Raw genomic sequence first — 115,343 nt, 5'->3', positions numbered from 1 at the left:
ATATTCCTTATTTCCTCCCCAGGGCAGCGAAGATATTTTATCAGACTCTCGATGTCCCGTACGCACGCCAAAAGAGGACAGTTAACCAGTATGCCTATAAGGCTATCATTCAGTTCACCTCGGGTCAGAATTTTATTATTTTTCAGGATGCAGGATAAATCTTGACTGGAAGTAATTTTTTCAGAAAAGATAATGTTGAGTATCTTACCCAGGATAGTGTCAACTTTATCCAGAAGCCCGTAAACAGACTCAGGATAAATGCCTTCCAGCTCAAGGTCATTCCAGTCACTTATTCTCCTGACCATGTTATTATACATCCTTACCGAACGGATGATGGTCAGATTGTTGGCATCTGATAAAATGGATTCAGAAAGGAGAGTACTTTTTATAACAGAGTCGTCACTGTGGGTTTCTGTATAAGTCTGACTGACGGGGATATAGTCAGTGTAAATCCCCTGATTTTCCAGGATGGATGTTACAGATAATGAGAAAACACCATTTTTAACGTTTTTCCTCTCAAATTTTATACGTAATGCAATATGGATAACTAAAAAAGCGGATGCCAGATATCCTGCAGGTAAATCGTCCAGAGAAATAGTTTTGACTTTCTCAAATGCTTCCTCTGTTTCGCCTTTACTGATTAAATCTATAACCTTCCAGAGTTCAATATACGGTTGAATAAACTGTTTATGGGGTTCTTTTTTTAATTTTACAGCGATGTCAGTTAACTGTGCTTCGGAGATAATGGTTTTATCATTGAAGTTGAAAATGATGTTTTTTAATGCGCTGATACTCTGTAAACATTCCTCGTTTATATTCAGGGAGAACGGTTTTATTACTCTCTCATGATAATAATCCGCAATTGAGTTAATCATGGTATCATGATGGATAAAATCATGGGGTTCTGGCTCATACAGTAGTCTGCATAACATTGCTGATATATTCCCGGGTTTTATTCCATTGTCTACATAGTTTCTGTAGTACCGTGATATGATGTTAATGACAGGGAGTTTTCGTTCGACATTAAGGAGTACGGTCAGGGAGTAATGGGCTTTTTTTATATTATCAAGACTGACTCTGACGCTGTTAAGCGTATCATCGTCAACAATACCAGAATACGCCTTAATGCAGTCTATAATTGATGCTTCCAGCGTGCTTTTTTTCTGTGTATTACCTGGGCGGATATTTTCAATTACTTTGAAAAGAGGCGCCAGGTTTTCTGAATCTGTATGAGAGAACTTTTGTTTTCTTGCTAAACTTTTCAGATACTTCTGGACAGCAGATAAACCCCCTTTCTTTTTATCCTGCCAGCATGGGCAATAATCTTTCAGCAAGAACTGGTGTATATGGTGATAAAAACAGTTTTTGTTTTCGTCTTTGTACGTTTTATATATGTCAAGTGCGATTAATCTGGGGATTATATGCAGAGCATATCGCTTTTTTATTTGTTCCCGGCTCAGTTCAGTAAAGACGGGGCGAGCCATCAGGGCATTATAAAGTTGCTCGTATTTGTAAAAAATCTCCCTTCGTTGAGTTGTGCTGAACACCTGTTCTGCATCAAGAACCCCGATGATTTCATCATAGTGTTTCTGTTCCTGATGTCTTTCATCCTCACGATTACCGAAAAAGCGCTGATGGCTGGAAAAGGTCGCAGCCCCCCGTATAGCAGCCCGCCTGTTCCCTTTACTGAATAAGCCAAAAGACCGATAAACATCGTACATCAGACTGGCAAAAGTGTGCATTGTCACTCCCTGCGGTTGGTTTTGTTTTTTTTACGGGGACAGTATTTCAGCTCCTGTGGAAAATTGCGACCACAGCCAGAGACATCCAACAGGAGAATCGAAAATGTCATCTGTTTACACCAGACAATCAGAGCCACAACAGCGCATTCTGCGCATGAGAGAACTGACGAAGATAGTCGGTCTGTCCCGGTCAACTATCTATGAAAAGCTAAATCCCGAATCCAGGTATTACGACGAAACGTTTCCAAAAACCGTGAGACTTGGTGCTGCTTCCGTTGGATGGCGTTCCACTTCCGTTGATGAGTGGATCGCCTCCAGAAGCGTTTAATTTTTTCTCAAAAGAGACTATGCAATGAAGCTTACCCATAAAAAAACTCAAAATCATCATGTTAATCTGAACACCAGAGCAATTTTGACGTTTTTTCAACAAATCATATCTTTCATATATGGCAAAACCAGCGCGGCGGTTGAGCTTATCTTTGCAACCCTCCAGGGGAGCATGGCTCTGGCCTGCCAGGATATGTATGATGTTGAAATTGATGATGATATTATCGTTCCTGTATCGCATTTTCACATAATACTGGCAAGGTCCGGAAGCAAAAAAACGACAGTATACAGGCTCATTATGGCGCAAATTCATCAGACTGAACGTGAGCTGGCAGAGGTGTTTTCAGTCAGACTGAAGGAGTATGAACGGCAACACGTGCTATGGGATGAAGAATGTAAGAGCCTTAAGAAATCGTTTCAGAAAGCTGTACGCCAGAAAGAGGGAGTGGAGACAGCCAGAAATGAACTGGATGAATGTCTCAGAAATGAACCGGTTAAGCCTGTAAGGGTGCATCTGACGGTAACGGATCCCACGCCGGAAGCCCTTCTGAAAGAGCTGGGGCAATACTCCAGTCTGGGTATCACCTCTGACGAGGGAAGTGCTCTGTATGAAAGCATCATGCGCCGTAAGATCGCAATTCATAATACGCTATGGTGTGGTGATGATTATCGGATCAGTCGTGCGTCAACGGGTATCACAGATATTAAAGATCCCCGGCTTGGTATGCTGTTGATGGCACAGCCGGAGCCACATGACTGCACACTGAAATCACTGGGTAACGCAATACGAGCTACGGGAATTTATGCGCGTACGTTAACCATGGATCTTACGTTACTCACCAGACAGATTGATATTGATGAGCTGGTTTCTGGCGATGAGTCCGATCTGGAAAAGTTTTATGCCATTCAGAAAAAACATTTACTTGCCGGGATTGAACGCAGAAAAAAAAATCAACCCCGAATCTGTATGACTTTTGCTCCTGACGCAAAGAAGCGGTTGCGTTATGTTGGCAGGGACGTAAAGCGTCTGATGCAGCAGGGGGGAAAGCTGTACCATTATAACGACTGGGCTGCGCGGTACTGCGAACATACCGCTAGGAGTGCTGCTGTGATGCAGTTGTTTATCACCCCTGACTCAACCGTTATTACGCTGGAAACACTGGAAGCTGCGTTGTTAATATCGGAATGGCACCTTAATCATTTTATTGTAAAAATGGATGTGGTCAGGGGATCTTCCCATTCTGAAAGAGTACTCAGTTGGCTTGAAAACCATCTTGTTAAAAATGGGTCTTATGATTTTTTAAGGCGTGAAATGATGCAAGAGATACATCGTTCACTCAGAAAAAAAGCTGATCTTGAGCCTGTTCTGGAACAGCTTGCTGAGGAGGGTAAAATCCAGTTGTGGGAGGACGAAAGTGGGACGCATTACATCAAATACCTGGCTTCCGAAATGGCACCTTCAGAACTGGATACAGAACACAAGGCTTTGAAAGGTATACCAGAATATCATGGGGGAGGTAGTGCTATCAGTAGCGTCCCGCTGAAAGGATAACTTCAGAGTGATTTTCATTCAATATCAGATGGTTATATTCCACGCATTCCCTGGCGTGTAGCGGGTTTCGCTGTTGTGAGTGGAATTATTATCCGTATTGATTAGTCGGTATATGTACTATATTTATCGTGGGTAGGTACTCTTACACTAATACGATAAGTATCGGTATGTATGCGCTAACGTAATAATAAAATCTGTATGTCTGCAGAGGTAACACATTCCTGCAGGGGAACCTGTATGCCTAATTGCATGGGTAGCTGCTTGCTACCCATTATCTAATGAATTTCGATAAAAGAGATTATTATGAAGTCACCTTATGATTTAGCTGAGAGAGAGTTTAAATTTCTGCTGCAGGAAGCTGAAGATAAATATGATTCGAGAATATCACGCCATATGCTTCGTCGATCGCTTGCTGTAATATCTAATTATCTGGAAAACTATAACCGGATATTCGCTCTGCGCGCTGACCTGAGGTTTGCTCAGTCCCATGTGCCAGGAGAGCCGGACTTGCCGATATGCTTTCAGAAGGATGATGAGAAAGCCATTACTCGGGCTATGGAATCCCTTAAAAGCCAGTTAAGGGAAGAACACAAGCGTTCTGGCAGGCCTGGTGAGCCTGTGCCACTCGGCTATATCTGGGCCAGGGAACGGGTTACCGGGGAACATCCTCACTACCATCTGGTTCTGCTGTTTGACAGAGAGGCCTATGCCTATCTGGGAGATTATACAAAGCCTGACGCTGATAATATGGGGACCCGGATACAGAAAGCCTGGTGCAGCGCCATTGGTCTTGATTATCCTGAATATGCTTATCTCCCGCATTTTCCGAAGAATCACAGCGCGTGGTTCACTCGGGATGATGCGTTAACGTTAAGTGCTGATTATTATGACTTTCTGCTACGGGTATCGGGCATTGATTCCATCGCCAGCCAGTGCATTTCACCTTCACCGGTCGTGTCCAGCGTATCCAGAATGGCATCAATACCGGGCGCGCCTGCCACCATATCCTGTAACGTGTCGGTGTCGCCCTTTTTATCGTATAACGACGTCAAATCCTGGGTGACAGCGTCTTCATTTCGGGGAAACGGTTTAGCACGGAGGGGCTTTTCCTGCCCGGAGGGCCGCAATGCCTGCTGATATTCCTGGTAAAGCTGGTGTAGCGTGCTATCCGCTTCATGGCCAGTGTAAGAGGATGCGGTTTCCCGGACGGGAATAATATCGAACGGGTTCTGCGGATTGAGCTGTTGTTGTTTAAACCAGTCCAGATCCAGGTACTCAGCAACAGATTCAGATGACTGAACCAACTGAGGAAACGAAACATCGGGACGGGACTCATCATTGGTGCGGGCAAGGCACCAGGATGACAGACCCCATTCAATCGTATCTCCATCATTCAGCCGCATACGGTGATGAGGTTCCATCACCTGCTCATTGACGGCACAACACAGTTCATCAGAGTGATTAACAATCCACCACGCCTCTTCGTGGCGAACAAGACTGAGCGCGATATCGTCTTTCCCATGTTGCTCAAAAAGCGGAATGTAGGGGGCGGCGGCAGTAAATACGATGTATGTCCCTGCGGGATACTGTGCGTTATCCGTTATACCCTGCGACTGTATTTTCCGTAATTCCCACATGTCTTGTTTCATTATGTCCCTTAAATGTATTTATTTTTCTGGAGGAAACGTTTAGGGAGTTTTAATTCATAAATAATTTTAACTAAATTCATAGGGGGTCATTATTGATGACACCCTTTTTATTATTTTCGTCGTGAATGCATTGTTGTATGCATAGATGTCTTTTTTGAAACATTATTTCTTTTAATTCTTCAATTGCGATTTTTATCTTGCTGTTCATTGATTATTTAATATTAACGGCTTAGTTGCTAATTAGTCCCTGATCTGTATCATTGTTTTGTTTCGATATTTTTTCGAGGCTATCAATAAAGAATTGTTTATATATTTATGTGCATTGATGCATTATTTTTATGAATTTTTATGTCACAAGGCATAACACATGGAAACTCCTGTTTCACGCAGTGCGTTGTATGGAAAACTGGCCGGCCCACTATTCCGGTCGCTGGAATCGGCAACGGCATTTTGCAAACTACGCTCTAATCCCTGGGTTGAGCTGACTCACTGGCTGCACCAGTTAACACAGCAGCCCGATAACGATATTCTCCACGTTCTTCGGCATTACCAAATCCCTCTTTCTGATGTGGAGAAAGTGTTACTCCGGCAACTGGATATGCTGCCCGCCGGGGCCAGCGCCATCAGTGATTTTTCTCACCATATCGATCTCTGCGTTGAAAAGGCTTGGATGCTGGCGAGCGTCCGTTACGGCGATAACAAAATTCGCAGCGGCTGGTTGCTGCTGGCCTTGTTGACCACGCCAGAACTGCGTCGGGTACTGAGCAGTATCTGCGCGCCGCTGGCCACGCTTCCGGTTGATGAACTGACGGAAATTCTGCCCTCGTTGATCGAAACATCGCCGGAAGCGCAGGAGCGCCCTTACGACGGCTCCTGCCTGGCATCAGCCATTCCCGGCGAAAGCAGCCAGGCGATTCCCGGCGGCGGGCAGGACGGTAAATCCGCGCTGGCGAAATACTGTCAGGACATGACGGCACAGGCGCGCGACGGCAAAATCGCCCGGTGACGGGGCGTGAGCATGAAATCCGCACCATGACGGATATTCTGCTGCGCCGTCGCCAGAATAATCCCCTACTGACTGGTGAGGCGGGCGTCGGAAAGACGGCGGTCGTCGAAGGTTTTGCCCTCGCGATTGCGCAGGGGGAAGTGCCGCCCGCGCTGCGGGAAGTACGGCTGCTGGCGCTGGACGTTGGCGCTCTGTTGGCCGGAGCCAGCATGAAAGGCGAGTTTGAATCGCGTCTGAAAGGGTTACTGGAAGAGGCCGGGCGCTCGCCGCAGCCGGTTATTCTGTTTGTCGATGAAGTTCACACTCTGGTGGGCGCGGGCGGCGCATCCGGCACGGGCGATGCCGCTAACCTGCTGAAACCGGCGCTGGCGCGCGGCACCCTGCGGACTATCGGCGCCACCACCTGGAGCGAATACAAGCGCCATATTGAGAAAGATCCGGCGCTGACCCGTCGTTTTCAGGTGTTGCAGATTGCCGAACCGGAAGAGATCCCCGCAATGGAAATGGTGCGTGGTCTGGTGGATACGCTGGAAAAACACCATAACGTACTGATTCTGGATGAGGCGGTACGTGCGGCGGTACAGCTTTCTCACCGCTACATTCCCGCCCGGCAATTGCCGGATAAGGCCATCAGCCTGCTGGATACCGCCGCGGCCCGCGTGGCGCTGACGCTGCACACGCCGCCTGCCAGCGTACAGTTCCTGCGCCAGCAGCTAAAAGCGGCGGAAATGGAACGGTCGCTGTTGCAGAGGCAGGAAAAAATGGGGATTCAGTCAGATGAGCGGCGCGATGCGCTGACGGCACGAATTTTCTCGCTCAACAATGAACTGACTGCATCCGAATCCCGCTGGCAGCGGGAGCTGGAACTGGTACATACGTTGCAGGAACTGCGTCTCGCAGAGTCTGATGCTGATGACAAAACCACGCTGCAACAGGCCGAAACGGCGCTAAGGGAGTGGCAGGGTGACGCGCCGGTGGTGTTCCCGGAAGTCAGCGCGGCGGTTGTCGCGGCGATTGTCGCCGACTGGACCGGTATTCCTGCCGGGCGCATGGTGAAAGATGAGGCCAGCCAGGTGCTGGAACTGCCTGCCCGACTGGCGCAACGCGTTACCGGGCAAGACGGCGCGCTGGCGCAGATTGGTGAACGTATTCAGACCGCCAGGGCGGGACTGGGCGATCCACGCAAACCGGTGCCGGGCTGTGGTCGTGACCGTTACGGTTATAACGAGTGGGGCGAGCTGACCACGCGGCGCGACCAGCAACTGGAGTGGAACGCGCAGGGGCAGCTGACGCGGGTCATCAGCGGCAACACGGAGACGCACCACGGCTACGATACGCTGGGGAGGCGAACCCGCAAGGCGACGTACGGGCGGCACACGGGGCATACGGCGCGGAGCCGGACGGACTTTGTGTGGGAGGGGTTCAGGCTGTTGCAGGAGAACGTGCAGCAGCAGGGCTGGCGGACATATCTGTACGATGCGGAACAGCCGTACACGCCGGTGGCGAGCGTGACGGGAAAGGGAGAAAGCAGGCAGGTGTGGTATTACCACACGGATGTGACGGGCACGCCGCAGGAGGTGACGGCGGCGGACGGAACGCTGGTATGGGCGGGGTATATCAGGGGGTTTGGAGAAAATGCGGCGGACATCAGCAACAGCGGAGCGTACTTTCACCAGCCGCTGCGGCTGCCGGGGCAGTATTTTGACGACGAGACAGGGCTGCATTACAATCTGTTCAGATATTATGCACCGGAGTGTGGCAGGTTCGTCAGTCAGGATCCGATTGGGCTGAGGGGCGGGTTAAACCTTTATCAGTATGCGCCTAATTCACTGACCTGGATCGATCCACTTGGCCTTGACGTTATTCGTTTACGGCATTACACAAGTAATCAAGGTTTTGCGGCAATAAAAGAAAGTATGAAGATACTTGCAGGTGACCAAAATGCTGTATTTGCTGTTAGAGCAAAAGGGAAACCATTAAGTATGGCTGATGCGGCAGATAAATTTAAAATAAAACAAAATCACGCCAGAAATTATATTGACTTTGATATGGATACCAATCGAGTGGAGTTTAGGAAAAATGACTTAGGTGTTGAGGAATATAAGATAAAAGGTGACATTGAACTAGATGAGAAAACAACTGAATTTAATAAGAGATGCTAAAGCTATGAGAGAATATAACTCAGAAAATACAGACAATCTAAAAGATGTTTTGATATCTTTAGAAGAGATTGTTACTGTAATAGATAAGATTGGCTCTGGGTTTGATAAAAGTGGCAAAATGGCATTAGCGTTGTTGCTATTCTTTAATCAATGCAGTGTATTAGATAAACTATCCAGAACAAGAAAATACTTATATCAAGAGTTAGAAGCCAGATTAACTCCTGAAGAATATGATGAGTGGATAGAGAAAAATTTTCCTTTATGGAAACCGCCATATGATAAAACAGAAGAGGAAATGTTGGAAATGCTAAATTCTGCGATGCGAAAATAAATATTTTTGATATAGTATCAAATAGCTGATTAAAACCCGAAAGATCTCCCCCGGTTAAGCTGCACTGAGTCAGTCAGTCTCTTGACCGATATAGCTTACTGTGTCCCGTACCCAGTTCGCGCCGATATGAGGGATGTACCTGTATATCAATTGGACTATATTTAAATTACCCTTTGATTTATAGTACTTTTGTGCAGATGAAAATTATCACGTTATGGTGGTAGTGCATGAATTACGATGTAAAACCTTTGACTCATTACGACCTAAATTAGGCAGTACGATCCATAAACTGGACGCTTTGTGTAACTTGAGCCGATAGGGCTGGCGGGGGGCTAAATCTCTACAGTTATGCACCGAATCCATTAGGCTGGATCGATCCTCTTGGTTTAACCTGCAAGTTAACAAACCAGTAGTTTAAGAATAAGCTTAAATGAATTAGAAATCAGACCGCCGCAGGTGGTAATCGGGGAATTACTGGCGTTGTATCACAGAATGATGCTTTCAGATTAGGGGAAGCATTTGTAGGTCCTAATTATAGGTTATGTCCAGTGGTAAGGGACTTGTGCCAGAAGATGGTTTGAGAACATTCAGATTCCCTGCTGATAAAAGGGGATTTGATCGTGTTAACGGTCGTCCATGGTCGAAGACTGGAAAGCAAGTGAATTTTGAAACCAAAAATGGGGATGGTGATGTTATTGCCAATGTTCATTTAGACGTGGAGAATTTTCGGCCATGAAAAAAATAAACCACAACTTATTTTATACGATATGTCTTCAACAATGTTCGATCCACTTAGTGAGTGGGAGCCTGCTTCTCTTGAAGATACATATGTGGCTGTTGATTTATGCCTTGGGATGAATGATGGTGAAAAAGGAAGCAACTATTTCTATGTGAAAGTTGCCACTCCAGAAGCCTTGAGAAAGCGATCAAAGAATTTTCTCATATCTGATAACAGAGTTATTGTAATTGATTATTATATACTTAGGAAAGTAATCGAAAATATTCTAAAAAAATGTACAAGAGAAAATTGGGAAGAATCTTGTCTTGTATTACAACGCTATTTTTCATGGGAATATGAAGATTATCATTACGAAAAATAGATAGTTAATTTTGTGAGAGATTAGTAGTAATATAAAGCCGGGAAAGAAATTAACTCTTCCCGGTTTTTTTATTAACCCCCGTTCAGTCCACTAAACCAGCACATCCTTCACCCCCCTTAACCACCCGTTTAGCCTGATAAAGCTGTTCGCGCAGCTCCTGCACCTCGTTACCGTCCGCCATTAGCACAATACACCCGTCCGAAATCTTCACCGTCACGCCGCTCCCCGGTCTCAAATCCCGCTTCTTCCTGGCAGTCGCCGCTGGGGATTTGTGAGTAACAGGTGGTCATGCAGGTTTCGCTGTTGATGTGGCGGACGCTGGCGCCGGAGGTATTCATATTTGCTGACTAAATAAATTCTTAATTCTCCGCCGGATGCTGGCTGATTGTGGAGCTCAGGGTGAGTGAGTATGGGCGCGACATCCTGGCACCGCGCCCCCCCTCTCCCCGGCCAGTGATGAGCAACCGGCTACCGGGGCCGTATTTTGACGATGAAACGGGCCTGCATTAAAATCTGTTCAGATATTATGCACCGGAGTGTGGCAGGTTCGTCAGTCAGGCCCGACAGGGCTGAAAGGGGGATTAAATCCTTACCACTATCCGTTGAATCCCGTCATAGATATAGATTCGCTGGGATTGTTTACATGTGAAATATGTAGTCGCATGATAGATGAGACTAATAATAGTCTGGATAGTCTTCCATTTAATCCGGCAAAAATGTTAACGGCTAGTTTAAATATAGCTAATTCTGCAAGATTGCACACAAGTGGGGTAGCCAAACTCGGGATAGGTATTGCTGCTGATGGATTTATTACATTGTCTCCAGTGGGCAATGTTTCTCTGGCAGGGGGGAATATCACATTAGCAACTGCTTCATATAACAGGGCAAATTTATGATTATCAGAATCACTTAATGAAACCGACAAGGATAGGTGCTGCAAAAATTTATTAGGTGTATTGCCTTATAGTGAACAGTTTGACGATCCAGATGAGCCATCAATTAGCGATGTGTATAAAGAGAAATTCCATAACATGATGGATTCTCCAATGAATTTAATCAAAGAGATAGGGACATTGATGTTTGATGAATATGATTAATAAAATATCCATGTTGATCTTTATTATTGGAAGTATAATCGCGATAATTTGGATATTATATGCCACTTTATCGAAAAGAGGGATGTTTAGAGATAATCTTAAAAAAATAATCAAGATAATATGTGATTTATTTTGGGGGATAGGCTGATAACTCTGAGTAAAGAATATCAGAGACTGTACATGAAATTATTAATCATTCGTTGAATAAAAGCTGGGAAATCATTATAGGCGGATAACCGCATCACGAAAGATATGTAGTAACTGTACCGGTATGACTGTTACGGGAGGCTGACGCCGGAGCAGATGGCGGGACAACTGGAGCCGGAGTACACACCCCAAAGGAAAGAGAGGTTTGTGCGTATTATTCATTGTGTGATCATAGCGGTACAGGTACTTCTGCTGGTTTGTTATTCACACTATCAACCCTGATGCTGATTTATCACCAGGAATATCAGAGTCTGGAGGGGATTCTTATGGGGCACTTCTTGCGGGAGTGGCTTATACAGATGCTCGTAATAAAAATGATAGTTATAAATATACAAAAGGTGTGAGTATGGGACCCGGATTTGGAGACTGGGGGGAACTCACATGCTCCCGGCATTCGAGGTGTCTATCGGAGATTTTCGATCTGATGGATAAGGAATATGATTGGTTATCAGGTGAATTCAAGTGAAAAGAAATAGATTTTTTCTATCGTTACTATTTATGGTGTTGATTGTGTTGTTCGTTATTCTATTTTTTACATGGTTAGGTAGAGAGAATATTAAAAATGATAGCGCTATTCGAGAAGTTGCGAAAGAAGAAGTTGATAAGCTTTTTTCTCTTTATAATAAAGGGGAGTATGCTGAGATATATGATTTGTCATGTGACTCTTTCAAAAATGCCACTGCGAGAAAAGATTTTTTAACAGTTATGGGAACTAAAATGAAAATACTCGGTGAATTTAAAGGGCGAAAACTTCAATATAGTAATGTCATTAATTCAAAATCCGTGGAGTTATATTATAGAGTGGACTATATTAACTATTCTTTAATTGAAGAGTTTAACTATATTAAAAATGATGGATAAAAAATATGCTTGCAAGCAATGTTTACGGATGATGCGGGGAAACATGGGGAGGTAATAAAATTACATTAACGTGTGATAACTCCAGTTAGAACCTATCCCAATGCGATGAAGAATTGGGGCTGTATTATAACTAGCACCGTTCTATAATCCGGGACTGGGAAGGTATATTACGCAGATCCAATAGGGCTGAAAGGGGGATGGAACCGATATCATTCTCCGCTGAATCCTATTACAGATAGTGATCCTCTTGGCCTTATTACTTGTGGTGCTGATAGAGGTGATTCTGGCAAGTTATTAAGATGAAAAATGGTTGAAAATAATTGCATTAGTGAATGCTTATTTACGTCTTTACCTACAAAAAGTAACGGATTTGCCTTCTGGAATTGTGTTAACGAATGCAAATAAAATCAAGGCTGTTGATGTTTTTACTACAGGAATAAGTATGGTTAACGATAAGGATACAGCTATATTAATTAGTGATTTAATGTTGAGATTCGGTAAGGAGCTTGATGAATCTGTTGCTGTTGTTCAGTCCCGTTGTGATGAGGATGAATTTAAGGTATATCGAGAAGCGGTTGGTTTGATCATGGGTGAAATGCTTATTAAAATAATGAATCCATTATATGAAAAACATCCCGAAATAAAACCAAAAGGATTGAAATAAAACATCTGGAACCGGAGGAATAATGTGTAAAAGCCGGAGGGGTTATCTTTTTCCGGCTTTTTATTATCAATTACTCATTAACTCCTGTTCCATTCTTTTACGTTTAATCACCGGAATATCTCCGGTATTGTTCAGCGCCCCGGAAATGTTTTTAACCATTGTTCTGCATTCCGTTTATTAATGCGGGTTACGCCCATCCCTTCAATACAGCCAAAGAGTCCGCGGGTATGCTGCGGCGTGATCACGATGCAATCCCTCATTACCCGCACCTTGACGGGCATCCCGTTAATAAACCCCGCCTGCGGCATCCATTCACCGTACAAACGAACTGAAAGTCTCTCAATGCGTGAGTATGTAAGTATCCCGCATAATCGAGCCATTCACATTTAGAGATCATCCGACATAATCAATCTGCCAACGCAGGAGATCGCTGTGCGTAAAGCCCGTTTTACTGCGCACCAGATCATCGCTGTGATTAGATCAGTCGAATCCGGACGGACTGTTAAAGATGTCTACCGGGAGGCCGGTATTTCTGAAGCCACCAGGGACAACTGGAAGTCTGGATACGGCGGCAGGGATACGCGTGGAATCACAAAAGGCTCCACCGTATATACTGTCTACTCAAGCTGAATTTTCGCCGTAAGGGTAAACAACGGCTGCCGGTACGCAATCCCTCGCCACTGGTCACGCCGGAAGCGCTGAACCAGAGCTGGTCTGTGGGCGTCGTTTTCGCACGTTCAATGTTGTTGATGACTGTAATCGTGAAGCGTTGTCGGTTGAAATCGATCTGAATCTGCCAGCTCTGCGAGTGGTTCGTGTACTCGACAGGATTACAGCAACCGCGGTTATCCGGCCATGCTGCGTATGGATAAGGGACCGGAATTTATCTCGCTGGCACTGGCTGAATGGGCAAAGAAACATGCAGTAAAGCTGGCGTTTATCCAGCCGGGTAAGCCGAAGAAAAACGTTTTCATCGCGCGCTTTAACCGGACATACCGTACAGAAATACTCAATTCTTATCTGTTCAGAACGCTGAATGAGGTGCGGGAAATTACGGATAAAGGGTTATCAGAATATAACTGCGAACGTTCACATGAATCGCGGAACAATATGATGCCGGAGGAATACCGCCAATAACGTTATCTGGCCGGAATCTTAAAAATGCATGGAACTAAAACGGGTCTATTTACGGGGGCACCTGCGATGAATTTCGCTGCACTGAAAAGCGATACCGGATGAGAGCTGCTTCAAATTAATGTGCCATGTTCACGGGGAGGTGGTGCGACGTTTGCATAATCCAGCAAGAACTGAAAGGAAGGGGAGAGCTTTTTCATGCCTGTATAATCAGTCTGGCCTGTGTCAGTCAGCTCTTAGTGTTGAGACTCTCGTTGGAGCGTTATAATTGCTTTTCCGTTTCGGAAAACAAGATTTTCCATTAAAGATCTTCCCTGCGAGGAAAAGTTAACTAATAATCTTACCTTCGAGTTAGGAGATGTATGTTTAAATATAAACAATGTTGCAACGATGCCTGATAATTATCCTCTCTTCGAAGATAAGTTTCCCACACCCAGTGTGGTGGGTGTCATTGTAATGTTATCACTTGAATGTAAATGAAGGTGGAGTTCCGATGAAAAACGTAAAAGATTTAATTATCGCAAGCACATTGAGCATTATGGCTGCTAGTTGTTATGCTGGCTCGCTCGTGCCGAATACAAGCACTGGCGTGTCGGCGGATGTAAACTTCAGCAATCCTGGACAACTACAAGCACAGCTTACTCCAGTGTCTGGCTTGGTGGCAGGGCCTCATAAGGGTGATGAGGTTATTGCTGCGCTTTCGGTAAGCGGTTCGAGCAAACAATACGTGGTAACGGGAGATTATTCTAAACCTGAAACAGTGGGCAACAACAGCGATGTGTGGACGGTAACTGGTAAAAGTGGTAATACCATTAAAGTTACCTTTGGGGGGGTAGCCTGTGCCAATAAAGGTTCATTAGTGGATGGTGCTTCGCATAAGTGGTGGGTATATAACATGACAGATAAAATCGCTGTGAAATTGTCTGGATCACAAACGGTAAAGGCTGATACTTATCCAGTGACGCTACACATAGCGGAGTATCAAGCTTAATAGTAAACAACTTTTATTGCGCCTTATTAAGGCGCAATAAATATCAAGTCATACATTTTTTTATAAATTGTAATATGAAAATTATTAGTTTTGGTGTAATGGCGGCTGTTTTATTCGTCTCTAATTCTATAACTCCTCCAGTGTATGCCTCTGAGCAGAAATTAAATTTAAACACTAAATCATTCAGCGTGAAGCTGGGGGCTACACGGGTGATTTATCACGCTGGTACAGCTGGAGCCACGCTCTCGGTGAGCAACCCGCAGAATTACCCTATTTTGGTTCAGTCTTCAGTCAAAGCAGCAGACAAAAGTTCGCCTGCTCCCTTTTTGGTGATGCCGCCTCTATTTCGTTTAGAAGCGAACCAGCAGAGTCAACTGCGTATTGTCCGTACTGGTGGTGACATGCCAACGGATCGTGAGACTTTACAGTGGGTCTGTGTAAAGGCGGTACCACCCGAAAATGAACCGTCGGATACACAGGCTAAGGGCGCGACCCTTGACCTCAATTTGTCCATTAACGTCTGTGATAAGCTGATTTTCCGCCCGGATGCCGTGAAGGGGACGCCGGAAGATGTTGCAGGAAATTTAAGATGGGTGGAGACGGGCAACAAACTTAAGGTGGAGAACCCCACCCCGTTTTACATGAATTTAGCCTCCGTCACAGTAGGGGGAAAGCCCATTACAGGGCTTGAGTATATCCCCCCTTTTGCTGACAAAACACTAAATATGCCAGGTAGTGCCCATGGTGATATCGAGTGGAGAGTTATTACAGACTTTGGTGGTGAAAGTCATCCGTTCCACTACGTCCTTAAATAAATCCAGGGGCTTAGCGGCAGAATATGAAGTTCAAACAACCTGCCTTGCTACTGTTTATCGCGGGAGTGGTTCACTGCGCAAATGCGCACACTTACACATTCGATGCATCAATGTTGGGCGATGCAGCGAAAGGGGTTGATATGTCGCTCTTTAACCAGGGGGTACAACAGCCAGGGACTTATCGAGTGGACGTAATGGTGAATGGTAAACGTGTCGACACCCGTGATGTGGTGTTCAAATTAGAAAAGGATGGGCAAGGAACGCCTTTTCTGGCTTCTTGTTTGACGGTCAGTCAGCTTTCACGCTACGGCGTAAAAACGGAAGATTACCCTCAGTTGTGGAAAGCAGCAAAGACCCCAGATGAGTGTGCGGATCTGACCGTCATTCCACAGGCTAAAGCGGTACTGGATATCAATAATCAGCAACTGCAACTGAGTATTCCGCAGTTGGCGTTGCGTCCGGAATTTAAGGGGATCGCTCCTGAAGATCTCTGGGATGATGGTATTCCGGCGTTTCTGATGAACTACAGTGCGAGGACAACGCAGACGGATTACAAAATGGATATGGAGAGGCGTGACAACTCTTCCTGGGTACAACTGCAACCGGGAATCAATATAGGTGCGTGGCGTGTCCGCAATGCGACCAGCTGGCAGCGGAGTAGTCAACTGTCGGGGAAGTGGCAGGCAGCATATACCTATGCTGAGCGTGGACTGTACTCACTAAAAAGTCGTCTGACTCTGGGGCAAAAGACTTCGCAGGGGGAGATATTTGATAGTGTGCCATTTACCGGTGTGATGTTGGCATCGGATGACAACATGGTGCCCTACTGTGAGCGGCAGTTTGCTCCGGTAGTGCGTGGGATTGCCCGCACGCAGGCTCGGGTGGAGGTCAAACAAAATGGTTACACCATTTACAACACCACCGTGGCGCCCGGACCGTTTGCACTGCGGGATCTGTCGGTAACAGACAGTAGTGGTGATCTGCATGTCACCGTGTGGGAGGCCGATGGCAGTACACAAATGTTTGTGGTGCCGTATCAGACCCCGGCGATAGCACTGCACCAGGGATATTTGAAGTACAGCCTGTTGGCGGGCCGATACCGATCGTCAGACTCTGCAACGGATAAGGCGCAGATCGCGCAGGCTACGTTGATGTATGGTCTGCCGTGGAATCTCACTGCATATGGCGGTATACAGAGTGCAACGCACTATCAAGCTGCATCGCTTGGTTTGGGGGTATCTCTCGGGCGGTGGGGGAGTTTATCTGTCGATGGAAGCGACACACACAGTCAGCGTCAGGGGGAAGCGGTACAGCAAGGAGCCTCCTGGCGACTGCGTTACAGCAACCAGCTGACTGCGACGGGAACAAATTTTTCTCTGACGAGATGGCAGTATGCCTCGCAGGGCTATAACACCCTATCCGATGTGCTCGACAGTTATCGACATGATGGCAACCGTCTATGGTCGTGGCGGGAAAATTTGCAGCCGAGCTCGCGTACCACCCTGATGTTGAGTCAGTCATGGGGGAGGCATTTGGGCAATCTGAGTTTAACCGGTTCCCGTACCGACTGGCGTAATCGCCCCGGTCATGATGACAGCTACGGACTGAGTTGGGGAACCTCTATTGGAGGGGGCTCGCTGTCATTGAACTGGAATCAAAACAGAACGCTGTGGCGCAATGGCGCGCACCGTAAAGAGAACATAACCAGCCTGTGGTTCAGTATGTCATTAAGCCGCTGGACGGGGAATAATGTAAGTGCCAGTTGGCAGATGACTTCACCATCACACGGTGGTCAGACGCAACAAGTGGGGGTCAACGGAGAGGCATTCAGTCAGCAACTGGATTGGGAGGTGCGTCAGAGTTACCGTGCCGATGCCCCGCCAGGTGGTGGTAATAACAGCGCATTGCACTTGGCATGGAATGGGGGTTACGGCCTGTTAGGTGGTGACTATAGCTACAGCCGGGCGATGCGCCAGATGGGAGTCAATATCGCGGGAGGTATAGTTATCCACCATCATGGTGTGACGCTGGGGCAACCTTTGCAAGGCTCAGTGGCGCTGGTTGAAGCGCCAGGGGCCTCGGGGGTGCCAGTTGGCGGCTGGCCTGGCGTTAAGACGGATTTTCGTGGCGACACCACAGTGGGCAACCTGAGCGTCTATCAGGAGAATACAGTCAGCCTCGATCCATCGCGACTACCGGATGACGCAGAGGTCACACAAACCGATGTGCGCGTGGTGCCAACCGAAGGGGCGGTGGTGGAAGCGAAGTTTCACACTCGCATCGGGGCCAGGGCACTGATGACGCTGAAACGGGAAGATGGTAGCGCCATTCCTTTCGGGGCGCAGGTTACAGTCAATGGACAGGATGGCAGTGCTGCTCTGGTGGATACTGATAGCCAGGTTTATCTCACTGGTCTGGCGGATAAGGGCGAACTGACGGTGAAATGGGGAGCACAGCAATGTCGGGTTAACTACCAGCTACCTGCCCACAAGGGAATCGCGGGCTTGTATCAAATGAGCGGTCTCTGCAGATAGCCGATTCTGAAGGAGAGAACAATGTGGATGAAAATACAGCGAATGAAAACGGTTATCTATAGCGTAACCTTACTGGTCGCTGCCAGTAGCTTGATGCCGATAGCGAACGCCGCAGAAAAACTTCAGACAACGCTACGTGTAGGGGCTTACTTTCGGGCTGGGCACGTGCCAGATGGGATGGTGCTTGCGCAAGGCTGGGTGACTTATCACGGCAGTCACAGCGGGTTTCGGGTATGGAGCGATGAGCAAAAGGCGGGTAACACGCCTACCGTATTGCTGCTGAGCGGGCAACAGGATCCTCGCCATCACATTCAGGTTCGCCTGGAGGGCGAGGGGTGGCAACCAGATACGGTGAGTGGTCGTGGCGCCATTTTAAGAACCGCTGCAGATAACGCCAGTTTTAGTGTGGTCGTTGATGGCAATCAGGAAGTGCCTGCGGACACTTGGACGCTAGATTTTAAGGCCTGTGCATTGGCGCAGGAGGATACGTAGCCGTCTGTTCCACTCATACTTCCTGTATCAGTGAATAAGGCGAATACTGTATATCAGGTTCGAGGATGTATTGAAAATTTACTCAAGGCAAATATGGTTAGCAATCTTCATTGCAGAAAAATCAATTGCTGATTGATTTTAAAATCTGAAATTCATCTTTTTTTGTAGGGAGAGGAATATTATGTTTCGTAAAATAATTTAACGGACACTGATGCCTTTATTATTTTCTGTTTTGTGGATTTGTTTGATTCACTCTTTTGTGAGCGGGGCTTTATAAGCCCTTAGTATAAGGTTTGTTTATCTGTCAGGTATTCATATGTGATATTTAAGATTTTATGTTTAGGGGGCTTTTTCTTGTCCCCTCAGGCGTAAAAATAATTTATTTTTTACATAAAGGAATAAAGCATATGTCTTATGCACGACATTTACCGGTATTAATGTATCACCATGTCAGTGATAAACCCGGACAGATAACCTTATCTCCCTGTACGTTCCGGGCGCAGATGAAATGGCTGGCTGAATCTGGCTGGAAAACCGTTACCGCTGCAGAGGTGGAAGCTTTTTATCATGGTGCAAGATTGCCTCGTAAAAGCGTCATGCTGACCTTTGATGGCGGCTGGCTGGATAACTGGTTGCAGGTTTTTCCGGTGCTGCAGGAGTTTAATCTGCATGCGCATCTCTTTCTTGTGACCAGTTTGATCAGTGACGGACCGGTCCGTATTCCTGCAGGCGAACCGGTGTACTCTCATGATGAGTGTCAGAAGCTGGTTAAACAAGGCCGGGCTGATGAGGTCATGCTGCGCTGGTCAGAGGTCCGGGAGATGCACCTCAGTGGCCTTGTTGAGTTTCACTCGCACACGCACACCCACCGACGCTGGGACCAGAAACCTGTGTCCCGTAATCCGTCGGATTTGCTTCGTGTCGATATTCTTCTTAGTCGTAAGCGGATGAGGGAGATGCTGGGTTACTGCAGTCAGCATCTGTGCTGGCCTGAGGGCTGGTATTGTTCTGACTATATTCATGTGGCTGAAGAGCTGGGGTTCACATACCTGTATACCACAGAAAGGCGTATGAACAATCCAGTCATCGGTTCACAGCGTATTGGTCGTATCAACACAAAGGAGCGAAAGAATGTGGGCTGGCTGAAACGTCGTCTGTTTTATCACACCACGCCCGGATTTTCTTCGCTGCTGGCCCGGCATAAGGAGGCACGTCGGATAGCTGACTGAGCCGGAGACCAGGATGAAAGTGCTGCATACCGAATCCTCCCCCATCATCGGCGGGCAGGGGTTGTAGGCTATATCCCAAATGATGGTGCTGATTTTGAGCAGAAATAAGATAACACCGGAGGCCGTGATAGACCCGGTTGCGCAGAATCTGGAGGCAGCAGGTCACTGGCGCAGGGCTTCTACCCGCTGGCTTTTGGTCATGGGAGATTTTGAATGTACAGAGGCCCAGCGGGAGTGGTTGTTGTTGCGCCGGAATTATTGCCTTGCGCAGATATCTTCCCCTGGCGCCAGTAAAGCTGGATATCAGCGACGTGACGAAATGAGAGGAGCCTGCACATAGGTTTATGTTTTGAGTAAGCGTCTTATTTAAACCGTCTGTTCTGTTTCCTCCACTTTCACAAATAATGTCGAACCGGGTGGGGGGGACTTAAGTAAGAATAATCTGGCGATGTTTTGCTTGTTTCCACGGGATACTTTGTTAGGTGAACGATGCAATTAATGCGCTCCAGACTGCGTCACAGAAAAGGAGAATGCCTTTGCAGAACGGGCGCATGACAATGAACCACTTTATTATTGGTATCTGGTTCGGCGACAACCTTGACGATCACTTCTGAGATAGGGTATTTACACTGAGTGGTAAACAGGTTCAATTAGTAACCGGAGATGGATGCAAAATCATGATCGATTCAGATGCTATTTTGCAGCCAATAGATTTTTTATTATGATGATATCAAGGACATTGAGGCACACAATGACGCATCAGTAAGTCGTTGATAGCTCCTTTAATATAAGAATTTCTTTTATCAACGGAAGATAATGATGGAACTGATCAATAATCGTGGTATGCGAGACTGGATGATATTTATTAAAGTGGCGGAAGTAGGGAATCTTTCCCGGGCTGCGCGGGAATTAGATATTAGCATTTCTGCTGTCAGTAAATCGCTTAGCCGCCTTGAGAATTCTATTGAGGTTACTTTACTTCGGCGCGATTCACATCACTTAGAACTGACTGGAGCTGGTCAGACAGCCTATGCAAGCATGAAAAGGATAACATCTTCCTTTCAGTCCTTGCTGGATGAATTGCGAAATCCGGATAAAATTATCAGAGGGAGTATAAAATTTTCGGCTCCGGCTATTGTCTGTGAGTTTCTTGCCAATAAGTGGATATGGGAATTTACAGCTAGCTATCCGGATACAAAAATCTACCTGGATTCACGAGAGCGTAGCGATTTTTTTAGTAAATCCCTGGAGTTTGATGAGCTGGTTTTTAAAAGTGGCATAATCGAAAGTGAGGATCTCGTGTATCGAAAGATAAGCCCTTTAAAGTTGGTTCTTTGTGCGAGTCCGAAATATATCAGAAAATATGGCAGGATCTCACATCCTGGCGATTTGGAAAATCACATTATTGTGGGTCTTCACAACCATGGTCTTTCCGGACCTCTTACTCTTTTCCGTCAGGATGAATCATACACTATTAGTGGCGCTGTTAATGTTCATTTATCTTCCAATAATCTTTTGAGTGTTCTTAATTTGGTTTTAGAAGGAAAGGGTATCAACCTCATGACTCCGGCCTGGCTTGCCACCAAATACTTAAAAAATAATGAACTTGAAATTATACTTCCTGAATGGAGGGTTCCAGATCTCCCCATTTATCTTGTATGGCGTCATCGTCAGTATTATTCTCCTTTATTTCAACGCTTTCTGTCTTTTATTGAAGATAAATGGAATAATCGCCCACAAATTGATTTTCTGAATGATGATTAACCCGTTTGGAATGGTTTTGATACGTTCCTGACTTAAACCCACATGATGACTGAATTGAGGCATCGAGATATGCGACTGGTCACCCAGTCGTCTTTTGACGATGCCCAATACAAAACATGATGCCGACTGACGGAAATGATAATACCCGGAAACAGGACGGGGCTGTTTTTGGGCAGCCGGAAGTTAAGCCCATACCAGAAACGTTGCAGTGTACTGAAAAATGGCGCCAGGTTGCACCTGTTCAACGATTTTCTGAAGGCGCAGGAGTATTCATTACTGATATCCTCCATTGCGCCTTCGGGAACCCACAGGACCAGCTATTTTACCGATAGTGTTTAAAAGGCGTAAGTAATGCCGAGCATGAAGTCATTGGAGGCAGCCTTTGTGTCTGCATCATAAGCGGTATGTTCATCACCAGCATAGTGATTTTTTGAAATGCTTACTTTGCCAGCATTAATGTATTTATAACTGGCGTCAATCATAATATTATCTGTTACAGCATATTTTGCACCGATACCTGCGCCCCAGGCAAAGTTATTTTTTGAAGCAGACAGAGTTTCATTAATACCAAAACCAACAGGAATGGTGTTATTACTTAGCTTCACATGAGCGAGGCCAACGCCTGCGCTGATATAGGGAGTAAATGCCGTACTATTGTGAAAATCATAATAGCCATTAACCATGTAAGTGGTCATTCGGACCTGATTTTTTACATTTATGTGTACTGGATCACCAAATGCAATAATATCCTGCCCGCCTTTAGCATCCGTCTCACCTCTGAAAGTGGTATCCAGTTCTAAACGTACTGGAAGCTGGAATGGATCATAAAAGTCATAACCGATAGCAACCCCGCCGCCAAAAACGCCTTTGGTACGGTCAGGTAACGTTGCATGACCATTAACTATCTCATCCTGGCTGAAGGTTGAGTTGATTCCATAGACATTGACTACGGATGTCCCCGCTTTCCCGGTGATATAGATCCCTTCTTTTGCTGATGCAGTAGCGGACCAGGCTACCACAAGGGGAATGATGCAGACTGCGAAAAAGTTTTTCATTTCAGAACCTGCCTTAATATTGGGCTAAAAGACAAGTTTCACGGTATAGGGTGTGATATAACGATTACATAAACGAAGCCCAAAAAACGGTCTATTGTAACGCTGGGTTTTCTGTAAGCGGGTAAAAAATGAGATGAAGATTTTAAATAACAATACGATAATCGTCGGTATGGAAATCCATCTCCTCGCCAAATTGCCCCACGTACGGTTTCACTTCTACGTTATGTAACGGGTAGTGTGAGATGGAGCGATGCTGTAAGAAAAAGATGAAGATGAATTTGTACCCGACCTGGATAAAGCCCGTTATCCCGGAATAACGGGCAAAAATATTTACTCAAGTGCCTGGGCGAGATCTTGTTGTACCTGTTGACGCTGTTCTGGTGTTAAGACTTTGCTTAAATCAAAATAATATTTAACCCGATAATAGCGAGCCTGTTGTTCTATGTTACTGAAGGCTGCAAGCTGCTGTTTTACGGCGGCGTCATCCCATTTACCGGATTTAATCACCTCTATCAGCGCACCGTCTTTAATTCCCTTCATAGAAATCTGACTGACGTCGGTTTCCAGTTGTTGGTGAAGTTTTTTGATCCGGGTAATCTGATCGTTTGTTAGCTTCAGATGCTGGACAATAGGATCTTGGGCGGGCAGGGGAGGATTGGGGACAGCGGTGGCGAAAGCGCCAAAAGAAACGCCCGCCAGAGTCGCTGCCAGTAAAGTTGTGCGTACAAAGTTTTTCATGAAGATATCCTGATAAGGGAGTGATTAACCGTTTTTATTACCCACGAATGGCGAGCAATTATCTTAGAGCCTATCCCATTAGGGCTATTTTACTTGCCATTTTGGACCTGGGCAGTGCTCGCCAAAACGCGTTAGCGTTTTGAACGCCGCTAGCGGCGGCCCGAAGGGCGAGCGTAGCGAGTCAAACCTCACGTACTACGTGTACGCTCCGGTTTTTGCGCGCTGTCCGTGTCCAAACTGGCTGCGCCAATAACGCCTGGTGGGATAGGCTCTTAGTCAGAATACGTTGCCTGCCACATTACGCCACGCGAATTTGTTTTACGGAGAGTTACGGAGTGAAACAATCCCGCCGCGGTTAGCGGCAGGTTGCTTACAAGGTGAATGGATCGGCATCGCGCCAGGCTGGAAATTTTTCGCGATAGTCCTGCAAGGCGACGAGAGAAAGATCGGCATCAATACGTGTCGCCTGGTGTGGTTCGGCGGTGGCGATAATATCACCCTGGGGATTAATGATCCGGCTATCGCCGCGATAATGTAACCCGTTGCCATCGGTGCCAACCCGGTTGCAGCCTGCGACATAAGCCTGATTTTCAATAGCGCGCGCCGTCAGTAATGTTTGCCAGTGTAGCGAGCGCGGCGCGGGCCAGTTCGCTACATACAGCGCCAGATCGTAATCATTGCGGTTGCGCGACCATATCGGAAAGCGCAGATCGTAACAGATCAGCGGCAGAATGCGCCAACCGCGCCACTGCACGATGATGCGTTTATCGCCTGCGGCATAATGTTGATGTTCATCCGCCATACGAAACAGATGGCGCTTATCATAGAGATGAACCTTGCCTTCCGGTTCAACCAGTAAGAAGCGATTTACGGCGCCGCGCTCAGTTTGTAGCGCCGCGCTGCCGGCAATCAGAGCGTCAGTTTGTCGGGCTTTGGCCTGCATCCACGTAATCACGCTATCTTGCGAAAGTGAGTTATTAGCGGCCTCCATCGCAAAGCCGGTGGTAAACATTTCAGGCAGAACAATCACATCCCGGCCAGATACGAGCTCTAGCTGTCTGTCAAAATGACGCAGGTTTGCCGGGCCGTCCATCCAGACTAAAGGTTGTTGCAACAGAGTAATTTTCAAACCAGACACGATCGGAGCTCCTCATTGAACAGCGTCTTTACACTGTAGCATGAGCAATAATAAAAAAGCGGCAAGAAAAAGCCCCGCGAAAGCGGGGCAGGAAAGACACGAGACTGATTATGCGGCTTCGACTTTACGCACTTTCTCCGGCAGCTTTACCGGTTTGGTCGCCAGCGCTTCAGGTTCAAAATCATCAACGTTGATACTGCGCAGGCGGCTCTCTTCCGCTTTCGCCAGGATGGCGGCTTCATCTTTATCTATAAGCCCTTTCGCCAGCGCATTGCGCGCCAGTTCATCCAGACGAGTAAACGGCAGATTTTTACCCAGTTCTTTGCAGATGCGCTGGTGGATAGGGTCGGCAGCGATGACATCACGCAGCGCTTCTTCCAGTAAACCGACCGGATTATGTTCGGCGGGCGTCAGATACTGACCGCGCCCAATGCGTGAACGTGTGGCGTTCGGCACCTGTAGGATCTTCGCCACGGCGTGATCCAGCTTATCAGACGGCGCCAGATAATGACGGCCAGTCGGGAAGATCATCGCGGTGAGCAATCCGGCCACGACGCGGTTCGGGAAGTTCTGCAGCAGATCGTCCATCGCTTGTTCAGCACGATACAGCGCATCCTGTACGCCCCAGTGCACCAGCGGCAGGTCGGCTTCGTGGCGACCTTCGTCGTCGTAACGCTTCAGTACGGCTGAGGCCAGATAAAGCTGACTCAACACATCGCCCAGACGCGCGGAGATACGCTCGCGGCGTTTCAGGCTGCCGCCCAGTACCGCCATTGACACGTCAGACAGCAGCGCCAGGTTTGCGCTCAGTCGGTTCAGATGCTGGTAATAACGCTTCGTGGCGTCGCCGGTTGGCGTATGGCTCGTTAATCCGCGGGTCAGGCCAAGCCAGAAACTGCGGACGGTATTGCTGCCGACATGGCCGATATGTTTAAACAACAGCTTATCAAAGGCATTCACATCATTATTCTGCGCTGCGGCCATCTCTTCCAGTACATAAGGATGGCAGCGAATGGCGCCCTGACCAAAGATCATCATGCTACGGGTCAGGATATTCGCGCCTTCCACGGTGATCGCGATAGGCGCGCCCTGGTAAGCACGCGCCAGGAAGTTGCTCTCGCCCAGCATAATGCCTTTACCCCCAGTGATATCCATCGCGTCGATAATGGACTGCTGGCCGCGGTGGGTGCAGTGGTACTTCACGATAGCCGACAGTACCGCCGGTTTTTCACCCAGCATAATGCCATAGGTGATTAACGATGCGGCGGCATCCATCACATAAGCGTTACCTGCAATACGCGCCAGCGGTTCCTCAATACCTTCCATCTTGCCGATAGATATTTTGAACTGACGACGAATGTGAGCATAGGCGCCGGTTGCCAGCGCGACGGATTTCACCCCGCCAGTGGAGTTGGACGGCAGGGTAATACCGCGTCCTACCGACAAACATTCCACCAGCATACGCCAGCCTTGTCCGGCCATTTTGGGGCCGCCGATAATATAATCAATAGGCACGAAAATATCGTTACCGCGGGTTGGACCATTCTGGAACGGAACGTTAAGCGGGAAGTGACGACGACCAATTTCCACACCCGGCGTTGAGGTGGGGATCAGGGCACAGGTAATACCCAGCTCTTCTTCTCCGCCTAACAATCTATCCGGATCGGAAAGCTTAAACGCCAGGCCCAACACGGTAGCTATCGGTGCCAGCGTAATGTAACGCTTGTTCCAGGTCAGGCGCATACCCAGCACCTGCTGGCCCTGCCATTCGCCCATGCAAACCACGCCGGTATCCGGAATGGCGCCTGCATCAGAACCTGCTTCCGGGCTGGTCAGCGCAAAGCAGGGGATCTCCTGGCCGCGCGCCAGTCGCGGCAGATAGTGATTCTTCTGCTCTTCCGTACCATAGTGCTGCAACAACTCGCCAGGGCCGAGTGAGTTTGGAACGCCGACGGTGATAGCCAGAATCCCGGAGACGCCGGACAGTTTTTGCAGTACACGGGACTGCGCATAAGCGGAGAACTCCAGTCCGCCGTACTCTTTTTTAATGATCATCGCAAAAAAACGATGCTCTTTCAGATAAGCCCACAGTTCCGGCGGCAGATCCGCCAGTTCATGGGTAATCTGGAAATCGTTCGCCATCCGGCACGCTTCTTCTACCGGGCCGTCGAGAAACGCTTGCTCTTCGGCAGTGAGTTGCGGTTGCGGATAGTTGTGCAGTTTTTTCCAGTCAGGCTTGCCCTGGAACAGATCGCCTTCCCACCAGGTTGTACCGGCATCAATCGCTTCTTTCTCAGTGCGCGACATCGGCGGCATGACCTTACGGAAGCCGCGGAACACCGGTGCGGAAATCATTGATTTTCGCATCGGTGTGAGGTTAAACGGCACGAGGATAATGGCCAGAGGAACCAACAGCCAGATGGACCACAGGCCAGCGACGCCAAGTGCGGCGGTCCAGGCGAGCAGAATCAGGCTGCTGAGAAATAAACTCACGCGGTGATAGAACAATGCGCCGAGCAGAACAACCGTAGCGATAATACTCAAAATCATCATAACGAAAAGCTCCCTTGCTTGTAGGAGGTCTGACCACTTGTGATGATTAGGTTGTAGTGGATGTAAAATCTTTTAGCAATGTGTTTACAAAATAATTACAACAAAGCTCACATTGTTGCCGTTTTTGGGGGCACGAAAAATCAAAAGCGTGAGGCGTTAATTCGGCTTATGCTTCTCGCCTGTACTGCTATCCGGTACACTGCATACTGTCATTTACATTCATGCTGAAGGATATCCTCATGTACCAGGATCTTATTCGTAACGAACTGAACGAAGCGGCGGAAACGCTGGCTAATTTTTTAAAAGATGACGCCAATATTCACGCCATTCAGCGCGCGGCGGTCCTGTTGGCTGACAGTTTTAAAGCGGGTGGTAAGGTACTTTCCTGCGGTAACGGCGGCTCCCATTGCGATGCGATGCACTTTGCTGAAGAGCTGACAGGTCGTTATCGTGAAAATCGTCCGGGCTACCCGGCAATTGCGATTTCTGATGTTAGCCATATATCCTGCGTCAGTAATGATTTTGGCTATGACTATATTTTCTCTCGTTACGTTGAGGCGGTAGGGCGCGAAGGCGATGTCCTGTTAGGGATCTCGACGTCGGGTAACTCTGGTAACGTGATTAAAGCGATTGCCGCGGCCCGTGAAAAAGGCATGAAAGTGATTACGTTGACCGGCAAAGACGGCGGCAAAATGGCGGGAACGGCGGATATTGAAATTCGCGTACCGCACTTCGGTTATGCCGATCGTATTCAGGAGATTCATATCAAAGTAATTCATATCCTGATTCAGTTGATCGAAAAAGAGATGGTTAAATAACTATACCCGTCATACTTCAAGCTGCAGGTGCGTTGGTTGCGCTCAGAAACCCCAGTCACATAGTTATCTATGTGACTGGGGTTTTCCTCCCTTACCGCCTTCCTGCAACTCGAATTATTTAGGGTATAGCATATTGTTTTCTTTGATATTTTGAGATTTGATTGGCTGTAAAAATTACGCCTTCCCGCTTAAGGCGTTTGTGGAGGTGATGTATGTGCGAACTGCTTGGGATGAGCGCCAATGTGCCGACGGATATCTGCTTTAGCTTCACCGGACTGGTGCAGCGTGGCGGCGGAACCGGGCCGCATAAAGACGGCTGGGGAATTACCTTTTACGAAGGAAAGGGCTGTCGCACGTTTAAAGATCCGCAACCGAGCTACCATTCGCCGATTGCGAAACTGGTACAGAATTACCCGATCAAGTCCTGCTCGGTTATCGCCCATATCCGTCAGGCTAATCGCGGTGAAGTGGCGCTGGAAAATACACACCCTTTTACCCGGGAATTATGGGGACGCAACTGGACTTATGCTCATAACGGTCAGCTCAACGGTTATAAGTCGCTGGAAACCGGTAATTTTCGTCCGGTGGGGGAAACCGACAGCGAAAAAGCGTTTTGCTGGCTATTGCATAAATTAACGCAGCGTTATCCCCGCACGCCGGGCAACATGACGGCGGTATTTAAATATATTGCGACACTGGCGACGGTATTACGTGAAAAAGGCGTTTTTAACATGCTGCTGTCAGATGGGCGATATGTGATGGCGTTTTGCTCAACCCATTTGCACTGGATCACTCGCCGGGCGCCGTTTGGCGTAGCCACGCTGGTGGATCAGGATATGGAAATTGATTTCAGTTCACAGACCACGCCAAATGACGTGGTTACCGTGATTGCTACCCAGCCGCTAACGGGGAATGAAACCTGGCAAAAGATTATGCCAGGCGAATGGGCGTTATTTTGCCTCGGAGAGCGTATAATTTGAGGCCAGCTGTGGCTGAACGACTTCGTGACTCAACGGTTTGCTCACGACGTAACGCCCATCAACGATAGAAACAGTTGGCGGCTTATGCGTTTGTTCAAAATAATCGTAGCCGGGTTTTAGCTGCGCCCAGAAATCTTTGTAATATGAATATTTATGACGCTGCATATTGGCGTCGGTCATCCGGAACGGATAAATACTCACCTGCACGCTCGGCTGACCAAAGACCAGCGCGGCGGTGACAAACTGGAAAATCTCATCAATGCCGCTGTCGGTCATGGCATAGCAGCCGACGGAAACACAGGCGCCGTGAATCATCAGATATTTACCATCATAGCCATGCGCGCGATCGTAGGCATTTGGAAAACCAATGTTGATGGCCTTATAAAAACGGCTGTCTGGCTTGAGTTGATTGCGCTGAACGCTGTAAAACCCTTCCGGACTTTTAAAATCGCCCTGACGGCGTTTCGGGCCTAACCCGCCGGAATAGTTGCAAATTTTGTAGCTATCAAGCAACTGGTATTGCTCACCCATTTTGACGTAGAGATCAAGGGTGCGCTCTTCTTTAAAAATCTGAATATAGACCGGTGAGCCCATTAACTGCTGCTTATACTCTTTACTGACCGGCGTGACGGGGCTGCTGCTGCTCAGCAAACCGGCAAATGAGACGCACGGCATCAGAAGCATCGCAAGAAAAAATGCGATTTTACGCATACTGCTTGTTCCTTGATAAAACGGTTACACACGCCAGAACGGCAAAAGAGTCCCCAAATCGGAGTAATCTGGATTTGGAGCGCTCACATTAGCACCACGGCAGTTTTTCGCAAGTCCCCGTGTGTACGTTTACAATTTTCCCGCCGCTTTCGTCGTCATACCTTCGAATATGTCGCATTTTTAACGCGAATGTCTCTTTGCGCGCAATAAAACATACTGTACACTTAAACAGTATTGTGGGGGCGAGCGATGCGCAAAATCATACATGTTGATATGGACTGTTTTTTTGCCGCGGTAGAGATGCGTGATAATCCGGCGTTACGCGATATTCCCATTGCCATTGGCGGGAGTCGTGAGCGAAGAGGCGTTATCAGTACCGCCAACTATCCTGCGCGCCAGTTTGGCGTACGTAGCGCGATGCCGACCGCCATGGCGCTAAAGCTGTGCCCCCATCTCACCCTATTGCCTGGCCGCTTTGACGCCTATAAAGAGGCTTCGCGGCATGTACGTGACATCTTTTCCCGCTACACTTCACTGATTGAACCGCTCTCGCTGGATGAAGCCTGGCTGGATGTGACTGACAGCCCGCACTGTTATGGATCGGCAACTCTGATCGCCAGGGAGATTCGTCAGACTATTTTCAATGAACTGCAACTCACCGCCTCCGCTGGCGTTGCGCCAGTGAAATTTCTGGCGAAGATCGCCTCCGATCTCAATAAACCGAACGGACAATATGTTATTACGCCAGCCGATGTACCCGACTTTCTTAAAACGTTGCCGTTAGCCAAAATTCCAGGCGTGGGGAAAGTTTCCGCCGCCAAACTGGAAAATATGGGGTTAAGAACCTGCGGGGATATTCAACAGTGCGATCTGGCGATGCTTCTCAAACGCTTTGGTAAATTTGGCCGGGTATTATGGGAGCGTAGTCAGGGTATTGACGAGCGTGATGTTAACAGCGAAAGGCTGCGTAAATCGGTAGGCGTTGAGCGTACTCTGGCGGAGGATATTCATGAGTGGTCGGACTGCGAGGCCATTATTGAATATTTATATCCGGAACTGGAGCGTCGTCTGGCTATAGTAAAGCCCGATTTACTGATTGCCCGACAGGGCGTTAAATTAAAATTTAATGATTTTCAGCAAACCACTCAGGAACATGTCTGGCCGCAATTAAATAAAGAAGACTTAATTACCACCGCCCGTAAAACCTGGAACGAGCGTCGCGGCGAGCGCGGCGTACGGCTGGTGGGGTTACACGTAACGCTGCTCGACCCTCAACTGGAACGACAGTTGGTGTTAGGGTTATAAGTCAGGCTATTAAGATTTTATCACTATTACGATTGCGCCATCTAAATTTCAGTATTACTATACCCACGTTTTCTCATTCTCAATAACTGCAAAGGAGGTTCATCATGACACTTTATTCTCTGAACGCACTTTGCAGACATTTCCAGGATTAATTTTCTCTTATTGCCCTGGATTAGTCTGCCATTTCCTGATTTTTTAATTCATATATGGAATGGTATATGGGCAATTATATTCGTCCTTTATCAGATGTGGTATTTTCTATCGCATCAGATAACCTGTGGATCGAAGATTCCGCGATCCAACAATTATATACGACGGCTAAGTTAACCGGTATGAAACGCGTTATCGGGATGCCAGATCTGCATCCGGGGCGTGGCTATCCTATTGGCGCAGCCTTTTTCTCGCGTGGACGCTTTTATCCGGCGCTGGTCGGCAACGATATCGGCTGCGGCATGGCGTTATGGCAAACGGATATTTTAGGGCGTAAATATAACGCCGATAAACTGGAGAAGCGGCTGGCGTCGCTGACTGACGTGGCGGACGCGCAGTGGCTGGAGGAGAATGTCCCCGCCGCAATGCAGCATCATTCGTGGCGCTCTGCGCTGGGTTCCATTGGCGGCGGCAATCATTTTGCCGAGCTGCAGCAGGTCGATCGCATCGTCGATGCTGATTCGTTCGCTTTGTCGGGGTTACAAAAAACGCAGTTATTACTGCTGGTACACAGTGGTTCACGCGGTCTGGGGCAAGCTATCCTGCGTCGTCATGTGGAGGCGTTTTCGCATAACGGTTTGCCGGAAGATAGCGACGATGCGCGCCGCTACCTTGCAGAACATGACGATGCGCTGGCATTTGCCCGCAGTAATCGCGCGCTGATTGCCCGCCGGATACTGCAACAGCTCAGGGCTGAGGGCGAACCGCGGCTGGATGTGGCGCATAACTTCGTTGAACCCTGTACTGTCGCGGGTGAGGCGGGGTGGCTGCACCGTAAAGGCGCTACGCCAGATGGGCAGGGACTGGTGATTATCCCCGGCTCGCGCGGCGATTATAGCTGGCTGGTGAAACCCGTCGTCAGCGAGGAGAGCCTCTTCTCCCTGGCGCACGGCGCGGGGCGCAAATGGATGCGTACCGAGTGTAAAGACCGGTTATCGGCAAAATTTACCCCGCGACAGCTCTGCCGTACCGGGATGGGTAGCCGGGTGATTTGCCGCGATCGCCAGCTCATTTATGAAGAAGCGCCGCAGGCGTATAAATCCATCGATAGCGTTGTGGATTGTCTGGCAGACGCCGGACTGATTACGCCAGTTGCCTGCCTGCGTCCGGTGCTGACGCTGAAAACCTCAGGGGAGAAAAGCGCATGATCTTACTGCAACTTTCTTCTGCGCAGGGACCGGACGAGTGTTGTCTGGCGGTAAAAAAAGCGCTGGATTGTCTGACGAAAGAAGCCGCCAGAGAAAAGGTATCGCTGACACGGCTTGAAACAGAGCCGGGACGATTACCAGACACGCTGCGTTCTGCGCTGGTCTCGCTGGACGGCGAAAAAGCTATGGCTTTCAGTGAACGTTGGTGCGGCACGTTACTGTGGATTTGTACCAGCCCGTATCGCCCGCACCATGGGCGATACGGGCTGGTACGTCGGCATTGGGCGCTTTTCCGCCGACGAGCACATACAGTCTGATGAGATTCGTTTCGAGACTCTGCGCTCTTCCGGCCCGGGTGGGCAGCACGTTAATAAAACCGACTCGGCAGTGCGGGCCACGCACCTGGCGAGCGGGATTAGCGTGAAGGTTCAGTCGGAGCGCAGTCAACATGCGAATAAGCGTCTGGCCCGGCTGCTGATTGCCTGGCGGCTGGAACAGCAACGGCAAAATGAGTGTGCGGCGTTGAAGTCTGAAAGGCGTCTGTTCCATCATCAGATTGAGCGCGGCAATCCGCTACGGATATTTAAAGGAATGGCGTTTACGCCACAATAATTCGGTGTTACTGGCGCTGTTATAGGGCTGTCTGGCTATTCGCGTGTAGCCGCAGCGCTATTTCAGCGCATTCAGGAGAGCTTATCTGGCAATGGATACCCGATATTCCATATTGATAGCCCGTCCAGAAATGGGACGGGCATTTTAGCGCTTTCTTACTTCGCAGGAATCGCTTTCAGCAATTCGGTCAGCAGAGTCCAGTAGTGGCCGACGCTTTCGATATGTACCTGCTCATCCGGAGAGTGAGGTCCGGTAATGGTAGGCCCAATAGAAACCATGTCCATATCCGGATAGGGTTTCTTAAACAGACCGCATTCCAGGCCGGCGTGGATAATCTGGATGTTCGGTGTCTTGTTGAACAGACGCTGATAGGTTTCCCGCACCAGGTGCATGACCGGCGAGTTCGCATCGGGCTGCCAGCCAGGATAGCTGCCTTTTGCTTCGGTTTTCGCGCCAGCCAGCTTGCCCAGCGAATCCAGCATACTCACCACATAATCTTTACCGCTGTCGATAAGAGAGCGAATCAGGCAGTGAATTTCGACATTCGCATCAGACATTGTGACCACGCCAACGTTCAGCGATGTTTCCACTACGCCTTTCGCCACGTCTGAATTGCGGATCACGCCGTTCGGCGTTGCGTTCAGCAGGCGCACAAAGGTATCGCGTGACGGCGCGGTCAATGCGGCTTTATCACTGGCAACCTCATTGAGTTGCAGCGTCAGGTTTTTCTCTTTTTCCGCCAGTTCGTTTTTCAGAATATCCTGGTAAGCGTTCACTAATGTTTTCAGCGCGCCTACGTTGTCTGCGGCAACGGCGAGGGTAGCGAACGCTTCGCGCGGAATCGCGTTACGCAGCGTGCCGCCGTTGAAATCGATCAGACGCAGATCCAGTTCTTCTGCGTGCCCGGCCAGAAAACGCGCCAGCAATTTGTTGGCATTGCCAAGACCGAGGTGAATTTCACCACCGGAGTGGCCGCCTTTCAGACCTTTCAGGGTTAGCTTAAAGCACGCAAATCCTGCGGGTACAGCTTCACGGGTCAACGGCAGATTAGAGGTAAAATCAATACCGCCTGCGCAGCCCATATAGATCTCACCTTCTTCTTCAGAGTCGGTGTTGATCAGGATGTCGGCCTGCAACCAGCCGGACTGGAGGCCGAACGCGCCATCCATGCCCGCTTCTTCGGTCATGGTCAGCAGCACTTCCAGCGGGCCGTGGACGACATTATCGTCAGCCAGTACCGCTAACGCAGAAGCCATTCCAATACCATTGTCGGCGCCGAGCGTAGTACCGCGCGCTTTAACCCATTCGCCATCAATATAAGGCTGGATGGGATCTGTAGTGAAGTCGTGAACGGTGTCGCTATTTTTTTGCGGCACCATATCCAGATGCGCCTGTAAAACGACCGGCTTGCGATTTTCCATACCTGCAGTGGCGGGCTTACGGATCAGAATATTACCGACCTGGTCGCGATCCACGTAAAGGCCTTTCTCTTTGGCCCAACTCACAATATGTTCCGCGAGTTGCTCTTCGTGATAGGACGGGTGAGGAATAGAACAGATTTTGGCAAAAATATCCCACAAAGGTTGTGGTGATAACTGAGACAGTTCAGACACGATAAGTCTCCTTGGCGGTGGTCTGAAAAACGTTCTTACAGGCCACAGGGTTAGCGGAATTGATAACTCTTACGAGATGCGACTGAGAATACCACTTTCTCCGCCTGCGGGTAGTATAAAGCATACAAAAAGAGGCGTGGATTCCGCTAAACACTGGTTTTTAGCGCGTCAGGTCTCTATAATCTCGCGCAACTATTTCCCCCTCGAACACTTTTTAAGCCGTAGATAAACAGGCTGGGACACTTCACATGAGCGAAAAATACGTCGTCACCTGGGACATGTTGCAGATTCACGCACGCAAACTGGCGAGCCGCCTCATGCCTTCAGAACAATGGAAAGGCATTATTGCCGTAAGTCGTGGCGGCCTTGTACCGGGCGCACTACTGGCGCGTGAATTGGGCATTCGTCATGTCGATACCGTATGCATCTCCAGCTACGATCACGATAACCAGCGCGAACTGAAAGTGCTGAAACGTGCAGAAGGCGACGGCGAAGGCTTTATCGTCATCGACGATCTGGTCGATACCGGCGGCACCGCCGTCGCGATTCGTGAAATGTACCCTAAAGCGCATTTCGTCACGATTTTCGCTAAACCGGCGGGCCGTCCGCTGGTTGATGATTATGTTATTGATATTCCTCAGAACACCTGGATTGAACAGCCCTGGGATATGGGTGTGGTATTTGTACCGCCGATTTCAGGTCGTTAATCAGCAGCTTTTCAGAGCGCCCGGCAATGCCGGGCGCTGTTTTATTGGTTACAATAAGCCTCTATGAGTATCCAAGGAGGCTGCACGAATGACACAGGCTAACCTCAGCGAAACCCTGTTCAAACCCCGCTTTAAACATACTGAAACGTCTACCCTTGTCCGTCGGTTCAATCGTGGGTCGCAGCCGCCCATGCAATCCGCGCTGGACGGTAAGAACGTCCCGCACTGGTATCGCATGATAAACCGCCTGATGTGGATTTGGCGCGGCGTTGACCCACGAGAAATCCTTGATGTGCAGGCGCGCATTGTGATGAGCGACGCAGAGCGAACGGATGATGATTTATACGATACGGTCATCGGTTACCGCGGCGGCAACTGGATTTATGAGTGGGCAAAGCAGGCGATGGACTGGCAGCAGAAAGCCTGTCAGGAACAGGACGCCATGCGCAGCGGACGCTACTGGCTTCATGCCTCAACGCTCTATAACATTGCCGCCTACCCGCATTTGAAGGGCGATGAGCTGGCGGAGCAGGCGCAGGCGCTGGCGAATCGCGCCTATGAAGAGGCCGCGCAGCGGTTGCCAGGCTCGTTACGTGAAATGGAATTTGCCGTTCCTGGCGGTTCGCCTGTCACCGCGTTTTTACATATGCCGAAAGGGGATGGCCCGTTTCCGACGGTGCTCATGTGCGGCGGCCTGGACGCCATGCAAACCGACTATTACACCCTGTATGAACGCTATTTCGCGCCGCGCGGTATCGCGATGTTAACGCTTGATATGCCTTCGGTTGGATTTTCATCAAAGTGGAAATTAACCCAGGATTCCAGCTTGCTCCACCAGCATGTGTTAAAAGCGCTTCCTAATGTCCCCTGGGTGGATCATACCCGTGTTGCGGCGTTTGGTTTCCGTTTTGGCGCCAACGTTGCGGTGCGTCTGGCCTATCTGGAAGCGCCGCGTTTGAAAGCGGTGGCTTGCCTGGGGCCGGTGGTCCATGCGCTACTTAGCGATCCGCAACGACAGAGCACGGTGCCGGAGATGTATCTGGATGTGCTGGCCAGCCGTCTGGGTATGCATGATGCTTCGGATGAGGCGCTGCGTGTGGAGCTCAATCGCTATTCGTTGAAAGTACAGGGGCTACTGGGCAGACGTTGTCCTACGCCAATGCTTTCCGGCTTCTGGAAAAACGATCCTTTCAGCCCGGAAGAAGAGTCTCGCTTAATTACAACATCATCTTCAGACGGTAAGCTGATAGAGATCCCTTTTAACCCGGTGTACCGCAATTTTGACCACGCGCTGCAAGAAATTACCGACTGGATTAATCATAGATTGTGTTAATAGATTGATAAATTCTATTGATTTGGTAAAACAGTTGCTTCATTAAAGGAGATCGCAATGACGTTACCGAGTGGACACCCGAAAAGTAGATTGATCAAGAAATTTACCGCGCTTGGCCCCTATATCCGGGAAGGGCAGTGCGAAGACAATCGTTTTTTTTTCGATTGCCTGGCAGTTTGCGTCAACGTGAAGCCCGCGCCAGAGAAGCGTGAATTTTGGGGCTGGTGGATGGAGCTGGAAGCACAAGAGAAACGCTTCACTTATCGTTATCAGTTTGGTTTGTTTGATAAAGAGGGCAACTGGACCGCAGTGCCGATTAACGAAACCGAAGTGGTGGAGCGACTGGAATACACGCTACGCGAGTTTCATGAAAAGCTACGCGACCTGCTGATTTCTATGGAGCTGGCGCTGGAGCCGTCTGACGATTTCAACGACGAGCCGGTAAAACTGTCGGCATAGCCCTGCTGTCATGCCTGATGGCGTAGCGCCATCAGGCACAATGCGACTTATCAGAACTGGTAGGTCAACCCTATTGCCACAATATCATCGTCATTAATGCCTAACGTGTTATCGCTATCAAGCTGATTGATTTTGTAATCTACAAACGCGGACATATTTTTGTTGAAGTAATAGGTTGCGCCCACGTCAATGTAATTCACCAAATCCTCACTGCCGACGCCCTCAATATCTTTGCCTTTTGACAGCACATAGCCTAATGACGGACGCAGACCAAAATCAAACTGATACTGGATAACCGCTTCGAAGTTTTGGGTTTTATTGGCAAATCCGCCGGAAACTGGCGTCATGTTGCGGGTTTCTGAATAGAAAGTCGCAATATAAATATCATTCGCGTCATACTTTACACCCGTAGCCCATGCTTCGGCTTTATCGCCCGTACCGCGGCGCTGCAGATTTTGCTCCCTGGTGCGATCGGAGAGAGTATAAGCGCCGCTGACGGCAAAATCGCTGCCGCCGAAATCATAGCTCACGGATGTGCCGAAGCCGTCGCCGTTTTGCTTTTTCACATCGCGATCTTCGTTTTTCCCCTGATACTGTAAGGTAAGATCCAGTCCATCAACGATGCCGAAGAAATCGGTATTGCGGTAAGTCGCCAGCCCGCTGGCGCGTTTAGTCATAAAATTATCGGTCTGGGCGGAAGAGTCGCCGCCGAATTCGGGAAACATATCCGTCCAGGCCTCAACATCGTACAGCGCGCCCAGGTTACGTCCATAGTCAAAAGAACCGATATCTTTTAATTTCAGGCCAGCAAAGGCCAGGCGGGTTTTTTGCTGGGACGAATCACTTTCGGCTTTATTACCGGCAAACTCAGCTTCCCAGCGCCCGTAGCCGGTCAATTGATCGTTAATTTGCGTTTCGCCTTTAAAACCAAAACGAACGTAGCTTTGATCGCCATCTTTGCTGTCATAATCGCTCATATAGTGCATGGCTTTAACTTTTCCATACACATCAAGCTTATTACCGTTTTTATTGTAAACCTCGGCGGCGTGAACAGATGCTGATGCGATGATACTCACCACTATTGCCAGAGTGCTCTTATTCATTTCCATTCCTGTTTTAATTACGCGCTATGATTTGTCGGGAAACCCGGTAAAAAACAGGAAGGTTTTTAACGTTCAGTAATGAAAGATTTATGACAAAGTGAGAATTTTTTTTAAAAAATATGTTTAATTGTTGCGGTAATAAAATGGTCAAATTCCGCCGCTACGCTTGCTGATCCTGCGCAACAAAATTTCACGCTATGCGTACAGGTTGTTGGCAACCGGAGCCAGTCCTGCTAAAACGTTCATTTGGTCTTTATTTCTTATTTTGAACGGCAGAGAATCATGAGTGACAGCCAGACGCTGGTCGTAAAACTCGGCACCAGCGTGCTAACAGGCGGATCGCGCCGCCTGAACCGTGCCCATATCGTAGAACTTGTCCGCCAGTGCGCGCAGCTACACGCCGCGGGACATCGTATTGTTATTGTTACCTCTGGCGCGATTGCCGCCGGACGTGAACATCTCGGCTACCCGGAACTGCCGGCAACGATCGCCTCTAAACAGCTTCTGGCGGCGGTAGGGCAAAGCCGCCTGATTCAACTGTGGGAGCAGTTGTTTTCAATTTACGGTATCCATATCGGGCAGATGCTGTTGACGCGTGCGGATATGGAAGACAGAGAGCGCTTTCTGAACGCCCGCGATACGCTGCGTGCATTACTGGATAACCATATTGTGCCGGTTATCAATGAAAATGATGCCGTTGCGACAGCGGAAATTAAAGTGGGCGATAACGATAACCTCTCCGCGCTGGCGGCGATCCTGGCAGGCGCGGATAAACTGCTGCTGCTGACCGATCAGCAAGGATTATTTACCGCCGATCCGCGTAGCAATCCGCAGGCGGAGCTTATCAAAGATGTGTATGGCGTTGACGATGCGCTGCGCTCTATCGCGGGAGACAGCGTTTCCGGGCTGGGAACCGGTGGTATGAGCACTAAGCTTCAGGCGGCAGACGTGGCCTGTCGCGCGGGTATTGATACAATTATTGCCTCAGGCAGTAAACCGGGCGTGATCGGCGATGTGATGGAGGGGATTTCCGTCGGCACCCGTTTTCATGCGCAAGCCTCGCCGCTGGAGAACCGCAAACGTTGGATCTTCGGCGCGCCGCCGGCAGGCGAAATTACGGTTGATGAAGGCGCGACCGCGGCAATGCTGGAACGTGGCAGTTCACTTCTGCCAAAAGGCATCAAAAGCGTGACGGGCAATTTCTCGCGGGGGGAGGTCATCAGAATTTGTAACCTGCAAGGGCGTGATATTGCTCATGGCGTCAGCCGTTATAACAGTGATGCTCTGCGGCGGATAGCCGGTCACCACTCTCAACAAATCGATGCGATTTTGGGCTATGAATATGGCCCGGTCGCTGTTCATCGTGATGACATGATTACTCGATAAGGAACAGGCATATGCTGGAACAAATGGGCATTGCTGCTAAAGCGGCGTCGTATAAGCTGGCGCTGCTCTCCAGCGGCGAAAAAAATCGCGTGCTGGAAAAAATAGCCGATGAACTGGAAGCGCAAATGGAAAGTATCCTCAGCGCGAACGTACAAGATGTTGAGCAGGCGCGAGACAACGGCCTGAGCGAAGCGATGCTGGACCGCCTGACGCTGACCCCTGCGCGTCTGAAAGCGATTGCTGACGATGTGCGCCAGGTCTGTAATCTCGCCGACCCGGTCGGGCAGGTGATCGACGGCGGTCTGCTGGACAGCGGGCTACGTCTGGAGCGCCGCCGCGTGCCGTTGGGCGTGGTTGGCGTTATCTATGAGGCGCGTCCGAATGTTACCGTTGATGTGGCTTCTTTGTGTCTGAAAACCGGTAATGCGGTGATTCTACGCGGTGGGAAAGAGACGCATCGCACGAATGCCGCAACCGTTCGTGTCATTCAGAAGGCGCTGAAAGCTTGCGGTTTACCGGAGGCGGCGGTTCAGGCGATTGATAATCCGGACCGTTCGCTGGTCAATGAAATGCTGCGTATGGATAAGTACATCGATATGCTGATCCCGCGCGGCGGCGCAGGCTTGCATAAACTGTGCCGCGAGCAATCCACCATTCCGGTGATTACCGGCGGGATTGGCGTGTGCCATATTTTTGTTGATAGCAGCGCAGACATCGCCCCGGCGCTGAAGATTATTGTCAACGCTAAAACCCAGCGCCCGAGCACCTGTAACACGGTGGAAACCTTGCTGGTGCATCAGGACATCGCAGAACGCTTTTTGCCTGCGCTGAGCAAGCAGATGGCGGAGAGCGGCGTGACGTTGCATGGGGATGAAACCGTCATGCAGGTACTGCATGGCCCTGCCAAACTGGTGCCGCTGAAACCGGAAGAGCTGGATAACGAGTTTCTGTCTCTGGATCTGAACGTTGTGGTGGTCGAAAATATGGATGGCGCTATCGCCCACATTCGCGAACATGGTACTCAGCACTCCGATGCGATTTTGACGTGTGATATGCATAATGCTGCGCGTTTTGTGAACGAAGTGGATTCCGCTGCGGTTTATGTCAACGCCTCTACCCGTTTTACCGACGGCGGGCAGTTTGGGCTTGGCGCAGAAGTGGCGGTCAGCACGCAGAAATTACATGCCCGCGGTCCGATGGGGCTTGAAGCGCTTACCACCTATAAGTGGATCGGCTTTGGCGATGGTACGATTCGTGCGTAATTAATGACGAGCGGTGCAAAAATAGCCGGTTGAGTAGCAAGGCTATTGACGCACCGCCCGGTTAGTTTTAACCTTCTACCCCGTGATTCACCCGCGTGAACACACCCTTCTCAGGGCCGATATAGCTCAGTTGGTAGAGCAGCGCATTCGTAATGCGAAGGTCGTAGGTTCGACTCCTATTATCGGCACCATCTCAAGTTCCTCAAACGTCCGTATTCATCCATAAATACACTGATTTATAACGACTTTATTGCTTTTTTGTCCATCACCGTCCGTAACCATCCAGTAGAATCCGACACTGAATGTGTATAGGATTGTGTATATGTTCCTGTTCGGTCTTGGATTCCTATCCACATGCCTTTAAACGATATGCAGATTCGCCGCGCTAAGCCTGAAACTAAAGCCTATACACTCGGAGATGGGCAAGGGTTGTCATTGCTAATTGAACCTAATGGAAGCAAGAGCTGGCGGTTCCGTTATCGTTTTGCCGGTAAGCCAAAAATGATCTCGCTGGGTGTGTATCCGACGATCACACTTGCAGATGCCAGTTCTCGTCGTGATGTCACCCACCCACTTCTGATTCGGGCCGCTGGTGTAAAAGTCCTGCTTCAGCCAATTCTCTGAGACTGGCAGATCATGTTTGCGGTAACTGACCGGACGGAACCGGCGCGAGGCTTTCGCCCGCCGCCCCTGCCGACGCAGGCTGGCCGCCACGGTTTTCACGTTGAACTGGTAACCCTGAGCACGAAGCTCATCCGTCAGGCGTGGCGCACCATAGCGTTGTTTTGCGTCACTGAATGCTTCCCGGACGACGTTATCACAGACAAGGCGGAACCGCTGACGCTGGTTTATCTGATGACGACGCTGATGCCAGACGTACCAGCCGCTACGGGCAATCTGAAGTACACGGCACATGGCTTTGATATTGAACTCAGCCTGATGTTTTTCGATGAAGACATACTTCATTTCAGGCGCTTCGCGAAGTATGTCGCGGCCTTCTGGAGAATGGCCAGTTCCTCATCCCGTTCTGCCAGTTGACGTTTCAGACGGGCGATCTCAGCGGACATCTCCTGCTCGCGTTCAGAAGAAGAGAGCTGATTTTGCTGTTTGCTTCGCCAGTTGTAGAGCTGTGATTCATACAGGTTAAGTTCGCGGGCGGCAGCGGCCACCCCAATGCGTTCAGCCAGTTTCAGGGCTTCCTGACGAAATTCAGGCGTGTGCTGCTTGCGTGGCTTTTTGGTGGTTGATGCTGGTTTTGTCATGTGAGTCACCTCTTACTTGTGAGTTTACTCACTTAGTCGCGTGTCCACTATTGCTGGGTAAGATCAATGGCCTCGCTGACCAGTCATGACATGAACGCCGTGCATATCCAGGATCTTCTTGCGGTGGATACGTTTATTCCCCGCGCGGTACAGGGTGGCATTGCCGGGGAATGTTCAATGGAAAACGCCGTTGGCATTGCGGCGATGGTGAAATCCGATCGCTTACAGATGCAGGCTATCGCCAGCGAGCTAAGCGCCCGGTTAAATACCCCAGTTGAAGTCGGTGGTGTGGAAGCCAACATGGCTGTGGCTGGCGCGTTAACGACGCATGGATGCGCCGTGCCGCTGGCGATCCTCGATTTAGGCGCAGGATCCACCGATGCCGCCATTATCAATAACGATGGCGCAGTACGGCGTTGTCGCCGGGCAGGGTAATATCCGTGGTACTGAAGGCCCGCGCAATGCGGTAGCGACCGGGCTGGTTTTAGCCGGAGAAGCCAAAAAATAGTGCAGAAAACAGCCGCGCAAGCGTTTAGCTGCGGGGTAAGTCAAAGAAAGGCGATGTTCTCTTTGATATCCCGGCGGAGTTGGGTACATAGTATCAAGGTGTCTCTCATGTGGTTAATTTTAAGGATAAGAGCATGCCAACAGCAATTGAAAAAGCCTTGGATTTTATTGGTGGTATGAACACTTCGGCGTCAGTGCCCCATTCAATGGATGAAAGCACCGCTAAGGGAATTCTAAAGTATTTGCATGACTTAGGTGTGCCAGCGAGTCCGGAAGTTGTGATGGCACGGGGTGAGCAGGAGGGATGGAATCCTGAGTTCACGAAAAAAGTGGCCGGATGGGCAGAAAAAGTCGCCTCCGGTAACCGCATCCTTATCAAAAACCCAGAGTATTTTTCGACCTATATGCAGGAGCAGCTCAAAGAACTCGTGTGAGCTGACTATCGAATAAAACGCTAACGGACGTTTCCATCTAAGGATGGCGGCGTCCAGAAGGGGTTGCCAGTGACAGTTTTGGACTGCCGATTCATTTCTTTTCGTCAAATTAATGTCTATATATTTATTGAATAAATATATAGTTCATAACTTACTACGTTGCCATTACCGCGTCATTCTTAGATGATCTACATTTCATAAAACACTTGACTCCATTTTGTCTCTATTAAGAAAAATAAAATGTGAACGCTGTCAATTCTGTAAACGTAAAAGATAAATATTGTATACACGGATGCTTGTTGGCAAACAGGCAGATGGCAATCAGGATCTTTTACGGAACATTGTGTATGAAAAATAATATTGAAGAGACAATAGGTAAGTACTTGCCTATTTTAATGATATTACCTCTGGCGGGTTTGGCAGAGTTAGCTTCTTTATATTCAATCCAGGCTTTATTACCAAAGTTAAGTGAGGTTTATAATATCCCATTGAATCAGGTAGGGATGATTTTGTCTGCTGAGGTGGGGTTTCTGGCATTAGCCATGTTATTTAGCGGCACGTTATCTGACCGTTTTGGGCGAAAGCCAATCATTTTTTATTCGTTGCTGGCAGGAGGTATTTTAACTCTATTGTGCGCAACTACATCATCATGGCCGATGCTGGTGGTATACCGCGCTTTGCTCGGCATTGCAGTAAGTGGTATTACGGCGGCCGTTACAGTCTATATCAGTGAAGAAGTCTCTCCTGCTTTGGCAGGGATTGTTACTGGATATTTTATTTTTGGCAATTCGCTAGGGAGTATGTCTGGTCGTGTGTTTGCAACTTTGATGATGGGGCATGTATCTATAGATACGATTTTCTTTATCTTCGGTGGTGTTCTGATTGCTATGGCACTCGCGGTGAAGTTGTTTCTCCCAACATCCCGACAGTTTGTTCCTACACCTTCACTACAGCTTGGTGCAGTGTTGAAAGGCGGGTTGGAACATTTTAAGAATATCCGCGTATCATTATGTTTTGTCATTGGATTTATTCTTTTCGGCTCTTTTACGTCCATCTTTAATTTTCTGGCGTTTTACCTGCATCGACCGCCTTATGAGCTGAGCTACACCTGGATAGGTTTGATTCCAGTTAGCTTCTCATTAACTTTTTTTCTTGCGCCATATGCTGCCCGTGTCGCGTTGAATATTGGGTCGATGAATGCGCTCAGTATGCTGATCATCTGTATGATGGTCGGTGCATTTCTCACGCTAATCGCCCCTTCTCTGTGGGTTTTCATTTCAGGTATCGTTTTACTGTCAGTCGCATTTTTCTCTGCTCATTCCACCGTATTAGCCTGGGTCAGTTCACGGAGTCCAAACGCAAAAGGACAGGCGACATCGTTTTATCTGCTTTGCTACTACGCTGGCGGTGCAGTAATGGGGTATTTCAACGGGTATCTTTTCTCCTGGCAGGGATGGAATGCTATTGCGGCATCATGTCTGATGATGCTGGGGATAGGATTATTTATCTGCCGGTTTATTTTCGCAAAATATGAGAAACAACCGCAAATCAAAAAACAGTCAGTTCAGGAGAGTTTCTGATTATAGACACGAAGTGTGTTTTTATACTTTCCATAATGGAATCATCATTTTTTCATTAATGTGTCACTATAGCTAAAAGCTTAAATTGTGAATATTTGGCTACCCGGATATTCGTTGCTCCAGGAATATATATGTCTGCTAAAACGCTGTATGAAAAATTAGTTGAGTCACATACCATTCGTGAACTTGATAACGAAGGACATGTTTTACTTTATATTGATCGTTCAATACTGAATGAATATACCAGCCCGCAGGCATTTAGCGGGTTAAGAGAACGCGGCCGCACCGTTCGGCACCCCGACACGTTTTTATTGAATATTGACCATGTTAATCCTACGCGGTCGCAACGGGATGACTTAATGACCGATCCGGGAGGACAGCTACAGGTTGATTACTTTCGGGAAAATGCCGCTGACTTTGGCATCACATTATTTGATGTGCTGGATCCGCGTCAGGGGATTGAACACGTGGTTGCTCATGAACAAGGGCTAGTGATGCCTGGCATGGTGATCGCCGCCGGGGATAGTCACACGACAACCTACGGTGCATTTGGCGCGCTGGGCTTTGGTATCGGGACGTCGGAAATTGAACATCTGCTGGCCACGCAGACGCTGGTTTACCGCAAGCTCAAAACCATGCGCGTAAGTGTTCAGGGAGAGCTACCTTTCGCCTGTTCCGCAAAAGATATTGTTCTTGAATTGCTTGAACGTATTGGCGCTGATGGCGCGACGGGATATGCCATTGAATTTGTGGGTGAGGCCATCAGCGCGTTGAGCGTTGAAGGACGAATGACGCTCTGCAACATGGCGGTAGAAGCGGGGGCGCGTGGTGCCATTATTGCGCCAGATAAAAAGGTTTTTGACTATATCTACGGTAAACCGCAAATGCCTGTAGGTGAACTCTGGCAGCAGGCATTGCTGGAATGGTCACAGTTGAGCAGCGATGCTGATGCGGTATTTGATAAGACGGTGGCGATCAACTGCCATGATCTTGAGCCTAAAGTCACCTGGGGAATCAGTCCGGATCAAACAGGTTCCATCACCGGACGTGTCCCTTTCCCGGAACAGGAAACCAATCCGCTTAAGCGCCTGGCGCTTGAGAAGGCCCTTCATTACATGGGATTAACGGCTGGCATGTTGCTGAAAGATATTCGTATCTCTCACGCTTTTATTGGTTCATGCACAAATGGTCGCATTGAGGATTTGCGTGCCGTTGCGAAGGTGCTTGAAGGGCGCAAAATCGCCAGCCATGTTCGCGGGATCATTGTGCCTGGTTCAACAATGGTAAGACGCCAGGCGGAAGAAGAAGGACTGGCGAAAATCTTTATTGCTGCCGGTTTTGAATGGCGGCAGTCGGGTTGCTCAATGTGCCTTGCGATGAATGAAGATGTGTTGTCGCCCGGCGATCGCTGTGCATCAGGTACGAACCGTAATTTCCCTGGACGACAGGGCGCTGGAGCAAGAACGCATTTGATGAGCCCGGCGATGGTTGCGGCGGCGGCGGTAGCGGGGCATCTGGTCGATGTTCGGTCATTACTTCAGGCAGGGGAATAAGATGGATACGTTTAAGCAAATCAGCGGGCGAATTGCGCCGATGCTGGAACCGAATATCGACACTGATGTGATTATGCCAAAACAGTTCCTGAAAGGGATCGATCGCCAGGGGCTGGATAAAGGGGTGTTTTTCGATCGTCGCTTTATGGCTGGCGGCCAACCAAATCCTGATTTTATTCTGAACATGCCGGGCTGGCAGAGCGCGACATTCCTGCTGGTTGGCCCCAATTTTGGCTGTGGATCGAGTCGTGAACACGCCGTATGGGGATTAAAACAACTGGGAGTACGGGGGCTGATAGGTAGCACATTTGCAGGCATTTTCGATGATAACTGCCAACGCAACGGGATCCTCACGGTCTCATTAGATGAACCTGCTTTGGCGCGCCTGGCGCAGCTTGCCGCGAGTGCTGATACCAATTCTATCACTGTTTCACTCGATCGCTGCGAAATTACGACGGCAGAGGAAACGATCTCCTTTGTGATCAGTGAACTCAAACGGGCGATGCTGGCCGCAGGCGAAGATGCGATAGCCTGGACATTGCAATACTTGCCGGAGATTGAAAATTTTGAGGTTGCGCATTATTCACGGCGGCCGTGGTTAAAACGCCCTGCATCCCCGCGCGGTTAAGGAAGAAGACTGCAATGAAACTGGTTCAATATCTTGTGAACGGTGGCAAACGCTACGGCATTATGCAGGAAACCGGAATAATTGATCTCTCGCAGCGGCTTGGCGACAAATATCCCACTTTGAAATCTCTCCTGTGCGCTAATGCGCTGACGGATGCGGCGTTATGGTGTGATGAGCCGGCGGATTATTACTACCAGGAAGTCACTTTTCTGCCGGTGATTGACGATCCGCAGAAGATCATCTGTGTCGGAATGAATTACGCCGATAAGCGTATTGAGTTTAATGAAACCAACCCGGCCCCAACCCTTTTTGTCCGCTTTGCGGATTCTCAGACCGGGCATAATGGCCTGCTGCTGAAGCCTGAAAATACCAATGAGTTCGACTACGAAGGTGAATTAGCCGTAGTGATTGGGCGGCCATGCTCCCGGGTCAGCGCTGAGGATGCTTTAGATTATGTCGCCGGATACAGCTGCTATATGGATGGTTCAGTGAGGGACTGGCAGCATAGCTGGTTTGCGGCTGGAAAAAACTGGCCTTCGACAGGATCATTCGGTCCGTGTCTGGTGACCACAGACGACATTCCCGATCCCCAGATGCTACGTTTACTGACACGACTAAACGGGCGGGAGGTGCAGAACGAATCTACGGCAAATATGATCCATCCTATCGCTTCACTCATTGCTTATATAAGCACCTTTACTCTGCTTTCCCCTGGCGACACGATCCTCACAGGGTCGCCTGGTGGAGTGGGCAAAAAACGCGTTCCACCGCTGTTTTTACACGATGGTGATGTTATTGAAGTTGAGATTGAACATATTGGAACCCTGCGCAATGTCGTCCGGGATAGCCGTTATTTAACATCATCTGTTAGCTGGCATGACGGGAGAAAGTGATGAGTACACTGATTGAATGCGGTGCCTCTCCGTTTATTCCGGGGTTTGCGCTCAAGGATGTTCGTCTGGAAAATGGTCTGACGGTAAGAGTGGCTATCGGAGGCAGCGGTTCACCTTTGGTACTGCTACATGGGCATCCGCAGAATCATACAACATGGCGGAAAGTCGCACCGACATTGGCGCAAAATCATACAGTCATTTTGCCGGATTTGCGTGGCTATGGCGACAGCGATAAACCAACGAGCGATCCGGCGCACCGTACCTATTCAAAGCGCACCATGGCGCAGGATATCGTCATGTTAATGGACGCGCTCGGCTTTTCCCGTTTTGCCTTCGTAGGGCATGATCGTGGCGGACGCGTAGGACACAGGCTCGCGCTGGATTATCCGGATCGTGTGACCTGTTGTACTTTTATCGACATTGCTCCAACCGCGACGATGTACGCCTTGACCGATAAATCCTTTGCTACGCGTTACTTTTGGTGGTTTTTCCTGATTCAACCTTTCCCGTTACCCGAAACGATGATTGCGCACGATCCGGCATTTTTTCTGCGTAAGCATATTTCTGGCCAGCTAAAAATAGAGGGCGCGACCTCGCAGGAAGCATTCAATGAATACCTGCGCTGTTACCAGAACCCTGAGATGATCCACGCGATCTGTGAGGACTACCGGGCTGCTGCGACGATTGATTTGGACGATGATGCCGCAGATACGTCGGCGCGTATCCGGTGTCCGTTACAGTTGCTGTGGGGAGGGCTGGGAACGGTAGGGCAACTATATAATGTGGTTGGTACCTGGAAAGAAAAGGCGCTAAACGTTCAGGGGGAAGCATTGCCTTGCGGACACTCCCCGCAGGAAGAGTGTCCTGAGTACTTTATCCAGAAACTTCAGTCCTTTTTACATTCAGTGTTATAACTCGGTCATCCTTTGCAACTTCGCACTGATGCTATGAAAACGACACCTGTAGGAAAAAAACATCGCCAGCCCCTTGAGGGCTGGCCTTCTGTTGAAGATCTTTTCGTTTTTGTCACCGTTGCTCGCAACGGTGGATTTGCCCGGGCAGCGCTGGAGCTGGGGTTATCTCCCTCCTATATCAGCAAACGTATCGCTATCCTTGAAAAATGTCTCAACGCCCGGCTTTTTTTTCGAAATAACAGAGTGATGCGTCTCACACCGGAAGGCGAAAATGCGCTGGGTGGGGCTATGCAGGTCGTCAGTGAAATGGATGGTTTTGTAAGTCGTTTGGATAATCAACGTGGTGTGTTGGCTGGTAATATCACCATCAACTGCTCATTTGGTTTTGGGCATAAATATGTCGCAGAGGCGCTGTCGTCATTTATGATCGCCTATCCTGATATTACGGTAAAACTCACGCTAACGGATCGTGAAGTGGATCTGGTGGAAGAGGGGATCGATATTGAAATTCGCGTTGGGGATGATATCAACGAATTGTATATCGCACGGCAGTTAGCCACTAATCGACGGATCCTGTGTGCTTCCCCTGAATACCTCGAACGCCACGGCAAGCCAGAGTCTGTTAGTGCGCTTGTGCAGCACGATTGCCTAATGATTCAGGAAAAAAACTCGGCATTTGGCAATTGGATATTAACGGACGGTAAGCAGCAGACACATTGCCGACTAAACGGTTTTCATTCTTCCAACAGCGGCAGTGTGGTGCTTATTTGGGCCCTGAAAGGCCATGGCATTACATTGCGGTCGGAATGGGATGTTGCGCAGTATATTGAACGAGGTGAGCTGGTTCGCGTGTTGCCTCAGTGGTATCAGGAAGCGAATATCTGGGCTGTATATACCCGGCGTTCATCAAGTTCTGATCGTATCAAAATCTGCATCGATTTCCTCACGGAGCATCTTGCACAATGCTTGCCAGGCGGTAAAGCACCGGGCGTACTGTGATCAGTCGGCGCCAACTGTCGTGGCGCCAGATGCTCTGACTTACGTTTACTGTTAGGTGTTCTTTTTGCCAGCACCCAGTAGCTTTTAGGGCGTTGCGTTGGTGGCGCGGTTTTGTTTCCGCTATCGTGGCGAAGTTATCTTTTATCCCACCACGAGGCCCAACCTCCACATAGATACCTCCATTATTACCGGATTTCTCACCTGGTTTTAACGTCATATTTTATCTCCTGATTTTTGGGTGACGATTATCGGAGGTTGAGAATTCTATTGGTATCGGCTGGATGGCATTGTAAGTATCACACACTCACTCCATAACAATCAGATTGATTGAGCGACTACTTTAGCTCAATAGATATGTGTTCATCTTAAGCGTATTATCGCAGGTTGGTAATTAAAATTCTTTAAAAAACAATACCATCCATCAATTCAATATGCTGATTTTTCGAGGTTTTCTCAAATTTAGTTATGCTTATGTAATGCTACCTAACTGACTAAAAGTAATGCTCTTTTCACACAAAAGCCTTAACAGAGGAAACGCAATATTACGTGACTTAATGCCTCTGCTCATTCTCATTAGTTATACCAATGTAATGTTTTCTCACAGCAAAAGAGAAGTAGCTACCTGTGCAGCATTATAGGCGGAAAATCCATTGGGGGTATTACCAAAGATGAAATAGAAAATTAATATTATTAATTAAATGAATATGAAATAGGTATTGTTCCTGTTATCGTTACAACCTTTTCTGTCATAACAATCTTCTCATTTTCTTTCTCGCATACTTGCTGAGCATGGTATAAATGTCTATGAGGACGTCAGCTCGGAAAGCATTCGTTCTGCATGGTATGCCTTTCGTTATTCTCAGGGGCGTGAAATGAAAGTTTTCTTTGATGGAGTCTATATAAGTATATGAAATTGATAATAATCCTCCTTCTCGCGCTATTCCCGTTATGTTCATCTGCCAGCAATCATTATGCCCTTGTTTTTGAAAATAACACGATACTGCTTGTTTTAAATCTTAAATGTTCCCCCTGTGATTTAAACTGCGCAAATATTCAATATCAGCTTTTCAATAAAGAGACGGAGTCTGTTATTTCAGGGGTTGCTAAGCCTGTGACAACGGGCATCGAAAATAATTTTCGTGGTTATATGATGCGTAATAATAATACGTCCTACACATTAATTGAATCAGATAATAAAAACGTATGGGATATGTCTGTTGAGGAGAAGGGAACTCAACAGAACAAAGATACCGTGCAAAAAGTAAAATATCAGCTTAATGCTATTTTTGACAATGGTATATGCTGAATTCTGGCCTGTCTCAGGGATACGATCGTATCCCTGAATATTTCCCATCAAAACTCAGGAGTAAAATCACTCTTACTAATATATTTTTCCAGCATGGCGGTATATTGTCGCCAGTTCCCGGAATCATTGATTACTGCATAATTTATCGATGCTCCCGGCGTTGGCGAGCGTGTTAGCGGCACATCAAGTGCTGTTTTCGGCGCAACCATGATATCGCCGATACTTTTCTTGTTATCCATCGTTAACGTTAAACTCATATACCACGAGGTGGGGTTAACTATCCGTATAGTATTCTCTTTAGCAATAAAGCGTAATTTTTTCTCCTCCGCTTCCGTTGGCGCTTTTAATCCGGTCGGGCGAATTAAAATTTTTAGTCGCAAACGAAGCGGTAATACCAGTTTTCGCGGGTGGTTTTTAATGTCATGGGGGAGTGGCGGTATCTGATAAATGTTTAGCCAGAAGAGACTCTCCCGGTCCGTTGCAAGCTGCTGGCGGGAACTCAGGAGCAGGCGAAGCGTTCTCAGTTCTCCTGGCTGCATTTTAAATACCGGCGGCAGCGCCACCAGCGGCGTTTTGCTGTTATCCGGAGAGGCGTCAATGTTTCCGGCGTCGGTCCATACCTGTAACAGCATCGGCGTTGTATTATCGTTGGATAATGTCAACGATTGAGCGACCTCATCTGAAGCAAAAATAATTCGGGTTCTGTCAATATTAACGGCAGCTTGTGCCGGGCCATACCATCCCGTCAACCCAAGTAGCGTTAATATGACTTTACTGAAAACTAACCACTGCCTGTAATTGCGCATTCACGCTTCCTGCCGTTACTGTTTGTCCGCCGATCGCCTCAAGCGAGGCAGTAAAATCACCGCTATAGGTTTCTACTGAACCGGATGATACCCGTGTGGTTAAATCTTTATAGCCATACCAGCCTCGGGCGTTGCCAGTGCCTGTCTTGATCCGATCGGGTAACAGGTTAATTGGCGTACCGGCATCGTTATAGATGCGGATACCCACTCCGGAAGCTACGCCAGGTTCGCCATAATGGGTGTCCAGTAGCCACGACAGACCGCCTGCGGATGTGGTTAGCCCCAGGCGACGCGCCGCCGCCACGGCGGTGGGTTGATTAACGACAAACCCCATTGCGACATTAGCGGCGCTGGTGGACGGGAGGGCACTGGACACGGCACCGGACTCACATTCCAGGCTGACGTGGAAAGGCGCCTGACTATTACCTCCGGCGGCTAATATGCCGACGGCAACAGGGGGAATTTTCACGATCGCAGGATAATCTGTGATTTTACATAACGCGCCGCGAACATAGGTGACGCTATTATATGTACTCCATGCCCCGGGCCAATAGCTGGGCCAGCCATAATAATCGCTGGCATGATCCAGTCCCGCTTTGATCCGCTCGGTAATCAAGCCTGGGCCTTTAAACGCGATATAACCCCGAGGCTGCGTCCAGGTATCTCGGTCCATTGGATTCTGGTAGGCAAAATATTTTCTTGAGTCAATTTTAAACATCTCATATAGCACGTTGCTAAACGCGCTGGCAGGAATATAAATATATTTGTCATCCTGAAACCAACTGTCTGCGGTAAGTTGGCGTTCTTTCCAGAAACGGCTGTAATATTCGCCGGTACTGAGGTTTGTCATACGGACAGCAACATTACGCTCCACATCATAATAAGCGCCTTCTACTTCGGGAGTAAAAAATGCCCCCGCAAAAGCGCTATCGCCATTTGTCGAATACATCTCATAGAGCTTCCCGGCATCGGCAGTATCGCAGCGGTAAAGTACCTGTTTACTGGAATAGGGCGTGCCGGTGGCGGCCGTCAGGAAGTTACCGATCCCACTGGCCAATAGCGTGCCGGAGGGTTGAAATGTTTCACTATTACTGACGCTAATCACCGTTGGCAAACCGATATTACCGGTATTTGTGTCAGTTGCGCCGATCCAGTTTTGCGCCGTGTAGCCCGCTTTTATCGCCGCGTCAGAGAGCGCGCTCTTATCGGTGACTTTGATACATGACGACCATGTTCCGGCGCTGACGAACAGGCTGGTGATAAACAATAGCGTTCGGAAACTAAAAAGCATTGTGCTATTCCTTCTCGCAGATTTTGTTCAGATAGAGAAACGGTTCTTTGGTGTGAAGATCGAGTTGGTAGGCAACCCGGCAACGCTGGTTTGCCCCTGTTCCCCAGCGCACCAGTAGAGAACCCGACGGATGGGCGATACGGGCATAAATCTGCCCACTCTGGCCGACCATGCCGATGTTTGTGCCTTCACCGTTGAAAACATCAGCGCCCATTGGCGGTATGCCGCCATCCGGCATCTTCACGGAGATCAGCACTGCTTTGCCGCTGATAGTGGCGAAATTGACACGCGCGATGGCGCCAGCATACGGCACAATCTGCTGACTTCCTCCCGTCAGTTCGGCATCGCTGCGCATCTTACGGGTATCGAGCGTAACGTTATTGACGCGGTAAGGAGATAACGAAGGCAGAATGGCGTAACCAAAGCGATCAACCACAGCGCCCTGGCCATTTTGTACGATCGCGCCCTGCGCGCCATCGGCATGAATAAGCGCAAAGGTATCGCTGGTATAGGGGCCAGCCGTCAGACCGCCAGGGTGAAGTACCAGGGTGCCGGACGCGCCCAGCCCTTCCTGACGATAGTTATCACCCTGGTCATAGTTGGCGCGAAGTGCGCCAAACCGGGTGTTCTGTTGTAGATTACCGCCAAACGTCGTTGGCGCGCTGCTATCGCTATTACTATTGCGATAACGCTCGTAGCCGCCATAAACCGACCATGACAGGTCGCTGTTTTCACCGCTACTGCCGGTCATGGATACGGTTGAGGAACGGCTTTGACTGGACTGGTTATAATTCATAGCGACAGACGTTCTGTTTTCGCCCCAATCCAGCGGTATAGAGACATTAAACGACATTGTGGTTTCGGTATATTTTTGTCGGCTACTCACGTCCAGTGGTTCGTTAACGCCGTGATAAAAGCGATCGTAATCCCAGGTGGTGCGCTGTCGTGCGATATTCACCCCGTAGCTTATATTCCGCCACTGGTTGCTATACCCCATTTGTAGCTGTGTTATACGCGATTGGTTATTGTAGTAGTCTGCGGTGCTGGCGCTGAGGTTAAGCGTGCCAAGCCGTCCTAACGGCTGGCTTACCGTCGCGGACAGGCGATTGCGCTGATGCAGCGTGTCGGAGTAGTAATCAATCCCCGTTTTTGCTTCCCGGCGTACGCCGAGCACGTCCTGAAGATCGCGGAAGCCGTTGGTTGAATAACGATAAGCCGCCAGCACCAGGTTAGTGCCGGTGGTAAACGTTTTGCTGTAACTGAGTTCCGCGCGCCAGCCTTGCTGGCGATCGTTATGCTCTGCGCGCGCATTCGACCAGGTGGCGTTGAGGCCGAACGCGCCCATACCGGTGGCCCAGACGCCGCCCGCCAGCCATGCCTGGTAACGCTGCGCAATTCGTGAACCGAGGTTGAGGGTAATGGTGTTATTAACGCCGTGCTGGAACGTTCCCTCAAAGAAACGATTTTCAATATCGTAGTACTGACGAACCCTGCCGAAGGCCAGCGAATAGTGCCAGTTACCGGGGCGAACCGAATCCGGCACGGAAGAATAAGGCACGGTGAAACGTGAGGTTTTACCGCTGGCCTCGATAACCTCTACCTCCAGATCGCCTTGATAACGGGTGTTGTACAGATCGTCAATATAAAATGGGCGCGGCGGAACGTTGGTTTCATAAATCACTTTCCCCAGTTGTTTTACTACCACGTGCGCGCTACTGGCCGCTACGCCCCGAACTTCCGGCGCATAACCGCGTTTGCCCTGCGGGCGCATCCGCTCGTCGGTGACTAGTTTAGCTCCGTTAAAAGACAGACTGCCGAATAAGCTGGAGTCCGTATAGCTATCGCCCAGCGACAGAATACTGTTAATAGACGCGACAGGTCTTTGCACCCAAGTTCGAACGCTATTATAGCGCCAGGCGCTTCCGCTCTGGTTGCTATTGGCATAGCGCAGATTACTTTGATGACGGACCTGCCAAAGTCCGAGGTTAACGCCCATGTTTAAACCGCTCCATAAGTATTGGTAGCGATAATGGCTGTCGGTATTTTCGGTGTGGGTCCAGTTTGTGTTATGGCGTAAAAACAGCGCCAGCGCGCCGCTATCCCACTCTGAAGGGGAGATATAACCGCGCGGTTTGTGCGTAAGTTCGGTCATTGGAATCGTTAGCAACAGGCGAAGCGTGGCGCTATCAAATTGCCAACCGGCATGAGGCACCCACTCCCTGAGCGGGCGACACTCGGTCGCAGCGTCGGTCGCGGGGAGTGATTTTATCTGTGCTGCTTTCATCACCGATAAGGGCAGGCAGGGTTCAGTCTGTTGACCCTCTTTTACAGCATTAAATCGAATATTAGTGCTCGAGGTTACCAGCGTGCCATTAACGTAAACGTCGGCAAGATAGTCTCCGGAAGGCGTTTGCTGTTCATTAAAACGGGCAATATTTTGTCCGTAAGTGGCCCCCTGAAGTAGCGCAGGATCAAAATAATACTCTTCACCCTGCGCGGAGCCTGAGCAAACTATGGCGATCAATAGCGCAAGGCTTTTGCGGTTCAAATTAATGGTGGGGGACATCGTAGCTCTCGCTTATCCTTGCGCCCAGGTCGTTAACCAAAGTAACGGTGACTGTACCGGAGAAGGATTTGAGTGACCGTTTGCCCGGCAGCCACCAGGTTTGACTGGAGAAAGGGGCAATCATGTCTGCATCCAGGTTATATGAAGCGCCGTTCACTTTTACATTCAAATTACTTAAAGAGGCAAACCAGGGCTGCGGATTAACAATAACAATACCGCTTTTTCCGGAACCCTTATTTACCGTTTTAATCTGTAATTTTTTCGCCAGACTATCAGGTTTACCTAGCCCGTCAGGACGATAGAAAAGTTTTATTCTTGAGCGCAGCATCACCAACATTTTATTTTGCCCGCTGTCGCTGCCAATATTCGTTGGTGGTACCTGTAATACGTTAAACCAGAATACTGACTCACGATCCTGCGGCAATTTTTTCGTGTTGTTATAAATTACGCGTACCACTTGGCCTGCTTTGGGTTGAATACGAAATACCGGCGGCGTGGCAATGAACGGCATCGCGCTGCTATTTTCCGGGCTGGTATTCATATCGCCATCGTCAAACCAGGTTTGTACGATATAAGGTATTGCATCATTATTTTTTAACTGCACATCTACGGAGGAGGCTGTTGATGGGTAAATTATTCGGCTACCCAAAATAGTAACGCTCGCCCACGATGCTGTGGCGGGTAGGGCCAGCAATAGAAAAACTATTAAGTAATATAATGTGGAATGTCGGGTATCCATTTTCATCTCAACAACTCCCTGACGATTGAAAATGGTCTGGCGTTTCAACGCCAGACCGTAGCGACAATTATTTATACGAAACGGCGTATTGTAGGGTGGCAGCGACTGTCCCAGCCTCTGCTTTCCCGGTAGAGTAATACCGCGCGGTATAAGTCGCGCTCGCTTCAGAAGCATTTGGTTCCAGCTGTAGGTCGCCGTCGCCAGTAAAGCCGCCGGTCAGATTGATTGGCTCCCCTGAAGTGTCGAGTAATTGGACTTCAACATTTTTCGCGCTGCCAGTATTACCCAGGTTACCGTTACTGGTGACCTGATTACCGACAAAGACAGTGGAAATTTTTGTTGTTTTGTCCTTAGAGCCGGTACACCCGGACAGCCCAATATCAAACGTTATTGGCCCCGCGGTTTTCCCTTGTTCTGATAACTCTTTAGTACTTACTGTTGGTAATAACACGACGGGTTTAGCCTGATTACCATTAATCACGACAGAGCACGTTTCATCAGAGACTTCCCCTTGAAAGGTGATGGTGTTATCAGAAACAGCCATCGCGCTGCTGGAGACAAGAAGCGAGCCTGTGATCATTGCTAAATATTTTTTCATAGACATATGATAATGTTCCTGTATTAATCTTTACTTTTTCAGGACGAGTGCAATTCGCCCGAATGTTTCGTGCTTATGGAGGAGTGGTAAAAATAACGATCATTAACTCTATTTTTGGATGTGAGCTATACCCTCCTGACTATTGATAATGCGATATAAAACAAACAGACTTATTTCTCTTATCATGAAATAGAGCGATAAACGCTTTCGTCCATACATCTCATTAGTACAACTGATAGTGTTATCATTTGATTGAGTGTAATCCGATAACAATTCTCTCCGCGTCTGAATAGATAGACTATGTTGCAATACAAACCTGCACATTTTTGCTATGTAAAATCCGCATCAGTTAAACCTCCCGATGGATAATACGATGGTGAGATTAAGGTAAATTTTCTGAAATCTGCTTCTGAAACAGTATAATTAGTCTTACTTTTTTCTTACTTTTGGCCTTTCAGAAGTTTCCTGAGTTTGCGTTAAGGTAAAGAAAAGTGTTCAGATTTACCTATAACTGTTTGATTTGTAATGTGCAGGTAATACTTGTGTCAATTATTGTTTACTATAAGTGAGACTTATAAGTTAAACTCAGGTTAATTAGGGGGCTGAATTCTTTTTTGAGCATGATAATATGTCGTCTGAATGATGGATGCAGTTACCTTTAGGATTGTCATGAATGAAAGCATATTTTTACTTGATAAGCGTGTTGTATTTGATAGTACGAAGATGACCTTATCGCATGGTAATGAGATAATCAGAATATCAGAAGCTGAGACCCATCTGCTTCTTGCTTTTTGGCATGGTCTTTACAAAAAAGAAGATATTATTCATTTTGTTTGGGAAAATCGTGGAGGCTGCGTCTCAGAATCAAGTTACTATAAACTCATTAATCAAATGAGAAATGATTTTAGTAGCATCGGTCTACAGTCATCTGACATCGTAACTCGTCCTCGGGTGGGGGTGTCGCTGTCTGTTGCCATTGAACCTATAAAAAAAATCACCTCCCTAAAGGTGAGTGATGAAAACGTTAAAGGCACCCCGACTCGGGAGAACATATTTTACAAAATTAAACGTCACAGCGTATTTGTGGTATTAACAGGAGCCATTCTTCTGGCATTGCTCTATGGTGTATTTACTATATATAAAGCGCCTGTTCGTAACAGCCCTGATAGTTTTTTTACATATCTTGGCGAATATAACGATTATGCAATCTATAAAACAAAAGAGGATAAGGTCACATTAAGTGAAGTAGTTTTTGCTTTTAACTCTCTAAAAATTAAAATTTACCGGCAAAATGGACGCCATCTTTATTATATCAGGGAGCCTAACATGAATATTTTTCTGCAATGCTTAAATCCTGTTGAAATGGCGGTGCCAAAATGTATTACAGTAAAAGAACGTTACTGATTATATTTGTAATATTTATCGCCACTGTCGCAATCGGATCGGTAATAGCGCTTGAGTGGGTAAATCGAGACTCTTATAGAACCAATAATCTTATATGCACGACAAAATCAGAAGCGTATATTGAACCACGAAAATTGTACATGGATGGTGGACTTGTGCTGGATCTTAAATCCGGCAGGATTACCCTACACTACGATGTTACTACCGATACGAAAGAGAAACGGCTTTTTTTTCGTGATATCTGCATCAGCAAACTGCGCAGAACGGGTATGAAAACATTTACTTTTAAAGTCAATTCAGTTAAGACTTTTGAGTCTGATACTGCTGGCGATTTGTTTTCCTGGTTGAGACTGTTACAGCCTGGTACGATTAATGAGTTAAAGATGGTCAAAATTGGGAAAAATACCTACATGTTTTCGCTTAATCGACATTTGTATAATGTGTGTACCACCAGTAGTAACGTTGAGTTGTAGCCAATAATCCCTGTATTGATGGGAATTCGTTCCGTGATGGTTATGCCTCATCAGGCAGCGAACCTGGCATCTGGCTAACATATTGAATTTAGATATCTGCTATCGCTTATTTTAACGATAGTATCCTGCACCTGTTGGGTATTGATATTTTCTTGTCTATTTTCGGCACAGGGAGTGCCATCTTGCTATCATTAAGAACGTATAACCTATCTCTCAATATTGCTTTTCTATATTAATGTTACTTTAGTTATCCTATAAAAGCGTACAGTGGCAAAAGGAAGGCCGGTAAGAGGGCAATGATTTGAAAGTAAGAAAGCTATTTCTGATGTTGTTTATTGCCGTTCCACTGATCGTAATGATATTGGTGGGGTTACTCGCGGGTATCTTCCAGCTAAAACGAGATATCGCCGTCAGCGCCAATACGCTGCTGCGGTTTAGCGCGGATATATCTGCCGCCTCCTGGCAAGTCGCCGGAAAAGCCGCCAGACTGGCTGAGAGTTCCTGCACTGATACGCTGAAAGAACTGTCCAGAACGCGGGCCTTCACTCCTTATGTCCGTGACATTGGGTTTCTGGAAAATGGTGATATCACTTGCTCCTTTGTCACAGGAACCGAACGCTATCATTTTTCCCGGCTGGCAGGGCTTTCCTTACCTGCTTCTTATCCGGAACGGTGGTTGCGATCTATCGGTAGTATGGCCGAAGGACCCGATCGCCTTGTTGTGGTTTATGTGAAAAAAGTAGCAGCGAATAAAGCGGCTTTCGTCATTGTGGATTCGCAGTATGTCCAGGAGCTCATGGAGATATTGGCAGCAGAGAGAGCATCAGCCTTTAGCCTGACATTCGGCGCAGGGGAGGCGATTACCAGCGCTGCGACGTTGCGCGGTAAGGCGTTTTTAACGCAGCGGTTCACCTCAACCGATCACACTATCCAGCTGATGGTGCGAACCCCTTTCTCAACGTTATCGGCATACTGGTTACAAAACCTTTTTATTTTTATTCCGCTGTCATTATGTCTTTCTGTAGGGATGATGTTGTTCTACAGGCGCTGGTATTTAAAACGCTTATCTCTGGCCCGGGAGATTGCCAGGGGAATAACGCACAATGAATTTACGGTACATTATCAACCTGTTTTTAATGTTAAAGACGGTAGTTGCGGCGGCGTGGAGGCGCTAATGCGCTGGCCGCAACCGGATGGCCGTTTTATAACTCCCGATATTTTTATTACCGCCGCAGAAAATGAAGGCATGATTATTCCACTCTCTCGTCATCTGTTCGAACTGATTGCTCATGACGTGATAAACTGGACTGTACCGGATGATTTCTATATCAGCGTAAATATATCGCCTGCGCATCTTATGGATGACGGTTTTATACAAGATATAGAGGCGCTCAGGACTCGTTTGGGAACGATAACGCTTATGTTGGAGCTCACCGAACGTAGCCTGATTGTAGAACCTTCACAGGTCGCAGAAAAACTTTCAACGCTCCGTGAAAAAGGCGTGTTAATAGCGATTGATGATTTTGGGACCGGCTATTGCTCCCTCTCCTATCTCCAGCAATTACCTGTAGACTCTCTTAAAATAGACAGAACGTTTATCGATACCATTGATACCAGCAGCGATGATGTTCCTGTCCTGGATACTATCATCACGCTGAGTCAGCGACTGGGGCTTAATGTGGTTGCCGAAGGGGTCAGTACCCAGCACCAATTGCGTTATATCTTAAGCCACGGGGTAGGATTCGTTCAGGGATTTCTTTATGCCAGGCCGATGGAGGCTAATGACTTTATGAGCTGGCTTGGCAAGTCAGCCCAGCGGCAAAATGGTTTGCTCAAGGGGGAAAGCGGATCCGCGAGCGATCTGGTGGCTGAATAATGCAGGAGCTCGCTACGGAAAAAAATTCAATAGCGCGATATATCCTGGTAATATGTTTATGCCGTGAAGAAACGTGATAGCACTGAGGCGGATATTTTTATGAGTCAGAACAATTATCTGATTGACAAAAGAGTTATTCTTGATTGTGAACGAATGACGCTTTCCTGCGCCAGTGAGTCGATAACGATATCTGAATCGGAACGCAGTTTGCTTATCGCTTTTTATGAAGGCCTTTTTAAAAAAGATGATTTAATTAACTATGTCTGGGGGCGCAAAGGTGTCGTGGTCTCTGATGCCAGTTATTATAAATTGATTAACCAGCTACGAGGGTCATTTGATAAAATTGGTCTTAAGGGGGCGTCTGTTGTGACTCGCCCTCGCGTGGGTGTTTTACTCTCAGTTTCCATTGAACCGTTGAGTGATGAGGCGCAAAATACGCCGTTGCCTGCTGTTGCTGAAACAGAAGTATCGACGGTTGAAGTGCGGCACGATGACACTATTATTACCCCAATACCGGGCGCTGTGAATAAAAAAGATTGGCTCTACTTTTGCCTGGCCGCGCTTCTGATGTTTTTTATGATGTATAAAGTTAAGGGTGAAAATATTGATTACTTTACCCTCCAGGGTTCGTATGATGGATACACTTTTTATAGTGTCGGGCATGATAAAACCCATCTGACGGATATCGTTGAAGCGTACTCTGAGATGAGTAATGAAATACATAAACAAAACGGAAAAATCATTTATTACATTCGCGTTCCTAATACAAATATTTTTGTCCAGTGTCTTAACCAACTTGATATAGCGGAGCCGAAATGCATTTCCATAAAAGAACGTTATTAAGCGTGGCGACGCTTGGTATGTTGGCTGTTTCAGTCGTACTGATGGTAGTTTGGGTACGAAACAGTAGCCATAGTTCTATTAATACTAATGAATTTTTATGTACGACAAGAACGGTAACGACGATACAACCTAAAGATATCCATGCCGATGGCAGTCTTGTTCTTGATTTTAAGATGAAGAGAATTACGCTTCAATATGAAATAAAAACAAAAGATAACGGTGTAAAAATATTATACCGGGACGTATATATGAAAAATTTACATCGAACAGCGCCTGGTGTTTATACGTTCGAAGTATCCCAGGTAAAAGTCTTTGCCACGGACACGGCTGGCGATCTGTTATCATATTTACGGGTTCTGCATCCGGAAGCGGCTAATGAGATTCGAATATCTAAAGTGGGTGAGAAAACCTTTTTTTATTCTCTTAATCGGCAGCTTTATAACGTTTGTACCGCGCAGTAGATCTGAATGCGTCAGAAAGCGAGTTGCGAAATTGCCCTCCGCAAGGGTAAAGGTTAACTCAATAATCAATAAAATACATGAAAAACAATTGGTTATGAATTTTGACTCTTCAAGGAGGTGACTGATACTCGCTGATAACCTCTCGCTGTCCGCCTGACGGATGCGATGCCAGGATCGGGTCTGAAGCAACTATGAATCCGCCATTAATAAAAAAGTAAGAACTCTGTAAGACTGATTTCATATCCATTATCGAATATATCAGGTTATATTACCTCCGCAGTTGGCATGACTGGTAATAAGCGCATTAGGTGCTCTTAATCTAAATGCTATTTGTGTGCCATAAGTTCCGGTACCGCCTTAATTATATATCAAAAATGGAGTGGTTTTAATGAAAAGACGGTCTTCGTTCCTTGTTTTTTTAGGTTTATTATTAGCGTCACCTTTAGCTTTGGCTAACGATCAGCACACCGTATCGTTTGGTTATGCACAAACTCATCTCAGTTCATTGAAAAATAGCGATAGCAAAGATCTGCGAGGCTTTAATTTTAAATATCGTTACGAGTTCAATGAGACCTGGGGGATGTTAGGATCATTCACCGCGACGCGCAATGAAATGGAGAACTACACCTGGAAAGAGGGGAAATTGCATAAAAATGGTTCCGATTCTGTAGACTATGGTTCTTTGATGTTTGGACCAACATATCGTTTTAATGACTATGTGAGCCTGTACGGCAATGCGGGTATAGCGACGATGAAATTTAATAAACACTCAAAAGAAGACTCCTTTGCCTACGGCGCTGGCGTAATATTTAATCCAGTTAAGAGTATATCTATCGATGCATCATGGGAAGCCAGTCGTTTCTTCGCTGTGGATACCAATACATTTGGTGTCAGCGTAGGTTATCGCTTCTGACATTAAAATTATAAGCGTTACGTTTATGGCAAGGAATTAAAAATAATATGGCGCTGCTACAGAATAGGGATGGTTATGAGCGCTCAGGTAATCTTAAGAGGAAGATAAAACACTCACCGTAGCGTTATTCTATTGATGAAATTATGATAAATTCACTATCGGAACAACTTCCGTTAAAAACGATAGGTATAGTTTTAACGGATGATTATTATACTTATTTAGGCATCGCTTCACTCTTTGAGGATGGGAAGTGCTTTATGTTCCCACTCAATGGAGAATATAATTCGTGTCAGATATCAGCTAGCGAAGATATCATAATTATTATTGATGGACGAGTTTTGATTCAGGGGGTCTGGAAAGGTTTTAAGGCGCTCATGCAGCATTATCCGCATGCTCGTCGAATCTGGCTCACGCGCAGAGATATTGGAAAACTTTATCCACATGGCTGCGATAGAGATCCTGATATCGATCCCGATTTGGCAAAGCCTGTTTTTATTGAGCATTTCATTAAATACGCTTGTGCAAATGATGTAGCGGTCGGTGAACTTGCGCCGTTGACAAAAAAGGAGGAGGAGTTGTTATGGCACTTTTTATATAAAAAGTCGATGAGTCAGATCGCCAGTAGCTATGGCATGAGTCGTAAGACTTTGTACATTCATAGATTGCGTATCTGCCGTAAATATGGCTTCAAACGCTTTTTCCATTTGCTATTTATTTACCAAAGAAGTCGCCATATCTTCGCATCTAAAATTTGCCGTGTAGACAAAAACGCCGATCAGGCTTGAAGCAAAAAAGATGAAAAAGTTAACGATGAGAGAGTGTGAAAGCATCAATCCTACTATGCTGCTTGCCATTAAGATACTTATCTCGGCGCTTGACGAAAAAACAAAAATAAGGCTCAGAGAGCATATTGAAAAAACTGAACAAGAAATAGCCTCAAGCATACATGATAGCATCATGACAGAGACTTTTCTTCAGCAAATGAAAGACATTCGTTACATCTTAAATATAGTTCCTTGACGGCGTTCAGAAGCAAGAACGCGTTATTATTTAATGATTAATAGACCAGGTATTAGTATGAAAAAGATCTTAGTATGTTTCGTCGGCTTGGCTTTAACCGCATGTAGCGCTAATTCGTTGAATTATGGCGCTGAACAGGTACGGGTGATGACCAGCGAGCCAGGTAAGGAATGCAGCTACTTAGGGGATATCACGGGCAGCCAGGGGAATTTCTTTACCGGTGGCTGGACTTCCAACAGTAACCTGGAAACGGGTGCCCGTAACGATCTGAAAAACAAAGCTTATAAAATGGGCGGAAATACGGTAGTCCTGTTAACCCAGCGTGCAGGCCAGACAGGAAGTTCATGGCACGGTTCGGGCTCAAGCAAACAAACGAATGTCACGTTAAGCGGGAACGTTTATCGTTGCCCTCGTTAACCTTATTTTGCAGGCAATATATGCCTGTTTAGCGCTCGCGCCGCACTGGCGACGCGGGCGCTATTTGGGCTAACCTTGCTTTTTCTCGCTGTATTCCCGCCAACCGCCGCCTAATGCTTTATACAGATTAATGATATTCAGCTGTTGCATGAGCCGTGTGCGTACCAGGCGCTGTTGCGCGCCATAAAGCATACGATGGGTATCAAGCAGCGTAAGGTAGTCATCGACGCCTTCCTGAAAACGGAGTCCGGCCAGCTCATAGGCGATTTGGCTGGCTTCAACCGCGCGTTGTTCTGATTGCACCTGGTCATTCAGCGTACGCTGTCCCGCCAGACCATCCGCCACGTCGCGAAAGGCTTGCTGAATAACGTTTTCATACCTGGCGATTTCAATCTGTTTTTGGATATGCGCCCTATCTAGGTCAGCGCGTAATGCGCCGCCGTGAAAGAGAGGCAAGGTGATTTGCGGTAGAAAACGCCAGCTTCCCGATCCCGGTTCAAAGAGTCCGCTAAGAGACGCGCTGGCCGTTCCCGCCGCGCCTGTCAGGCTGATGGTCGGGAAGAAGGCGGCGCGCGCTGCGCCTATCCGGGCGTTTGCGCCACGCAGCCTGTACTCGGCGGCGCGAATATCCGGGCGGCGTACCAGCAGATCTGACGGTAATCCGCCTGGCAATGTGGTCGGGATCGCGCCTTCCGTAAGCGTGACCGCCTCGTTTAGTCGACGCGACAGTTCAGGCGTGAGCGGCTGGCCCAACAGCAATTCAAGCGCGTTACGATCCCGCGCCAACTGTCGCGTATACGCCGCGCGATTGATTTCCGCAGAACGCAGCGCGATCTCCGCCATACGCAGATCGAGCTGTGTGGCGTTGCCTGTCCGGGCAAGCTGGGTTGTCAATGTGTATGAACTTTTTTGCGCGGCCAGCGTATCTTCGGTTAAGCGCAGCAGCTCCCGGTCAGCCCGTAGCGTCAGCCAGGCGCTGGCGACTTCGGAAACCAGGCTCATTCGCGCCGCAATGTACGTCTCATCAAGCGCCATATAGGCGGCTAATGCCTGGTCGCTAAGGCTTCGCACTCGCCCCCAGAGATCCAGTTCCCAGGCCGTCGTCGCCCCAGCCATCTCGTAGCGTCGGTTAATCTCAGACTCGTCTGTGACGCTGAGATCGGCGGGAGTGCGACTGGCGTCCATGGCGGTGGCGATGCCGAGCGTCGGCAGCATCTCCGAGCGCTGAATACGGTATAACGCCCGGGCGGCTTCAACATTGAGCCCTGCCTTGCGTAAATCCCGATTATTGCGTAACGCGATCGCGATCAGTTCCTGTAGAAGCGGATCGTGGAAGAAATCACGCCAGCCAATGTCAGCGGCATCCGGCGCGCCAGAAACGGTTGACGTTGCGTAGGGATAGACCATCGCAGTCGGCGATGCGGGGCGTTCGTGCTTCGGCGCCATCGTACAGCCAGCAAGCGTGGTGACGAAAGCAAGCGTCGCCAGCGTGGCGGTCTGCCGATAGCCTGTAAAAGTGATCTTCATTATGCCATTCCCATCATTATGCTTGCTGATCATGCGAATCAACGCGGTTCTCACGCTTTAATGCCATCCTGCGAACCACCACGTAAAATACAGGCGTCAATAACAGGCCGAAGAGCGTGACGCCCAACATGCCGGCAAACACGGCGATGCCCATCGCATGTCGCATTTCCGCGCCGGCACCCGTCGCGAGTACCAGTGGTACTACACCTGCGATAAAGGCGAATGAGGTCATCAGGATAGGACGCAGACGCAGGCGGGACGCTTCCAGTACGGCGGTCAGCGGGTCTGCGCCGTCGTGTTCTTTGGCGCGGGCAAACTCGACAATCAAAATGGCGTTCTTGGCCGCCAGGCCGACCAGCACCACGAAACCAATCTGCGTAAAGATATTGTTATCTCCGCCAGATACCCACACGCCGACAATGGCTGAGAGTAATGACATAGGCGCAATAAGCAGGACGGCGAAGGGCAGCGACCAACTGTTGTACTGCGCCGCCAGGATCAGGAAGGCCAACAGCACCGCCAGCGCAAAGATAGCAAGCGCAGAATTGCCGGCCTGTTTTTCCTGATAAACCAGATCGGTCCATTCGAAGACCATCCCTTCCGGTAACGTTTCACGCACGATCTTTTCAATCGCGTCCGTCGCCTGTCCGGAGGAGAAGCCCGGAGCCGGTCCACCGCTAATATCTACCGAGGGGAAGCCGTTGTAATGGATGATTCTGTCCGGCCCCGACTGGCGCATAATCGTGACGAAAGCGCTAAGCGGGATCATCTCGCCCTTCGCATTGCGGACTTTAAGCAGGCCGATATCCTCTTGCTGCATACGGAATGGCGCATCGGCCTGCGCCATCACCCGCCAGGTACGGCCAAATCGGTTGAAATCGTTGACGTAAAGCGAGCCGAGGTTAATTTGCAACGTTTCAAAGATGTCGGTGAGCGATACCCCCATTGATTTCGCCTTTACCCGGTCGATATCCACCTGTAATTGCGGGGCGTTCGTCTGGAAACTGGCCAGCATATTGGCCAGTTCGGGCGTCTGCATCGCCATAGACATAATCTCGCTTTGCACCTTTGTCATCGCTTCAAATCCCAGTTCCGCACGATCTTCAATCTGCAATTTAAAGCCGCCCGTCGCGCCAAGCCCTGGAACCGGCGGCGGCGGGAAGATGCCAATAAACCCGTCGGGAATGTGGCTAAATTTGTGCATTAGCTTTCCGGCGATAGCGTTAGCGGAAAGTGAAGGATCTTCACGCTCGTCAAAGGGTTTCAGCATGGCGAACATCAGCGCCGAATTTGGCACATTTACCGGGCCGTTAACCGACAGACCGGGGAAGACGACGACGCTTTCAACGCCGGGTTCCGCCAGCGCGATAGCGGACATCTGTTTCACGACCGCCTCTGTGCGATCCAACGATGCGCCGCTTGGGAGCTGGGCGATGCCGACGAGATAGTATTTATCCTGCGCAGGCACAAACCCGTTCGGCACCTGATGGAAGCCAAGCCAGGTCAGCCCCACAAAGCCAGCATAGAGCACCATCACAATGACGCTGCCGCGCACGGCCCGACGGACGGCGCTAACATAGCGGTTCGACGCGCTGTCGAAGAAACGGTTAAAGCGATGGAAAAAACCGCCAGTGACCGTGCCCATCAACCGCGTTAGCCAGTCAGCCTTCGCAGTATCGTGGTGCGGTCTTAGCAAAATGGCAGCCAGCGCAGGGGAGAGCGTCAGCGAGTTAATGGCCGAAAGGATGGTCGAAATAGCGATGGTCAACGCGAACTGACGATAAAACTCACCCTGCAGGCCCGCCAGGAATGCGGAAGGGATAAAGACCGCCGTTAGCACCGAGGTAATAGAAAGAATGGGACCAGTGACTTCATCCATCGCCTTCTTTGCCGCCTCTCCGGGACTTTTGCCCTGCGATATATGCCGTTCCACGTTTTCGACCACAACGATGGCGTCATCGACAACGATACCTATCGACAGGACCAAACCAAACAGCGAAAGCGTATTCAGCGAAAAGCCAAACAGGTGCATCAAGGCAAAGGTGCCGACCAGCGAAACGGGAACCGCCACCAGAGGAATAATGGACGCCCGCCAGGTTTGCAGGAACAGCACCACGACAAGGACGACCAGCACGAGGGCTTCCAGCAACGTAATCGCCACCGATTGTAGCGATGCGCGCACGAAGACCGTAGGATCATAGGCAATCCGGTATTCGATATCCTGCGGGAAGTTTTGCTGCAACTCATCCATTTTGCCGCGAATCGCGTTAGAAACGTCAATCGCATTGGCGCCCGGACTTTGAATAATCTGTAACGCTGGCGCCGCTTCGCCATTCAGTAAACTGCGCAGCGTATAGGCATCTGCGCCCAGCGTGACGCGGGCGACATCACGCAGACGCGTCACCTCGCCGTCAGCGCCGATTTTTACCACAATCTCGCCGAACTGTTCTTCGCTGGTCAGGCGGCCCAGCGTGTTTACCGTCATCTGAAAAGCGGCGGAGGCCTCCGGCTGTTGCCCGACGGAACCGGCGGCGACCTGTACGTTTTGTTCCCGCAACGCCGTAACGATATCACTGGCGGTAAGACCGCGGTTGGCGATTTTCGCCGGGTCCAGCCAGACGCGCATGGCGTACTCGCCCGCGCCCCAGACGAGAACATCGCCGACGCCGGGTAAACGGGCCAGTTCGTCGCGAACCTGCCGGATGGCGAAGTTAGACAGGTAAAGCGAGTCATAGCGTTTTTGCGGCGAGACAAGATGGACCACCATCAACATATCGGGGGACGTTTTCTCCGTTACAACGCCAATTCGCTGGACTTCTTCGGGCAGGCGAGGCAGCGCGCGGGATACCCGGTTTTGCACCTGAATTTGCGCCATATCAGGATCGGTTCCCTGTTCGAAGGCGATAGAGATAACCATGCGACCATCAATGGCCATCTGGGTATTCATATACAACATGCCGTCAACGCCGTTGATCACCTGTTCCAGCGGCGCGGCTACCGTATCGGCAATCACTTGCGGGTTAGCGCCGGGGTAGCTGGCGCTAACCTGTACCGTGGGCGGCGTAACGGCCGGATATTCACTCAGCGGCAGTTTTAAAAAGGCGATAGCGCCAGCCAGCAGCATTAACAGCGACAGGACGATGGCGAAGATGGGCCGTGCGATGAAAAAGTGGGTGAATTTCATTGGCGCACCGCCTTCGACGCGCTGTCGCCGTCCGCTTTAGTCAATGTCGCGGTCTGTTTGTCGGTCACATTCTGCCGCATCGGCACCAGACGTGGCGCAACGGTCATGCCAGGACGCACCAGCCCCTTGAGGATGATTTTTTCTCCCGGCAGTACTCCCTGTGTAACGACGCGGAATCCATCGACCATTTGTCCCAACTCAACCGGACGATACTCCACCTGATTCTCCTTGCCGACGATCAGCACATAGTTTTTGCCCTGATCGGCGCTCACCGCCAGATCGTCAATCAGCACGGTTTCCCGCGGCTCGCCGATGGGCAAACTGATTCGGGCAAACAGGCCGGGAGAAAGCATTCCGTCGGGGTCAGGAATCACGGCGCGCGCCCGGATAGTGCCGGTGCTGCGGTTCATCTGATTGCCCATAAAGTCGAGTACGCCCTGATAAGGCAGCCCGTTATCGGTGGTTAACCCCATGTTGACTACCGGTGGATTTTTGTCGGAGCGGGTATGCCGTAACGCCTTCAGCCAGGTGGCTTCGTCAATATCGAAATACACATACATGGGATTGTGAGACACGATAGTCGTCAGAAGCGTGGCGTTACCCGCTACGCCGCCGCTGACCAGGTTGCCCCGGGTCACCAGTATGCGGTCAACGCGTCCGGCAATGGGCGCGGTAATACGGGTCCAGGAGAGTTCAAGGCGCGCTGCGGCGACGGCGGCTTTGGCCGATTGCATCTGCGCCTGTCGCGCATTACGCGTGGCGGTGACATCGTCAGCGTTTTTACGTGATACGGCGCCGCTGGCGACCAGTCGTTGAATGCGATCGAAATCCGCCTGCGCCTGGCGGGCCAGTACTTCAGCCTGACGTAATTGCGCGACGGCGGTGTCGAGGGCGACCTCGAACGGGCGCGGATCGATCTGGAACAGCAGTTGTCCGCGGCTTACCAGACGTCCTTCCGGAACGCTGACGGCGTCAAGGGTTCCTCCCAAGCGCGAACGCAGCTCCACGGTCTCCGGCGCGGCCAGAAAACCGGTGAATTCCGCCGTAGGCGCGAGTGTACGGCTAAGGGCTTTAGCAACCGGTACCGACGGTGGAGGCGGCGCGCTGGCCGGGGGTCCGACGGCGTTGTCTTTATCCCATAGTGCTTCGCCGGCCATGTAAATCACGCCCCCGATGGCGGCGATGACGCCGGCTATCAACATAATTTTGAATGTTCTACGCATGTCGTTTCCCTCTTTACCGCAGCGTGTCGGCCATTCCGCAACGCTGCCGCAGAATTTTTGGCAAAGGCTAGGCGTTACAACGAAGGAAAGGTCAAGCGCTCCTGACGGGTTTTTTCGGGGCGTGGGTCGGCATCGTGGCGTAAATGTCTCGCATCATCCTCTTTTATGAGCCATCTCACATTCTCGCTGAACCGTGCAGCCTGAATACGCTTGACCTTCCCACAATGGCAAGCTTTAGGCTTTCTGATACCGAATAGTCAGGATGGGGAAGTCGTCATGAGTCAGTCAGAAAATCGTCACGACACGATAAGCTTGCTTGTTGAAGGTATGACCTGCGCGTCGTGCGTCGCTCGCGTTGAAAAAGGTATTAAGGCTGTGCCTGGCGTAACGGACGCTACGGTGAATCTGGCGACGGAGCGCGCCACCGTCCGCGGGACGGCATCGGCGGAGGCGGTGATCGCGGCGATTGAAAAAACGGGGTATGAGGCGCGACCGATAGAGACGGCGGGGCAGGGCGAAGACGACTCTGAAGAGAAAAAAGAGGCCGAGCGCGTCAGGCTGAAGCGCGATCTGATTCTCGCCAGCGTGCTGGCGCTCCCCGTTTTTGTGCTTGAAATGGGCTCGCACCTTATTCCTGGTATGCACGAGTGGGTGATAAAAACGATTGGCCTGCAACAAAGCTGGTACTGGCAATTTGCACTGACCCTGTTGGTGCTGACGATCCCCGGTCGCCGTTTTTACCTTAAAGGGTTCCCGGCGCTGGCGCGTCTGGCGCCGGACATGAACTCGCTGGTCGCCGTGGGAACCGCAGCGGCATTCGGCTACTCGCTGGTGGCGACCTTTACGCCCGACCTGTTGCCTGAAGGGACGGTAAACGTCTATTACGAGGCCGCCGCAGTGATTGTCGCGCTTATTCTGCTGGGGCGCTTTCTGGAGGCAAGGGCGAAGGGGCGGACTTCCGAAGCGATTAAACGTCTGGTGGGGCTACAGGCGCGGGTCGCGCATGTGTTACGCGAGGGCCGCATCGTGGATATCCCTGTCGACGAGGTTGTGCTGAGCGACTGTGTGGAGGTTCGGCCAGGCGAGCGGATCCCGGTTGACGGCGAAGTGACCGAAGGCCGCAGCTTCGTTGACGAGTCGATGATTACCGGCGAACCGATACCGGTTGAGAAATCCGCAGGAAGCGCGGTGGTGGGCGGTACCGTAAACCAAAAAGGCGCGCTCACGCTGCGGGCGACCGCCGTCGGCGGACAGACCATGCTGGCGCAAATCATTCGTCTGGTGGAACAGGCGCAGGGTTCAAAACTGCCGATTCAGGCCGTCGTGGATAAAGTGACGCTGTGGTTTGTCCCGATGGTGATGCTTATTGCTGCGCTGACCTTTGTGGTATGGCTGGCGTTTGGGCCGTCGCCAGCGCTGACTTTCGCTCTGATCAATGGCGTTGCGGTTCTGATTATCGCCTGTCCTTGCGCGATGGGCCTGGCGACGCCGACCTCTATTATGGTGGGAACCGGTCGTGGGGCGGAAATGGGCGTGCTGTTCCGTAAGGGGGAGGCGTTACAGCTACTCAAAGACGCTAAGGTGGTGGCCGTAGACAAAACCGGGACGCTTACCGAAGGCCGCCCGGTACTGACCGATCTCGACGTGGCCAGCGGCTTTGAACGCCGTGAGGTGCTGGCGAAAGTCGCGGCGGTAGAATCGCGTTCAGAGCATCCGATTGCCCGTGCGATTGTCGTGTCGGCAGAAGAGGAAGGGATCGCGCTACCAGGCATGAGCGGCTTCGAATCGGTGACCGGGATGGGCGTATACGCTACCGTTGACGGTACGCGTGTTGACGTGGGGGCCGATCGCTATATGCGCGAAATTGGCGTGGATATTAGCGGCTTCGCCACCACCGCCGAACGGTTAGGGCAGGAAGGGAAATCGCCGCTCTATGCGGCTATTGACGGTCAACTGGCGGCGATTATCGCCGTGGCCGATCCGATCAAACCCAGTACGCCCGCCGCAATTAACGCTTTACATCAGCTCGGCATTAAGGTCGCCATGATCACTGGCGATAATGCCCGCACGGCACAGGCTATCGCCAGACAGTTAGGAATTGATGATGTGGTTGCCGAGGTATTGCCAGAAGGGAAAGTCGAGGCGATACGGCGCCTGAAAGCGGCGTATGGGCAGGTGGCGTTTGTCGGCGATGGCATCAACGATGCGCCAGCGCTGGCGGAGTCCGACGTGGGGCTGGCGATTGGCACCGGCACCGATGTGGCGGTGGAATCCGCCGACGTCGTACTAATGTCCGGCAACCTGCAAGGCGTGCCGAATGCTATCGCGCTGTCTAAAGCGACCATCCGCAATATCCACCAGAATCTGTTCTGGGCCTTTGCTTACAATACGGCGCTGATTCCTGTCGCGGCAGGCGCGCTATTTCCGGTCTGGGGCATATTATTGTCCCCGGTATTCGCCGCAGGGGCGATGGCGATGTCGAGCGTGTTCGTGCTGGGCAACGCTTTGCGGCTGCGCCGTTTCCGGGCGCCGATGGCAACCCCATTCGACACATCCACGACCTGAGGAGGAGCGGCATGAACATCGGTAAAGCAGCTAAAGCATCGAAAGTCTCGGCCAAAATGATTCGCTACTATGAACAGATTGGTCTGATTCCCGCGGCAAGTCGAACGGATTCCGGCTATCGGGCCTATACCCAGGCTGATGTTAATCAATTGCATTTTATACGCCGCGCGCGCGATCTCGGCTTTTCAGTTGCTGAAATCAGCGACTTACTGAATCTTTGGAATAACCAGTCGCGGCAAAGCGCTGACGTCAAACGCCTGGCGCAGACGCACATTGATGAACTGGACAGACGTATCCAGAACATGCAGCACATGGCGCAAACCCTCAAAGCGCTGATTCACTGCTGCGCCGGCGACGCGCTGCCAGATTGCCCCATTCTGCATACGCTTGGACAACCTGACGATAGCGAGCCGGAGGCGCGTACCGGAGCGGTATTGCGCCGTCCTCGTCGCCACGGACTGGCAAAGCGTCTGTAAGTCCTGAGATTACGCTTGACCTTCCAACACTGGCAAGGCCCAGACTGGCAACAGTTCCCAAACAAAAGGAGTTCACTATGCAGTTCCATATTGATGACATGACCTGCGGCGGCTGCGCCAGTACGGTAAAAAAGACGATTCTGACTCTCGATGCTAATGCGACGGTGAGAACCGACCCGGCGACGCGTCTGGTTGACGTTGAAACGTCGCTATCCGCGGAGCAGATTGCCGCCGCCCTGCAAAAGGCCGGTTTCCCGCCGCGCGAGAGGTAATCGTCAATGGCGATCGGTCTGGCGACAGGCCGGTCGCGATACGCTAGCCACGCTTCGCTTTCCTTTGCATGAGATAATCCCCATAAAAACTGTGACAAATCATGTGCCAGTAAGCTTTGTTAATAATATGTAATGATTTGTCTATTTTTGCTAACATTTTACCTGCTATATACAAAAAGATAACAAATAAGTAGCGCAACGCTACCTTGTTACGTCGCTTTGACGACGGGAGCGCTCCAGCGTTTCGCCGCTTCAAAGCTTGATGTTATTTTTTGATGCAGGACACTACCTATGTACACCCCCCTGAACTGGACGACGACACAACGACATGTGGCGTTTGCCAGCTTTACCAGTTGGATGCTGGATGCGTTTGATTTCTTTATCCTTGTCTTTGTACTTAGCGATCTCGCCGAATGGTTTCACGCTTCCGTATCGGACGTTTCCATTGCGATTATGCTGACCCTGGCGGTACGTCCCATTGGCGCGCTGCTATTTGGCCGAATGGCGGAAAAGTACGGACGTCGACCGATACTGATGCTCAATATTCTGTTCTTTACGGTGTTTGAACTGCTTTCCGCCTGGTCGCCCACCTTCATGGCATTTCTGATTTTTCGGGTCATGTACGGCGTGGCGATGGGCGGGATATGGGGCGTCGCGTCATCACTGGCGATGGAAACCATTCCCGATCGTTCGCGTGGCCTGATGTCGGGCATTTTTCAGGCGGGCTATCCCTGCGGCTATCTGTTCGCCTCGGTTATTTTTGGCCTCTTCTACAGTATGGTAGGCTGGCGTGGTATGTTCCTGATTGGCGCCCTGCCTGTTGTCTTGCTGCCTTATATCTGGTTTAAAGTGCCGGAATCCCCCGTCTGGCTGGCGGCCAGAGCGCGTAAAGAGAATACCGCGCTGCTTCCTGTTCTGCGCAAACAGTGGAAGTTGTGTCTGTATCTGGTGCTGGTCATGGCGTTCTTTAACTTTTTCAGTCACGGCACGCAGGATCTCTATCCTACCTTCCTGAAGATGCAGCATGGTTTTGATCCGCATCTGATCAGTATCATTGCGATTTTTTATAACATTGCCGCGATGCTCGGCGGTATTTTCTACGGTACGCTATCGGAACGTATTGGGCGTAAAAAAGCGATCATGATCGCCGCCTTTCTTGCGCTTCCGGTACTCCCGCTATGGGCATTTTCCAGCGGATCATTCACGATTGGCCTGGGCGCGTTCCTGATGCAGTTTATGGTGCAGGGCGCCTGGGGTGTCGTGCCGACCTGGCTGAACGAGCTGGTTCCGGCGAATGCGCGCGCCGTGCTGCCAGGGTTTGTTTACCAACTCGGTAATTTACTGGCGTCGGTTAATGCGACGTTACAGGCCCGCATCGCGGAAACGCATGGTGGCAATTACGGGTTGGCAATGGCGATCGTGGCTGGCGCGGTGGCTATTTTAATCTGTGTATTTGTGGCATTTGGTCGCGAGACCCGGGGAGTCGTCATCTCCGGTACAGATAGCGACGCCCTCCCGGAGTCGGCCATCGGTCATCGCACGTAAACACTACGCTCCTGGCGCATACTGTCGCCGGGAGCGCTCCTTCCTCCTGTGGTTTTTACGCCCTTTCAACGAACAACAAAGGTTAATGATGGCATCTGCCTTTCGTGACCATTACAATCATCGCTTACTTTTTTCTTTATAAGAAATTGATTGTTGGACCTTAAAATTGTCAACGGAGCGAAGATATCATGTTGAAAGATAACCAAAAACACAACGAGTCTGTTGCCCCGAATAGCGCCTTTCTGTCTGAGTTACAACGTGCATTACCGGAATTTTTTATCGCCGATCGCTATAACGAGCAGGGCGAACTGATCGCGAAAGGCGGATTTGATCTCGCCAAATTTGAGCGCGCGCTGAAAGCGCGTAATATTGATGAGCTGACTAGCGGTTATCAGATTGATTTTATTGGCAAAGATTACGCAAAAAAACAGGCGGGTGAAAAATCCGTTACCGTTATCGTTCCTGACGTGGAACACAATACTCTGGCAGAAAACAAAAACAGCCATAATCTTTTTCTGACCGGAGATAATCTGGATGTTTTACGCCATCTGCAAAATAATTACGCCGATACCGTCGATATGATCTATATCGATCCCCCTTATAACACCGGATCGGACGGGTTTGTCTATCCCGATCATTTTGAATATAGCGATCGGGCGTTGCAGGATATGTTTGGTCTTAATGATACTGAACTGGCACGTTTAAAATCCATTCAGGGTAAATCGACGCACTCCGCGTGGTTATCTTTCATGTATCCGCGTCTTTTCCTGGCCAGGAAGCTCCTGAAAGATACCGGGTTTATTTTTATCTCTATCGACGATAATGAGTACGCCAATCTTAAATTAATGATGGATGAGATTTTTGGCGAAGGCGGATTTGTCACCAATGTGATGTGGAAGCGCAAAAAAGAGATTTCTAACGACTCTGATAACGTTTCCATCCAGGGGGAATACATTCTTGTTTATGCCAAAACCGGTCAGGGCGCTTTACGTTTAGAACCGCTTTCTAAAGAGTATATTCAGAAATCCTATAAAGAACCGACCGAACAGTTTCCAGAAGGGAAATGGCGACCGGTGCCGTTAACGGTGTCAAAAGGGCTGAGCGGCGGCGGCTATACCTATAAAATTACCACGCCGAACGGTACGGTACACGAAAGACTATGGGCTTATCCTGAAGCCAGTTACCAAAAACTGGTGGCCGATAATCTGGTCTATTTTGGCAAAGATAACGGCGGTATTCCCCAGCGAGTCATGTACGCGCACCACAGTAAAGGGCAGCCAACGACCAATTACTGGGATAACGTAGCGTCGAATAAAGAGGGGAAAAAGGAGATTCTGGATCTCTTCGGCGACAACGTTTTTGATACGCCGAAACCGACCGCATTATTGAAGAAAATCATCAAGCTCGCTATCGATAAAGACGGCGTCGTTCTGGACTTTTTTGCCGGTTCCGGTACTACGGCCCATGCGGTGATGGCGCTGAATGAAGAAGATGGGGGGCAGCGCACGTTTATTCTGTGTACTATCGATCAGGCATTAAGCAATAACACTATCGCGAAAAAAGCAGGTTATAACACTATTGATGAAATCAGCCGCGAGCGAATTACACGCGTTGCGGCGAGGATCCGCGCCAACAATCCCGCGACCAATAGCGATCTCGGTTTTAAACATTATCGTTTTGCCACTCCGACACAGCAGACGCTGGACGATCTGGATAGCTTCGATATTGCTACCGGCCATTTTATCAATACCAGCGGTCAACTGGCCGCTTTCACCGAGTCAGGATTTACCGACATGATCAATCCTTTTTCCGCCAGAGGATTGGGCGTGCCGGGCGGCGCAAGCGGCGAAGAGACCTTATTAACGACATGGCTGGTCGCCGATGGTTATAAAATGGATATTGACGTACAGACCATTGATTTTTCCGGCTATTGCGCCAGGTATGTTGATAATACGCGCCTGTATCTGATTGATGAACGATGGGGAACAGAGCAGACCCGCGATCTTCTCAACCACATTGGTACGCACCAGCTTCCGGTTCAGACCATTGTCATTTACGGCTACTCTTTCGACCTTGAATCCATTCGTGAACTGGAAATCGGCTTAAAACAGCTTGATCAAAAAGTGAACCTGGTGAAGCGTTATTAAGAGGGGATGATGATGAATATTTTACTGGAAGAACTTCCCCATCAGGAACAGGCGTTAGCGGCGATTCTGGCGAGTTTCACCGGTATCGATCACGCGCAAGCCGATCATAATCACTATGCTAATCCGCTGATTAAGGAACGTTACGACGATAAGGCCAATATTGACGTTAAAATGGAGACCGGGACGGGTAAAACCTATGTCTATACCCGGTTGATGTATGAATTGCATCAGAAGTATGGCCTCTTCAAATTTGTGCTGGTGGTGCCGACGCCAGCCATTAAAGAAGGCGCGCGGAACTTTATTACCAGCGATTACGCCAGACAGCATTTTTCACAGTTCTACGAAAATACGCGGATGGAACTTTGCACCATCAACGCCGGTGATTTTAAAGTAAAGTCGGGGCGTAAAAATTTTCCGGCCCAGCTATTAAGTTTTACTGATGCCAGCCGTCGTGATAGCCATACGATTCAGGTTTTGCTGATCAATGCGCAAATGCTCAATTCCGCCAGTATGACGCGAGACGATTACGATCAAACGCTACTGGGCGGGCTGACGTCGCCTGTTAAAGGGCTGCAAATGACGCGACCGGTGGTCATTATTGATGAACCGCATCGTTTTGCGCGAGATAACAAATTTTATCGAGCGATTCAGGCTATTCAGCCGCAAATGATCGTCCGCTTTGGCGCTACCTTCCCGGATATTGTCGAAGGTAAGGGTAAAAATAAATGTGTACGTAAAGATTACTATCGCCGGCAACCGCAGTTTGATCTCAACGCGGTGGACAGTTTTAACGATGGTTTGGTGAAAGGTATTGATATTTATTACCCGAATCTCCCCGAAGAACAGGCCAACAATCGTTATATCGTTGACAGCGTCACGGCAAAGAAATTAATCCTCCGACGGGGGAGCAAAATTGCCGAGGTTGGCGTGGGCGAAAATCTCGCCGATGTCGATGCAGGATTTGAAGGCAGTATTGAATATGCCGGCAGTAAAATGTTGTCGAACGATCTGGAGCTGGAGGCAGGGATGGCGCTGGTGCCAGGAACCTTTGGCGCGAGCTACCAGGAACTGATTATTCAGGACGCCATTGATAAGCATTTTGATACCGAGCAGGCAAATTTCTTACGCAGCAATGAGCCAGAAAATAATGCCCCGCGTATTAAGACCTTAAGCCTTTTCTTTATTGACAGTATTAAAAGCTATCGTGATGACGAAGGTTGGTTGAAACTGAAGTTTGAGTGTTTACTGAAAAAGAAACTGACGCAACTGATTGACGATTATCAGCGCAAGACCCTGCCGCGAGAAGTGGAGTATCTGTCGTTTCTGCAGGCCACGCTCGCCAGCCTGCACTCGGATAACCAAAACGTCCACGCTGGTTACTTTGGCGAAGACCGCGGAAGCGGCGATGAGGCGATCCAGGCTGAGGTAGATGATATTCTGAAAAATAAAGAGAAGTTGCTCAGTTTTTCAGACCATCACGGCAACTGGGAAACGCGCCGCTTTCTGTTTTCAAAATGGACGCTTCGCGAAGGCTGGGATAACCCGAATGTTTTTGTCATTGCTAAATTACGTTCTTCCGGTAGCGAGTCGAGCAAAATTCAGGAAGTGGGGCGCGGCCTGCGGCTACCGGTAGATGAAAACGGCCATCGCGTTCATCAGGAAGAGTGGCCGTCCCGACTGTCGTTTCTGATTGGTTATGATGAAAAAGCGTTTGCCAGTATGCTGGTTGATGAGATTAATCGCGACAGCAAAGTTCAGCTTAACGAGCAGAAGCTGGATGAGGCGATGATCACACTCATCGTCACCGAGCGACAAAAAGTCGATCCTGCGTTTACGGAGCTTCGTTTGCTGGAAGATCTGGATGATAAAAAACTGATCAACCGGAGTAATGAGTTTAAACCCAGCGTCACGCTTAACGGGGAAACCAAAAGTGGCTTTGCGTGGCTACTGGAGTTCTACCCTGAGCTGACGCAGGCGCGGGTGCGAGCGGATCGCATTCGTGACAATAAGCCCGTCTCCCGACTGCGAGTCAGGTTACGCAAAGAGAATTGGGAACAACTTAGCAGTATCTGGGAGCAGTTTTCCCGCCGTTATATGCTGCAATTCGAGCGTAGCGGCGCTTCTCTGGAACAGATTGCCGCCGAGGTGCTGCGCGATCCGTCGCTGTATATACGCCAGAAGCCAAGCCAGGTGCAACAACGGCTGGTATCGAATGAAGATAATGGCCGTTTTGAAGTGGCGCAGCGGGAAGGCGAATTAGCCGCCAGCGAATTTATGGCGGGCATGAAATATGGCCATTTTCTTAAGCAACTGGCGTTACGCACCAGTCTGCCGGTTAACGTCCTGCACCCGGTGTTAATGGCGATGCTGCGTGATGTTTTGCACGGAGATTCACGCTATTTAAGCGAGATCTCGTTGGACAATATGACCCGCGCATTACAGACGCGGATTAATGCGCATTTTGCGCAGCGCCACGATTATCTGCCTCTCGACTTCCAGGCTTCAACGTCGGTATTTGATTCCACGGCACGGCAGTTCAGAGAGGAGATTAGCGCTGAAATTGTGGGGAAAAATGTGGATGAGAATGCGATAGACGATCCTCGTTCTCTCTATCAAATACCGCCGTTGCGTTATGACAGCGTCGATCCAGAATTGCCGCTATTAAAATACGATTATCCGCAACAGGTTTCTGTGTTTGGCAAACTGCCTAAGCGGGCCATTCAGATCCCCAAATATACGGGAGGCTCTACTACGCCGGATTTTGTGTACCGTATTGAGCGTCAGGACGCCGACAGCGTTTATTTACTGGTTGAAACTAAAGCAGAAAATATGCGCGTAGGCGATCAGGTTATTCTTGATGCGCAACGTAAATTCTTCGATATGCTGCGTCGGCAAAATATTAATGTCGAGTTTGCGGAAGCGACCAGCGCGCCGGCGGTATTTTCTACGATCAATGGCTTGATTGAGGGGAAGGCAAACTAACGGGTTTGAATGGACCTTAACGGTTATCTTTTTGATAGACCATATAAAATGGCCGCCGCGCAGCGAGCGTTGCGGTCATTCTCCCTGTACTAATCCCCCGTCCCGTAAACCGCGTTGACTTGAAGGTTATCGTTTTACGTCTATTCTTAACTTTCAGCTAAGCGTATTTTGCTGAAATTGCAAATAGTCTTGAAGACGCTGTTTTTTTGTTTTGCCGTTATTTTTATAACGGCCAGGTAGATATTGCCAAGTGAATGTAACTAAGGGAGACATGTTATGCTAAATAGATACTACCGTTTCGCTGTCGAAAAAGACGACCCCTCCGAAGCGCCAGAGTCGGGCGATAAGCCTGACAGCCAGCCGCAAAAAAAATCGTAATTTATCTGGATATTCCCCGACGTTTTTACGTTTGGGGAAAATAACCGTTTCGTTTCAACCTGGTTGCGAACAGTGAATATTTTACACGAAGTGACTATATATAAACGGGAGGGAACATGGAGTTTGATGCATTCTTTTTAGCGAGACTCCAGTTTGCCTTTACCGTCTCTTTTCATATTATTTTCCCCGCGATTACGATTGGCTTAGCCAGTTACCTGGTGGTACTGGAAGGTTTATGGCTAAAAACGCGTAATCCTGTCTGGCGCTCGCTCTATCAGTTCTGGCTCAAAATTTTTGCCGTCAACTTCGGGATGGGCGTGGTCTCCGGTCTGGTCATGGCTTACCAGTTCGGAACGAACTGGAGCGGTTTCTCCCAGTTCGCCGGCAGTATCACCGGGCCTTTATTAACCTATGAAGTGCTCACCGCATTCTTCCTGGAAGCGGGATTCTTAGGCGTGATGCTTTTTGGCTGGAACAAAGTCGGGCCGGGCCTGCATTTCTTGTCTACCTGTATGGTGGCGCTGGGCACGTTAATGTCGACGTTCTGGATTCTGGCGTCTAATAGCTGGATGCATACCCCGCAGGGATTTGAAATTCACAACGGTCAGGTGGTCCCGGTGGACTGGTTCGCGGTGATTTTCAACCCGTCGTTCCCGTATCGCCTGTTGCATATGTCCGTTGCGGCGTTTTTAAGTAGCGCGATGTTTGTCGGCGCGTCCGCTGCCTGGCATTTACTGAAAGGTAACGATACGCCGGCTATCCGCCGTATGTTCTCGATGGCGTTATGGATGGCGGTCGTGGTGGCGCCCGTTCAGGCATTGATTGGCGATATGCACGGCCTTAACACCCTGAAGCATCAGCCGGTCAAAATCGCCGCGATTGAGGGGCACTGGGAAAATACGCCCGGCGAGCCAACGCCGCTTACGCTGGTAGGCTGGCCGGATATGGAGGCGGAACGGACCCGCTATGCGCTTGAGATCCCGGCGTTGGGCAGTCTGATCCTGACGCATAGCCTGGACAAACAGGTGCCTGCGCTAAAAGATTATCCCAAAGAGGATCGCCCCAACTCTACCGTGGTGTTCTGGTCTTTCCGTCTGATGGTGGGCATGGGCGTACTGATGATCTTCCTGGGGCTGGCCAGCCTGTGGCTACGCTACCGACGCCGACTGTATCATTCGCGGCCCTTTATGCACTTTGCGCTGTGGATGGGGCCGTCCGGGCTTATCGCCATCCTTGCCGGATGGGTGACGACTGAAGTAGGACGTCAGCCGTGGGTGGTCTATGGCCTGCTGCGAACGCGTGATGCGGTTTCCGCGCACAGCACCTTGCAGATGAGCATCAGTTTGCTGGCCTTCTTTGTGGTCTATTCCCTGGTCTTTGGGGTTGGCTATATTTATATGATTCGCCTTATCCAGAAAGGGCCGCAGCCGGCGGAGACACCGACCGCTGAAACCGATGGCAGACCCGCGCGTCCTATCTCTGCCGTGGGAGAATCGCTTGAGCAGGAGAAACGCGAATGACCATCGATCTTCCGGTTATCTGGTTTGCTATTATCGTGTTCGCCACGCTGATGTATATCGTAATGGATGGGTTCGATCTGGGCGTCGGTATCCTGTTTCCGTTTATTCGCGATAAACACGATCGCGATGTTATGGTGAACTCGGTCGCGCCGGTATGGGACGGGAACGAAACCTGGCTGGTGCTGGGCGGGGCCGGGCTTTTTGGCGCGTTTCCGTTGGCTTATGCCGTCATCACCGACGCGCTGACTATCCCGCTGGTGGTTATGCTGCTTGGTCTTATCTTTCGCGGCGTCGCTTTTGAATTCCGTTTTAAAGCCACCGAGTCGCATCGCGCGTTCTGGGATAAATCCTTTATCGTCGGGTCAATCCTGGCGACCTTTGCCCAGGGGGTTGTGGTGGGCGCGGTGGTGAGCGGTTTTCAGGTGGAAGGGCGAACCTTTAGCGGTTCGCAGCTTGACTGGCTGACGCCGTTTAATCTGTTCTGCGGCGTCGGTCTGGTTGTCACCTACGCGCTGCTGGGCGCTACCTGGCTGATTATGAAAAGCGAAGATCCACTGCATAGCCGGATGTGCGCGCTGTCGCGCCCGTTGTTGATCGTCTTGTTGTTGGTGATGGGAGGCGTCAGCGTGTGGACGCCGCTCACCCACGACGACATCGCCGAGCGCTGGTTCACGCTGCCCAATTTATACTACTTCCTGCCGGTGCCTGTGCTGGTGTTGGCTTTTAGCGTCTGGCTATGGCGCAGCGTGAAAAAACCAGAATCCCATGCGCGTCCATTTATTCTCACGCTAGGGTTGATTTTTCTGGGGTTCAGCGGGTTAGGCATCAGTATTTGGCCGAATATTATTCCACCGGATATTTCGCTGTATGCCGCCGCCGCGCCGCCGCAAAGTCAAAGCTTTATGCTGGTTGGGGCGCTGATAATCATCCCGATTATTCTGGCTTATACCTTCTGGAGCTACTACGTCTTCCGTGGAAAAGTGCGACATGGAGAGGGATATCACTGATGGTTAAAGTGAAAAAATGGTCGCGGCGAGTCGTATGGATGGTCGCGATATGGTGCGCCAGCGTGCTTCTGCTGGCGGGCGTCGGAATGTTGTTCAGACTGCTCATGACCTCCGCAGGATTTCGCTCCTGACTGATATCCCCCGGACGCGCTTTCGTCGCTGGCGAAAGCGCGTTTTTATCGACAGATCGGCGTTTATCGATCACCTTTGCTCGCCTTATCTCTTCCCTCAATAGCGGTTGATAATTATTCTCATCTTTATTGTCGTTCCCGGGCCGCAGTGATATGGTTACACAGTGGCTAACGCTCTGGTATAACGCAGATAAACGGTATTGATAATGTCTCCGATCTCCTGTCACTCTTCCGCCGCCCCGGCGATGAAAAAGATCTTTTCCGTCAGCGACTTCATCGCGTTTGGCGAGCGTTATGGCATTGATTACCGCTTCCCTGCGTTACCGCAGTATACGCAGAGTAGTCCCGTACTTCATGGCGATATCGAAGAGATAGCGCTTCCCGGCGGGATTTGCATTACACGCTCGGATGTTCACGTGTTACAACCTTATGAAACCACCTCTCGCCATAGCAGTCCGCTGTATATGCTGGTGGTGTTGGAAGGTAACGTCGCGCTGGCTGTCAATGAGCAGACCTTTTTGTTGAGCGCGGGGATGGCGTTTTGCTCGCAACTGAGTGAGCAGCAGACGATACGCGCCCATCACGGCGCAGACAGTAAATTGCGCACCTTATCGCTGGGAATGTACCCGGACGGCGGATGGCGGGAGCGTTTGCCTGTCTCGCTGGCAGACGAGTGGGAAAATAGCGCAACCTCGGCGAGGGTCTGGCAGGTGCCGGAGTTTCTGCTTTCGGGGCTACGTTATGCGCAGCAGCCCGGACCTCATGCGGCGTCACGCCAGTTAATGCTGGAAGGCATCATGCTGCAATTGCTGGGCTATGCGCTAAATCTATGTCAGCCCGCAACGCAAAAACGCGGGCTTCCCGTCACCGGTGAATACCAGCGGCTGGAGCTCATTCGGCGTTTACTGGAGCAGACGCCGGAAAAAGCCTACACGCTGAACGAACTGGCGCGTCGGGCGGCAATGAGTCCGAGTAGCCTGCGGTGCAAGTTTCGCCATGCCTATGGGTGTACCGTGTTTGATTATCTGCGCGATTGCCGCCTGGCGCGCGCGCGTCGTTATCTGATGGAGGGATACAGCGTGCAGCAGGCCGCCTGGATGTCAGGCTATCAACATGCCACTAACTTTGCGACGGCATTTCGTCGGCGTTATGGCTGCTCGCCCGGCGAGCTGCGTGACGCGTCTCTGACGGCGTCCCGCCACTGTGCGTAACGCGCCCCGCCAGAGCGGTAATATCCGCCGCTAACCCGGTTTTCTGCCGCTTTGGGTGATTTTTTATCATTGCGCATAGGCAATCTGGCGTTACGCATAGTGGTCCGTTATCTCTAAAAGGTAATAATTCTTATTTACAATAAAGATGCCTTTGGAGATGTTCATGTTTGCGACAACGCGTATGGCGCTATTGATAGGCGGAGCTATCGGCGGCGCGACTTTTCCTCTTTCTGCCCAGGAAACCACAAAAAATGATACCGTCATTGTCACCTCGCCCGTTCAGAGTGGCGCGACCAAGCTGGCGACGCCAGATATTGAAACGCCGCAGTCGGTATCCATTATTACCCGCCAGCAGTTTGAAGAGCAGGGCGCAACCAGCGTGCGTCAGGCGGTCAGCTACACCCCAGGCGTATACAGTAACCAGATAGGCGCCTCTAACCGCTTTGATTACATCGTATTGCGTGGTTTTTCGGACGGTAGTCTGGATAACGTCTATCTCGACGGGTTAAAAATGATGGGCGACACCAATTCGCACAGTTCGTTGGTGGTTGACCCCTGGTTTCTGGAAGATATCGAGGTGGTACGCGGCCCGGCGTCCGTTCTGTATGGTCGTTCATCGCCAGGCGGCATTGTCGCGTTGACGTCGCGAAAACCGGCGTTTGATGTCGGGGGAGAAGTGAAGCTGTTTGCCGGCAATCACAACCAGCGCGGGGCGGCTTTTGATGTGACCGGCCCACTGGATGACAATGAACGTGTGGCGGCGCGTCTTAGCGGTATGACACGTTACGCCGATTCGCAGTTTACCCCCTTGAAAGAGGAACGTTATGCGCTGATGCCGAGCCTGACCTGGCGAATTACCGATCGGACGCGTCTTGATCTTATGGCCTATCTGCACCGTGATCCGGAAGGCGGTAGCCACTCCGGACTGCCTTATCAAGGCACGGTTGTACCTTATAACGGCAGAAAAATTTCTAACACTTTCTTTGAAGGTGAAGATGACTACGACAAATACGATCGCCGTGAAAATATGGTGGGTTATAACATTGAGCATCTGTTCGATAACGGCTGGTCGGTACGGCAAAAATTGCGTTATTTGCATACCAAAGTGACGTTGAATCAGGTCTATGCCGCAGGTTGGTTGAATGAAACGGCGCTGAATCGCGGCTATTCCGGCTCCGGGGAGAAAATGTCGGCTATCGCGCTGGATAATCAGCTCGACGGCAGCGTGGATACCGGGGCGATTAATCATCGTCTGCTGGTGGGGATCGATTATCAGGATCGCAGTAATCATACTACTGGCTATTATGGCGCGTTTCCGCCGATTGACGCTTTCAACCCTGTTTATGGCGCTCAGCCGGATTACATTACGTTGTATAGCCGTGAAAAACATAAGCTGCGGCAGACCGGATACTATTTACAGGATCAGATGTCATGGGATCGCTGGCGCTTTACGTTGGGCGGTCGTTACGATCGGGTCAGCGTGTCTAACATCGACAAACTTCATGATTCACGCAGCGATCTCGATAAAAACAACGTCAGTACCCGTGCTGCGTTGCTTTATCTGTTCGACAATGGCGTCGCCCCCTATCTCAGTTATTCTACCGCGTTTACGCCGACCAGCTTCGCCGACGAAAACGGCAATGTGCTGGAACCGATGAAAGGCAAGCAGTGGGAGGCGGGGGTAAAATACGAACCGCTGGGGGGGAATAGCCAGTTTAGCGCCGCCGTGTATCGTATTAATCAGACCAATATCGCGACCAAAGAAGAACCTACCGATCCGTACCGCTCGATTGGTGAAATTGAGTCTAAAGGGGTGGAACTGGAGGCCATTAGCCATTTGTCGGATAGCGTCCGTTTGCAGGCGGCGTACACCTATACTGATATACGTTATAAGAAAAGTAGCCCGCAAGAGCAGGGTAAGCGCGCGGTTTATGCTCCACGGAACCAGGCCAGCGCCTGGCTAAGCTACGATGTGAAAAGCGGTCTGTTAGAGGGGCTGACTTTGGGCTCCGGTATCCGGTACGTCAACGGCGTGACCAGCGATCGCCTGAATACCCACACGTTGCCGTCCTATACACTGGTCGATATGGTGGTAGGGTATGATTTATCCAGCATTGGGTTAAATGGCTTGAGCGCCCAGCTCAACGTAAATAACCTGACGGACAAACGCTATGTCGCTGCCTGTAATTCGCTCTCTTATTGTTATTTTGGCGCCGAGCGTAGCATTGTAGGCAGCGTGTCATGGGCGTTTTGATAACGCTTATCGTCCGGTAGCAAAGGCTACCGGGCAAACATTAGCGGTGCGTCACGCCTTCATAGAGAAGTCTGAGCGCAAACATCCCGATAATGGCGCCGATAACACGGCTGGCAATGCGCTGTATACGCCCATAAGCGCGGCGGACTGCGGGAAGCGAAAAGGCCTGGCTGAGAAAAATACGCCAGATAACGGATGACAGCACAATTCCGGCCCAGGCCATTAATCTTGCCCATGTGGGCGTTTCTGCGCTAAGCGTTACGGAAAAAATACTGATAAAAAACAGTACGGTTTGCGGATTGGATAAATCGGTCATTAATCCCCGGCGAAAGAAAATTGTCCACGGGGCGGCAATTGGCGTCTGGAGCGTGCTCATTTGCGGCGTCGCCTGGTGACGAATACTGTTCCAGGCGAACCATAATAAATAGGCGCCGCCGACAATTTTGATAAGAGAAAATACCGCTTCGCATTGCGTAATGAGCGTCGCCAGACCGAAAAGCCCCAGCCCGGAATAAAAGGCGTCTCCCGTGGCGACGCCCAGGCCGGTGATGACCCCCGCCCGGCGTCCTGATGCGAGGCTGGTTTGCACCACCACAAACAGATTCGCGCCGGGATTAAAAAAGGTTAACACAAACAGACTGACGGTAAGCACAACGGCATGAAACGGCTCCATAGACAACTCTTCCCATAGCCTCAAGAAATAACGTTCATCTTATTAATAGTCAAACCAGATGATTGCGAGTGAGATCACAAAGCAGGGGCGTTTTAATCCGCGTTGTTACGCCGACTGAGCGGGGGCTGACTGGATTTTTCCAGCAATCTACACTACTTATTTAATCAGTCCGAACGGCCTTTTTGTTCTGATAAAGCGATGATGGCGTAATAATAAAACGAGGGTTTTGCTATGAAAAATGGCTACAAGGTTATGCTTGGCGCATTAGCGTTTGTCGTGACAAACGTTTATGCCGCAGAAATCATGAAAAAAACGGACTTTGATAAAGTCGCCTCCGAATACACGAAAATTGGCACGATTTCCACCACCGGGGAAATGTCGCCGCTGGACGCCAGAGAAGATTTAATCAAAAAGGCGGATGAAAAAGGGGCGGATGTGGTGGTGCTGACGTCCGGGCAGACAGAAAATAAAATTCATGGTACGGCTGATATTTATAAAAAGAAATAAAAGCGTTGCATCATAAAAATACCCGCCTGGGTTTCCGGCGGGTATTTTTATTCCTGGCAACCGGCATCCGTTTTGCCGGATGACGGCCTGCAGTAAACGTAGCGCCATCAGGCATTCAGGACGCGGTCATTTGTCTTAATTACCCGACTGGTCTTTGGCACCTGCTTTTAAACGACGCCACAGAGTGGTGCGGCTAATCCCCAGATAACGCGCCGCCGCGGTCTTATCGCCCTTAAAGCGCGCCAGTACATCCTGTAACGTGTGCGCATCCACGGTTGAAGGCGTCAGCTCTGCTGTGTTCACCATAAGCTCAGGTAATAACTGCCGCATAAATTGCCTGTCCAGCGTTGGTGCGGGATCGACGCTTAAAAAAAGCGCCAGGCGCTCCATCATATTACGCAGTTCGCGAATATTACCGGGCCAGCCCCAGGCCAGCAAAAGCGGCTGACACTGTGTCAATCCATGACGTATCGATTCGGTAAACGGAATTTCCATCGCCGCCAGCGACTGTTTTAAAAAGCTTTCCGCCAGCGGCAAAATATCAGCCTGCCGCTCGCGCAAAGGAGGAAGTGTCAGACGCAGAATACTCAGGCGATAAAAGAGATCGGGGCGAAAACGTCCTTGCATTATTTCCCGATCCAGATCGCAATGCGTAGCGCTGATCACCCGGACATCCACCGGGATCGGCTGGTGTCCGCCGACGCGAGTGACGGCTTTTTCCTCCAGTACGCGCAAAAGTCGGGTTTGTAACGGCAAGGGCATTTCGCCGATTTCATCCAGAAACAGCGTGCCGCCGTGTGCGATTTCAAACAGCCCCGCCCGGCCTCCTCGTCGTGAACCGGTAAACGCGCCCTCTTCATAACCAAACAGTTCCGCTTCCAGCAATGACTCGGTAATCGCGCCGCAATTGACGGCGACAAAGGGAGGGGATGGCTTATTCTGACGGTGAGGCTGGCGGTGAAAAAACGTCTGGTGAATCGCCTGCGCCGCCAGCTCTTTTCCGGTCCCTGTTTCCCCCTGAATCAGCACTGCCGCACGGGAGCGGGCATAGAGCGTAATCGTCTGGCGGAGCTGCTCCATTTGCGGCGACTGGCCGCGTATATCGCCCAGTTCATACCGGGTTTGTAATCCCTTGCCGGATGGGTAATCCACGCGCTGGCGCCGTGTCAGACGGGTCATATCCAGCGCATCATGGAAAGCCTGACGAACGGTCGCCGCGGAATAAATAAAGATGGCGGTCATTCCTGCCTCTTCCGCCAGATCGGTAATTAATCCCGCGCCGACGACGGCCTCAATACCGTTGGCCTTAAGTTCGTTAATTTGCCCGCGCGCGTCCTCTTCGGTGACATAGCTTCGCTGTTCAAGACGGAGGTGAAACGTTTTCTGAAAGGCAAGTAAAGCCGGAATGGTCTCCTGATAGGTCACGATACCGATAGACGAGGTGAGCTTTCCCGCTTTCGCCAGCGCCTGTAATACGTCGAATCCGCTGGGCTTGATGAGGATCACCGGTATTGACAGGCGACTTTTTAAATAGGCCCCATTCGAACCCGCCGCGATAATCGCGTCGCAGCGCTCGGTCGCCAGTTTTTTGCGAATGTAGGTCACCGCCTTTTCAAAGCCGAGTTGAATAGGCGTGATGGTCGCCAGATGATCGAATTCCAGGCTGATATCCCGAAACAGTTCGAACAGACGCGTTACGGAGACCGTCCAGATCACCGGTTTATCGCTATTATCGCGCGGAGCGCTGTGAGCAGTCGTCATCGCAGTAGGCTCATCTTTAAGGGGCGATTTTTTGTTTTAAACGTGTTTCATAAATGTTGCAATGAAACAGGGTGATTCGTTTCATGAAACGTTAGCTGACACGTTTTTCTTTTCCCTTAATCGCGCTTATTCATAACAGGCATTACTGTAATTGCCTGTTTTTAAATCTCATTGTATTTAATTTTCTCGCTGCCTCTTTGCCTGGCATAGCCTTTGCTTTGGTGAATACATCCTGAGTAACAATTTACTAACATGAGGACGAGATATGTCTTTACATTCGCCGGGGCAGGCATTTCGCGCCGCGCTCGCTAAAGAGAATCCATTACAAATTGTCGGCGCGATCAATGCCAACCATGCTCTGTTGGCCCAACGGGCCGGGTATCAGGCTATCTATCTTTCTGGCGGCGGCGTAGCGGCGGGCTCGCTCGGACTGCCGGATCTGGGGATTTCGACGCTGGATGATGTGTTAACCGATATCCGGCGCATCACGGATGTTTGCCCGCTGCCGCTGTTGGTGGATGCGGATATTGGCTTTGGCTCCTCCGCCTTTAATGTCGCGCGGACGGTAAAGTCCATAGCCAAAGCGGGCGCCGCCGCGCTGCATATTGAAGACCAGGTTGGCGCTAAGCGCTGTGGACACCGTCCAAACAAAGCGATCGTCTCGAAAGAGGAGATGGTAGACCGAATTCGGGCGGCAGTGGATGCGCGCACCGATCCGAACTTTGTGATCATGGCGCGTACCGATGCGCTGGCGGTGGAAGGGCTGGAGGCGGCTCTCGATCGCGCGCAGGCTTACGTGGACGCGGGGGCTGACATGCTGTTCCCGGAGGCGATCACCGAACTGTCGATGTACCGCCAGTTCGCCGACGTGGCGCAGGTGCCGATCCTCGCCAACATCACTGAGTTTGGCGCGACGCCGCTGTTTACGACCGACGAGTTGCGCAGCGCACACGTGGCGATGGCGCTCTATCCGTTGTCGGCGTTTCGCGCCATGAACCGCGCCGCAGAAAAAGTCTATACCGTGCTGCGCCAGGAAGGGACGCAAAAGAACGTGATCGACATCATGCAGACCCGTAACGAGCTGTACGAAAGCATCAATTACTACCAGTTCGAAGAGAAGCTGGACGCGCTGTACAGGAATAAAAAATCGTAGCCTGTAGGCCTGATAAGGCGAAGGCGCCATCAGGCAATGCCGGATGGCACTACGTTTATCCGGCCTACGGTACGGCCTACATGCCTCAATACCCTACACATTAAAAAAATGACGAGGACACTATGAGCGACACCACGATCCTGCAAAATAATAACCATGTCATTAAGCCCAAAAAATCCGTCGCGCTTTCCGGCGTACCTGCCGGGAACACCGCTCTGTGTACCGTGGGAAAAAGCGGTAACGATCTGCACTATCGCGGTTACGACATTCTCGATCTGGCGGAGCACTGCGAATTTGAAGAAGTCGCGCATTTACTGATCCACGGAAAATTACCGACCCGCGACGAGCTGAACGCGTATAAAAGCAAGTTAAAAGCGCTGCGCGGATTACCCGCTAATGTCCGTACCGTTCTGGAAGCGTTACCGGCGGCCTCGCACCCGATGGACGTGATGCGTACCGGCGTTTCCGCGCTGGGCTGCACCCTGCCGGAAAAAGAGGGACATACCGTCTCCGGCGCGCGCGATATTGCCGATAAGCTGTTGGCCTCGCTCAGCTCTATCCTTCTTTACTGGTATCACTACAGCCACAACGGCGAACGTATTCAGCCGGAAACCGACGATGATTCCATCGGCGGCCATTTCCTGCATCTGCTGCACGGTGAAAAGCCAACCCAAAGCTGGGAAAAGGCGATGCATATTTCGCTGGTGCTGTATGCCGAGCATGAGTTCAACGCCTCGACGTTTACCAGCCGGGTGATTGCCGGAACCGGCTCGGATGTCTACTCCGCGATTATCGGCGCGATTGGCGCGCTGCGCGGCCCGAAACACGGCGGGGCGAATGAGGTGTCGCTGGAAATTCAACAGCGTTATGAAACGCCGGACGAGGCAGAGGCGGATATCCGTAAACGCGTGGAAAACAAAGAGGTGGTGATTGGCTTTGGACATCCGGTTTACACCATCGCCGACCCGCGCCATCAGGTGATCAAACGGGTGGCGAAACAGCTTTCAGAAGAAGGCGGCTCGCTGAAGATGTACCACATCGCCGACCGTCTGGAAACGGTGATGTGGGAGACCAAAAAGATGTTCCCGAATCTCGACTGGTTTTCGGCGGTCTCCTACAACATGATGGGCGTCCCTACCGAAATGTTCACCCCGCTGTTTGTCATCGCCCGCGTTACCGGCTGGGCGGCGCACATTATTGAACAGCGTCAGGACAACAAAATTATTCGTCCCTCTGCCAACTATACCGGGCCGGACGATCGCCAGTTTGTGCCGATCGAAAAGCGTTGCTAATTAAAACCTCTAAATATAAAAACAGGAGTTGTACCCTATGTCCGCACATATTTCGAACATCCGCCCAGACTTTGACCGTGAAATCGTTGATATCGTTGATTACGTTATGAATTACGAGATCACCTCAAAGGTGGCGTACGACACCGCGCATTATTGCCTGCTCGACACGCTCGGCTGTGGTCTGGAAGCGCTGGAATACCCGGCCTGTAAAAAATTGCTTGGGCCGATCGTGCCAGGCACGGTGGTGCCCAACGGCGCACGCGTGCCGGGCACCCAGTTCCAGCTCGATCCGGTACAGGCAGCCTTTAACATTGGCGCGATGATCCGCTGGCTCGATTTTAACGATACCTGGCTTGCCGCCGAGTGGGGCCATCCTTCTGATAACCTCGGCGGTATTCTGGCGACGGCGGACTGGCTGTCACGCAACGCCGTCGCCGCCGGCAAAGCGCCGCTGACCATGAAACTGGTATTGAGCGGGATGATCAAAGCCCATGAAATTCAGGGCTGCATCGCGCTGGAAAACGCCTTCAACCGTGTCGGGCTTGACCATGTGCTGCTGGTGAAAGTGGCCTCGACCGCGGTGGTCGCTGAAATGCTGGGGCTGACGCGCGATGAGATCCTCAACGCGGTATCGCTGGTGTGGGTGGATGGGCAGTCGTTGCGCACTTATCGTCATGCGCCGAATACCGGTACGCGCAAATCCTGGGCGGCGGGCGACGCTACCTCACGCGCGGTACGTCTGGCGCTGATGGCGAAAACCGGCGAGATGGGCTATCCCTCGGCGCTCACCGCCAAAACCTGGGGCTTCTACGACGTTTCATTCAAAGGTGAAACGTTCCGTTTCCAGCGACCTTACGGCTCCTACGTGATGGAAAACGTGCTATTTAAAATTTCTTTCCCGGCAGAATTCCACTCGCAAACCGCCGTCGAAGCGGCGATGACGCTGTATGAGCAGATGCAGGCCGCGGGTAAAACGGCAGCGGATATCGAGAAAGTGACCATCCGCACCCACGAAGCCTGTCTCCGCATTATCGATAAAAAAGGCCCGCTCAATAACCCGGCGGACCGCGATCACTGTATCCAGTATATGGTCGCCGTGCCGCTGCTGTTCGGACGGTTAACCGCGGCGGATTATGAAGATGAGGTGGCGCAGGACAAGCGTATTGACGCCCTGCGCGAGAAAATCGTGTGTTATGAGGACCCGGCTTTTACCGCCGACTATCACGACCCGGAAAAACGAGCTATCGGCAATGCGATCACCGTGGAGTTTACTGATGGCTCACGCTTTGGCGAGGTTGTCGTGGAGTATCCGATTGGTCATGCGCGTCGCCGCGCCGACGGTATTCCGAAGCTTATCGAAAAATTTAAAATTAACCTGGCGCGTCAGTTCCCGACTCGCCAGCAGCAACGCATTCTGGATGTCTCCCTGGACAGAGCCCGCCTGGAGCAGATGCCGGTTAACGAATACCTCGATTTATATGTCATCTGAGCCAGCCAGCAGTAAGGCGTAAGTTCAACAGGAGAGCGTGATGTCTTTTAGCGAATTTTATCAGCGTTCCATTAATGAACCGGAGGCGTTCTGGGCCGAGCAGGCCCGGCGTATCGACTGGCGACAGCCGTTTACGCAGACGCTGGATCATAGCCGTCCACCGTTTGCCCGCTGGTTTTGCGGCGGCACCACTAACTTATGTCATAACGCCGTTGACCGCTGGCGGGATAAACAGCCGGAGGCGCTGGCGCTGATTGCCGTCTCATCAGAGACCGATGAAGAGCGTACATTTACCTTCAGCCAGTTGTATGACGAGGTCAACATTGTGGCCGCCATGTTGCTGTCGCTGGGCGTGCAGCGTGGCGATCGCGTATTGGTCTATATGCCAATGATTGCCGAAGCGCAGATAACGCTGCTGGCCTGCGCGCGCATTGGCGCGATCCATTCGGTGGTCTTTGGCGGTTTTGCCTCGCACAGCGTGGCGGCGCGGATTGACGATGCCAGACCGGCGCTGATTGTGTCGGCGGATGCCGGAGCGCGGGGCGGTAAAATCCTGCCGTATAAAAAGCTGCTCGATGACGCTATTGCGCAGGCGCAGCATCAGCCGAAACACGTTCTGCTGGTGGACAGAGGGCTGGCGAAAATGGCGTGGGTGGATGGGCGCGATCTGGATTTTGCCACGTTGCGCCAGCAGCATCTCGGTGCGAGCGTGCCGGTGGCGTGGCTGGAATCCAATGAAACCTCGTGCATTCTTTACACCTCCGGCACTACCGGCAAACCGAAAGGCGTCCAGCGCGACGTCGGCGGCTATGCGGTGGCGCTGGCAACCTCGATGGACACCATTTTTGGCGGCAAGGCGGGCGGCGTATTCTTTTGCGCATCGGATATCGGCTGGGTCGTCGGCCACTCCTATATCGTTTACGCGCCGCTGCTGGCAGGCATGGCGACTATTGTTTACGAAGGACTGCCGACGTACCCGGACTGCGGGGTCTGGTGGAAAATTGTCGAGAAATACCAGGTTAACCGGATGTTTTCCGCCCCGACCGCGATTCGCGTGCTGAAAAAATTCCCGACGGCGCAAATCCGCAATCACGATCTCTCCTCGCTGGAGGCGCTTTATCTGGCCGGTGAGCCGCTGGACGAGCCGACGGCCAGTTGGGTGACGGAGACGCTGGGCGTACCGGTCATCGACAATTATTGGCAGACGGAGTCCGGCTGGCCGATCATGGCGCTGGCCCGCGCGCTGGACGACAGGCCGTCGCGTCTGGGAAGTCCCGGCGTGCCGATGTACGGTTATAACGTCCAGCTACTCAATGAAGTCACCGGCGAGCCCTGCGGCATAAATGAAAAGGGAATGCTGGTGATTGAAGGGCCGCTGCCGCCGGGCTGTATTCAGACTATTTGGGGCGACGATGCGCGTTTTGTGAACACTTACTGGTCGCTGTTTAACCGTCAGGTTTATGCCACCTTCGACTGGGGAATCCGCGACGCCGAGGGGTATTACTTTATTCTGGGCCGTACCGATGATGTGATTAATATTGCGGGTCATCGGCTGGGGACGCGAGAAATAGAAGAAAGTATCTCCAGTTACCCGAACGTAGCGGAAGTGGCGGTAGTGGGGATAAAGGACGCTCTGAAAGGGCAGGTAGCGGTGGCGTTTGTCATTCCGAAGCAGAGCGATACGCTGGCGGATCGCGAGGCGGCGCGCGACGAGGAAAACGCGATTATGGCGCTGGTAGACAATCAGATTGGTCACTTTGGTCGTCCGGCGCATGTCTGGTTTGTCTCGCAGCTCCCCAAAACGCGTTCCGGAAAGATGCTTCGCCGCACGATCCAGGCGATCTGCGAAGGCCGCGATCCGGGCGATCTGACAACCATTGACGATCCCGCGTCGTTGCAGCAAATTCGCCAGGCGATCGAAGAATAGCCGTAAGCCGGATAAGCCGCGTCCGGCAACGGGTTAGACTCAGCGACTGAATAGTGGGGTGTAAAGTCGGGAAAGGGCGGCAGCGCGCCGCCCTGTAACAGAATTAACGCAGAATATTTTTCTCAGCCAGATCCAGTGCGAAGTAACTGAAAATCAAATCGGCGCCGGCGCGTTTAATCGAGCCCAGACTTTCCAGCACGACCTTTTCTTCATCAATGGCGCCAGCCATAGCAGCAAATTTAATCATGGCGTATTCACCGCTCACCTGGTAAGCGCCAAGCGGCAACTCTGTGCGTTCGCGGATTTCACGCAGCACGTCCAGATACGCGCCGGCCGGTTTCACCATTAAGCAATCCGCGCCCTGGGCTTCGTCGAGCAGTGATTCACGAATCGCTTCACGGCGGTTCATCGGATTCATTTGATACGTCTTGCGGTCGCCTTTTAACGCGGTGCCCGCTGCTTCACGGAAGGGGCCGTAGAAAGAAGAGGCGAACTTGGTGGAGTAGGACATTATTGCCGTATCGGTAAAACCGGCGGCATCCAGCGCCTGGCGGATAGCCTGGACTTGTCCATCCATGGCTGCGGAGGGCGCAATAAAATCTGCTCCAGCCGCCGCCGCGATAACGGCCTGCTTGCCGAGGTTGGCCAGCGTCGCATCGTTATCCACGCCGTGTTCGCACAACACGCCGCAGTGGCCGTGCGAGGTGTATTCGCAGAAGCAGGTGTCGGACATGACGATCATCTCCGGCACGGTTTGCTTACAGATGCGGGACATTCTTGCCACCAGGCCGTCTTCTTTCCAGGTATCGCTGCCGGTGTCATCAGTATGGTGAGAAATGCCGAAGGTCATAACGGAACGAATGCCAGCATTTGCGATACGTTCAATCTCTCGCGCCAGCTGCTTTTCCGGGATACGCATTACGCCGGGCATGGCATCAATAGCTTTGTAATCGTCGAGTTCTTCTTCAACAAAGATCGGCAACACCAGGTCGTTCAGGCTAAGTGTTGTCTCTTCAAACATAGCGCGCAGCGCAGCGGATTTGCGCAGGCGGCGAGGGCGATGGATAAGGTCTGTCATGGTCTGCCTGATGTTTGTGGAATCGAAGGCCCAGTATACCTGAATCTGCAGGCAGATGTTTTACGAAAACGGTCCTTAACGTAGCAGGCGCAGCCCCGGCGGCGGCAGAACATGGCGCTTCTTTTATATACCGAAGATTAATACCTCAGGCACTATATCATTTTAAATAAGAATTAGTTTTACGTTGTTTTTAGTTTTATTTCATCATCATTTAAGTAAATGTGGATTTTGACATTATTCATATTTATTTTGTTTTTCTTTAATTCATATTCATCTTATATGTATTTTGTTTTTTTATTGTCTTGCAAGGCCATGAAAAAGAACGCTTTTTAATTATCAATTTTCCTTTTGTTACGCCTTTTTAATTCATGTCCGAATCCGGACTGAGGATAAAGAATAATTGAACCTTTTAGCAATGACGCCGCATAATCCTTCTTGCTAAACATCTGTATGTTTTTATGCATTGATAATTGATGGATCAACTATATTACGTCCCTGAGGAGGGATGACAAATGCACTCCTGGAAAAAGAAACTTGTAGTCTCACAATTAGCATTGGCTTGCACTCTGGCAATCACTTCTCAGGCGAATGCTCAAGATATTTCTGGCACAACCTACAACACGTTTGGTTACGACAGTGTAACTAACCATGATGGTTGGTTGTATGATGGCTATGTAAACTGGAATAACACTTCTGCTGATTCTACCAACATCTGGAATGCCGATATTTATCCAGTAATCAATAAAAGTACTGTGAATGGCGTTATTTCTGCATACTATCTGGACGATGGTTTTGATGGTACAGCGAACTCAATGTCCATTTCTAACAGCACAATCAATGGCATGGTTACTACTCTGTGCATGACTGATGAATGTGATGATGGTGTCGATGAAGATGGTACGAATCATACTCAATACGATCGTTTTAGCCTGACCGTTGATAATTCAACTATCAACGATACCTATGAACATTATTATTATGATGTTGTTGATGGCGATACCACCACGACTAAAGTTGTTGATACTTACGATATTGGTAATGCTATCACTGTTGATGAAGAGTCAGACATCGTCATTCAGAATAACTCTCATGTTGCAGGTATCACTTTCTTACAGGGCTATCAGACGCTTGATAATACCCCGTATGATAATGTTGAAGGTATAGCGAATAGCGATAATATCTTCACTAACACACTGGTTGTTAAAGACTCTGTCCTGACTTCTGGTGCCTATAGCGATCTGGGAACTGATGGTTTCTACGGTCAGGGCGAGAAGCCAAGCGACTACAATGGCACTGCAGATTACTGGTTTAGCTACAATGATGATGATCCCCTTGATGATGCCGCGTTAATTGTTAGCGATAATACTAACGCAGACAACTCAATGCAGACTACCGCTACGTTTGATCATTCCACTATCACTGGTGACATTCTCTTTAGTAGCACCTTCGACAACAACTTCTATGAGAATGGTGATCCTGCAACGGATACTACGGATGATGGTGTCTATAATCCAACAACGAATGGTTGGGATGATACTGACTCTTTAACCGTGACGCTGACCAATGGCTCGAAATGGGTTGGCGCGGCTCAATCTGAAGTTGAGGCAATCGGCACTGGTAAGATGTACGGTTGGGGATATACCGATGCTGATTGGCATGCTTTAGTACCAAACAGCATTTGGCCGTCTTCAACTTACTATTCTGATGATGAGCACCTTGCTGGCGCAGAGGTTTATCAGAGCGGTATCTTTAATATTGCGCTGGATAACGGCTCTGAATGGGATACTCGCAAGATTTCCAATATTGACGACCTGACAGTGAATAATGTCTCTCAGGTAAATGTTGAAAACTCTGGTTTAATCGCCGACAGCATTACGCTGGCTAATTCTTCTTCTCTGAACATTGGTGACACCGGTGGTGTGGCGACAAATAGTCTGTATCTGGATAGTTACAGTACCGCTTCTCTGACAGAAGAGACCGCTTCTCTGTATGCTAATACCATTACTGTTGATAATGGTGCCCAGCTGAACCTGGGTCTGGGTCAGGTTGATACACATAATGTGATTTTGACTGATGGTGGCGTACTGAATGTCGCCAGCCGTGATTATGTGTTGAACTCTGATCTGAACAACGCACGTTATATTACCAACGACGTTTACGATGCTAATTATGACTACGGTGTGGTTGCATTGAACTCTGATGGTCATCTGGCGGTTAATGGGGACGTTGCAGGTAACTATAAAGTCCGCATTGATAACGCTACTGGTGCAGGTTCTGTTGCTGATTACAAAGATAAAGAAATTGTCCGTGTTTATGACGATAACGCTGACACTACTGCTAGCTTTACTGCAGCTAACAAAGCTGACCTCGGCGCTTACACCTATCAGGCGCAGCAGCAGGATAACTCTGTTGTTCTGCAGCAGATGGAACTGACCGACTACGCTAACATGGCGCTGAGCATTCCTTCTGCGAACACCAATATCTGGAACCTGGAACAAGACACCGTTGGTACTCGTCTGACCAACGCTCGTCATGGTCTGGCGGATAACGGCGGCGCATGGGTAAGCTACTTCGGCGGTAACTTCAACGGCGACAACGGCACCATTAACTACGATCAGGATGTTAATGGCATCATGGTCGGTGTTGATACCAAAGTTGACGGTAACAACGCTAAGTGGATCGTTGGTGCGGCAGCAGGCTTCGCGAAAGGCGATCTGAGCGATCGTACCGGTCAGGTGGATCAGGACAGCCAGTCTGCCTACATCTACTCTTCCGCTCGTTTCGCAAACAACATCTTTGTTGACGGTAACTTGAGCTACTCTCACTTCAACAACGATTTGTCTGCTAACATGAGCGACGGTACTTACGTTGACGGCAACACCTCTTCTGACGCCTGGGGCTTCGGCTTGAAACTGGGTTATGATCTGAAGCTGGGTGATGCAGGCTACGTAACGCCTTACGGTAGCGTATCCGGTCTGTTCCAGTCTGGCGACGACTACCAGCTGAGCAACGACATGAAAGTTGACGGTCAGTCTTACGACAGCATGCGTTATGAACTCGGTGTAGATGCAGGTTATACCTTCACTTACAGCGAAGATCAGGCGCTGACCCCGTACTTCAAACTGGCTTACGTTTACGACGACTCCAACAACGATGCTGACGTAAACGGCGACTCTATCGACAACGGCGTAGAAGGTTCTGCGGTACGTGTTGGTCTGGGTACTCAGTTCAGCTTCACGAAGAACTTCAGCGCCTACACCGATGCTAACTACCTCGGCGGCGGTGATGTTGATCAAGACTGGTCTGCAAACGTTGGTGTTAAATATACCTGGTAATCATTTTCTCTCAGGAGAAATAAAGGTAATTTAAACTGAAAAATGCCCGTCAAGGACTTGACGGGCATTATTGCAAGGAATGCATATGTTATCTTTAAGCAAGCCACTACAGGAATTCTACAGACTCGATAAATGCCTTTCTAAGCATGGTACGCGTTTCGAGTTTGTTAATGATAAAGAGATTATCTGTTCACCTGATGAAAGTAATACCCATACCTTTGTTATTTTAGAGGGGGTTGTTTCGTTAGTTCGCGGTGATAAAGTTCTTATTGGTATTGTGCAGGCCCCCTTTATTTTCGGCTTAGCCGATGGTGTGGCGAAAAAAGAGGCACAATATAAATTAATTGCGGAGAGCGGTTGCATCGGTTATCGCCTCTCATCATCACAAACTCTCGCCATCATTGAGCAGAACCAGCTGTGGCGTGAAGCCTTCTGTTGGATAGTATGGAAAAGTCAGGTACTGGAACTTCGTGACAAGCAGCTCATTGGTAATAATTCTTACGACCAGATTCGTGCGACATTAATGACAATGATTGAGTGGGATGAAGAACTTCGCTCACGTATTGGTGTTATGAATTATATACATCAACGAACGCGCGTATCGCGATCGGTGGTGGCGGAAGTTCTCGCGGCCCTGCGTAAGGGTAATTACATTGAAATGAATAAAGGCAAACTGATCAGTATTAACCGTTTGCCCTCCGAATATTAACAAAAATGTTGCGCCTCGTCTGATATAGCGCGAGGCGCGACGACTCAGGATGCAGGAATAGCAATCGGTTTATTGCCGCTTAGCTCAGTAACCAAATCGTTAATCCCGTCGCTCATATTGGTAAAACGGGTGAGGGGGGAACGGGTTACGACCACAAAAGCGCCAATATTATATTGTGGGATCATCGCCATATAGGTAATAAAACCGCCGCCGCCTCCCGTTTTCTGGATAATGCCAGGACGTCCGTCTTTTGGCGCCATATAGACCCAACCCAGACCGAGCGCGTCGGCTTTACCCGGTACGTCCATCCCGATGATTTTCTTTAACTGTGTGCGCTGATAAATCAACGTTTGCATACGATCGGCCTGTTGGCTACGGTGATAGAAATCTGACGACAGATACTGTTGCATCCAGCGCATCATATCTCCTGGCGTAGAATAGACCCCACCGCTGCCAATGGCAGCCAGCGTATTATTACAGGGGCTTGCGCCTTTCTCTGCCACCATCAGACGCTTACACTGATCGGGAGAAGGGGTAAACGTGGTGTCTTTCATTCCCAGCGGGCGGGTAATCTTTTCTTCAAACAGTTGCGTATAAGGTTTGCCGGAGGCGGTCGCCAGCGCGTCGGCTAACAGGTCGAACGCCAGATTGGAATAGGCCGCCTGCGAGCCTGGCGCGACTTTTAACGTTGCGGTAGAGAGCCAGTTCCAGCGTTGTTCGCGGGTTGGCCAGACAAATACCGGACGATGCGCCGCGCCGCCGGGCTGTTCTCGCGGAAGCGCGCTGGTGTGGGTCGCTAAGTTGACCAACGTAATCGGCGTGCCTTGATACGTCGGGACATGCGCGCCGGGAGGCGCATATTTGCTGAGCGGATCGTTTAATTTTACCGTTCCCTGATCGAGCAATTTTACCAACATTTCACTGGTCATGAGCTTGGTGAGAGAAGCGATACGAATGACCGAATCAAGCTGTGGACGAACATTATTGCCCGGTCTGGTGTCACCGAAACTACGAAACACGCGTTGATTGCCGTCGATCACCACCAGCGCCATGCCCGTGGCGCCGCTACCATAAAAGATATGCTCGGCATAACGATCAACGATATCAGAGGCAAAAACCGGATCGGCAATCGGCTGAGCCGCCTGGACAGAAGTAAGTGATGCCGCAAACAGCATGGCAGTAAAAAGCAGACTACGTTTCAACGGTGATGTCCATAAGTGAAATAACGGTGGTTATGCGTATTTATACTACCCGGCGGCACATTGCAAAACGTTAAAGAGAAAAAAGTGGGTGAAAAAACGTAACGGCGGGTTTTCGTGATGGAGAATGTTTACTTTTGTGATAGAGCGCTTGTGATAACCTGATAGCGTCAGCGTGCCTGCTGTGTATGAAACTCGTCGAAACAATTCTGTTGAGCAGAAATGCGAACTAAGCGTCACAACGTAGGTCACAATGCCTGGTTTAGCCCTTTCATTTGCGTGGGCATGGCGTGCTATTGCCGCCGTCACAGCAGCCGTAATAAAGATAAGAAGTTAGCAGGAGAGCATGATGTTTAAATCTTTTTTCCCAAAGCCAGGGCCGTTTTTCATGTCGGCGTTTGTTTGGGCGCTGATCGCCGTCATTTTCTGGCAGGCGGGAGGAGGAGATTGGGTGGCGCGACTTGTGGGGGCATCCGATGAAGTGCCTATCAGCGCAGCGCGCTTTTGGTCGCTGGACTATCTGATTTTTTATGCTTATTACCTGATTTGCGTGGGATTATTTGCAACGTTCTGGTTCATCTATAGCCCGCACCGCTGGCAGTACTGGTCGATACTTGGCACCTCGCTCATTATTTTTGTCACCTGGTTTTTGGTGGAGGTTGGCGTCGCGGTTAACGCCTGGTACGCACCGTTCTATGATTTGATTCAAACGGCGCTCAGCTCGCCGCACAAGGTCACTCTTGGTCAATTTTATCATGAAGTGGGGGTGTTTCTCGGTATTGCGCTTATCGCCGTGGTGATCGGCGTGCTGAACAACTTCTTTGTCAGCCACTATGTATTTCGCTGGCGTACCGCAATGAATGAGCACTATATGGCGCACTGGCAGTACCTGCGCCATATCGAAGGGGCTGCCCAGCGTGTGCAGGAAGACACCATGCGTTTTGCCTCTACACTGGAGAACATGGGCGTGAGTTTTATCAATGCCATCATGACGCTTATCGCCTTTCTGCCGGTGTTGGTCACCCTGTCAGCGCATGTGCCGGATTTACCCATCGTAGGACATATCCCTTATGGCCTGGTCATTGCCGCCATAGTCTGGTCATTAATGGGGACGGGCCTGCTGGCGGTCGTCGGGATCAAATTGCCGGGGCTGGAATTTAAAAATCAGCGAGTGGAAGCCGCTTATCGTAAGGAGCTGGTCTACGGTGAAGATGACGCCAGCCGCGCCACGCCGCCCACCGTCCGTGAACTGTTTAGCGCGGTGCGCCATAACTACTTCCGTCTCTACTTTCACTATATGTATTTCAACATCGCGCGCATTCTCTATTTGCAGGTCGATAACGTTTTCGGTTTGTTCCTGCTGTTTCCTTCCATTGTTGCCGGTACGATTACGCTGGGGCTGATGACGCAAATCACCAACGTGTTTGGCCAGGTGCGCGGTTCGTTCCAGTATTTGATTAACTCCTGGACGACTCTGGTGGAGCTGATGTCTATTTATAAACGTTTACGTAGCTTTGAACGCCAGTTGGATGGTCAGCCAGTTCAGGAAGTGACCCATTCTTTTAGCTAACAGAAGGAAACGTTATGTCGGCGGCGTCCCGTCTTTATCCTCTGCCTTTTCTGGCGGTCGCCATATTGGCTGGCTGTAGTAGTCAATCCGGGCAGCCGGTGAGCAAGGGCGAGAAGCCTGTCGACGTGGCAAGCGTAGTACGTCAGAAAATGCCGGCCAGTGTCAAAGACAGAGAGGCCTGGGCGAAAGATATCGCGACAACGTTTAAGAGCCAGGGGCTGGCACCGACGGTAGAAAATATCTGTTCGGTGCTGGCTGTCGCCCAGCAGGAGTCCGGTTATCAGGCGGATCCTGTCGTGCCGGGGCTAAGTAAAATCGCCTGGCAGGAGATTGATCGCCGCGCTGAACGACTACACATTCCGCTGTTTCTGGTGCACACCGCGCTGAAAATTAACTCCCCCAACGGCAAGAGCTATAGCGAACGCCTGGACACGGTAAAAACCGAAAAACAGCTTAGCGCTATTTTTGACGACTTTATCAATATGGTCCCTATGGGGCAGACGCTATTTGGCGCATATAACCCGGTGCATACGGGCGGCCCGATGCAGGTCAGCATTGCCTTTGCCGAACAGCACGCGAAAGGTTATCCGTGGAAGATGACGGGTACGGTACGTCAGGAGGTCTTTACGCGCCGTGGCGGGTTGTGGTTTGGAACTTACCATTTGCTGAATTACCCGGCGAACTACAGCGCGCCTGTTTTCCGCTTCGCCGACTTCAACGCGGGATGGTACGCCAGCCGTAACGCTGCGTTCCAGAATGCCGTCAGTAAAGCCAGTGGGGTAAAACTGGCGCTGGATGGCGATCTGATTCGTTATAACAGCAAGGAGCCGGGCAAAACAGAGTTAGCGGTGCGCAAACTGGCAGGGCAGTTGGGAATGAGTGAGCGTGAAATTCGCAGCCAACTGGAGAAAGGCGATAGCCTGGCGTTTGAAAAAACGGCGCTCTACAAGAAAGTCTATAAACTGGCCGAGGCCAAAACGGGCAAGACGCTTGCGCGGGAAATGTTGCCCGGTATTCAACTGGAAAGCCCGAAGATCACGCGTAAGCTGACGACCGCCTGGTTTGCTAAGCGAGTTGATGAGCGACGGGCGCGGTGTATGGGGCGATAAATTTCGCGCTGGGATATTTTCTCCAGCGCGCTAAGGTTTATTGGTGACGGTGACGCCAGCGTAAAAACGCGGCGATAACGGCAAAAATGAGGCAGCCCGTGAGGAAGGGCACCAGGCCAAAAATCGTCCCGACGCCCAGCCCAATCTCTACCCGTGGTCGACCTGTATCCTGTACCTGCATCAGATGCTCATAGATACCCGGCGCATGAACCAGCAGGTTTAAGAGTTGCGCTCCGGCCCAGAAGCAAAACAGTACAAATATGGCGTAAGCAATATTTCCGGGCGTAGAGGAGGTTTCTCGATGCTTCCCGCTGAACAGCGATTTTGAGAGAGTGAAATCAGCCATAAAGACCTCCAGGATGATCGGCTACGATCTGGCGTTATGCCATCGGCTTACTGTGAAGTCTGACAGGTCATTGTGTTTGTCAATATCAGAATCATGGTAATTTCACATATGGAATGTATCCATCGCGTAAATTTTTGTTAGTTGTCACAAAACGATCACTTTTATCAAAATCAATTAACATTTAAGAAATTCCGTATCCCCCACAGACTCGCTCGCCAGAAGTATGCAAAAATACGTTTTTGTTGCTGTTAATACGTCGGAGTCGTTATGCGTTTGCCTGTAAAAATTCGTCGTGACTGGCACTACTATGCCTTCTCTATTGGCCTTATCTTTATTTTGAATGGCGTCGTAGGATTGCTGGGTTTTGAGGCGAAAGGATGGCAAACCTATGGCGTTGGGCTGGTAACGTGGATTATCAGCTTCTGGCTGGCGGGGTTCATCATTCGCCGGCGCGAAGATGATGAGGTAAAAGACGCCCGATAAACGTTGCGCTATCGGGCGTGCGCTATTACATCGTGGTTTTTAAGGCGTTATTCGCCGTATGGCGTTCCAGCGCCAGCTCAATCAGGCGGCTGATCAAATCGGTATAGCCCAATCCGCTCGCCTGCCAGAGTTTTGGATACATACTGATATTGGTAAAACCTGGCAGCGTATTGATCTCGTTAATCACGACCTCATTGTCTGCCGTTAAAAAGACATCGACACGCGCCATACCCGCGCACCCCAGCGTCTGATAAGCCTGGATCGCAATCGCGCGAATCTTGTCATTCACCCCGGAAGGGAGCTGCGCAGGTACGACAACTTGTGCGCCGTTATCATCAATATACTTAGTATCGTAGGCGTAAAATTCGCTATTCAGTACGATTTCGCCGCAGGTGCTGGCCTGTGGGTTATCGTTACCTAATACGGCGCATTCGATCTCGCGCCCTTTGATCCCTTGCTCCACCACCACTTTATGATCGAATTCGAAAGCCAGCGCGACCGCCTGCTGATATTGCGCTTCGTTAGCGACTTTACTGACGCCGACCGAAGAGCCCTGATTGGCGGGCTTAACGAACAGCGGCAGTCCCAGACGGGATTCAACCTCGGCAAAACTAAACGCGTGACGATTCGTTCGGGTGAGTGTAATAAACGGGGCGATATTCAGTCCTGCATCGCGTAGCAGTCGTTTGGCGACGTCTTTATCCATGCAGGCTGCGGAGCTCAGCACGTCTGAACCGACAAACGGTAAGTTTGCGACGCGCAGCATCCCCTGCAATGAGCCGTCTTCGCCCAGCGTACCGTGGACGATAGGAAAAATAACATCTACCGTCGGTAGCGGCTGCCCGTTCTGAGCGTTAATCAATTGGTGTTGGTGTTTGCCAGGCACCTGGGCCAGACTGATTGCCGAAGGACGTAGCGCGATACGTGCCGGATCGTCTGCATTCTGCAAATAATTTTCCGCATCGTTAACATGCCATTGTCCCGCCTTATCTATCCCTAACAGCACCACGTCGAAGCGGGTTTTATCGATCGCATCAACGATATTTTTCGCTGATTGCAAAGACACTTCATGTTCCGCCGACTTACCGCCAAATACTATTCCTACCCGCAATTTCGCCATCTTAAAAACCCATTCCATCGAATGCAAAGCGTATACATTACCACGACAAAACGCGGGTTTCGCGGGCTTCTGCCATAATGTTTATGGGATGTGAGAACGGAGGCCGCGTGAGAGGTAAGGGTTTTCTGATTATTGTGCTGTTGGGCGGCATTGGCGGGCTGGGATATCGTTATCTTCCCTCTTATTATAATCCTTTTGCTCCGCTACAACTTGCCGATCCGCCAGGCTGGATCACTACCTTCAAACTACAGCGCCTGACGCCGTCGCAGTGCCGGGAGCTTTTGACGGCGGCCAATCAACAGGGATTAATTTCATCACAACCTGTTGCGGATAGCGCTGGTGAATGTCCCTTATCCCATGTTGTGCGCGTCAGAGATTTTGGCCAGGTAAAACTGAGCAGCAGTTTTTTAGCCTCCTGCCCGTTGGCGCTGCGCTCCGCGCTGTTTGTCGAACAGCAGGCAAAACCTTTAACAGAAACGTGGATGAAGCGCCGCCTGACCCGTATCGAACATCTGGGCAGCTATGCCTGCCGTAATATTTATCACCGCCCGGATGCGCGTCGCAGTGAACATGCCAGCGCAGAAGCGCTGGATGTCAGCGGGTTTCAGCTATCGGATGGCCGAAAAATCACTGTCCTGCGCGGCTGGGGGCGTCAGGAGACGGGGCCCTGGTTACGCGCTATGTTAAACGCCAGTTGCCATTATTATGGCAATGGGCTCGGGCCTGACTATAACGCTGCGCATGCTAACCATTTTCATCTTGGAATGCGGGGCTACGGCGTGTGTCGTTAAAGCATAAACGTCTGCCTTGCGCGGCTATATAATGTGACATGTTTCACAAAAATGATGAACGGGGAGACAAAATAGCAAAGTGTGACGTATCGCACCTCTGGAACCACCAGGAAAAAGAGAACTTGCTAAGCTAGCGCGTATTTTCAGCTACTTACCGTTACGAGTCTTATGGAATCCTGGAAAGTTAATCTAATTTCCGTTTGGTTTGGATGTTTTTTTACCGGGCTGGCAATCAGCCAAATCCTGCCATTCTTACCCCTTTATATTTCCCAGCTTGGCGTCTCTTCCCATGAAGCGTTATCAATGTGGTCCGGGTTAACGTTTAGCATCACGTTTCTTATTTCCGCCATTGTGTCGCCGATGTGGGGCAGTCTCGCCGATCGTAAAGGGCGTAAACTGATGCTATTGCGCGCGTCGCTCGGGATGGCGATAGCTATTCTACTGCAGGCATTTGCGACCCATGTCTGGCAACTTTTCCTGTTGCGCGGAATCATGGGGTTAACGTCAGGCTATATCCCCAATGCCATGGCGCTGGTAGCCTCTCAGGTACCACGCGAACGTAGCGGCTGGGCGCTCAGTACGCTTTCTACCGCGCAGATCAGCGGCGTTATCGGCGGGCCGTTAATGGGCGGCTTTGTCGCGGATCATATCGGGCTGCGGGCGGTATTTCTGATTACCGCCATGCTGTTGGTGGTGAGCTTTCTGGTCACGCTATTTTTAATTAAAGAAGGCGTGCGTCCGGTCATCAAGAAAAGCGAACGCCTGAGCGGTAAAGCCGTTTTTGCGTCGTTACCTTATCCTGCGTTGGTGATCAGTTTGTTTTTTACCACGATGGTCATTCAACTCTGTAATGGTTCCATCAGTCCAATTCTGGCGCTGTTTATCAAATCAATGATGCCGGACAGTAATAACATCGCCTTTCTTAGCGGGTTAATTGCCTCGGTGCCCGGTATCTCCGCGCTTATCTCCGCGCCTCGTCTGGGAAAACTTGGCGACAGAATCGGCACGGAAAGAATTCTGATGGCCACCCTTATCTGCGCAGTGCTGCTTTTCTTCGCGATGTCCTGGGTCACCACGCCGTTCCAGTTGGGGCTGTTACGTTTCTTGTTAGGCTTTGCCGATGGCGCGATGTTACCCGCCGTACAAACGTTATTGGTGAAATACTCCAGCGATCAAATTACCGGACGTATTTTTGGCTACAACCAGTCATTTATGTACCTGGGCAACGTGGTTGGGCCGTTGATGGGCGCGACGGTATCGGCGATGGCCGGTTTCCGCTGGGTTTTTATCGCTACGGCGGCGATCGTTTTGATCAATATCGGGCAACTGACCCTGGCGTTACGTCGTCGGCGTAACGCGCAAAAAGCGAAAGGCCAATAGCGGTGCATCGTAACGGCGCTTCTGCCGTTACGATATGGTTTAAATTAAAAGATATATTCTTTATCCGTGAAGTTTTTCTATAGATGGCATAACCTTAAATTATGATATAGCGTGATTATTGTTTTTTGATGGTTTATTATCGTCTCGTTTACGGCCTGAGAAACGTTTCGCTGCGGCGACAGTGATAATTATTTGTGTAAAGTTCTTCCTGTATCATAAAAATAGTACTTTCAGCCTCTAGGCAGTGGTTCTTCATAGTGATAACGTCACCCTGGAACTAATAAGGAAATATGGTCATGAAAAATCTCATAGCAGAGTTGTTGCTTAAGCTAGCCCAAAAAGAAGAAGAGTCGAAAGAACTGGTTGCTCAGGTAGAAGCGTTAGAGATTATCGTCACAGCAATGTTACGTAACATGGCGCAAAACGAGCAGGAGATGTTGATACGTCAGGTAGAGGGGGCACTTGAAGGCGTAAAGCCGGATGCCAGCGTTCCTGATCACGATACGGAATTGCTGCGCCAATATGTAAAAAAGTTGCTGAGACACCCCCGGCACTAATCGTATTTAAAACAACACAGTTGTTATAACGTTACTTTTATAAAATAGCCCTGGCCGCTTCGTTTTTATTTTGCTCTGTATTAACCAGAAGAAAATAAAAACGAAGCGGCTATGGTAATAACAGTGTAACGTTATGCGTTGTTCTTCTGCATCCTGCGTGACTGTGGATAATCGAGTTGCACATTAGCCTACGGTTTGTCAATCAATAAAACATTTATTGCTAACGGTAAGTAATACTTTTACTGCCGGGTGGTATTTTTGCCAGTAACAGCCAGACTTATATAAAGTCCCTGGGATATTTCCCAAAGGGACAACGTGTAATGCGTACACTGACAAAAGGATGGTGCTATGAAAATAACATTACTGGTGACTTTACTTTTTGGCCTGGTCTTTTTAACCGCCGTCAGCGCAACCGAAAAACCGTTAACACCGCAACAGCAGCGCATGACGACCTGTAATCAGCAGGCGACAGCGCAAGCGTTGAAAGGCGATGCACGTAAAACTTACCTTAGCGACTGTCTAAAAAACAGCCAGTCAGGCCCTGGCGAGAAAAGCCTGACGCCGCAACAGCAGAAAATGCGTGAATGCAATGTTCAGGCGACGGAACAATCCCTGAAAGGCGATGACCGTAGCAAGTTTATGAGCGCCTGCCTGAAAAAAGCGGCGTAGTGCTATCGGGTGAGCCCTGAAAAACACTCACCCGAAATTTCATACTTCCTCCATGCGCTCTGTTTCTATAATTTGGGAAAATTGTTTCTAAATGTTCCCAAAAATAATGAATGATGAAAATTTTTACCGAAAAGCGGTTGAACAGGCGGTAGCGCCGCCTGACCCTCCTGATGATCGTCAGCGCTCCGGGTTGCGCTTCGCCCGGCGCATCAGGCTACCGCGTGCGGTGGGGTTAGGGGGGATGTTTTTACCGGTGGCCGCCGTGTTAGTGGCGCAACCTGTCTTTGGCGGCTGGTGGTTATTACTGGTCGGCTGGTCTTTTGTCTGGCCGCATCTGGCGTGGCAGTGGGCGGCGAAAGCCCTTGATCCGCTACGCCAGGAAATTTACAACCTGAAAGTGGATGCGATCCTCTCCGGCATGTGGATCGCGCTGATGGGCGTCAATATGTTGCCTGCCGCCGCGCTGTTTATGATGATGAGCATGAATCTGATGGGGGCTGGCGGGCGGCGGCTATTCACTGTCGGAATGGGCCTTTTGCTGGCGTCATGTCTGGTGACGTTGCAGCTTACCGGGCTACCTGTCGCGATGCGAAGCTCGTCGCTGGAAGTCACGCTCTCTTTGCCCGTCATTATGTTGTATCCGCTTCTGTTCGCCTGGGTAAGTTACCAAACGGCCATTAAATTAGCGGAACATAAGCGACGCTTGCAGGCGATGAGTTCGCGGGATGGCATGACCGGCGTCTATAACCGACGCCACTGGGAAATTTTATTACGTAATGAATTCGATCACAGCCGACGCCACCATCGGGAGGCGACATTGTTGATTATCGACATCGATCATTTTAAGAGCATTAACGACACCTGGGGACATGATGTTGGGGATGAGGCTATTATCGCCCTGACGCGTCAATTACAGATAACGCTACGCGGGAGTGATATTATCGGGCGCTTTGGCGGCGACGAATTTGCGGTGATTATGTGCGGAACGCCGGCAGACAGCGCGATTACCGCCATGTCGCGAGTGCATGAACGGCTAAATACCTTACGCTTGCCGGGCGCGCCGCAGGTCATGTTACGTATCAGCGTGGGCGTGGCGCCGTTAACGCCACAAATCGGTCATTATCGGGAATGGCTAAAGTCTGCGGATATGGCGCTTTACAAAGCAAAGAATGCCGGACGTAACCGCACCGAAGTGGCGGCATGACGTCCAGCCGGGCTTCAGGATTTACTGAGCGCCTCTGATTTTTCCATACACTTCGTCATCGCTTCTATTACCGCAGCGCGGAAGCCACGTTCTTCCAGAACGCGTACGGCTTCAATCGTCGTTCCGCCAGGCGAGCACACCATATCTTTCAGTTCGCCGGGATGCTTTCCGGTTTCGAGTACCATTTTCGCCGACCCCATGACGGCCTGCGCGGCGAATTTATAAGCCTGAGCGCGAGGCATACCGCCCAGAACGGCTGCGTCCGCCATCGCCTCGATAAACATAAAGACGTAGGCCGGCGAAGATCCGCTCACGCCAACCACCGGATGGATCATCGGCTCAGCAATCACTTCCGCCTCGCCAAAGCAGCGGAAAATATTCAGCACATCAGCCGTATCTTCCGGTGTGACCAGCGCGTTGGGCGTGACGGAGGTCATTCCTGCGTTGACCAGCGACGGCGTATTCGGCATAGCGCGAATGATTTTACGGTCGTGTCCCAGCGCGCGCGCAAGCTGATCAAGCGTTACGCCTGCGGCGATAGAGACCACCAGCGAGTCTTTGTTCAGGCTGGAGGAGATTTCACTGAGCACTTTCACCATAATGCCCGGTTTTACCGCGCCGAAAACGATATCCGTGACCTGAGCGACCTCCTGCGCGCTTTGCGCCGCATTAATGCCGTACTGGTCATGCAGGGCGGCAACTTTATCGGGGGAGGGGGTGTAGACCCAGATCTGACCGGGAAGTACCTGACCGCTGGCAATCAGTCCGCCAAGAATAGCCTTGCCCATATTACCGCAGCCAATAAAACCGATTTTCTTCTCCATCTCGTCATTCCCTATGTTTGTGTGTTATGGGGAATGGTTAGCTTAACGCGGATTGAAAACGGGCAGAAGGAGAAACAGCACTTTGATGAAAGACAAAAGCGCGAGACAATAAAAGATTGTATACCGTACGGGAGACATTATGACCATCTGGGTGGATGCGGATGCGTGTCCGAATGTCATTAAAGAAATTTTGTACCGCGCCGCCGAGCGGATGCAGTTGCCGCTTATTCTGGTTGCCAATCAGGCCTTGCGCGTGCCGCCTTCGCGTTTTATCCGCACGCTCCGCGTGGCCGCCGGGTTTGACGTGGCGGATAACGAAATCGTGCGTCAATGCGAAGCGGGCGATCTGGTGATTACCGCGGATATTCCGCTGGCGGCTGAAGTGCTGGAAAAAGGCGCTGCGGCTCTTAATCCCCGGGGAGAACGCTATAGCGACGCCACGATTCGCGAACGTCTGACGATGCGTGACTTTATGGACACGCTACGCGCCAGCGGCGTACAAACGGGGGGGCCAAACACTCTCTCGCCGCGCGATCGTCAGCATTTTGCCGCCGAGCTGGATAAGTGGTGGCTGGAAAGCCAGCGTAAAAAATAAATCCTGTAATGAAAAATTTACAGTTTATTCATTTCTGATTCTTGCTATAGTACTAATATTGTGACTTTAGTACCTTTGTGTAAATTATTATTTACATTTATGCATTGTACTAGTTAGATGATATGATTATAACATTGCTGATATCAAATCCTGCGTATGCGCAGTTCCTGGGGGAACGCCTGCTATGATGCAACCTCTTTATCTTGTTGGCCCGCGGGGCTGTGGGAAAACCACCATCGGTATGGCGCTGGCGCAGGCAACCGGTTTCCGGTTTGCGGATACCGACCGCTGGCTGCAATCGCACGTGCAGATGAGCGTCGCTGATATCGTTGAAAAAGAAGGCTGGGGAGGGTTCCGCGCCCGGGAAACCGCGGCCCTGGAGGCGGTAAGCGCGCCTTCGACTGTCGTGGCGACGGGGGGCGGTATTATTCTCACGGAGTATAACCGACGTTATATGCACCGTGTTGGCGTAGTGATTTATCTGTGCGCGCCGGTATCCACGCTGGTTAACCGGCTTGAGGCTGAACCTGAAGCGGATCTGCGCCCGACCCTCACCGGCAAGCCGTTGAGCGAAGAGGTTCGGGAAGTGCTTGAGCAGCGTGACGCGTTGTATCGCGAAACGGCGCATTACATTATTGACGCGACGAAAGCGCCGGCCCAGGTCGTTTCTGAAATTATTGCGGCGCTGCCGCCGTCGACGCAACGGTTACAGGGAGATGTCTATACTTAACGCTCACCCAGAATAAAGGAAACGCTATGCCAACCAGACCACCTTATCCGCGGGAAGCTTATATCGTCACCATTGAAAAAGGCACGCCGGGCCAGACGGTGACGTGGTATCAGCTACGGGCTGACCATCCGAAACCTGATTCGCTCATCAGCGAGCATCCGACCGCAGAAGAAGCGATGGATGCGAAAAAACGTTACGAAGATCCGGATAAATCATAGACGCATGAACCACTCGGAAGGGATTCTGAGTACCCCTAAATTGTATCTCCATCACATTCTTGAAACATTTATACTGGCAACTAAAACCGTAAATTAAGCGATAACAATACAATATTGGAGTTATTTGGAATCTTTACACAATACGTTGCTCATCTGCTGCTACGCTTTCTGAGATTTGTAGGGCAGGTAGCGCGGTGAGCGTGTGAATATTTGCCCGGGAATTACGACGAAGTAATAAGGTGGAATAAAAATGAGTGCGTCGTTGGCAATCCTCACAATCGGCGTTGTGCCAATGAGCGAAGTGTTACCGCTTCTGACGGAATACATCGACGAACAACACATCACCCATCATAGCCTGCTGGGAAAAATGAGCCGGGAAGACGTTATGGCGGATTACGCTGTAGAGCCTGGCGACGATCCGCTTTTGACGTTGCTGAATGATAACCAGATAGCCCATGTTTCCCGCCAGAAAGTGGAGCGAGATTTACAGAGCGTTGTCGAGGTGCTGGATAACCAGGGTTACGATGTCATTATACTGATGAGCACCGCGGCGATTAAAAGTATGGCAGCCCGTAATTCTATTTTGCTTGAACCGCTGCGTATTATTCCACCGCTTGTCGCCTCTATTGTGGATGGGCATCAGGTGGGCGTGATTGTGCCTGTTGCAGAACTTCTGGCGGCCCAGGAGAAAAAATGGCAGGTATTGCAAATGCCGCCGGTGTATTCGCTGGCGAATCCGGTTCACGGTTCTGAGCAACAGTTAATTGATGCCGGGCAGGCGCTATTGGATCAAGGCGCGGACGTCATTATGCTGGATTGTCTGGGTTTTCATCAGCGTCATCGGGATATTTTACAGCAGGCGCTGGATGTGCCGGTTTTACTCTCTAACGTTTTGATTGCGCGGTTAGCTTCAGAACTGCTTGTCTAATTTTACGTGACAGGCCGAACGTCAGGACTCTATATTGGGTGTTAATTTAATAATGAGACGGGGCCTGATTATGCTACAAAGCAATGAATACTTTTCCGGGAAAGTGAAGTCTATTGGATTTACCAGCAGTAGCATCGGCCGGGCCAGCGTTGGTGTGATGGCGGAAGGGGAGTATACCTTTGGCACCGCCGAACCCGAAGAGATGACGGTTGTGAGCGGCGCGTTGAAGGTACTGTTGCCGGGAACTGTCGAATGGAAAGTGTATACAGCCGGTGAGGTGTTTAACGTGCCTGGCCACAGTGAGTTTCATCTACAGGTTGCTGAGCCCACCTCGTATCTGTGCCGCTATTTGTAACGGTGAGTCCCCTCTCCGGCGGAGAGGGACCCTCTGGTTAGCGCTGCGCTTCGCCGCCTAATCCTTCCACCAGGCTTTGAATCAGCGCCGCCAGCTCGCCGGTCATCAGGATAAAGTCCGCGTCAAAACGTTGGGCAAAATCTTCCCGGTCGATATCTTCGTTCTGATCGCGCAGCTCATCGCAGAATTTCAGACGCTTAATGGAGCCGTCGTCGCACATGACGAATTGAATACGCTGCTGCCAGTCGAGCGCCAGCTTCGTGACCACTTTACCCGCTTCAATATGAACGGCGATCTCGTCGCTGACCAGATCCTGCTTTTTCGCGCGGATCACGCCGCCATCTTCCAGCATCGCTTTCAATTCGGCTTCGTCCAGCAACTGGAAACCCTGAGCGACCGTACCGGAGCGCACCCACTCGGTGAGCGTCAGCTCAATCGGATTTTCCAGCGCCAGCGGGACGACCGGCAGCGAGCCAAGACTTTTACGCAGTAGCGCTAAAGTATCTTCCGCTTTTTTCGCGCTGGCGCAGTCAACCATAATCAGGCCGTTAATGGTATCAATCCACATCATTGTCTGACTGAAGCGGCTAAACGCGCGCGGCAGCAATGAATGCAACACTTCATCCTTCAGGGAATCTTTTTCCGTCT

General features: G+C 50.1%; 101 protein-coding genes, 1 tRNA gene and 12 pseudogenes (2 of these 114 only partly in view). 85 read left to right on the top strand and 29 right to left on the bottom strand.

Annotated features, from left to right (window positions below):
- Positions 1-1,742 carry the 5' portion of a hypothetical protein gene (locus ACLJTG_RS12390; protein WP_000556730.1) on the bottom strand. Its footprint begins 109 nt before the window's first position, so only the first 1,742 of its 1,851 coding nucleotides appear in the window; the start codon lies at positions 1,740-1,742; the stop codon falls past the left edge of the window.
- Between the two features lie 103 nt (positions 1,743-1,845).
- Here ACLJTG_RS12390 and ACLJTG_RS12385 point away from each other — a divergent pair, with 103 nt between their 5' ends.
- From ACLJTG_RS12385 to ACLJTG_RS12375, 3 genes and pseudogenes are all read left to right on the top strand, one after another.
- Positions 1,846-2,070 (top strand): helix-turn-helix transcriptional regulator, encoded by a 225-nt coding sequence (locus ACLJTG_RS12385; protein ID WP_001673759.1) that lies wholly within the window; start codon positions 1,846-1,848, stop codon positions 2,068-2,070.
- Positions 2,071-2,094: 24 nt separating this feature from the next.
- Positions 2,095-3,621 (top strand): YfjI family protein, encoded by a 1,527-nt coding sequence (locus ACLJTG_RS12380; protein ID WP_410958991.1) that lies wholly within the window; start codon positions 2,095-2,097, stop codon positions 3,619-3,621.
- A 303-nt stretch (positions 3,622-3,924) separates the two neighbouring features.
- Positions 3,925-4,470, top strand: a pseudogene (locus ACLJTG_RS12375) (inovirus Gp2 family protein); the annotation flags it as partial.
- Between the two features lie 35 nt (positions 4,471-4,505).
- Here ACLJTG_RS12375 and tagK read toward each other — a convergent pair.
- Entirely contained in the window at positions 4,506-5,270 is a 765-nt protein-coding gene (gene tagK, locus ACLJTG_RS12370) for a type VI secretion system-associated protein TagK (protein WP_000806683.1), read from the bottom strand.
- Positions 5,271-5,637: 367 nt separating this feature from the next.
- Between tagK and ACLJTG_RS12365 the strand changes: the two are divergent.
- The 3 genes and pseudogenes from ACLJTG_RS12365 (at position 5,638) to ACLJTG_RS12355 (ending at position 9,869) form a co-directional block, all read left to right on the top strand.
- Positions 5,638-8,438 (top strand): annotated as a pseudogene (locus tag ACLJTG_RS12365) (RHS repeat-associated core domain-containing protein).
- Positions 8,404-8,769 carry a hypothetical protein gene (locus ACLJTG_RS12360; protein ID WP_001231281.1) on the top strand — a complete coding sequence of 122 codons (366 nt, stop codon included), beginning with the start codon at positions 8,404-8,406 and terminating at the stop codon, positions 8,767-8,769. Before ACLJTG_RS12365 ends, ACLJTG_RS12360 begins: the two are co-directional and overlap by 35 nt.
- A 779-nt stretch (positions 8,770-9,548) precedes the next feature.
- On the top strand, positions 9,549-9,869 hold the full coding sequence (locus ACLJTG_RS12355) for an Imm8 family immunity protein (protein ID WP_223201872.1): 321 nt from the start codon (positions 9,549-9,551) through the stop codon (positions 9,867-9,869).
- An 82-nt stretch (positions 9,870-9,951) separates the two neighbouring features.
- On the opposite strand, the gene ACLJTG_RS12350 is transcribed toward ACLJTG_RS12355, so the two are convergent.
- Positions 9,952-10,080 carry a hypothetical protein gene (locus ACLJTG_RS12350; RefSeq protein ID WP_023209683.1) on the bottom strand — a complete coding sequence of 43 codons (129 nt, stop codon included), beginning with the start codon at positions 10,078-10,080 and terminating at the stop codon, positions 9,952-9,954.
- Positions 10,081-10,334: 254 nt separating this feature from the next.
- Between ACLJTG_RS12350 and ACLJTG_RS12345 the strand changes: the two are divergent.
- From ACLJTG_RS12345 to ACLJTG_RS12325, 5 genes and pseudogenes are all read left to right on the top strand, one after another.
- Positions 10,335-10,507: pseudogene (locus ACLJTG_RS12345) on the top strand (RHS repeat-associated core domain-containing protein); the annotation flags it as partial.
- A gap of 24 nt (positions 10,508-10,531) precedes the next feature.
- Positions 10,532-10,765: a hypothetical protein gene (locus ACLJTG_RS12340; RefSeq protein WP_124084119.1), complete on the top strand. Its 234-nt coding sequence runs from the start codon at positions 10,532-10,534 to the stop codon at positions 10,763-10,765.
- 870 nt (positions 10,766-11,635) lie between these two features.
- Positions 11,636-12,034 (top strand): hypothetical protein, encoded by a 399-nt coding sequence (locus tag ACLJTG_RS12335; protein WP_000828181.1) that lies wholly within the window; start codon positions 11,636-11,638, stop codon positions 12,032-12,034.
- A 98-nt stretch (positions 12,035-12,132) separates the two neighbouring features.
- A pseudogene (locus ACLJTG_RS12330) lies at positions 12,133-12,289 on the top strand (RHS repeat-associated core domain-containing protein); the annotation flags it as partial.
- A 130-nt stretch (positions 12,290-12,419) separates the two neighbouring features.
- Positions 12,420-12,698, top strand: coding sequence for a hypothetical protein (locus ACLJTG_RS12325; RefSeq protein WP_077677834.1), 279 nt, complete (start codon positions 12,420-12,422; stop codon positions 12,696-12,698).
- Between the two features lie 131 nt (positions 12,699-12,829).
- On the opposite strand, the gene ACLJTG_RS12320 is transcribed toward ACLJTG_RS12325, so the two are convergent.
- The gene (locus tag ACLJTG_RS12320; protein WP_001746936.1) at positions 12,830-13,078 is read right to left on the bottom strand and encodes a SymE family type I addiction module toxin; all 249 of its coding nucleotides are present in this window, start codon (positions 13,076-13,078) and stop codon (positions 12,830-12,832) included.
- A gap of 52 nt (positions 13,079-13,130) precedes the next feature.
- Here ACLJTG_RS12320 and ACLJTG_RS12315 point away from each other — a divergent pair, with 52 nt between their 5' ends.
- The 10 genes and pseudogenes from ACLJTG_RS12315 to ACLJTG_RS12270 all read left to right on the top strand — a co-directional run bounded on the left by ACLJTG_RS12315 (position 13,131) and on the right by ACLJTG_RS12270 (position 21,989).
- Positions 13,131-13,328, top strand: a complete 198-nt coding sequence (locus ACLJTG_RS12315) for a transposase (RefSeq protein ID WP_001746935.1) — start codon at positions 13,131-13,133, stop codon at positions 13,326-13,328.
- Positions 13,262-13,835, top strand: a pseudogene (locus tag ACLJTG_RS12310) (integrase core domain-containing protein); the annotation flags it as partial. The gene ACLJTG_RS12315 and the pseudogene ACLJTG_RS12310, both read left to right, overlap by 67 nt.
- A gap of 490 nt (positions 13,836-14,325) precedes the next feature.
- On the top strand, positions 14,326-14,823 hold the full coding sequence (locus tag ACLJTG_RS12305) for a Saf-pilin pilus formation protein SafA (RefSeq protein ID WP_410958990.1): 498 nt from the start codon (positions 14,326-14,328) through the stop codon (positions 14,821-14,823).
- 74 nt (positions 14,824-14,897) lie between these two features.
- Positions 14,898-15,638, top strand: a complete 741-nt coding sequence (gene safB / locus ACLJTG_RS12300; protein ID WP_000691918.1) for a pili assembly chaperone SafB — start codon at positions 14,898-14,900, stop codon at positions 15,636-15,638.
- A 23-nt stretch (positions 15,639-15,661) separates the two neighbouring features.
- The gene (locus ACLJTG_RS12295) at positions 15,662-18,172 is read left to right on the top strand and encodes a fimbrial biogenesis outer membrane usher protein (RefSeq protein WP_198898203.1); all 2,511 of its coding nucleotides are present in this window, start codon (positions 15,662-15,664) and stop codon (positions 18,170-18,172) included.
- A gap of 21 nt (positions 18,173-18,193) precedes the next feature.
- Positions 18,194-18,664, top strand: a complete 471-nt coding sequence (afaD, locus tag ACLJTG_RS12290) for an AfaD family invasin (protein ID WP_047585179.1) — start codon at positions 18,194-18,196, stop codon at positions 18,662-18,664.
- A 407-nt stretch (positions 18,665-19,071) separates the two neighbouring features.
- Positions 19,072-19,893, top strand: coding sequence for a polysaccharide deacetylase family protein (locus ACLJTG_RS12285; protein ID WP_020999974.1), 822 nt, complete (start codon positions 19,072-19,074; stop codon positions 19,891-19,893).
- Positions 19,894-19,975: 82 nt separating this feature from the next.
- Positions 19,976-20,213, top strand: a pseudogene (locus ACLJTG_RS12280) (PerC family transcriptional regulator); the annotation flags it as partial.
- A gap of 496 nt (positions 20,214-20,709) precedes the next feature.
- Positions 20,710-21,657 carry a LysR family transcriptional regulator gene (locus tag ACLJTG_RS12275; RefSeq protein WP_000970302.1) on the top strand — a complete coding sequence of 316 codons (948 nt, stop codon included), beginning with the start codon at positions 20,710-20,712 and terminating at the stop codon, positions 21,655-21,657.
- 116 nt (positions 21,658-21,773) lie between these two features.
- Positions 21,774-21,989, top strand: coding sequence for a hypothetical protein (locus ACLJTG_RS12270; RefSeq protein ID WP_001575654.1), 216 nt, complete (start codon positions 21,774-21,776; stop codon positions 21,987-21,989).
- 3 nt (positions 21,990-21,992) lie between these two features.
- Here the strand turns inward: ACLJTG_RS12270 and pagN are convergent, their stop codons facing one another.
- The 4 genes from pagN to fadE all read right to left on the bottom strand — a co-directional run bounded on the left by pagN (position 21,993) and on the right by fadE (position 27,141).
- On the bottom strand, positions 21,993-22,712 hold the full coding sequence (gene pagN / locus ACLJTG_RS12265) for an adhesin/invasin protein PagN (RefSeq protein WP_000787603.1): 720 nt from the start codon (positions 22,710-22,712) through the stop codon (positions 21,993-21,995).
- A 330-nt stretch (positions 22,713-23,042) separates the two neighbouring features.
- The gene (locus ACLJTG_RS12260; protein WP_000788200.1) at positions 23,043-23,450 is read right to left on the bottom strand and encodes a Spy/CpxP family protein refolding chaperone; all 408 of its coding nucleotides are present in this window, start codon (positions 23,448-23,450) and stop codon (positions 23,043-23,045) included.
- Positions 23,451-23,820: 370 nt separating this feature from the next.
- Positions 23,821-24,588, bottom strand: a complete 768-nt coding sequence (locus ACLJTG_RS12255; RefSeq protein WP_000015789.1) for an amidohydrolase — start codon at positions 24,586-24,588, stop codon at positions 23,821-23,823.
- Between the two features lie 108 nt (positions 24,589-24,696).
- Positions 24,697-27,141 (bottom strand): acyl-CoA dehydrogenase FadE, encoded by a 2,445-nt coding sequence (fadE, locus tag ACLJTG_RS12250; protein WP_000973041.1) that lies wholly within the window; start codon positions 27,139-27,141, stop codon positions 24,697-24,699.
- Between the two features lie 239 nt (positions 27,142-27,380).
- On the opposite strand from fadE, the gene lpcA reads away from it, so the two are divergent.
- Positions 27,381-27,959, top strand: a complete 579-nt coding sequence (gene lpcA / locus ACLJTG_RS12245) for a D-sedoheptulose 7-phosphate isomerase (protein ID WP_000284051.1) — start codon at positions 27,381-27,383, stop codon at positions 27,957-27,959.
- Positions 27,960-28,171: 212 nt separating this feature from the next.
- The gene (locus tag ACLJTG_RS12240; protein ID WP_000333387.1) at positions 28,172-28,939 is read left to right on the top strand and encodes a class II glutamine amidotransferase; all 768 of its coding nucleotides are present in this window, start codon (positions 28,172-28,174) and stop codon (positions 28,937-28,939) included.
- Here ACLJTG_RS12240 and dpaA read toward each other — a convergent pair.
- Positions 28,910-29,650, bottom strand: coding sequence for a peptidoglycan meso-diaminopimelic acid protein amidase (dpaA, locus tag ACLJTG_RS12235; protein WP_001225658.1), 741 nt, complete (start codon positions 29,648-29,650; stop codon positions 28,910-28,912). The genes ACLJTG_RS12240 and dpaA overlap by 30 nt on opposite strands.
- 249 nt (positions 29,651-29,899) lie before the next feature.
- On the opposite strand from dpaA, the gene dinB reads away from it, so the two are divergent.
- The 3 genes and pseudogenes from dinB to prfH all read left to right on the top strand — a co-directional run bounded on the left by dinB (position 29,900) and on the right by prfH (position 32,925).
- Positions 29,900-30,955, top strand: a complete 1,056-nt coding sequence (gene dinB / locus ACLJTG_RS12230) for a DNA polymerase IV (protein WP_001226201.1) — start codon at positions 29,900-29,902, stop codon at positions 30,953-30,955.
- Between the two features lie 218 nt (positions 30,956-31,173).
- The gene (locus ACLJTG_RS12225) at positions 31,174-32,313 is read left to right on the top strand and encodes an RNA ligase RtcB family protein (RefSeq protein ID WP_000528901.1); all 1,140 of its coding nucleotides are present in this window, start codon (positions 31,174-31,176) and stop codon (positions 32,311-32,313) included.
- A pseudogene (gene prfH / locus ACLJTG_RS12220) lies at positions 32,310-32,925 on the top strand (peptide chain release factor H). Before ACLJTG_RS12225 ends, prfH begins: the two are co-directional and overlap by 4 nt.
- Positions 32,926-33,080: 155 nt before the next feature.
- Here the strand turns inward: prfH and pepD are convergent.
- Positions 33,081-34,538, bottom strand: coding sequence for a cytosol nonspecific dipeptidase (gene pepD / locus ACLJTG_RS12215; RefSeq protein WP_001292977.1), 1,458 nt, complete (start codon positions 34,536-34,538; stop codon positions 33,081-33,083).
- A gap of 248 nt (positions 34,539-34,786) precedes the next feature.
- Between pepD and gpt the strand changes: the two genes are divergently transcribed.
- From gpt to crl, 3 genes are all read left to right on the top strand, one after another.
- Positions 34,787-35,245 carry a xanthine phosphoribosyltransferase gene (gpt, locus tag ACLJTG_RS12210; RefSeq protein ID WP_001292018.1) on the top strand — a complete coding sequence of 153 codons (459 nt, stop codon included), beginning with the start codon at positions 34,787-34,789 and terminating at the stop codon, positions 35,243-35,245.
- A gap of 88 nt (positions 35,246-35,333) precedes the next feature.
- Positions 35,334-36,578, top strand: a complete 1,245-nt coding sequence (frsA, locus tag ACLJTG_RS12205; protein ID WP_000189586.1) for an esterase FrsA — start codon at positions 35,334-35,336, stop codon at positions 36,576-36,578.
- Between the two features lie 57 nt (positions 36,579-36,635).
- Positions 36,636-37,037, top strand: coding sequence for a sigma factor-binding protein Crl (gene crl, locus ACLJTG_RS12200; protein ID WP_000174693.1), 402 nt, complete (start codon positions 36,636-36,638; stop codon positions 37,035-37,037).
- A gap of 50 nt (positions 37,038-37,087) precedes the next feature.
- Here crl and phoE read toward each other — a convergent pair whose 3' ends face one another.
- The gene (gene phoE / locus ACLJTG_RS12195) at positions 37,088-38,140 is read right to left on the bottom strand and encodes a phosphoporin PhoE (RefSeq protein WP_001043667.1); all 1,053 of its coding nucleotides are present in this window, start codon (positions 38,138-38,140) and stop codon (positions 37,088-37,090) included.
- Between the two features lie 282 nt (positions 38,141-38,422).
- Here phoE and proB point away from each other — a divergent pair, with 282 nt between their 5' ends.
- From proB to ACLJTG_RS12175, 4 genes and pseudogenes are all read left to right on the top strand, one after another.
- Positions 38,423-39,526 (top strand): glutamate 5-kinase, encoded by a 1,104-nt coding sequence (gene proB, locus ACLJTG_RS12190; RefSeq protein ID WP_001285275.1) that lies wholly within the window; start codon positions 38,423-38,425, stop codon positions 39,524-39,526.
- An 11-nt stretch (positions 39,527-39,537) separates the two neighbouring features.
- On the top strand, positions 39,538-40,788 hold the full coding sequence (proA, locus tag ACLJTG_RS12185; protein WP_127201203.1) for a glutamate-5-semialdehyde dehydrogenase: 1,251 nt from the start codon (positions 39,538-39,540) through the stop codon (positions 40,786-40,788).
- A 115-nt stretch (positions 40,789-40,903) separates the two neighbouring features.
- A tRNA-Thr gene (locus ACLJTG_RS12180) sits at positions 40,904-40,979 on the top strand.
- 163 nt (positions 40,980-41,142) lie between these two features.
- A pseudogene (locus tag ACLJTG_RS12175) lies at positions 41,143-41,367 on the top strand (Arm DNA-binding domain-containing protein); the annotation flags it as partial.
- Here the strand turns inward: ACLJTG_RS12175 and ACLJTG_RS12170 are convergent.
- Positions 41,344-42,050, bottom strand: a pseudogene (locus tag ACLJTG_RS12170) (IS3 family transposase); the annotation flags it as partial. The pseudogenes ACLJTG_RS12175 and ACLJTG_RS12170 sit on opposite strands and share 24 nt — an antisense overlap.
- A 66-nt stretch (positions 42,051-42,116) precedes the next feature.
- Here ACLJTG_RS12170 and ACLJTG_RS12165 point away from each other — a divergent pair.
- From ACLJTG_RS12165 to ACLJTG_RS12125, 9 genes and pseudogenes are all read left to right on the top strand, one after another.
- Positions 42,117-42,482: pseudogene (locus ACLJTG_RS12165) on the top strand (diol dehydratase reactivase ATPase-like domain-containing protein); the annotation flags it as partial.
- A complete protein-coding gene (locus ACLJTG_RS12160; protein ID WP_077221214.1) occupies positions 42,430-42,558 on the top strand; it encodes a diol dehydratase reactivase ATPase-like domain-containing protein in 129 nt (42 codons plus the stop codon). The pseudogene ACLJTG_RS12165 and the gene ACLJTG_RS12160, both read left to right, overlap by 53 nt.
- A gap of 109 nt (positions 42,559-42,667) precedes the next feature.
- The gene (locus tag ACLJTG_RS12155) at positions 42,668-42,991 is read left to right on the top strand and encodes a DUF1889 family protein (RefSeq protein WP_001573898.1); all 324 of its coding nucleotides are present in this window, start codon (positions 42,668-42,670) and stop codon (positions 42,989-42,991) included.
- Positions 42,992-43,332: 341 nt separating this feature from the next.
- Positions 43,333-44,571: an MFS transporter gene (locus tag ACLJTG_RS12150; protein WP_410958994.1), complete on the top strand. Its 1,239-nt coding sequence runs from the start codon at positions 43,333-43,335 to the stop codon at positions 44,569-44,571.
- A gap of 131 nt (positions 44,572-44,702) precedes the next feature.
- Positions 44,703-46,124, top strand: a complete 1,422-nt coding sequence (gene leuC, locus ACLJTG_RS12145; protein ID WP_001274854.1) for a 3-isopropylmalate dehydratase large subunit — start codon at positions 44,703-44,705, stop codon at positions 46,122-46,124.
- A gap of 1 nt (position 46,125) precedes the next feature.
- Positions 46,126-46,752, top strand: a complete 627-nt coding sequence (gene leuD, locus ACLJTG_RS12140) for a 3-isopropylmalate dehydratase small subunit (RefSeq protein ID WP_000379343.1) — start codon at positions 46,126-46,128, stop codon at positions 46,750-46,752.
- 14 nt (positions 46,753-46,766) lie between these two features.
- A complete protein-coding gene (locus ACLJTG_RS12135) occupies positions 46,767-47,645 on the top strand; it encodes a fumarylacetoacetate hydrolase family protein (protein ID WP_127201201.1) in 879 nt (292 codons plus the stop codon).
- Entirely contained in the window at positions 47,645-48,559 is a 915-nt protein-coding gene (locus tag ACLJTG_RS12130; RefSeq protein WP_000105593.1) for an alpha/beta fold hydrolase, read from the top strand. Before ACLJTG_RS12135 ends, ACLJTG_RS12130 begins: the two co-directional genes overlap by 1 nt.
- A gap of 33 nt (positions 48,560-48,592) precedes the next feature.
- Positions 48,593-49,558: a LysR family transcriptional regulator gene (locus ACLJTG_RS12125; RefSeq protein ID WP_000859023.1), complete on the top strand. Its 966-nt coding sequence runs from the start codon at positions 48,593-48,595 to the stop codon at positions 49,556-49,558.
- Here ACLJTG_RS12125 and ACLJTG_RS12120 read toward each other — a convergent pair.
- Positions 49,503-49,775, bottom strand: a complete 273-nt coding sequence (locus ACLJTG_RS12120; RefSeq protein WP_001675688.1) for a hypothetical protein — start codon at positions 49,773-49,775, stop codon at positions 49,503-49,505. The genes ACLJTG_RS12125 and ACLJTG_RS12120 overlap by 56 nt on opposite strands.
- A gap of 690 nt (positions 49,776-50,465) precedes the next feature.
- Here ACLJTG_RS12120 and ACLJTG_RS12115 point away from each other — a divergent pair.
- Positions 50,466-50,864: a hypothetical protein gene (locus tag ACLJTG_RS12115; protein ID WP_080110565.1), complete on the top strand. Its 399-nt coding sequence runs from the start codon at positions 50,466-50,468 to the stop codon at positions 50,862-50,864.
- A 47-nt stretch (positions 50,865-50,911) separates the two neighbouring features.
- Here the strand turns inward: ACLJTG_RS12115 and stbE are convergent, their stop codons facing one another.
- The 5 genes from stbE to ACLJTG_RS12090 all read right to left on the bottom strand — a co-directional run bounded on the left by stbE (position 50,912) and on the right by ACLJTG_RS12090 (position 56,870).
- Positions 50,912-51,670, bottom strand: a complete 759-nt coding sequence (gene stbE, locus ACLJTG_RS12110) for a fimbrial biogenesis chaperone StbE (RefSeq protein WP_127201200.1) — start codon at positions 51,668-51,670, stop codon at positions 50,912-50,914.
- Positions 51,636-52,961: a fimbrial usher protein StbD gene (gene stbD / locus ACLJTG_RS12105; protein ID WP_000899100.1), complete on the bottom strand. Its 1,326-nt coding sequence runs from the start codon at positions 52,959-52,961 to the stop codon at positions 51,636-51,638. Before stbD ends, stbE begins: the two co-directional genes overlap by 35 nt.
- A 4-nt stretch (positions 52,962-52,965) precedes the next feature.
- The gene (locus ACLJTG_RS12100) at positions 52,966-55,527 is read right to left on the bottom strand and encodes a fimbrial outer membrane usher protein (protein ID WP_410958989.1); all 2,562 of its coding nucleotides are present in this window, start codon (positions 55,525-55,527) and stop codon (positions 52,966-52,968) included.
- Entirely contained in the window at positions 55,511-56,272 is a 762-nt protein-coding gene (gene stbB, locus ACLJTG_RS12095; RefSeq protein WP_410958988.1) for a fimbrial biogenesis chaperone StbB, read from the bottom strand. Before stbB ends, ACLJTG_RS12100 begins: the two co-directional genes overlap by 17 nt.
- Before the next feature lie 61 nt (positions 56,273-56,333).
- Positions 56,334-56,870: a fimbrial protein gene (locus ACLJTG_RS12090; protein ID WP_000062036.1), complete on the bottom strand. Its 537-nt coding sequence runs from the start codon at positions 56,868-56,870 to the stop codon at positions 56,334-56,336.
- A gap of 663 nt (positions 56,871-57,533) precedes the next feature.
- On the opposite strand from ACLJTG_RS12090, the gene ACLJTG_RS12085 reads away from it, so the two are divergent.
- The 9 genes and pseudogenes from ACLJTG_RS12085 to ACLJTG_RS12045 all read left to right on the top strand — a co-directional run bounded on the left by ACLJTG_RS12085 (position 57,534) and on the right by ACLJTG_RS12045 (position 64,271).
- Positions 57,534-58,268: a transcriptional regulator gene (locus ACLJTG_RS12085; protein ID WP_001005866.1), complete on the top strand. Its 735-nt coding sequence runs from the start codon at positions 57,534-57,536 to the stop codon at positions 58,266-58,268.
- Positions 58,241-58,541, top strand: a pseudogene (locus ACLJTG_RS12080) (hypothetical protein). Before ACLJTG_RS12085 ends, ACLJTG_RS12080 begins: the two are co-directional and overlap by 28 nt.
- Positions 58,542-59,042: 501 nt before the next feature.
- Complete coding sequence (locus ACLJTG_RS12075; protein ID WP_192513519.1) at positions 59,043-60,617, top strand: EAL domain-containing protein; 1,575 nt, start codon at positions 59,043-59,045, stop codon at positions 60,615-60,617.
- 99 nt (positions 60,618-60,716) lie between these two features.
- Entirely contained in the window at positions 60,717-61,460 is a 744-nt protein-coding gene (locus ACLJTG_RS12070) for a transcriptional regulator (RefSeq protein WP_127201198.1), read from the top strand.
- Entirely contained in the window at positions 61,433-61,921 is a 489-nt protein-coding gene (locus tag ACLJTG_RS12065) for a hypothetical protein (RefSeq protein ID WP_000545426.1), read from the top strand. The genes ACLJTG_RS12070 and ACLJTG_RS12065 overlap by 28 nt, the downstream gene beginning before the upstream one ends.
- Positions 61,922-62,309: 388 nt before the next feature.
- On the top strand, positions 62,310-62,834 hold the full coding sequence (locus ACLJTG_RS12060) for an Ail/Lom family outer membrane beta-barrel protein (protein ID WP_000830237.1): 525 nt from the start codon (positions 62,310-62,312) through the stop codon (positions 62,832-62,834).
- A gap of 143 nt (positions 62,835-62,977) precedes the next feature.
- The gene (locus ACLJTG_RS12055) at positions 62,978-63,619 is read left to right on the top strand and encodes a helix-turn-helix transcriptional regulator (protein ID WP_000610824.1); all 642 of its coding nucleotides are present in this window, start codon (positions 62,978-62,980) and stop codon (positions 63,617-63,619) included.
- A gap of 10 nt (positions 63,620-63,629) precedes the next feature.
- Positions 63,630-63,854, top strand: a complete 225-nt coding sequence (locus ACLJTG_RS12050; RefSeq protein ID WP_000737127.1) for a membrane protein — start codon at positions 63,630-63,632, stop codon at positions 63,852-63,854.
- A gap of 57 nt (positions 63,855-63,911) precedes the next feature.
- Positions 63,912-64,271: a DUF4156 domain-containing protein gene (locus ACLJTG_RS12045; protein ID WP_000722978.1), complete on the top strand. Its 360-nt coding sequence runs from the start codon at positions 63,912-63,914 to the stop codon at positions 64,269-64,271.
- A gap of 69 nt (positions 64,272-64,340) precedes the next feature.
- Here ACLJTG_RS12045 and mdsC read toward each other — a convergent pair whose 3' ends face one another.
- Genes mdsC through mdsA form a run of 3 tightly spaced genes read right to left on the bottom strand, consistent with a single transcriptional unit; the run spans position 64,341 to position 70,205 of the window.
- Complete coding sequence (gene mdsC, locus ACLJTG_RS12040; protein ID WP_272711235.1) at positions 64,341-65,798, bottom strand: multidrug efflux transporter outer membrane subunit MdsC; 1,458 nt, start codon at positions 65,796-65,798, stop codon at positions 64,341-64,343.
- 16 nt (positions 65,799-65,814) lie between these two features.
- On the bottom strand, positions 65,815-68,982 hold the full coding sequence (gene mdsB / locus ACLJTG_RS12035; protein ID WP_410958987.1) for a multidrug efflux RND transporter permease subunit MdsB: 3,168 nt from the start codon (positions 68,980-68,982) through the stop codon (positions 65,815-65,817).
- On the bottom strand, positions 68,979-70,205 hold the full coding sequence (gene mdsA / locus ACLJTG_RS12030) for a multidrug efflux RND transporter periplasmic adaptor subunit MdsA (protein WP_410958985.1): 1,227 nt from the start codon (positions 70,203-70,205) through the stop codon (positions 68,979-68,981). The genes mdsB and mdsA overlap by 4 nt, the downstream gene beginning before the upstream one ends.
- A 276-nt stretch (positions 70,206-70,481) precedes the next feature.
- On the opposite strand from mdsA, the gene golT reads away from it, so the two are divergent.
- The 13 genes and pseudogenes from golT to foxA all read left to right on the top strand — a co-directional run bounded on the left by golT (position 70,482) and on the right by foxA (position 86,693).
- Entirely contained in the window at positions 70,482-72,770 is a 2,289-nt protein-coding gene (gene golT, locus ACLJTG_RS12025; protein WP_138010172.1) for a gold/copper-translocating P-type ATPase GolT, read from the top strand.
- Between the two features lie 11 nt (positions 72,771-72,781).
- Positions 72,782-73,246 (top strand): Au(I) sensor transcriptional regulator GolS, encoded by a 465-nt coding sequence (gene golS / locus ACLJTG_RS12020; protein ID WP_001020583.1) that lies wholly within the window; start codon positions 72,782-72,784, stop codon positions 73,244-73,246.
- 77 nt (positions 73,247-73,323) lie between these two features.
- The gene (gene golB / locus ACLJTG_RS12015) at positions 73,324-73,518 is read left to right on the top strand and encodes a gold resistance metallochaperone GolB (RefSeq protein ID WP_001159470.1); all 195 of its coding nucleotides are present in this window, start codon (positions 73,324-73,326) and stop codon (positions 73,516-73,518) included.
- 291 nt (positions 73,519-73,809) lie between these two features.
- Positions 73,810-75,063, top strand: a complete 1,254-nt coding sequence (locus ACLJTG_RS12010) for an MFS transporter (RefSeq protein WP_000288502.1) — start codon at positions 73,810-73,812, stop codon at positions 75,061-75,063.
- A 188-nt stretch (positions 75,064-75,251) separates the two neighbouring features.
- Entirely contained in the window at positions 75,252-77,210 is a 1,959-nt protein-coding gene (locus ACLJTG_RS12005) for a site-specific DNA-methyltransferase (RefSeq protein ID WP_410958984.1), read from the top strand.
- Positions 77,211-77,219: 9 nt separating this feature from the next.
- Positions 77,220-80,192, top strand: a complete 2,973-nt coding sequence (locus ACLJTG_RS12000) for a type III restriction-modification system endonuclease (RefSeq protein WP_272711264.1) — start codon at positions 77,220-77,222, stop codon at positions 80,190-80,192.
- Between the two features lie 276 nt (positions 80,193-80,468).
- Positions 80,469-80,570, top strand: coding sequence for a small effector SsaA (ssaA, locus tag ACLJTG_RS11995; RefSeq protein WP_000934834.1), 102 nt, complete (start codon positions 80,469-80,471; stop codon positions 80,568-80,570).
- A 116-nt stretch (positions 80,571-80,686) separates the two neighbouring features.
- Entirely contained in the window at positions 80,687-82,090 is a 1,404-nt protein-coding gene (locus ACLJTG_RS11990; protein WP_000393711.1) for a cytochrome ubiquinol oxidase subunit I, read from the top strand.
- Complete coding sequence (cydB, locus tag ACLJTG_RS11985; protein WP_000151047.1) at positions 82,087-83,097, top strand: cytochrome d ubiquinol oxidase subunit II; 1,011 nt, start codon at positions 82,087-82,089, stop codon at positions 83,095-83,097. Before ACLJTG_RS11990 ends, cydB begins: the two co-directional genes overlap by 4 nt.
- Positions 83,043-83,228, top strand: coding sequence for a DUF2474 domain-containing protein (locus ACLJTG_RS11980; RefSeq protein ID WP_305954967.1), 186 nt, complete (start codon positions 83,043-83,045; stop codon positions 83,226-83,228). The genes cydB and ACLJTG_RS11980 overlap by 55 nt, the downstream gene beginning before the upstream one ends.
- Positions 83,147-83,339: pseudogene (locus tag ACLJTG_RS11975) on the top strand (hypothetical protein). The gene ACLJTG_RS11980 and the pseudogene ACLJTG_RS11975 overlap by 82 nt, the downstream one beginning before the upstream one ends.
- A gap of 95 nt (positions 83,340-83,434) precedes the next feature.
- Positions 83,435-84,439 (top strand): ferrioxamine uptake transcriptional regulator FoxR, encoded by a 1,005-nt coding sequence (gene foxR / locus ACLJTG_RS11970; RefSeq protein WP_000074605.1) that lies wholly within the window; start codon positions 83,435-83,437, stop codon positions 84,437-84,439.
- A 145-nt stretch (positions 84,440-84,584) separates the two neighbouring features.
- A complete protein-coding gene (gene foxA, locus ACLJTG_RS11965) occupies positions 84,585-86,693 on the top strand; it encodes a ferrioxamine B receptor FoxA (RefSeq protein ID WP_122024095.1) in 2,109 nt (702 codons plus the stop codon).
- A 40-nt stretch (positions 86,694-86,733) separates the two neighbouring features.
- Here foxA and ACLJTG_RS11960 read toward each other — a convergent pair whose 3' ends face one another.
- The gene (locus ACLJTG_RS11960; RefSeq protein ID WP_000433131.1) at positions 86,734-87,366 is read right to left on the bottom strand and encodes a LysE family transporter; all 633 of its coding nucleotides are present in this window, start codon (positions 87,364-87,366) and stop codon (positions 86,734-86,736) included.
- A gap of 231 nt (positions 87,367-87,597) precedes the next feature.
- Between ACLJTG_RS11960 and yahO the strand changes: the two genes are divergently transcribed.
- On the top strand, positions 87,598-87,873 hold the full coding sequence (gene yahO / locus ACLJTG_RS11955; protein WP_079951168.1) for a DUF1471 family periplasmic protein YahO: 276 nt from the start codon (positions 87,598-87,600) through the stop codon (positions 87,871-87,873).
- Positions 87,874-88,008: 135 nt separating this feature from the next.
- Here the strand turns inward: yahO and prpR are convergent, their stop codons facing one another.
- On the bottom strand, positions 88,009-89,634 hold the full coding sequence (gene prpR, locus ACLJTG_RS11950) for a propionate catabolism operon regulatory protein PrpR (protein WP_079825685.1): 1,626 nt from the start codon (positions 89,632-89,634) through the stop codon (positions 88,009-88,011).
- A gap of 265 nt (positions 89,635-89,899) precedes the next feature.
- Here prpR and prpB point away from each other — a divergent pair, with 265 nt between their 5' ends.
- The 4 genes from prpB to prpE all read left to right on the top strand — a co-directional run bounded on the left by prpB (position 89,900) and on the right by prpE (position 95,495).
- The gene (gene prpB / locus ACLJTG_RS11945) at positions 89,900-90,787 is read left to right on the top strand and encodes a methylisocitrate lyase (protein ID WP_000052221.1); all 888 of its coding nucleotides are present in this window, start codon (positions 89,900-89,902) and stop codon (positions 90,785-90,787) included.
- A 122-nt stretch (positions 90,788-90,909) separates the two neighbouring features.
- The gene (gene prpC / locus ACLJTG_RS11940) at positions 90,910-92,079 is read left to right on the top strand and encodes a 2-methylcitrate synthase (RefSeq protein ID WP_079951167.1); all 1,170 of its coding nucleotides are present in this window, start codon (positions 90,910-90,912) and stop codon (positions 92,077-92,079) included.
- A gap of 37 nt (positions 92,080-92,116) precedes the next feature.
- Positions 92,117-93,568, top strand: a complete 1,452-nt coding sequence (locus ACLJTG_RS11935; RefSeq protein ID WP_079951166.1) for a bifunctional 2-methylcitrate dehydratase/aconitate hydratase — start codon at positions 92,117-92,119, stop codon at positions 93,566-93,568.
- 40 nt (positions 93,569-93,608) lie between these two features.
- Positions 93,609-95,495, top strand: a complete 1,887-nt coding sequence (gene prpE / locus ACLJTG_RS11930) for a propionate--CoA ligase (protein WP_079951165.1) — start codon at positions 93,609-93,611, stop codon at positions 95,493-95,495.
- 103 nt (positions 95,496-95,598) lie between these two features.
- Here the strand turns inward: prpE and hemB are convergent, their stop codons facing one another.
- A complete protein-coding gene (hemB, locus tag ACLJTG_RS11925; RefSeq protein ID WP_000130724.1) occupies positions 95,599-96,573 on the bottom strand; it encodes a porphobilinogen synthase in 975 nt (324 codons plus the stop codon).
- Between the two features lie 512 nt (positions 96,574-97,085).
- Between hemB and ACLJTG_RS11920 the strand changes: the two genes are divergently transcribed.
- Both ACLJTG_RS11920 and iprA read left to right on the top strand, forming a co-directional pair.
- Positions 97,086-99,908 carry an autotransporter outer membrane beta-barrel domain-containing protein gene (locus ACLJTG_RS11920; protein WP_079951164.1) on the top strand — a complete coding sequence of 941 codons (2,823 nt, stop codon included), beginning with the start codon at positions 97,086-97,088 and terminating at the stop codon, positions 99,906-99,908.
- Positions 99,909-99,993: 85 nt separating this feature from the next.
- Entirely contained in the window at positions 99,994-100,617 is a 624-nt protein-coding gene (iprA, locus tag ACLJTG_RS11915; protein WP_000950242.1) for a hydrogen peroxide resistance inhibitor IprA, read from the top strand.
- A gap of 44 nt (positions 100,618-100,661) precedes the next feature.
- Here the strand turns inward: iprA and ampH are convergent, their stop codons facing one another.
- Positions 100,662-101,819 carry a D-alanyl-D-alanine-carboxypeptidase/endopeptidase AmpH gene (ampH, locus tag ACLJTG_RS11910; RefSeq protein WP_000830777.1) on the bottom strand — a complete coding sequence of 386 codons (1,158 nt, stop codon included), beginning with the start codon at positions 101,817-101,819 and terminating at the stop codon, positions 100,662-100,664.
- A gap of 346 nt (positions 101,820-102,165) precedes the next feature.
- Between ampH and sbmA the strand changes: the two genes are divergently transcribed.
- Together sbmA and yaiW are read left to right on the top strand one after the other, a co-directional pair.
- Complete coding sequence (gene sbmA, locus ACLJTG_RS11905; RefSeq protein ID WP_000477023.1) at positions 102,166-103,386, top strand: peptide antibiotic transporter SbmA; 1,221 nt, start codon at positions 102,166-102,168, stop codon at positions 103,384-103,386.
- A gap of 14 nt (positions 103,387-103,400) precedes the next feature.
- Positions 103,401-104,495, top strand: a complete 1,095-nt coding sequence (gene yaiW, locus ACLJTG_RS11900; RefSeq protein WP_001271416.1) for a surface-exposed outer membrane lipoprotein YaiW — start codon at positions 103,401-103,403, stop codon at positions 104,493-104,495.
- A gap of 37 nt (positions 104,496-104,532) precedes the next feature.
- Here the strand turns inward: yaiW and ACLJTG_RS11895 are convergent, their stop codons facing one another.
- The gene (locus tag ACLJTG_RS11895) at positions 104,533-104,841 is read right to left on the bottom strand and encodes a YaiY family protein (protein ID WP_000763139.1); all 309 of its coding nucleotides are present in this window, start codon (positions 104,839-104,841) and stop codon (positions 104,533-104,535) included.
- A 267-nt stretch (positions 104,842-105,108) separates the two neighbouring features.
- On the opposite strand from ACLJTG_RS11895, the gene ACLJTG_RS11890 reads away from it, so the two are divergent.
- Positions 105,109-105,324, top strand: coding sequence for a DUF2754 family protein (locus ACLJTG_RS11890; protein ID WP_001239240.1), 216 nt, complete (start codon positions 105,109-105,111; stop codon positions 105,322-105,324).
- A 25-nt stretch (positions 105,325-105,349) separates the two neighbouring features.
- Here the strand turns inward: ACLJTG_RS11890 and ddlA are convergent, their stop codons facing one another.
- Positions 105,350-106,444 carry a D-alanine--D-alanine ligase gene (gene ddlA, locus ACLJTG_RS11885; protein ID WP_198898205.1) on the bottom strand — a complete coding sequence of 365 codons (1,095 nt, stop codon included), beginning with the start codon at positions 106,442-106,444 and terminating at the stop codon, positions 105,350-105,352.
- A 77-nt stretch (positions 106,445-106,521) separates the two neighbouring features.
- On the opposite strand from ddlA, the gene ACLJTG_RS11880 reads away from it, so the two are divergent.
- The 5 genes from ACLJTG_RS11880 (at position 106,522) to adrA (ending at position 111,045) form a co-directional block, all read left to right on the top strand.
- Positions 106,522-107,235 carry an extensin family protein gene (locus ACLJTG_RS11880; protein ID WP_000480794.1) on the top strand — a complete coding sequence of 238 codons (714 nt, stop codon included), beginning with the start codon at positions 106,522-106,524 and terminating at the stop codon, positions 107,233-107,235.
- Positions 107,236-107,403: 168 nt separating this feature from the next.
- Entirely contained in the window at positions 107,404-108,615 is a 1,212-nt protein-coding gene (locus tag ACLJTG_RS11875; RefSeq protein ID WP_000446768.1) for a multidrug efflux MFS transporter, read from the top strand.
- Between the two features lie 296 nt (positions 108,616-108,911).
- Complete coding sequence (gene iraP, locus ACLJTG_RS11870; RefSeq protein ID WP_001518423.1) at positions 108,912-109,172, top strand: anti-adapter protein IraP; 261 nt, start codon at positions 108,912-108,914, stop codon at positions 109,170-109,172.
- A gap of 348 nt (positions 109,173-109,520) precedes the next feature.
- Entirely contained in the window at positions 109,521-109,841 is a 321-nt protein-coding gene (psiF, locus tag ACLJTG_RS11865; protein WP_079951161.1) for a phosphate starvation-inducible protein PsiF, read from the top strand.
- Positions 109,842-109,932: 91 nt separating this feature from the next.
- Positions 109,933-111,045 (top strand): diguanylate cyclase AdrA, encoded by a 1,113-nt coding sequence (adrA, locus tag ACLJTG_RS11860; RefSeq protein ID WP_079951160.1) that lies wholly within the window; start codon positions 109,933-109,935, stop codon positions 111,043-111,045.
- 14 nt (positions 111,046-111,059) lie between these two features.
- Here adrA and proC read toward each other — a convergent pair whose 3' ends face one another.
- Positions 111,060-111,869, bottom strand: coding sequence for a pyrroline-5-carboxylate reductase (gene proC / locus ACLJTG_RS11855; RefSeq protein ID WP_017465389.1), 810 nt, complete (start codon positions 111,867-111,869; stop codon positions 111,060-111,062).
- Between the two features lie 139 nt (positions 111,870-112,008).
- On the opposite strand from proC, the gene ACLJTG_RS11850 reads away from it, so the two are divergent.
- The 5 genes from ACLJTG_RS11850 (at position 112,009) to ppnP (ending at position 114,695) form a co-directional block, all read left to right on the top strand.
- On the top strand, positions 112,009-112,464 hold the full coding sequence (locus ACLJTG_RS11850) for a YaiI/YqxD family protein (protein ID WP_000158137.1): 456 nt from the start codon (positions 112,009-112,011) through the stop codon (positions 112,462-112,464).
- A gap of 184 nt (positions 112,465-112,648) precedes the next feature.
- Positions 112,649-113,194 carry a shikimate kinase AroL gene (aroL, locus tag ACLJTG_RS11845; RefSeq protein ID WP_000983569.1) on the top strand — a complete coding sequence of 182 codons (546 nt, stop codon included), beginning with the start codon at positions 112,649-112,651 and terminating at the stop codon, positions 113,192-113,194.
- A gap of 26 nt (positions 113,195-113,220) precedes the next feature.
- Positions 113,221-113,412, top strand: a complete 192-nt coding sequence (gene yaiA / locus ACLJTG_RS11840) for a protein YaiA (RefSeq protein ID WP_001143161.1) — start codon at positions 113,221-113,223, stop codon at positions 113,410-113,412.
- A gap of 250 nt (positions 113,413-113,662) precedes the next feature.
- Positions 113,663-114,340 (top strand): AroM family protein, encoded by a 678-nt coding sequence (locus ACLJTG_RS11835; protein ID WP_001276437.1) that lies wholly within the window; start codon positions 113,663-113,665, stop codon positions 114,338-114,340.
- Between the two features lie 70 nt (positions 114,341-114,410).
- Complete coding sequence (gene ppnP, locus ACLJTG_RS11830) at positions 114,411-114,695, top strand: pyrimidine/purine nucleoside phosphorylase (protein ID WP_000941945.1); 285 nt, start codon at positions 114,411-114,413, stop codon at positions 114,693-114,695.
- 37 nt (positions 114,696-114,732) lie between these two features.
- On the opposite strand, the gene rdgC is transcribed toward ppnP, so the two are convergent.
- On the bottom strand, positions 114,733-115,343 hold the 3' portion of the coding sequence (gene rdgC / locus ACLJTG_RS11825) for a recombination-associated protein RdgC (protein ID WP_000964301.1). The gene runs 301 nt beyond the window's last position; only the last 611 of its 912 coding nucleotides appear in the window; the start codon falls outside the window, past its right edge; its stop codon occupies positions 114,733-114,735.

This window comes from Salmonella sp. SAL00672, from assembly GCF_046552175.1.
GTDB lineage: Bacteria > Pseudomonadota > Gammaproteobacteria > Enterobacterales > Enterobacteriaceae > Salmonella > Salmonella enterica.
This window is presented reverse-complemented; position numbering and strand designations above follow the sequence as displayed.

Bases quoted from the DNA above. Each gene is read 5' to 3' on its own strand.
- ACLJTG_RS12385 (WP_001673759.1), top strand. From the start codon at position 1,846: ATGTCATCTGTTTACACCAGACAATCAGAGCCACAACAGCGCATTCTG.
- ACLJTG_RS12380 (WP_410958991.1), top strand. From the start codon at position 2,095: ATGAAGCTTACCCATAAAAAAACTCAAAATCATCATGTTAATCTGAAC.
- tagK (WP_000806683.1), bottom strand. From the start codon at position 5,270: ATGAAACAAGACATGTGGGAATTACGGAAAATACAGTCGCAGGGTATA.
- ACLJTG_RS12360 (WP_001231281.1), top strand. From the start codon at position 8,404: ATGAGAAAACAACTGAATTTAATAAGAGATGCTAAAGCTATGAGAGAA.
- ACLJTG_RS12355 (WP_223201872.1), top strand. From the start codon at position 9,549: ATGTTCGATCCACTTAGTGAGTGGGAGCCTGCTTCTCTTGAAGATACA.
- ACLJTG_RS12340 (WP_124084119.1), top strand. From the start codon at position 10,532: ATGATAGATGAGACTAATAATAGTCTGGATAGTCTTCCATTTAATCCG.
- ACLJTG_RS12320 (WP_001746936.1), bottom strand. From the start codon at position 13,078: ATGGCTCGATTATGCGGGATACTTACATACTCACGCATTGAGAGACTT.
- ACLJTG_RS12305 (WP_410958990.1), top strand. From the start codon at position 14,326: ATGAAAAACGTAAAAGATTTAATTATCGCAAGCACATTGAGCATTATG.
- safB (WP_000691918.1), top strand. From the start codon at position 14,898: ATGAAAATTATTAGTTTTGGTGTAATGGCGGCTGTTTTATTCGTCTCT.
- ACLJTG_RS12295 (WP_198898203.1), top strand. From the start codon at position 15,662: ATGAAGTTCAAACAACCTGCCTTGCTACTGTTTATCGCGGGAGTGGTT.
- afaD (WP_047585179.1), top strand. From the start codon at position 18,194: ATGTGGATGAAAATACAGCGAATGAAAACGGTTATCTATAGCGTAACC.
- ACLJTG_RS12285 (WP_020999974.1), top strand. From the start codon at position 19,072: ATGTCTTATGCACGACATTTACCGGTATTAATGTATCACCATGTCAGT.
- ACLJTG_RS12275 (WP_000970302.1), top strand. From the start codon at position 20,710: ATGATGGAACTGATCAATAATCGTGGTATGCGAGACTGGATGATATTT.
- ACLJTG_RS12270 (WP_001575654.1), top strand. From the start codon at position 21,774: ATGATGCCGACTGACGGAAATGATAATACCCGGAAACAGGACGGGGCT.
- pagN (WP_000787603.1), bottom strand. From the start codon at position 22,712: ATGAAAAACTTTTTCGCAGTCTGCATCATTCCCCTTGTGGTAGCCTGG.
- ACLJTG_RS12260 (WP_000788200.1), bottom strand. From the start codon at position 23,450: ATGAAAAACTTTGTACGCACAACTTTACTGGCAGCGACTCTGGCGGGC.
- fadE (WP_000973041.1), bottom strand. From the start codon at position 27,141: ATGATGATTTTGAGTATTATCGCTACGGTTGTTCTGCTCGGCGCATTG.
- lpcA (WP_000284051.1), top strand. From the start codon at position 27,381: ATGTACCAGGATCTTATTCGTAACGAACTGAACGAAGCGGCGGAAACG.
- ACLJTG_RS12240 (WP_000333387.1), top strand. From the start codon at position 28,172: ATGTGCGAACTGCTTGGGATGAGCGCCAATGTGCCGACGGATATCTGC.
- dpaA (WP_001225658.1), bottom strand. From the start codon at position 29,650: ATGCGTAAAATCGCATTTTTTCTTGCGATGCTTCTGATGCCGTGCGTC.
- dinB (WP_001226201.1), top strand. From the start codon at position 29,900: ATGCGCAAAATCATACATGTTGATATGGACTGTTTTTTTGCCGCGGTA.
- ACLJTG_RS12225 (WP_000528901.1), top strand. From the start codon at position 31,174: ATGGGCAATTATATTCGTCCTTTATCAGATGTGGTATTTTCTATCGCA.
- gpt (WP_001292018.1), top strand. From the start codon at position 34,787: ATGAGCGAAAAATACGTCGTCACCTGGGACATGTTGCAGATTCACGCA.
- frsA (WP_000189586.1), top strand. From the start codon at position 35,334: ATGACACAGGCTAACCTCAGCGAAACCCTGTTCAAACCCCGCTTTAAA.
- crl (WP_000174693.1), top strand. From the start codon at position 36,636: ATGACGTTACCGAGTGGACACCCGAAAAGTAGATTGATCAAGAAATTT.
- phoE (WP_001043667.1), bottom strand. From the start codon at position 38,140: ATGAATAAGAGCACTCTGGCAATAGTGGTGAGTATCATCGCATCAGCA.
- proB (WP_001285275.1), top strand. From the start codon at position 38,423: ATGAGTGACAGCCAGACGCTGGTCGTAAAACTCGGCACCAGCGTGCTA.
- proA (WP_127201203.1), top strand. From the start codon at position 39,538: ATGCTGGAACAAATGGGCATTGCTGCTAAAGCGGCGTCGTATAAGCTG.
- ACLJTG_RS12160 (WP_077221214.1), top strand. From the start codon at position 42,430: ATGCCGCCATTATCAATAACGATGGCGCAGTACGGCGTTGTCGCCGGG.
- leuC (WP_001274854.1), top strand. From the start codon at position 44,703: ATGTCTGCTAAAACGCTGTATGAAAAATTAGTTGAGTCACATACCATT.
- leuD (WP_000379343.1), top strand. From the start codon at position 46,126: ATGGATACGTTTAAGCAAATCAGCGGGCGAATTGCGCCGATGCTGGAA.
- ACLJTG_RS12135 (WP_127201201.1), top strand. From the start codon at position 46,767: ATGAAACTGGTTCAATATCTTGTGAACGGTGGCAAACGCTACGGCATT.
- ACLJTG_RS12130 (WP_000105593.1), top strand. From the start codon at position 47,645: ATGAGTACACTGATTGAATGCGGTGCCTCTCCGTTTATTCCGGGGTTT.
- ACLJTG_RS12125 (WP_000859023.1), top strand. From the start codon at position 48,593: ATGAAAACGACACCTGTAGGAAAAAAACATCGCCAGCCCCTTGAGGGC.
- ACLJTG_RS12120 (WP_001675688.1), bottom strand. From the start codon at position 49,775: ATGACGTTAAAACCAGGTGAGAAATCCGGTAATAATGGAGGTATCTAT.
- ACLJTG_RS12115 (WP_080110565.1), top strand. From the start codon at position 50,466: ATGAAATTGATAATAATCCTCCTTCTCGCGCTATTCCCGTTATGTTCA.
- stbE (WP_127201200.1), bottom strand. From the start codon at position 51,670: ATGCGCAATTACAGGCAGTGGTTAGTTTTCAGTAAAGTCATATTAACG.
- stbD (WP_000899100.1), bottom strand. From the start codon at position 52,961: ATGCTTTTTAGTTTCCGAACGCTATTGTTTATCACCAGCCTGTTCGTC.
- ACLJTG_RS12100 (WP_410958989.1), bottom strand. From the start codon at position 55,527: ATGTCCCCCACCATTAATTTGAACCGCAAAAGCCTTGCGCTATTGATC.
- stbB (WP_410958988.1), bottom strand. From the start codon at position 56,272: ATGAAAATGGATACCCGACATTCCACATTATATTACTTAATAGTTTTT.
- ACLJTG_RS12090 (WP_000062036.1), bottom strand. From the start codon at position 56,870: ATGTCTATGAAAAAATATTTAGCAATGATCACAGGCTCGCTTCTTGTC.
- ACLJTG_RS12085 (WP_001005866.1), top strand. From the start codon at position 57,534: ATGAATGAAAGCATATTTTTACTTGATAAGCGTGTTGTATTTGATAGT.
- ACLJTG_RS12070 (WP_127201198.1), top strand. From the start codon at position 60,717: ATGAGTCAGAACAATTATCTGATTGACAAAAGAGTTATTCTTGATTGT.
- ACLJTG_RS12065 (WP_000545426.1), top strand. From the start codon at position 61,433: ATGCATTTCCATAAAAGAACGTTATTAAGCGTGGCGACGCTTGGTATG.
- ACLJTG_RS12060 (WP_000830237.1), top strand. From the start codon at position 62,310: ATGAAAAGACGGTCTTCGTTCCTTGTTTTTTTAGGTTTATTATTAGCG.
- ACLJTG_RS12055 (WP_000610824.1), top strand. From the start codon at position 62,978: ATGATAAATTCACTATCGGAACAACTTCCGTTAAAAACGATAGGTATA.
- ACLJTG_RS12050 (WP_000737127.1), top strand. From the start codon at position 63,630: ATGAAAAAGTTAACGATGAGAGAGTGTGAAAGCATCAATCCTACTATG.
- ACLJTG_RS12045 (WP_000722978.1), top strand. From the start codon at position 63,912: ATGAAAAAGATCTTAGTATGTTTCGTCGGCTTGGCTTTAACCGCATGT.
- mdsC (WP_272711235.1), bottom strand. From the start codon at position 65,798: ATGAAGATCACTTTTACAGGCTATCGGCAGACCGCCACGCTGGCGACG.
- mdsB (WP_410958987.1), bottom strand. From the start codon at position 68,982: ATGAAATTCACCCACTTTTTCATCGCACGGCCCATCTTCGCCATCGTC.
- mdsA (WP_410958985.1), bottom strand. From the start codon at position 70,205: ATGCGTAGAACATTCAAAATTATGTTGATAGCCGGCGTCATCGCCGCC.
- golT (WP_138010172.1), top strand. From the start codon at position 70,482: ATGAGTCAGTCAGAAAATCGTCACGACACGATAAGCTTGCTTGTTGAA.
- golS (WP_001020583.1), top strand. From the start codon at position 72,782: ATGAACATCGGTAAAGCAGCTAAAGCATCGAAAGTCTCGGCCAAAATG.
- golB (WP_001159470.1), top strand. From the start codon at position 73,324: ATGCAGTTCCATATTGATGACATGACCTGCGGCGGCTGCGCCAGTACG.
- ACLJTG_RS12010 (WP_000288502.1), top strand. From the start codon at position 73,810: ATGTACACCCCCCTGAACTGGACGACGACACAACGACATGTGGCGTTT.
- ACLJTG_RS12005 (WP_410958984.1), top strand. From the start codon at position 75,252: ATGTTGAAAGATAACCAAAAACACAACGAGTCTGTTGCCCCGAATAGC.
- ACLJTG_RS12000 (WP_272711264.1), top strand. From the start codon at position 77,220: ATGATGAATATTTTACTGGAAGAACTTCCCCATCAGGAACAGGCGTTA.
- ssaA (WP_000934834.1), top strand. From the start codon at position 80,469: ATGCTAAATAGATACTACCGTTTCGCTGTCGAAAAAGACGACCCCTCC.
- ACLJTG_RS11990 (WP_000393711.1), top strand. From the start codon at position 80,687: ATGGAGTTTGATGCATTCTTTTTAGCGAGACTCCAGTTTGCCTTTACC.
- cydB (WP_000151047.1), top strand. From the start codon at position 82,087: ATGACCATCGATCTTCCGGTTATCTGGTTTGCTATTATCGTGTTCGCC.
- foxR (WP_000074605.1), top strand. From the start codon at position 83,435: ATGTCTCCGATCTCCTGTCACTCTTCCGCCGCCCCGGCGATGAAAAAG.
- foxA (WP_122024095.1), top strand. From the start codon at position 84,585: ATGCCTTTGGAGATGTTCATGTTTGCGACAACGCGTATGGCGCTATTG.
- ACLJTG_RS11960 (WP_000433131.1), bottom strand. From the start codon at position 87,366: ATGGAGCCGTTTCATGCCGTTGTGCTTACCGTCAGTCTGTTTGTGTTA.
- yahO (WP_079951168.1), top strand. From the start codon at position 87,598: ATGAAAAATGGCTACAAGGTTATGCTTGGCGCATTAGCGTTTGTCGTG.
- prpR (WP_079825685.1), bottom strand. From the start codon at position 89,634: ATGACGACTGCTCACAGCGCTCCGCGCGATAATAGCGATAAACCGGTG.
- prpB (WP_000052221.1), top strand. From the start codon at position 89,900: ATGTCTTTACATTCGCCGGGGCAGGCATTTCGCGCCGCGCTCGCTAAA.
- prpC (WP_079951167.1), top strand. From the start codon at position 90,910: ATGAGCGACACCACGATCCTGCAAAATAATAACCATGTCATTAAGCCC.
- ACLJTG_RS11935 (WP_079951166.1), top strand. From the start codon at position 92,117: ATGTCCGCACATATTTCGAACATCCGCCCAGACTTTGACCGTGAAATC.
- prpE (WP_079951165.1), top strand. From the start codon at position 93,609: ATGTCTTTTAGCGAATTTTATCAGCGTTCCATTAATGAACCGGAGGCG.
- hemB (WP_000130724.1), bottom strand. From the start codon at position 96,573: ATGACAGACCTTATCCATCGCCCTCGCCGCCTGCGCAAATCCGCTGCG.
- ACLJTG_RS11920 (WP_079951164.1), top strand. From the start codon at position 97,086: ATGCACTCCTGGAAAAAGAAACTTGTAGTCTCACAATTAGCATTGGCT.
- iprA (WP_000950242.1), top strand. From the start codon at position 99,994: ATGTTATCTTTAAGCAAGCCACTACAGGAATTCTACAGACTCGATAAA.
- sbmA (WP_000477023.1), top strand. From the start codon at position 102,166: ATGTTTAAATCTTTTTTCCCAAAGCCAGGGCCGTTTTTCATGTCGGCG.
- yaiW (WP_001271416.1), top strand. From the start codon at position 103,401: ATGTCGGCGGCGTCCCGTCTTTATCCTCTGCCTTTTCTGGCGGTCGCC.
- ACLJTG_RS11895 (WP_000763139.1), bottom strand. From the start codon at position 104,841: ATGGCTGATTTCACTCTCTCAAAATCGCTGTTCAGCGGGAAGCATCGA.
- ACLJTG_RS11890 (WP_001239240.1), top strand. From the start codon at position 105,109: ATGCGTTTGCCTGTAAAAATTCGTCGTGACTGGCACTACTATGCCTTC.
- ddlA (WP_198898205.1), bottom strand. From the start codon at position 106,444: ATGGCGAAATTGCGGGTAGGAATAGTATTTGGCGGTAAGTCGGCGGAA.
- ACLJTG_RS11880 (WP_000480794.1), top strand. From the start codon at position 106,522: ATGTTTATGGGATGTGAGAACGGAGGCCGCGTGAGAGGTAAGGGTTTT.
- ACLJTG_RS11875 (WP_000446768.1), top strand. From the start codon at position 107,404: ATGGAATCCTGGAAAGTTAATCTAATTTCCGTTTGGTTTGGATGTTTT.
- iraP (WP_001518423.1), top strand. From the start codon at position 108,912: ATGAAAAATCTCATAGCAGAGTTGTTGCTTAAGCTAGCCCAAAAAGAA.
- psiF (WP_079951161.1), top strand. From the start codon at position 109,521: ATGAAAATAACATTACTGGTGACTTTACTTTTTGGCCTGGTCTTTTTA.
- adrA (WP_079951160.1), top strand. From the start codon at position 109,933: ATGTTCCCAAAAATAATGAATGATGAAAATTTTTACCGAAAAGCGGTT.
- proC (WP_017465389.1), bottom strand. From the start codon at position 111,869: ATGGAGAAGAAAATCGGTTTTATTGGCTGCGGTAATATGGGCAAGGCT.
- ACLJTG_RS11850 (WP_000158137.1), top strand. From the start codon at position 112,009: ATGACCATCTGGGTGGATGCGGATGCGTGTCCGAATGTCATTAAAGAA.
- aroL (WP_000983569.1), top strand. From the start codon at position 112,649: ATGATGCAACCTCTTTATCTTGTTGGCCCGCGGGGCTGTGGGAAAACC.
- yaiA (WP_001143161.1), top strand. From the start codon at position 113,221: ATGCCAACCAGACCACCTTATCCGCGGGAAGCTTATATCGTCACCATT.
- ACLJTG_RS11835 (WP_001276437.1), top strand. From the start codon at position 113,663: ATGAGTGCGTCGTTGGCAATCCTCACAATCGGCGTTGTGCCAATGAGC.
- ppnP (WP_000941945.1), top strand. From the start codon at position 114,411: ATGCTACAAAGCAATGAATACTTTTCCGGGAAAGTGAAGTCTATTGGA.